At 34.8% G+C, this 115,343-nt stretch carries 87 protein-coding genes, 2 other RNA genes and 2 pseudogenes (2 of these 91 only partly in view); 28 read left to right on the top strand and 63 right to left on the bottom strand.

The window, feature by feature from the left end; genetic code table 11:
* The 4 genes in view from B11cv2_RS01645 to B11cv2_RS01630 are tightly spaced (at most 5 nt apart) and all read left to right on the top strand, a layout consistent with a single transcriptional unit that may run on beyond the window.
* Nucleotides 1-1,406: the 3' portion of a phage tail tape measure protein gene (locus B11cv2_RS01645; RefSeq protein WP_100693041.1), read on the top strand. Its footprint begins 478 nt before the window's first position; only the last 1,406 of its 1,884 coding nucleotides appear in the window; its start codon lies off the left edge, out of view; its stop codon occupies nucleotides 1,404-1,406.
* Nucleotides 1,407-1,411: 5 nt separating this feature from the next.
* The gene (locus B11cv2_RS01640) at nucleotides 1,412-1,792 is read left to right on the top strand and encodes a phage tail protein (RefSeq protein WP_100693040.1); all 381 of its coding nucleotides are present in this window, start codon (nucleotides 1,412-1,414) and stop codon (nucleotides 1,790-1,792) included.
* Nucleotides 1,789-2,013 carry a tail protein X gene (locus tag B11cv2_RS01635; RefSeq protein ID WP_100693039.1) on the top strand — a complete coding sequence of 75 codons (225 nt, stop codon included), beginning with the start codon at nucleotides 1,789-1,791 and terminating at the stop codon, nucleotides 2,011-2,013. The genes B11cv2_RS01640 and B11cv2_RS01635 overlap by 4 nt, the downstream gene beginning before the upstream one ends.
* The gene (locus B11cv2_RS01630; protein WP_100693038.1) at nucleotides 2,010-3,317 is read left to right on the top strand and encodes a contractile injection system protein, VgrG/Pvc8 family; all 1,308 of its coding nucleotides are present in this window, start codon (nucleotides 2,010-2,012) and stop codon (nucleotides 3,315-3,317) included. The genes B11cv2_RS01635 and B11cv2_RS01630 overlap by 4 nt, the downstream gene beginning before the upstream one ends.
* 11 nt (nucleotides 3,318-3,328) lie before the next feature.
* Here B11cv2_RS01630 and B11cv2_RS01625 read toward each other — a convergent pair whose 3' ends face one another.
* Nucleotides 3,329-4,252 carry a DNA cytosine methyltransferase gene (locus B11cv2_RS01625; RefSeq protein WP_100693037.1) on the bottom strand — a complete coding sequence of 308 codons (924 nt, stop codon included), beginning with the start codon at nucleotides 4,250-4,252 and terminating at the stop codon, nucleotides 3,329-3,331.
* 1 nt (nucleotide 4,253) lies between these two features.
* Nucleotides 4,254-5,156: a type II restriction endonuclease gene (locus B11cv2_RS01620; RefSeq protein ID WP_199570342.1), complete on the bottom strand. Its 903-nt coding sequence runs from the start codon at nucleotides 5,154-5,156 to the stop codon at nucleotides 4,254-4,256.
* 306 nt (nucleotides 5,157-5,462) lie between these two features.
* On the opposite strand from B11cv2_RS01620, the gene B11cv2_RS01615 reads away from it, so the two are divergent.
* From B11cv2_RS01615 to B11cv2_RS07480, 3 genes are read left to right on the top strand one after another with little or no spacing between them, the layout of a single operon-like run.
* Entirely contained in the window at nucleotides 5,463-6,125 is a 663-nt protein-coding gene (locus B11cv2_RS01615; protein WP_100693035.1) for a lysozyme, read from the top strand.
* The gene (locus tag B11cv2_RS01610) at nucleotides 6,122-6,349 is read left to right on the top strand and encodes a hypothetical protein (protein ID WP_100693034.1); all 228 of its coding nucleotides are present in this window, start codon (nucleotides 6,122-6,124) and stop codon (nucleotides 6,347-6,349) included. Before B11cv2_RS01615 ends, B11cv2_RS01610 begins: the two co-directional genes overlap by 4 nt.
* Nucleotides 6,282-6,488, top strand: a complete 207-nt coding sequence (locus B11cv2_RS07480; RefSeq protein ID WP_100693033.1) for a hypothetical protein — start codon at nucleotides 6,282-6,284, stop codon at nucleotides 6,486-6,488. Before B11cv2_RS01610 ends, B11cv2_RS07480 begins: the two co-directional genes overlap by 68 nt.
* A gap of 62 nt (nucleotides 6,489-6,550) precedes the next feature.
* On the opposite strand, the gene B11cv2_RS01600 is transcribed toward B11cv2_RS07480, so the two are convergent.
* Nucleotides 6,551-6,832 (bottom strand): type II toxin-antitoxin system YafQ family toxin, encoded by a 282-nt coding sequence (locus B11cv2_RS01600; RefSeq protein ID WP_100693929.1) that lies wholly within the window; start codon nucleotides 6,830-6,832, stop codon nucleotides 6,551-6,553.
* 12 nt (nucleotides 6,833-6,844) lie between these two features.
* The gene (locus B11cv2_RS01595; protein ID WP_100693032.1) at nucleotides 6,845-7,120 is read right to left on the bottom strand and encodes a type II toxin-antitoxin system RelB/DinJ family antitoxin; all 276 of its coding nucleotides are present in this window, start codon (nucleotides 7,118-7,120) and stop codon (nucleotides 6,845-6,847) included.
* A 390-nt stretch (nucleotides 7,121-7,510) separates the two neighbouring features.
* Between B11cv2_RS01595 and B11cv2_RS01590 the strand changes: the two genes are divergently transcribed.
* Nucleotides 7,511-9,577 (top strand): hypothetical protein, encoded by a 2,067-nt coding sequence (locus B11cv2_RS01590; protein WP_100693031.1) that lies wholly within the window; start codon nucleotides 7,511-7,513, stop codon nucleotides 9,575-9,577.
* A gap of 46 nt (nucleotides 9,578-9,623) precedes the next feature.
* On the opposite strand, the gene B11cv2_RS01585 is transcribed toward B11cv2_RS01590, so the two are convergent.
* Both B11cv2_RS01585 and B11cv2_RS01580 read right to left on the bottom strand, forming a co-directional pair.
* Nucleotides 9,624-10,799, bottom strand: a complete 1,176-nt coding sequence (locus B11cv2_RS01585; RefSeq protein ID WP_245406987.1) for a site-specific integrase — start codon at nucleotides 10,797-10,799, stop codon at nucleotides 9,624-9,626.
* A gap of 1,312 nt (nucleotides 10,800-12,111) precedes the next feature.
* Complete coding sequence (locus B11cv2_RS01580) at nucleotides 12,112-13,023, bottom strand: YopJ/AvrA family T3SS effector serine/threonine acetyltransferase (RefSeq protein WP_100693030.1); 912 nt, start codon at nucleotides 13,021-13,023, stop codon at nucleotides 12,112-12,114.
* A 666-nt stretch (nucleotides 13,024-13,689) separates the two neighbouring features.
* Here B11cv2_RS01580 and B11cv2_RS01575 point away from each other — a divergent pair.
* Nucleotides 13,690-13,884: a hypothetical protein gene (locus tag B11cv2_RS01575; protein WP_100693029.1), complete on the top strand. Its 195-nt coding sequence runs from the start codon at nucleotides 13,690-13,692 to the stop codon at nucleotides 13,882-13,884.
* A gap of 1,255 nt (nucleotides 13,885-15,139) precedes the next feature.
* Here the strand turns inward: B11cv2_RS01575 and B11cv2_RS01570 are convergent.
* From B11cv2_RS01570 to B11cv2_RS01515, 13 genes are all read right to left on the bottom strand, one after another.
* On the bottom strand, nucleotides 15,140-16,765 hold the full coding sequence (locus B11cv2_RS01570; protein ID WP_148664923.1) for a BID domain-containing T4SS effector: 1,626 nt from the start codon (nucleotides 16,763-16,765) through the stop codon (nucleotides 15,140-15,142).
* Nucleotides 16,766-17,170: 405 nt separating this feature from the next.
* A complete protein-coding gene (locus tag B11cv2_RS01565) occupies nucleotides 17,171-17,827 on the bottom strand; it encodes a YopJ family acetyltransferase (RefSeq protein WP_100693027.1) in 657 nt (218 codons plus the stop codon).
* Between the two features lie 26 nt (nucleotides 17,828-17,853).
* A complete protein-coding gene (locus B11cv2_RS07570) occupies nucleotides 17,854-18,021 on the bottom strand; it encodes a hypothetical protein (RefSeq protein WP_305764467.1) in 168 nt (55 codons plus the stop codon).
* A 165-nt stretch (nucleotides 18,022-18,186) separates the two neighbouring features.
* Nucleotides 18,187-18,573, bottom strand: a complete 387-nt coding sequence (locus B11cv2_RS01560) for an outer membrane beta-barrel protein (protein WP_100693026.1) — start codon at nucleotides 18,571-18,573, stop codon at nucleotides 18,187-18,189.
* A gap of 8 nt (nucleotides 18,574-18,581) precedes the next feature.
* A complete protein-coding gene (locus tag B11cv2_RS01555) occupies nucleotides 18,582-18,998 on the bottom strand; it encodes a hypothetical protein (RefSeq protein ID WP_100693025.1) in 417 nt (138 codons plus the stop codon).
* Between the two features lie 497 nt (nucleotides 18,999-19,495).
* On the bottom strand, nucleotides 19,496-20,230 hold the full coding sequence (locus tag B11cv2_RS01550) for a pyridoxine 5'-phosphate synthase (RefSeq protein ID WP_100693024.1): 735 nt from the start codon (nucleotides 20,228-20,230) through the stop codon (nucleotides 19,496-19,498).
* Nucleotides 20,231-20,309: 79 nt separating this feature from the next.
* A complete protein-coding gene (locus B11cv2_RS01545) occupies nucleotides 20,310-21,431 on the bottom strand; it encodes an ATP-dependent RecD-like DNA helicase (protein WP_100693023.1) in 1,122 nt (373 codons plus the stop codon).
* Nucleotides 21,432-21,706: 275 nt separating this feature from the next.
* Nucleotides 21,707-22,582, bottom strand: a complete 876-nt coding sequence (gene miaA / locus B11cv2_RS01540) for a tRNA (adenosine(37)-N6)-dimethylallyltransferase MiaA (protein ID WP_100693022.1) — start codon at nucleotides 22,580-22,582, stop codon at nucleotides 21,707-21,709.
* Between the two features lie 74 nt (nucleotides 22,583-22,656).
* On the bottom strand, nucleotides 22,657-24,138 hold the full coding sequence (locus B11cv2_RS01535; RefSeq protein WP_100693021.1) for a Do family serine endopeptidase: 1,482 nt from the start codon (nucleotides 24,136-24,138) through the stop codon (nucleotides 22,657-22,659).
* A 129-nt stretch (nucleotides 24,139-24,267) separates the two neighbouring features.
* Complete coding sequence (gene hflC / locus B11cv2_RS01530) at nucleotides 24,268-25,191, bottom strand: protease modulator HflC (protein ID WP_100693020.1); 924 nt, start codon at nucleotides 25,189-25,191, stop codon at nucleotides 24,268-24,270.
* Nucleotides 25,192-25,193: 2 nt separating this feature from the next.
* Nucleotides 25,194-26,324 (bottom strand): FtsH protease activity modulator HflK, encoded by a 1,131-nt coding sequence (gene hflK / locus B11cv2_RS01525; RefSeq protein ID WP_100693019.1) that lies wholly within the window; start codon nucleotides 26,322-26,324, stop codon nucleotides 25,194-25,196.
* 132 nt (nucleotides 26,325-26,456) lie between these two features.
* Nucleotides 26,457-26,966, bottom strand: coding sequence for a dihydrofolate reductase (locus B11cv2_RS01520; protein ID WP_100693018.1), 510 nt, complete (start codon nucleotides 26,964-26,966; stop codon nucleotides 26,457-26,459).
* Nucleotides 26,963-27,757 (bottom strand): thymidylate synthase, encoded by a 795-nt coding sequence (locus B11cv2_RS01515; RefSeq protein WP_100693017.1) that lies wholly within the window; start codon nucleotides 27,755-27,757, stop codon nucleotides 26,963-26,965. The genes B11cv2_RS01520 and B11cv2_RS01515 overlap by 4 nt, the downstream gene beginning before the upstream one ends.
* 183 nt (nucleotides 27,758-27,940) lie before the next feature.
* On the opposite strand from B11cv2_RS01515, the gene B11cv2_RS01510 reads away from it, so the two are divergent.
* Nucleotides 27,941-29,248, top strand: coding sequence for an MFS family transporter (locus B11cv2_RS01510; protein WP_100693016.1), 1,308 nt, complete (start codon nucleotides 27,941-27,943; stop codon nucleotides 29,246-29,248).
* Nucleotides 29,249-29,328: 80 nt separating this feature from the next.
* On the opposite strand, the gene B11cv2_RS01505 is transcribed toward B11cv2_RS01510, so the two are convergent.
* Nucleotides 29,329-29,634 (bottom strand): DUF2853 family protein, encoded by a 306-nt coding sequence (locus tag B11cv2_RS01505; RefSeq protein WP_100693015.1) that lies wholly within the window; start codon nucleotides 29,632-29,634, stop codon nucleotides 29,329-29,331.
* Nucleotides 29,635-29,720: 86 nt separating this feature from the next.
* On the opposite strand from B11cv2_RS01505, the gene ssrA reads away from it, so the two are divergent.
* From ssrA to B11cv2_RS01485, 4 genes are all read left to right on the top strand, one after another.
* Nucleotides 29,721-30,079, top strand: a transfer-messenger RNA (tmRNA) gene (ssrA, locus tag B11cv2_RS01500).
* A 169-nt stretch (nucleotides 30,080-30,248) separates the two neighbouring features.
* Nucleotides 30,249-30,794 carry an SspB family protein gene (locus B11cv2_RS01495; RefSeq protein WP_100693014.1) on the top strand — a complete coding sequence of 182 codons (546 nt, stop codon included), beginning with the start codon at nucleotides 30,249-30,251 and terminating at the stop codon, nucleotides 30,792-30,794.
* 12 nt (nucleotides 30,795-30,806) lie between these two features.
* Nucleotides 30,807-30,986, top strand: a complete 180-nt coding sequence (locus tag B11cv2_RS01490) for a DUF4169 family protein (protein ID WP_100693013.1) — start codon at nucleotides 30,807-30,809, stop codon at nucleotides 30,984-30,986.
* A gap of 348 nt (nucleotides 30,987-31,334) precedes the next feature.
* Complete coding sequence (locus B11cv2_RS01485) at nucleotides 31,335-33,782, top strand: ATP-dependent helicase (RefSeq protein WP_100693012.1); 2,448 nt, start codon at nucleotides 31,335-31,337, stop codon at nucleotides 33,780-33,782.
* Nucleotides 33,783-34,116: 334 nt separating this feature from the next.
* Here the strand turns inward: B11cv2_RS01485 and B11cv2_RS07420 are convergent, their stop codons facing one another.
* Entirely contained in the window at nucleotides 34,117-35,718 is a 1,602-nt protein-coding gene (locus tag B11cv2_RS07420) for a hypothetical protein (RefSeq protein WP_199570341.1), read from the bottom strand.
* A 237-nt stretch (nucleotides 35,719-35,955) separates the two neighbouring features.
* On the opposite strand from B11cv2_RS07420, the pseudogene B11cv2_RS01475 reads away from it, so the two are divergent.
* Nucleotides 35,956-36,933 (top strand): annotated as a pseudogene (locus B11cv2_RS01475) (M24B family metallopeptidase); the annotation flags it as partial.
* A gap of 163 nt (nucleotides 36,934-37,096) precedes the next feature.
* Here the strand turns inward: B11cv2_RS01475 and B11cv2_RS01470 are convergent.
* The 22 genes from B11cv2_RS01470 to B11cv2_RS01365 all read right to left on the bottom strand — a co-directional run bounded on the left by B11cv2_RS01470 (nucleotide 37,097) and on the right by B11cv2_RS01365 (nucleotide 66,356).
* On the bottom strand, nucleotides 37,097-40,021 hold the full coding sequence (locus B11cv2_RS01470; RefSeq protein WP_100693011.1) for an autotransporter outer membrane beta-barrel domain-containing protein: 2,925 nt from the start codon (nucleotides 40,019-40,021) through the stop codon (nucleotides 37,097-37,099).
* 513 nt (nucleotides 40,022-40,534) lie between these two features.
* Complete coding sequence (gene ligA / locus B11cv2_RS01465) at nucleotides 40,535-42,712, bottom strand: NAD-dependent DNA ligase LigA (RefSeq protein WP_100693010.1); 2,178 nt, start codon at nucleotides 42,710-42,712, stop codon at nucleotides 40,535-40,537.
* A 106-nt stretch (nucleotides 42,713-42,818) separates the two neighbouring features.
* Complete coding sequence (gene recN / locus B11cv2_RS01460; RefSeq protein WP_100693009.1) at nucleotides 42,819-44,483, bottom strand: DNA repair protein RecN; 1,665 nt, start codon at nucleotides 44,481-44,483, stop codon at nucleotides 42,819-42,821.
* A 6-nt stretch (nucleotides 44,484-44,489) separates the two neighbouring features.
* Nucleotides 44,490-45,383: an outer membrane protein assembly factor BamD gene (locus tag B11cv2_RS01455; protein ID WP_100693008.1), complete on the bottom strand. Its 894-nt coding sequence runs from the start codon at nucleotides 45,381-45,383 to the stop codon at nucleotides 44,490-44,492.
* Between the two features lie 166 nt (nucleotides 45,384-45,549).
* The gene (gene lpxC, locus B11cv2_RS01450) at nucleotides 45,550-46,416 is read right to left on the bottom strand and encodes a UDP-3-O-acyl-N-acetylglucosamine deacetylase (RefSeq protein WP_100693007.1); all 867 of its coding nucleotides are present in this window, start codon (nucleotides 46,414-46,416) and stop codon (nucleotides 45,550-45,552) included.
* 205 nt (nucleotides 46,417-46,621) lie between these two features.
* Nucleotides 46,622-48,373, bottom strand: a complete 1,752-nt coding sequence (ftsZ, locus tag B11cv2_RS01445) for a cell division protein FtsZ (protein ID WP_100693006.1) — start codon at nucleotides 48,371-48,373, stop codon at nucleotides 46,622-46,624.
* Between the two features lie 66 nt (nucleotides 48,374-48,439).
* Nucleotides 48,440-49,738, bottom strand: a complete 1,299-nt coding sequence (ftsA, locus tag B11cv2_RS01440; RefSeq protein WP_100693005.1) for a cell division protein FtsA — start codon at nucleotides 49,736-49,738, stop codon at nucleotides 48,440-48,442.
* Nucleotides 49,735-50,664, bottom strand: a complete 930-nt coding sequence (locus tag B11cv2_RS01435; protein WP_371410317.1) for a cell division protein FtsQ/DivIB — start codon at nucleotides 50,662-50,664, stop codon at nucleotides 49,735-49,737. Before B11cv2_RS01435 ends, ftsA begins: the two co-directional genes overlap by 4 nt.
* Nucleotides 50,631-51,551: a D-alanine--D-alanine ligase gene (locus tag B11cv2_RS01430; protein ID WP_100693003.1), complete on the bottom strand. Its 921-nt coding sequence runs from the start codon at nucleotides 51,549-51,551 to the stop codon at nucleotides 50,631-50,633. The genes B11cv2_RS01435 and B11cv2_RS01430 overlap by 34 nt, the downstream gene beginning before the upstream one ends.
* A 225-nt stretch (nucleotides 51,552-51,776) precedes the next feature.
* Complete coding sequence (gene murB, locus B11cv2_RS01425; protein ID WP_100693002.1) at nucleotides 51,777-52,754, bottom strand: UDP-N-acetylmuramate dehydrogenase; 978 nt, start codon at nucleotides 52,752-52,754, stop codon at nucleotides 51,777-51,779.
* Entirely contained in the window at nucleotides 52,732-54,159 is a 1,428-nt protein-coding gene (gene murC, locus B11cv2_RS01420; RefSeq protein ID WP_100693001.1) for a UDP-N-acetylmuramate--L-alanine ligase, read from the bottom strand. The genes murB and murC overlap by 23 nt, the downstream gene beginning before the upstream one ends.
* Nucleotides 54,143-55,279 carry an undecaprenyldiphospho-muramoylpentapeptide beta-N-acetylglucosaminyltransferase gene (gene murG, locus B11cv2_RS01415; protein ID WP_100693000.1) on the bottom strand — a complete coding sequence of 379 codons (1,137 nt, stop codon included), beginning with the start codon at nucleotides 55,277-55,279 and terminating at the stop codon, nucleotides 54,143-54,145. The genes murC and murG overlap by 17 nt, the downstream gene beginning before the upstream one ends.
* Nucleotides 55,269-56,426 (bottom strand): FtsW/RodA/SpoVE family cell cycle protein, encoded by a 1,158-nt coding sequence (locus B11cv2_RS01410; RefSeq protein ID WP_100693927.1) that lies wholly within the window; start codon nucleotides 56,424-56,426, stop codon nucleotides 55,269-55,271. The genes murG and B11cv2_RS01410 overlap by 11 nt, the downstream gene beginning before the upstream one ends.
* Nucleotides 56,427-56,552: 126 nt before the next feature.
* The gene (gene murD / locus B11cv2_RS01405) at nucleotides 56,553-57,959 is read right to left on the bottom strand and encodes a UDP-N-acetylmuramoyl-L-alanine--D-glutamate ligase (RefSeq protein ID WP_100692999.1); all 1,407 of its coding nucleotides are present in this window, start codon (nucleotides 57,957-57,959) and stop codon (nucleotides 56,553-56,555) included.
* A 4-nt stretch (nucleotides 57,960-57,963) separates the two neighbouring features.
* Nucleotides 57,964-59,034, bottom strand: coding sequence for a phospho-N-acetylmuramoyl-pentapeptide-transferase (gene mraY, locus B11cv2_RS01400; protein WP_100692998.1), 1,071 nt, complete (start codon nucleotides 59,032-59,034; stop codon nucleotides 57,964-57,966).
* A gap of 23 nt (nucleotides 59,035-59,057) precedes the next feature.
* Nucleotides 59,058-60,476, bottom strand: coding sequence for a UDP-N-acetylmuramoyl-tripeptide--D-alanyl-D-alanine ligase (murF, locus tag B11cv2_RS01395; protein WP_100692997.1), 1,419 nt, complete (start codon nucleotides 60,474-60,476; stop codon nucleotides 59,058-59,060).
* On the bottom strand, nucleotides 60,473-61,927 hold the full coding sequence (locus tag B11cv2_RS01390) for a UDP-N-acetylmuramoyl-L-alanyl-D-glutamate--2,6-diaminopimelate ligase (protein WP_100692996.1): 1,455 nt from the start codon (nucleotides 61,925-61,927) through the stop codon (nucleotides 60,473-60,475). The genes murF and B11cv2_RS01390 overlap by 4 nt, the downstream gene beginning before the upstream one ends.
* Nucleotides 61,928-61,944: 17 nt before the next feature.
* Nucleotides 61,945-63,696: a penicillin-binding protein 2 gene (locus B11cv2_RS01385; RefSeq protein ID WP_100692995.1), complete on the bottom strand. Its 1,752-nt coding sequence runs from the start codon at nucleotides 63,694-63,696 to the stop codon at nucleotides 61,945-61,947.
* Nucleotides 63,696-64,103, bottom strand: a complete 408-nt coding sequence (locus B11cv2_RS01380) for a hypothetical protein (protein ID WP_100692994.1) — start codon at nucleotides 64,101-64,103, stop codon at nucleotides 63,696-63,698. The genes B11cv2_RS01385 and B11cv2_RS01380 overlap by 1 nt, the downstream gene beginning before the upstream one ends.
* Nucleotides 64,100-65,140, bottom strand: a complete 1,041-nt coding sequence (gene rsmH / locus B11cv2_RS01375; RefSeq protein WP_100693926.1) for a 16S rRNA (cytosine(1402)-N(4))-methyltransferase RsmH — start codon at nucleotides 65,138-65,140, stop codon at nucleotides 64,100-64,102. Before rsmH ends, B11cv2_RS01380 begins: the two co-directional genes overlap by 4 nt.
* A 212-nt stretch (nucleotides 65,141-65,352) precedes the next feature.
* Nucleotides 65,353-65,741, bottom strand: an RNA gene (gene rnpB, locus B11cv2_RS01370) — RNase P RNA component class A.
* 96 nt (nucleotides 65,742-65,837) lie between these two features.
* Nucleotides 65,838-66,356, bottom strand: coding sequence for a lytic transglycosylase domain-containing protein (locus B11cv2_RS01365; RefSeq protein WP_100692993.1), 519 nt, complete (start codon nucleotides 66,354-66,356; stop codon nucleotides 65,838-65,840).
* 638 nt (nucleotides 66,357-66,994) lie between these two features.
* On the opposite strand from B11cv2_RS01365, the gene B11cv2_RS01360 reads away from it, so the two are divergent.
* A complete protein-coding gene (locus B11cv2_RS01360) occupies nucleotides 66,995-67,252 on the top strand; it encodes a hypothetical protein (protein WP_148664922.1) in 258 nt (85 codons plus the stop codon).
* Between the two features lie 1,210 nt (nucleotides 67,253-68,462).
* The gene (locus B11cv2_RS01355) at nucleotides 68,463-68,807 is read left to right on the top strand and encodes a DUF2293 domain-containing protein (protein ID WP_100692991.1); all 345 of its coding nucleotides are present in this window, start codon (nucleotides 68,463-68,465) and stop codon (nucleotides 68,805-68,807) included.
* Between the two features lie 2 nt (nucleotides 68,808-68,809).
* Here B11cv2_RS01355 and ettA read toward each other — a convergent pair whose 3' ends face one another.
* A complete protein-coding gene (gene ettA, locus B11cv2_RS01350) occupies nucleotides 68,810-70,459 on the bottom strand; it encodes an energy-dependent translational throttle protein EttA (protein WP_100692990.1) in 1,650 nt (549 codons plus the stop codon).
* A 142-nt stretch (nucleotides 70,460-70,601) separates the two neighbouring features.
* On the opposite strand from ettA, the gene B11cv2_RS01345 reads away from it, so the two are divergent.
* Together B11cv2_RS01345 and pncA are read left to right on the top strand one after the other, a co-directional pair.
* On the top strand, nucleotides 70,602-71,141 hold the full coding sequence (locus tag B11cv2_RS01345; RefSeq protein WP_100692989.1) for a hypothetical protein: 540 nt from the start codon (nucleotides 70,602-70,604) through the stop codon (nucleotides 71,139-71,141).
* Between the two features lie 50 nt (nucleotides 71,142-71,191).
* Nucleotides 71,192-71,800: a bifunctional nicotinamidase/pyrazinamidase gene (gene pncA, locus B11cv2_RS01340; protein WP_100692988.1), complete on the top strand. Its 609-nt coding sequence runs from the start codon at nucleotides 71,192-71,194 to the stop codon at nucleotides 71,798-71,800.
* Between the two features lie 67 nt (nucleotides 71,801-71,867).
* On the opposite strand, the gene B11cv2_RS01335 is transcribed toward pncA, so the two are convergent.
* Nucleotides 71,868-72,902: a DUF475 domain-containing protein gene (locus tag B11cv2_RS01335; RefSeq protein WP_100692987.1), complete on the bottom strand. Its 1,035-nt coding sequence runs from the start codon at nucleotides 72,900-72,902 to the stop codon at nucleotides 71,868-71,870.
* A 358-nt stretch (nucleotides 72,903-73,260) separates the two neighbouring features.
* Here B11cv2_RS01335 and B11cv2_RS01330 point away from each other — a divergent pair, with 358 nt between their 5' ends.
* Nucleotides 73,261-73,800 (top strand): helix-turn-helix domain-containing protein, encoded by a 540-nt coding sequence (locus B11cv2_RS01330; RefSeq protein ID WP_100692986.1) that lies wholly within the window; start codon nucleotides 73,261-73,263, stop codon nucleotides 73,798-73,800.
* 790 nt (nucleotides 73,801-74,590) lie between these two features.
* Here the strand turns inward: B11cv2_RS01330 and B11cv2_RS01325 are convergent.
* Nucleotides 74,591-77,596, bottom strand: a complete 3,006-nt coding sequence (locus B11cv2_RS01325; protein ID WP_100692985.1) for an autotransporter outer membrane beta-barrel domain-containing protein — start codon at nucleotides 77,594-77,596, stop codon at nucleotides 74,591-74,593.
* Between the two features lie 397 nt (nucleotides 77,597-77,993).
* Here B11cv2_RS01325 and B11cv2_RS01320 point away from each other — a divergent pair, with 397 nt between their 5' ends.
* Genes B11cv2_RS01320 through B11cv2_RS01310 form a run of 3 tightly spaced genes read left to right on the top strand, consistent with a single transcriptional unit; the run spans nucleotide 77,994 to nucleotide 81,307 of the window.
* Complete coding sequence (locus B11cv2_RS01320) at nucleotides 77,994-78,593, top strand: SCO family protein (RefSeq protein ID WP_100692984.1); 600 nt, start codon at nucleotides 77,994-77,996, stop codon at nucleotides 78,591-78,593.
* A gap of 1 nt (nucleotide 78,594) precedes the next feature.
* Nucleotides 78,595-79,464 (top strand): 50S ribosomal protein L11 methyltransferase, encoded by an 870-nt coding sequence (locus B11cv2_RS01315; protein ID WP_100692983.1) that lies wholly within the window; start codon nucleotides 78,595-78,597, stop codon nucleotides 79,462-79,464.
* A 16-nt stretch (nucleotides 79,465-79,480) separates the two neighbouring features.
* A complete protein-coding gene (locus tag B11cv2_RS01310; RefSeq protein WP_100692982.1) occupies nucleotides 79,481-81,307 on the top strand; it encodes an aminopeptidase P family protein in 1,827 nt (608 codons plus the stop codon).
* A 163-nt stretch (nucleotides 81,308-81,470) separates the two neighbouring features.
* Here B11cv2_RS01310 and B11cv2_RS01305 read toward each other — a convergent pair whose 3' ends face one another.
* Together B11cv2_RS01305 and B11cv2_RS01300 are read right to left on the bottom strand one after the other, a co-directional pair.
* Nucleotides 81,471-84,314 carry an autotransporter outer membrane beta-barrel domain-containing protein gene (locus tag B11cv2_RS01305; RefSeq protein WP_158521539.1) on the bottom strand — a complete coding sequence of 948 codons (2,844 nt, stop codon included), beginning with the start codon at nucleotides 84,312-84,314 and terminating at the stop codon, nucleotides 81,471-81,473.
* Nucleotides 84,315-84,789: 475 nt separating this feature from the next.
* Nucleotides 84,790-87,480 (bottom strand): autotransporter outer membrane beta-barrel domain-containing protein, encoded by a 2,691-nt coding sequence (locus B11cv2_RS01300; protein ID WP_158521538.1) that lies wholly within the window; start codon nucleotides 87,478-87,480, stop codon nucleotides 84,790-84,792.
* 2,051 nt (nucleotides 87,481-89,531) lie between these two features.
* Here B11cv2_RS01300 and B11cv2_RS01295 point away from each other — a divergent pair.
* From B11cv2_RS01295 to B11cv2_RS01285, 3 genes are read left to right on the top strand one after another with little or no spacing between them, the layout of a single operon-like run.
* On the top strand, nucleotides 89,532-90,275 hold the full coding sequence (locus B11cv2_RS01295) for a creatininase family protein (protein ID WP_100692979.1): 744 nt from the start codon (nucleotides 89,532-89,534) through the stop codon (nucleotides 90,273-90,275).
* 11 nt (nucleotides 90,276-90,286) lie between these two features.
* Nucleotides 90,287-91,321: a GTP-binding protein gene (locus B11cv2_RS01290; RefSeq protein WP_100693925.1), complete on the top strand. Its 1,035-nt coding sequence runs from the start codon at nucleotides 90,287-90,289 to the stop codon at nucleotides 91,319-91,321.
* Between the two features lie 10 nt (nucleotides 91,322-91,331).
* Nucleotides 91,332-92,303: a WD40 repeat domain-containing protein gene (locus B11cv2_RS01285; protein WP_100693924.1), complete on the top strand. Its 972-nt coding sequence runs from the start codon at nucleotides 91,332-91,334 to the stop codon at nucleotides 92,301-92,303.
* Nucleotides 92,304-92,546: 243 nt separating this feature from the next.
* Here the strand turns inward: B11cv2_RS01285 and B11cv2_RS01280 are convergent, their stop codons facing one another.
* The 7 genes and pseudogenes from B11cv2_RS01280 to B11cv2_RS01240 form a co-directional block, all read right to left on the bottom strand.
* On the bottom strand, nucleotides 92,547-93,407 hold the full coding sequence (locus B11cv2_RS01280) for a phytoene/squalene synthase family protein (protein ID WP_100692978.1): 861 nt from the start codon (nucleotides 93,405-93,407) through the stop codon (nucleotides 92,547-92,549).
* Between the two features lie 621 nt (nucleotides 93,408-94,028).
* Nucleotides 94,029-95,132: pseudogene (locus B11cv2_RS01270) on the bottom strand (N4-gp56 family major capsid protein).
* A 97-nt stretch (nucleotides 95,133-95,229) separates the two neighbouring features.
* Complete coding sequence (locus tag B11cv2_RS01265) at nucleotides 95,230-95,679, bottom strand: hypothetical protein (RefSeq protein WP_199570339.1); 450 nt, start codon at nucleotides 95,677-95,679, stop codon at nucleotides 95,230-95,232.
* Between the two features lie 615 nt (nucleotides 95,680-96,294).
* A complete protein-coding gene (locus tag B11cv2_RS01260) occupies nucleotides 96,295-96,681 on the bottom strand; it encodes an Mth938-like domain-containing protein (protein ID WP_035006221.1) in 387 nt (128 codons plus the stop codon).
* A 444-nt stretch (nucleotides 96,682-97,125) separates the two neighbouring features.
* Entirely contained in the window at nucleotides 97,126-97,584 is a 459-nt protein-coding gene (gene yajC / locus B11cv2_RS01255) for a preprotein translocase subunit YajC (protein WP_100692977.1), read from the bottom strand.
* Between the two features lie 1,763 nt (nucleotides 97,585-99,347).
* The gene (locus tag B11cv2_RS01245; RefSeq protein WP_100692976.1) at nucleotides 99,348-100,550 is read right to left on the bottom strand and encodes a M23 family metallopeptidase; all 1,203 of its coding nucleotides are present in this window, start codon (nucleotides 100,548-100,550) and stop codon (nucleotides 99,348-99,350) included.
* Nucleotides 100,551-100,714: 164 nt separating this feature from the next.
* Nucleotides 100,715-101,374, bottom strand: coding sequence for a protein-L-isoaspartate(D-aspartate) O-methyltransferase (locus tag B11cv2_RS01240; RefSeq protein ID WP_100692975.1), 660 nt, complete (start codon nucleotides 101,372-101,374; stop codon nucleotides 100,715-100,717).
* A 1,468-nt stretch (nucleotides 101,375-102,842) separates the two neighbouring features.
* Here B11cv2_RS01240 and B11cv2_RS01235 point away from each other — a divergent pair.
* A complete protein-coding gene (locus B11cv2_RS01235) occupies nucleotides 102,843-104,519 on the top strand; it encodes a BID domain-containing T4SS effector (RefSeq protein ID WP_100692974.1) in 1,677 nt (558 codons plus the stop codon).
* Between the two features lie 588 nt (nucleotides 104,520-105,107).
* On the top strand, nucleotides 105,108-107,255 hold the full coding sequence (locus B11cv2_RS01230) for a BID domain-containing T4SS effector (RefSeq protein WP_100692973.1): 2,148 nt from the start codon (nucleotides 105,108-105,110) through the stop codon (nucleotides 107,253-107,255).
* A 169-nt stretch (nucleotides 107,256-107,424) separates the two neighbouring features.
* Here the strand turns inward: B11cv2_RS01230 and serS are convergent, their stop codons facing one another.
* The 8 genes from serS to B11cv2_RS01190 all read right to left on the bottom strand — a co-directional run.
* Entirely contained in the window at nucleotides 107,425-108,702 is a 1,278-nt protein-coding gene (gene serS, locus B11cv2_RS01225; RefSeq protein WP_100692972.1) for a serine--tRNA ligase, read from the bottom strand.
* Nucleotides 108,703-108,758: 56 nt separating this feature from the next.
* Complete coding sequence (gene tatC, locus B11cv2_RS01220; RefSeq protein WP_100692971.1) at nucleotides 108,759-109,538, bottom strand: twin-arginine translocase subunit TatC; 780 nt, start codon at nucleotides 109,536-109,538, stop codon at nucleotides 108,759-108,761.
* Nucleotides 109,535-109,984, bottom strand: coding sequence for a Sec-independent protein translocase protein TatB (tatB, locus tag B11cv2_RS01215; protein ID WP_100692970.1), 450 nt, complete (start codon nucleotides 109,982-109,984; stop codon nucleotides 109,535-109,537). Before tatB ends, tatC begins: the two co-directional genes overlap by 4 nt.
* A 72-nt stretch (nucleotides 109,985-110,056) precedes the next feature.
* Nucleotides 110,057-110,353 carry a twin-arginine translocase TatA/TatE family subunit gene (tatA, locus tag B11cv2_RS01210; RefSeq protein WP_100693923.1) on the bottom strand — a complete coding sequence of 99 codons (297 nt, stop codon included), beginning with the start codon at nucleotides 110,351-110,353 and terminating at the stop codon, nucleotides 110,057-110,059.
* A gap of 206 nt (nucleotides 110,354-110,559) precedes the next feature.
* Nucleotides 110,560-111,591: a beta-N-acetylhexosaminidase gene (gene nagZ, locus B11cv2_RS01205; protein WP_100693922.1), complete on the bottom strand. Its 1,032-nt coding sequence runs from the start codon at nucleotides 111,589-111,591 to the stop codon at nucleotides 110,560-110,562.
* 1,103 nt (nucleotides 111,592-112,694) lie between these two features.
* Nucleotides 112,695-113,603: a 4-(cytidine 5'-diphospho)-2-C-methyl-D-erythritol kinase gene (locus B11cv2_RS01200; protein WP_100692969.1), complete on the bottom strand. Its 909-nt coding sequence runs from the start codon at nucleotides 113,601-113,603 to the stop codon at nucleotides 112,695-112,697.
* A 252-nt stretch (nucleotides 113,604-113,855) separates the two neighbouring features.
* A complete protein-coding gene (locus tag B11cv2_RS01195) occupies nucleotides 113,856-114,704 on the bottom strand; it encodes a S49 family peptidase (protein WP_100692968.1) in 849 nt (282 codons plus the stop codon).
* A 74-nt stretch (nucleotides 114,705-114,778) separates the two neighbouring features.
* A protein-coding gene (locus B11cv2_RS01190) for a tRNA1(Val) (adenine(37)-N6)-methyltransferase (RefSeq protein WP_100692967.1) crosses the window boundary here: on the bottom strand, nucleotides 114,779-115,343 show its 3' portion. The gene runs 224 nt beyond the window's last position; only the last 565 of its 789 coding nucleotides appear in the window; its start codon lies beyond the right edge, outside the window; it ends in the stop codon at nucleotides 114,779-114,781.

The raw sequence follows: 115,343 nt of genomic DNA, 5'->3' as shown, positions 1-115,343 counted from the left end.
CACTTGGTATTTCGGTCAAAAACGCTTCTGGAAAACTCAAATCAAACTCTGTCTTACTGGAAGAAATTACCAACAAGATGAGTAAGATGAAAAATCAAGCGCAAAGACAGCATATTGCTGCTCTGCTATTTGGTGGTGACGGCAAGGAAATGGCGGCCATGCTTGCACAAGGGATGGAACCAATCAAAGAATTATTTGCAAAGGCAAAAAAAGGAAAATGGCTCATAGGAGCCGATGTCGCACGCTATGCAGCAGATTTAAGTGACAAGCTTGGTGCTTTTAAGAAAAAAATAGGCGGTATCGCAAACTTTATTGGCGCACGCTTCATGCCCGTGATTAATGATTTAATTGATGCTTTTTCAAAGTTAATTGATGAAAACCGTGACCTTATCCAAACAACCATTACTGGATGGGCAAAAACCTTAAAACAAGTTTTGCAGGATTTACTTAATCCTACCTCTGATTTAAGAAAAGGCATCAGTGATCTCACAGAGAAGACTAAAAGCTGGTTCCAATGGCTAGAGCCATTGATTGGTGAAATAACCCTCTTTAAAGTGGGTCTTGTAACTCTTGGTTCATTTATTTTTGGTCCACTCATTGCTGCATTAGCCGCAGCGGGAGCAGCTTTTGTTACCCTTGGCTATGCAATCATGACTACCCCCATAGGCTGGATACTTGGTGGTATTACGGTGCTTATTGCTGCTGGATATCTGCTCTACAAAAATTGGGATACGGTCATAAATTTTCTAAGCAAAATATGGGATTCTTTTGCCAGCTTATGTAGTACTGTTTTTAATAACCTCTTTACGCTCTTTAAAACCTTTTCGCCGCTCTATTGGATAGCGAAAGGAATCAATGAACTCATTAAATGGTTGCTTGGTGTTGATTTAATGGCAGCAGGAGCTAATCTGATTAATGGACTTTTTGAAGGCATAAAAAACAAGTGGGATGATCTGTATAACTGGTTTAGCAACAATATGGATGGATTAACCAGTTGGATGCCAAACTGGATGAAAGAAAAGCTAGGCTTTAATGTTTCAATCAATAAAAGTTCAACCCAGACCATTAAAACCTTTACCAATGAAGCTAAAGCCCCTGTCAAAAGAATGCTTGATACAGCAATTGTCCCCTATTCTCCACTTGGAAGAAGTAAAAGCAGCTCCAATACAGGCATAGTTGAAACAGGACAAATGCAGGCTAAAAATGTAAAAGTTGAATCTTTCAAGGTTCCAGAACCTATTACAGTTCATAAGCCGGTAGAAGTAGACGCCCGCGTGGTGATTTCAAATTTAAATATTTCCGTTCCCAATGGTTTAAAGGACGAAATCCGCACCGCCGTAAATCAAGCCCTTGAATACTATGCCAAACAACAGCGCTTGGCTATAGCTTCTAGTCTTTCGGATTAATCATCATGATGTTAGCTTTAGGTGGTTTTATTTTTTCCATTGAAACAGCTGCTTATCAAACACTTGATATGACCTATGACATCCCATGGGTTGAACAAGGGCGTTTAGGACGCAAAGCTGCTCTTCAATTGCCAGCTGCTGCCAATACAGCATTTTCTTTAACAGGTGTGGTTTATCCAGACTTTAAAGGAGGTTATGGACAAATAGAACATTTACGACAAATGGCACATAATGGTCCTCACATCCTAGTGACAGGTCAGGGGAAAATTTTAGGCAAATTTGTCATACTATCTGTAAAAGAAAAGCAAAGCATTTTTCACCAAAATGGCATGCCTAAAAAACAAGAATTTACCGTAAATTTGAGAGAATATGGTGAAGAACTATGAGTGATCTTTACGTGACCAAAGAAGGCGATATGGTGGATGCCATTTGCTGGAAATACTATGCCAAAGGTCAACAAGCCCTTGCTGTTGAACGCGTCTACGCGGCTAATTTTGGTCTTGCAGACTATGGACCCATTTTAAAAGCAGGTATCACAATATTCTTGCCATCCCTCCCCTATCCTAAAGCCACACCTGTGATCAGAATTTGGGGTAATAAACAATGAAACCTTTTTGCAAAGTGATGGCAAATGGAGAGGACATTACACGCATACTTATGGACTATGTTTTATCAATTGAAATTATGGATGAAGCAGAAGATAAAAGTGACCGCATCACCATAGAGCTTGATGACCGCGCCCGTGAGTGCGATAATGGCTTTCTTGACATTCCTCTCATTGGAACAGTCATTTCTGTCACTCTTGGCTATGAAGGCGTTAAAAACCGTGATATGGGATCCTATCTCATTGATGAAATCTCTGTAAGCAGCCCACCACAAACCTTAAGTGTTACAGGACACGCTGCCTCCATGAACACATCTTATAGAACACCTAAAAGCCAATCCTATCACCAGAAAACTTTAGGCAATATTATTCAAGAGATAGCACAGCGCAATGGCTATACACCAAAAGTTGATCCTGCTCTTGCAAAAATTGTTGTGCGTCACATTGATCAAACAACAGAAAGCGATATGGCTTTTGCCACACGTCTTGCGGAAGAATATGATGCAGTAGCGAAACCTGTTGATGGTAAATTAGTACTGGCCAAACGAGGTGAAGGCAAAGCTATAACTGGTGAAACCCTCCCCGTTGTTATCATTCATGAAAAACAATGTACCTCTTGGAATTTTAAATATAGTTCACGGGATGAAGCCGGTATGGCTAATGGCTTAAAAACAGATGTGGGGGATGATCAAAAAGCTGCTGCCAATGCACGAGAAGCCGAAGAAATTGATGAAGGAGAAGATGTTATTCATATGGATGAAAATGACGTCCCCGCTTTGCCTGAAACAGAGACGGCAGCAGAAACACCTGAAAAGCAAGAACAAGAAGAAGAGAAAAAAGGAGGAGTTCTTGCAACCTATCACGATATCCGCAGTGGTGAAAAAAAGGAAGTCAAGGTTGGTAAAAAACCTTTTCATGAACTCAAATATACCTACCATAACCAATCAGAAGCTGTTGCGGCCATTGCTGCTTATCGCAATAAATCATCACGTGGAAAATCTTCCTTTTCGTGTGATATCGGTGGGGACCCATTTGTACAAGCAGAAGCAAAACTGATTCAAGATCCCCCTTTTCGCCCCTATATTCCAGCAGAATGGCGTATCAAAAGCGTCAAACACAAACTTGATAAAATGGGTGGATTTACAACAAAAATAGACTGCGAACTTTTTGATAAAGAGCAAGAAGACGCTGCAAAAAACGTTGCAAATACCACACCAGACAAAGATGATACCCTTGATCCAAACGCCCCACCAGATGCTTCATACGAAGAAGATGAAGGCGTCATCCATATGGATAAATATGAGTGAAAGCGTATTTGCTACAGATATTTTTTCATCTGCAACGCAATAGCTTTAATAACAGGAACAGACACACTATTTCCGAATTGGCGGTACGCTTGCGCATCAGATACAGGAATCTGATAGCTTTCGGGAAATCCTTGTAAGCGTGCGGCCTCTCTTGGAGTTAACTTTCTGGGATTTTTATTATTCTGCATGATGAGTATTTCACTCCCGTCTTTGTAATAACGGGCAGAAAGTGTATTTGTATATGGTGACTCCATATTGAAAAGGCCATAACCAAACCCCTTGCCATTTAATTTGTTCTGAGCTTTTCTTCGTTGGTGTCCATGCCAAAGAGTATTACTAATTGTATATTTTTCATCAACATCATTATCTAAAATATCCCCTACTCTTGTTTTAATATTCATAGGAGATGGAAATTTAAAATTTGTAGAATGATCTAAAAAACCAACTATATATATGCGTTCACGATTTTGAGGAACTCCAAAATCTCGTGCTTTTAAGATATCATAAAAAACTTTATAGCCACTTAATTGCAAATGTTCTACGATCCTAGAAAGAGTACGTCCTTTATCGTGCCCCTTTAATTGCTTAACATTCTCCAATAAGAATGCTCGAGGTTTCCTATGCGATAAAATTCTATTGATATCAAAAAATAAAGTCCCACGTGCATCTGCAAATCCTTTCTTCAAACCTGCTTGCGAAAAAGGTTGACAAGGAAAGCCTGCTAATAAAATATCATGTTTTGGTATTTCTTCTTCATGGATCTGGGTAATATCTCCATGAACGTAATCATTGTTAAAATTAAGCTTATAAGTTTGGATAGAGTATTTATCAATTTCCGATGTAAAAATACACTGAGTGTTATTCAAGCCAAATGCAGATTCGAAGCCTAAACGAATTCCACCAATACCAGCAAATAAATCAATTATCCTATACATCTTACTGATTTTTCCAATAATTAAAAATTTCAGGCAGTTCTTCCAAAAAATACGTTTCAAAATCTATGACACTGTGGTTATGTAGCACTTTTTCCTGTTTTTTAATCGTGTCGAGTACAACAAGAACAATATTGTGCTTATTCATTTGTTCAATTTTATTTACAGATATATCACTATCAACCGTCAATAAATGGATATTAGGAGCTTGGGATCTTGACAACTCTTCAATAACTTCTTGCCAACGTTCACGCAAAGTCGTTTTCATGGTGCCAATAACAGTTTTACCGCGTCTTTTCTCAAAACTCTCTACACTAGGTAAAACAGAATCGACCATTTTGCCCAAACCTGCTTTTTGAAATAGATCTTTTGCAACTTTTCTTTGAGCATCAAAGCTATAACCAAAATGATTATATAAAAAATAAATGATATCTTCAAATGTTTTTCCCGCTCTTGAACGGCGTGACTGTGTATTGCTAAGACACAATGCATAAATATATGGAATGATTTTTTCTGCATATTGGCCAAAACAATTTACTAGCTGCTCGTTAAATTTTTGAGAATCGCAAACGTTAAGTTGAAATAATTTCAAACTTAATTCAGAAATCACTCTTTTAGGCATTTCAAATTGTTGGCTAATTTCCATCAAAATAGCAGAATTGAAAGCAGATTCCTGTTTTAATAATGCTGAGTACGATAGTTCTCTCATATGAAAAATTGTTTTAGAAATTTTATTTTTCTCGAGGAAATCATTGATAATTTGTTTATTTTCCTGTGCTGCTTTATATACAATATCATGGACAGGCAAAATTAGCTCACTTCTTTTTTTTTTGAGAAAGTTTCCAAAATTTCTTTTTTCTTCCTCATCAAGCCCACAAAAATCCTCTAAGCTTTTGTATCCTACCACAGTCATTACATTAAATCCCACAATTAGAAATTAACTGATTAGCAGATTCTAAATTTTAACCAATAATATTTTTTGATCAGCTACATCTTAAAATTTCGTTCTTTAGGGTAAATTGAAATTAATTTTCCAATCCTTTTTAGTTTGAAATTCGTAGAAAACCATTGTCTAATTTGGCTAATTCCATCTCAACATTAAGTTTTTAAAAAACAACTTTTCTCTTCTGTTTTTTTTGAAAATGGAAAGAAATTTATTTTTAGATTTTCACTCAGCCTCACCTTATGTGGGGCTTTTTTTATGGAGAAGTATATGCGAAAAATATCATCAGAAGGACTTGCACTTATTAAACAATGGGAAGGCTTGCGTTTGAACGCCTATAAAGATGCTATTGGGGTGTGGACAATTGGTTATGGACATACAAACAGTGCTGGAAAACCTCTTGTTTATGAGGGCATGACAATCACTGAAAAGCAAGCAGAAAAACTTCTTTGCAAAGACTTAAGACAATTTGAAAATGCTGTTGAACGCGCTGTTACAGTTCCATTAACGGATGAACAATTCGCGGCATTAGTGTCCTTTTGCTATAATGTAGGAACAACAGCTTTTTCCAATTCTACACTGTTAAAAAAGCTTAATAAGGGTGAATATGAAGCAGTGCCATCCGAATTACAGAAATGGACAAAAGCCGGTGGTAAGCGTTTGCATGGTCTCGTACACCGGCGTGCAGCAGAAGCAGGCCTATGGGCGAAAGGAGCTTATGTTTCTTCTAATTATCAAATAGTAGAAATGCAAGAACCAACAAAATTTTTAAAAGCAGAAATTCTTGCTCCAATCATAGCTTCTTTTTCGGGAATTGCGGAATTGTTAGAAGAGAGTGGACCTACGCAATGGGTTTTAGCAACGATTATAGTTCTTGCGTCCTGTGTGGGGTTAATCTTGATTGCTAAGCGCTTACGGGAGGAACGTTTGTGATCTTGTGGGGAAAAAAATATGGTGTGGTGGTGATGGCGGCTATAGCCGCTTTTTTTATAGCCTTAGTAAGAGCTTTTCGTTTAGGCAAGAAGACTGAACAGCAAAAACAAACAGAAACCATTGTCAAGAGAGCAATAACACGGCTGGAAATAGAAAATGAAGTTAATAAGAAAAGTGATGCTGATGTGCGTGCTGCTCTCTCTGACTGGTTGCACGACAAATAAATATGTTTCTTCTTGTGTCGGTTGGGCCCCCATTTATTTAAGCCAGCAAGATCTAAACGCCATCAGCTCACACTTAGCAAGAGAGATTTTAAAGCATAACAAGCAGGGTGAATACTTGTGCGGATGGAAACATAGTTAGAAAAATCCGAAAAACATACATTACACAGATGAAACAGCGGTTTTTAAAACATTGAAAAATTATCATAAACGCAATTCAGAATGTGACCCAAGCCGTAAAAGTTCTAATATTTCGTCATCAGGCTTTCGGTAGATCAAAACCAAATCTGGTTTGATATGGCAATCACGACAGTTTTGCCATTGACCTGTTAGTGCATGATCTCTCCACTGCACTTTTAAGGGTTCGTTTTCCGCCAATAATTTGATCACAAGCAGCAAATCCGTCTCTAATGTATCAGCATATCTCCCCCTACTTTCACGTTTAAGATCACGCCGAAAAGACTTAGTATAAACAATATCCCGTATAGCTAACAAAGATTATTTTGCAGATTTACATACTTCAGCTTTATCCTCACAAATCATGGCTCGCAAGTCATCCAATGACGTACGTTCGACACGTCCCATCTCAGCATCTTCGATAGCCTGCAATGTTTCTGGATTGGGTTGAAAGAGATCAAGCGGCAATGCTTTATCTCTAGCAATGCGGGTCATAAACATACGTACCGCATCTGATACAGTCAAACCCGTGGATTTGATAACTGCACTTGCAACTTCCTGAATTTCATCAGGTATGCGTGCTTGAATTTTACCCATTTGCTTAAATCTCCTATTTATTTGTACTACAATGTACTACACGTAAAGCTCATGTCAAGAGATTTATCTAATATTCCCCTCCCCACCTTTAAAAATGGGGAGATAAATCATGCTTTTACACTTAATCAGCTTTTACAATAGATCTTTCTAAGACTTTTTGTGCTTATTCTTAGATTTTGCTCGCCTTATAGATGCGACAGATAATATCATTGCACACATGAAACATGTGGTTTTCAAAAATTAGCCTTTAAAGTAAATTGTTTCATGGATTTCAAGATTCTAATAGCGTATACTAGGGTATGACTAGCTTTGAAATTTTGGTTCTTTGAAAGCAAGAAGAAAATCAGATCTTATAAAACAACACGCTTGTATAGATCAGGAGGGGGGATAATGAAAACAAATTTAAGTGGCCGCGTAAAAAATACAACTTTACCAGACAATCATGCTCTGCTGCCTCTTTTTGAAGCAGTTGTAAATTCTATTCACTCCATTGAAGAAAGAGGAAATGATTTTTCCTCAAGCTACATTATAATTTCAATCATAAGATCGGACCAAGTTTTACTACCACTTGAAAAAGACAAAGACACTGAAAAAACAGAAATTATAGGTTTTAAAATAATCGATAATGGTACAGGCTTTAATGATGATAATTTTCAATCATTTGAAACTTTAGACTCAGATTATAAAATAGAAAAAGGTTGCCATGGTATAGGACGACTTTCATGGCTGAAAGCTTTTGATAATATAAAAATCAGAAGTATTTATGAAACAGATGAAGAATTAAAAGGACGGGCATTTCTATTCGATGCTGTTGCAGGTATAAAAGCATTAGAGGATTTTCAAGACAATTGTACACAGAGAGAAACCGTTGTTGAATTAAAAGATCTGAAAAAAGCCTATAAAGGCCATATTCCTAAAACGCTACAATCTATTGCAAAAGCACTTTTAGAACATTGCCTCTGGTATTTCGCAAGAACTGGTGGTTGTCCCTCTATAACCATTGAAGATGACTCGGAAAAGATATTGTTGAATGATCTATATGAACAATGCATGCATGGAGCCGTTTATAATGAAGAAATAGAAATAGAAAATTATAATTTTTCTATTATGCATATTAAATTTAGATCCTTACCTTTAGACAATCAGGCTTTATATTTTTGTGCAGGCAATAGAGTTATTACAAAAGAAAAATTATCTAAGAAAATTCCGGGTATGCAATCAAAACTACAAGATGATATGGGTGAATTTATCTACTCTTGCTACATAAGCTCCCCTTTTTTGGATAAGAAAGTACGTCCTGAAAGAATAGGCTTTGATATTGAAGAAAAGATTGAAGATACAGAAGAAAATTTATTTGAAAGAATAAAAATATCATTTCCGACAATACGGCAAGCTGTATATGAAAAAATTCAAAAATATTTAGCTGTAGAATTAAAGAAAAACATTCAAAACAGTAAAGAGATAATTGAAAAGTTCACACATAAAGTACCGCGTTATCGTCCACTCTTAAACTATTTAAAAGACAATGACTATATGATTTCTCCTACAATAAAGGATTTAGAATTAGAGCTATATTTGCATGAACGTTTTGCTAAAATAGAAAATGAAATTTTAAAAAAAGGTCATAATGTTTTAGCAGTTCAACAAGGAGAAAATTCAGCCAGTTATACTGCAAGAATTAATAAATATGTAAATACTGTAGGTGATCTTAAAAAGTCCGATTTGGCAAATTACTTATTCCATAGAAAAACGATTATAGAACTTTTGAAGGAATCTTTAAATTCTCTTTCTGAAGGTGATAAAAAATATGTTAAAGAAGATATTATTCATCAACTCATAGTACCTATGAATTGTGATTCTAATTCCATAGCTATGAATAATTGTAACTTGTGGTTAATAGACGAAAAATTAGTATTCCATGATTATTTAGCTTCTGATCTCCCATTAAAAAAAATGCCTATTACAGGATCTACGGAAAAGGAAAGGCCTGATATATGTAGTTTAGAATTGTGTAATAATTCTATCTATTGGAATCCTTTATTGGTATCAGATAGCAAAGAGGATGCGTCTTCTAAGTTGGCATCTCTGACTATAATTGAAATTAAGCGTCCTATGAGAGATGATGCAGAATTTGGTACCAAAACAGATCCTATTAAACAGGCCATTACTTATCTAGAAAAAATTCGTAAAGGTGAAGTATATACCCCAAAAGGGCGTCCAATAAATTTGGATGGAAAAGTTCCTGGTTACTGTTATATCATCTGTGATATAACTGAAAGAATAAAAGAGTGTTGTAGACTTTGGGATTTAACAAAATCTGGGGATCATATGGGATATTTTGGATATCACAATAGCTCTGAGTCCTATATAGAGGTGATTTCATTTGATAAGCTCATAGCTAATGCAGAAAAAAGACATCAACGCTTCTTTGAAGCTTTAGGATTGCCATTACGATAAAGAAATAGTAGCTATATTTTTGATTGAATAAGTTTTGAACATTTTATTAAATCTCTCCTGTTATAAATGCAGCCCACTGTTCCAAAAGAGCATATCGTTGTTCTAAAAAATCTGTTCGCATATAAGCTTTTGTTACTGAACTCCCAACTGAATGCGCAAGAACAGTTTCGGCAATCTCAAATGGTGTGGATGTTGTCTCTGCTATCCAGTCTCGTAAACTTGAGCGAAAACCATGAGGTCTATAATCAAAACCTTTGTCTTTCATGAATTTAGAAAGTGTTACATCAGATATAGGCTTTCCAGAATTCCCAGCAAATAAAAAACCATTTTTTTCTATTTTTTTTGCTTTTTCAATAACAGCAAGCGCTTCAGCTGTAAGCGGCACACGAAAATCAGAAACCTTTCCAACAATCCCCTTCATATTTTCTTTTGGGATAATCCATATTGATCCATAAATCTCTTCTAACCGAATATGCCTAATTGGCATAGAACGAACACCCGTCAAAATAAGAAGTTTTAAAGCTAGATTTGATACAATCTCATCATTTAAAGATTGAAAAAATTTAGGCACTTCTTTCCACGGCATTGCTGGAATATTTTGGGTATTTTGAATAAACTTTCCTAATAAAGCTTTTGCTTTTGGTATCAATTGCATATCCACATCTATACCAAGTGCCGCCGCATGTTTTATAGCTATATTCAAGCGGGATAGAGCTTTACTTGCTGTTTCGTTTTTTGTCTTCCAAATGGGAGAAATGCATCCTTTTATATCAACTTGTGTCAATTCAGTGATTGGCATATCACCAAGTTTAGGAAAAATATGTAACTCAAGAGGTGTTAACCACCTTGCTGCTTTTCCTTCATTTTTCAATTCGTTTTTTTTCGCTTCAAAAGCGCTAGAGGCAATTTCTCGTAAAGAAATACCACCCCCTGCCCGACGCAAATATTCTTTTTGTTTTTGGCGAATTGGGTCAATTCCTTGATTTAAAAGATCACGACAAGCTGAAGCCTTGAGCCGTGCCTCTTTTAAAGATACATTGCGACAGGAACCTAATCCCATTTCTCGTCGTCTTTTATTGAGATCAAACCTAAAAACCCATCGTCCTTGATCTGGTTCAGTTTTGATAAGCCACAAACCAGCTCCATCAGCATATTTGCCTTTAGATAGATTTTTTACAGATAAGACAGATAATCTATCACGCGTTCTTATTCTCCGAACCACCTTTTGAACCACCTTTTAAAAACCACCTTTTGAACCACCTTTTGAATTGCGCTTGGAGCACTTTCATCTGGTACCAAGATTATATACAAAAGGCAATTTAATAAATAAAATAAAATAAAAACAAATAGTTATTAAACAGAAAAAAAGATAAACCGCGCTATCAGGTGATATTATAGAGAGTTCTAAGGGAAGAAAAAATTGGTGCACAAATGGTGCACGCCGTCCGCACCATTTTTCGATAATTATTTTTCAATAAGTTGATTAAATAACAGAGCTCTTTTTGCCAAACTATCACAACAGTATTAAATAGAATTATAATTCTGCAAAATTGTAAATCAATTTAAGTATAGTGACTCGGTTTATATTTATCACGTACTATAGAACATCTTTTGTATCAGAAATAGCTTTGAACAATACTATTCATTTCTAAAAATGAGGGCATATTGGTTCAGAGGATAACATCACTAGCTTTATAGGGTGATCTTTTTGTTGCAAAGAACATTTTAATCAAATTCTATTTTAGGATATTGATTATACAAAATCTAATTTTAGTGATATTGTCATAAGTAATCACACAAAATACTTTTATGTATTGAAAGATGATGTCTTTTAAATCTCGTTTGTCCTCAAATTGATAATACAATGTGTTACAATTTCCTCACCTTTTTTAAATATAGAGAATCTATATGAGAAGTATTTTTATTTTTTCACAATTTAATAAAAAACTTCCTTGTATTTAATTCTATTAAATGAATTTAATACACTTATATCACGAATACATTCAATAATCTTTTCTTTTGAATCTGCAAGCTATTTTATAATTTTTAGTTTATCCTTTTCTTTCAAATGAACATTTTAATGCTTCTAGATTTATTGGTGTAATTTAAAAGCGCCACAAATTCTACGAACAGTAAATAGTTATTTTCAGAAGATTCTTTTGTTCCTAACATTCCTTTAAGTTAATGGAAATTAACTCGATCTTTTCTATTAACTCCTCTGTTTTATGCAGAACGCAATACTAAAAGCTCCCCCAAAACAGATTAACATCATTAATGTAAATTTAATAACATCATTATATATTCAAGCATGCAACGGCTAAACTCTTTAATTTTTTGCAGAAAAGAAATAGTTTCCACAACCCATGCTAATAATTCAGCGTTCCTTAAATGCTTTCTTCTCAGCACAGATCATTGTATAACTTTATTAAGTAATAAAAACTACCCTTTAACATGGGAGATATAAACACCTCACAAAAGACTCATCCTAAATTTGTATATTTTTTAAGATTGATAATTTGATTCAAGATTTATATTTACCTTATCAAAGATTTATATTCATTAACTCTTTTTTTATGTAGCGAACAAGATACCTTTTTATTATCTATCATGACTGAATTCTTATCAAACCTCTCCAAAATAACTTCGCCCTTCTTGTTAATAATTTCTCGTTTAGCTTTCGGATTTGATTCTATATATTCATTAAGGCGGGTTATGCTCTGCGTATGTTTGTAAAAAGCGGCTGGAAGATACTTATCTAGCTCATCATAAGATACAAAAAAATCTGATTTACATAAGACATTGTTAATATTATCTCTGTGTAGTTTTTCTAATTTGTCCGCTTCACGATAAAGCTTTTTAGCTAGAGCCAAACTAAAAATCCCACATTCAGAAGCACTCCGTTGAATATCCATTTCTGCTATAGAAAAATGACAATTAGGTAATTGACTCTCTTCAATAGCCATTTTTACTCTCATTGCTAGTACCGCCGGCTTCATATGCTTGAATCCTACAGTTTCAAACAATATCAAAGATACCCTGTCATTAATAGTTTGATGATCGAGTACTGCAAAATGGATTTTTTCATCTCCTAGACTAACTATTAATCTAGAAGATTGAATCTTATCATCTATTGTGTTTTTTATTAATATAGGAACATCCTCAGGGGTTGCAGAAAACTTAAGGCTCATCAGTGGATATTTTTTATTTGCTTTCTCTATCAGAGAAGGCATCATTGCAAAATCCAACTCTCCATAAAGCGTATCATACCAACTACCATGCGTAATGTCGTTTTCCAGACGCATAATAGTGGTTTTTAATGGCTCATCTTTCCCAAATATAAAATTGTGCTTTCTTCTAAGTACAGCTTTTTCTTTTTTTTCAAACACAACATCGTTTTTATTTTTTTTATGAAAAACTTTTCCTAGTAAATCTCTTAATCTGGACATATATTAATTTCCATATCTAGAATTATTATCATAATAGTAAACCTTATTTATGACTTTAAAATGTTGTGCATTAATCTCCTGTTCATTCTAAAAAAATGAGGTGATGAAATTATTTTGTAAAAACTAAGCTGCTTTCTAAAGGAAGATCTGAATTTTCAGAACAATCACTTAACTTTCACTAAAAAGCCTTACTATTATAGATATTGAAAATTGAGCTGTACGCTAGAGCATCTTTTTACTCTGCTTCAAGCTTAGCATGAATAATACTCACAAAATCAAAGTTGCATTCAACCAGACCATATATCGTGTTTTCAAATCTGAATAAATTACCTCTTTTCAGCTAAAACATTTTTGCTTGTGTCAGGCATTTCAAGCAGTAGCGCAAAACTTTTATATTAGGATATATTAAGACCATCTTCACATCTTATCTGAAAGACAAAAAAACATCAAATCCCTCATGCAAACTATGACCACTAAGTTTTTTTTTAAATACGTAATTTTATTCAGAAAACCAGTCATTAATAATCTCGTAATATATAAAATAGAAAACACGGGAATACTTGTACTCTTCAAAGGTTTCTATTTTCTCATTCAATATCTCAATAGCCCTTTGTTATATCTTCAACAGAACAATTAGTAATTTGTTATCATTATAATGAACAGACTGTGTTCGTAAATAGAGCCTATCTTCAAGCTCTTCATGCTGATATATTACCAAGAAAGCTTTGTGTGTTTGTTGCTAGCCTTTCAACTGCTGATCCTTATTCAAAAATCAATGTTCTTAGAAATTTAGAAGAGCGTGATCGTACTAATAAAAGAATAATTTTTAGAATCTTACTCAAAAATGCTAATCATATTTAAATTATGAAAAGCGATTTCATAGTTTGCTTAATCCAAATAAGAAAAGAGAAATGCATTGTACGGTTAACTCTGAAATAAGTTATAAATTTTAGGAACCTGAAGACGGCACAAGAGAGAGCTTAAAGCTACCAGTATCATGATATTTATAAGATTGTAGATTATAATAATAGGATATAGCTATATAAATAAAAGTGTAGATTTATGAAGAAGCAAGCGCTAGAAATAAACTTAAATACAAACCGCTCATCAATGAAGAAATAAAGATCCTATAAAATCAAATTATTATTAATTTATTTTAGTTGGTTATCTTGGAACTAATCTGAAAGGAAAGGCAATAACTCCCGCTGTAAAACTGTGATTTTTTACATAGTAATTTCTCATAGCTACACAGATAAAAACTAATTGGAAAATTAAAAAACAGAAAGGCGATAGTATAATTTCTCGAAATAAATAAACTGGCTCCCCCTCGTCATTGCATCTAAAAATCTTAAAGAGTTATTAGTATTGATACAGCTAAAGATATCATTACTGCATGGTTTAAGAAATCAATTCCTAAAACATTAGGAATCGCTGCATCTCATTTTTACAAAAATCTTAATCAGAAATATTAAAGCAACTTACTGTTGCAAAAAAGTTATATAATACTTCAAAAACTTTAGATGCATAGAATAAAAAATGAGAAACAAAACTTTAGATTATAGAGTCTATCCTATTCTCATTGTAATTTTTCAATTCTTCTTCAGCTTTTATACTTATAAAGTTCTATTTTCTAAGCTAATAATTAATTTTTTCGAATGATTTTTTAAAAATCTTTATGGAATAATCAATAATGTATATTAAAGAAGGATCTTCCTAAACTAGTTTTATGGATTTGATACATAAGCATAATGAAATACTTTAAGTAGTTTTCTCGTCACCAGTGCCATTTTGTATAAATTTTCCCTTAACATAATTTTAAGGCTACTTTCAAACTATCTTTTTAATACCACCATAACATCATTAAATGGATTCTAATCATGTAAAATCGCAGATTAACATTCCCCTCGGCACTTCTAAATTTTTTCTGTTTAAATAAAATCAAGAGTGCTACCTGAATTTTTCAAGTTGCCTAACACTCTTTCTTTGAATTCAACAATAAAAGACTAATCATAGCATTTCTCTTCATATCTTAAATGAGATAATACCTAATACTTAATCCCCCCTGACTTTGAGAGTTCTTTAAAAAACTCCTATAAATGAAATGGAAGAACACATTTTAACAAGCTATAGCTGGCACCTTTAAAGCATTCGCTCTGAGTACTCGTATTTTCTTTTGTATTTCTTTGACTTCCCCAATAGTTTTTATAATTGCCTTTGCTTTACTTTCTGATACGCTAATACTTTTAGCGAGTTCTTCATAGTTATTATCATTGATTGCCTTACATTCACGTGGTGAAAGGCGAGAATTAACTTTAATGATAAAATCAGAGATACTTTCATTAAGAAATGAAAGACTCCGTGATTTCAAAGATTCTTCCCGCATATCTTCTGGCATATCGAGAATGCATTGCACTTCCTTGCTAGGCATTTTTACCACCTGTCCACAACGCTTTTGTCTTTCTTTATACTCCTTTAAGATTTGATTTCTAGAATCTTCTACAATATTTGCATAATTTTTAATTTCATTACTAAGTTTACAAACACTTTCATTAGTAGTTTTAACTTTTTTATTTATGAAATACTTTTTGTTATCACAACATGCCATAATCTGTTCAGAAAATATCTCCCCCAAATTTGGATCCATATCAATCATGTTTATTATTTCGTTCAATTTATCTGAACGTCCATAAATAAATCTTGCACAATGCTGGATTTTATCTCGTTGCTCTCGAACAGAACTACATTCCAAAATTTTTTCAATCATTTCATCTTCCCTCAAAGCAGCTAATTTTTCTTCTGGGATAAAAATTTCTTTAAGCTCTTTAGTATCTAAAGCTGTAAAAATGAAATCACTACCAAGTTTGAATGTCCTTAATTGTTCTGGTGCAATGGAATCTTTATTAGAGAGGATACAAGTATCTCCCGCTTCTATTACAATAAAATCTGAAGCAAGAAATTTACCAATCCCCTTATAGGTTTCACCTTCTCTCGCTACTGTAATCAACTTTTCACTCGCATCAAAGATATTATCTTCCTTTGCCTTTCTTATGAATTGCTTTAGAATACGCGCCTTTTCTGGATTGGAAATATCTTCAAATAAATGTTGCAAAGGCTCCATATACGCGTTTTTTGTAACCTCAACACTCACATATGTCATGCGCTTTGTTGTTGTGGCGGAAAAGTCAAGTTTATAGCCGACAGATCTAGCAAGCTTTACAAAAAACAATCTTTGTACGCGTCCATTGCCTTCCCTAAAAGGGTGAATATAATTGATAGAACCAAATATTCTTGCTGCATCATGAACAAATTCTTCACGCGACAAGCCTCGTAAATAATTCTTCTCAGCTAGTTTCTGATCGATGAAATCTAAACCTTCCTTAATCTGTGGACCAAATGCAAAACCAAAATCGGAATCAGACTTTGCCATGGAGGGCATCACAACGTTTGTACCATCTGAAAGTGTAAATGGAACATCACGGGTGCACCCAGCCCATTCTAATGCATGCTGAAATAAACGCTTGTGCAAATACTTTAGATAAGAAGAATCAAACCGCTCTGGAGCAGGTTCTTCCAGAATATTAACAGTTTCCTTTGATGTATCATGCGCCATTCTCTCCTCGAACTCTCGAAGATCCATAATCCCATATTTATTCTTCAACACTACACTGTCAGGATAGACATAATTCTTAGGCGAAGGTACGTTAATATCCCCCAACGTTATCATCATTTCACTTTTCTTCATAACAACACCTTGATAATTTAGATTTATAAAATACCCCCATATATCTTCATAAAATTTTAAATCTTTTAAGATAATAAAATACACCTTTCCGTTTACAATAAAAACTCATGATCTATACTCATTAATTCGTAACATAATTGTAATTTGTTATATTGAGGTGTTAAAAATTATAAAACCATCAGTTAATATTTTCATAGGCTCCGGCTCTAATTTTCTTTTTAATTCGCTTGTATAAAAAAATATATATCCTTATACTGTACCGATACTAAGCACTTAATTATGCTAAATATTTTCCTAATTTACAAACAAAGTGGTATAAAACCAAGCGAATTTTCCAAAATTAATAGATCTTAATCTATAACTTTTTCTTCATTCATATTAGCTAATAACATCTAAGAAATTTTATCATCTCATTAATGATTTATATTCAGTAATCCTTTTTTTGTGTGCTGATGCAGACATATTTCTACCTCTTTTTACCATTGTATGTCTTTCAAACCTCTCAAAAATGGTTTCATTTTTTTTGTTAACGATTTCTTTTTCAGATCCTGGATTTTTTTTCACATATTCCTCAAGACGTCTAAAACCTTGCACATGTTTATAAAAGTCAATTGGAAGATATGTATCCAATAAATCATAAGATAAATAAACATCTCTATCCCACCGATCACCTTTAATATTATCTCTATGCAGTTTTTCTAATTTATCAGATCGAAGATAAAGTTTTTTAGCGAGAGCTAAACTAAAAATTCCACATTCAGACATACTTCGCTGAATATCCATTTCTACAATAGAACAATAAAAATCAGGCAATTGGAAACCTTCAATGGCTCTTTTTACCTTCGATATTAGTACAAAAGAAACCTCATTATTACATCTTGTGCACTCAAATAATACAAAGGAAAGCTTATTGTTGATAGTTTTATGATCAATTACTACAAAATGGGGCATAGCACTAGTCAGTACATTCACTATAAACCTCGAAGATTGAATCCCATCACCGATTGTTTTTTGCATAGATGCGCCCAAATCTTTCAATGTCGTAACAAGCCTAAGATTCATCTCTGGGTATTTATTGTTTGCCTGTTTTATAAAGCAGGCATCATTTTAAAATCGATATCTGAATAAATTTCTTCTATCCATTTTCCATTAAAGATGTCATTCTCCAAACGAATAATAAGATCTTCTAATGTCTCATTTTTTTCAGTGATTAAAGAGTCATTAGCCTGAGTAATTGGACTTGATGACTGCAACATAACACAAACCTCCATATCAAAAACCCAGATCAAACAATTGAGTTTTGCACTCAAACTAAAGATACTTCGTATTAAAACCTCATATGCTGAAAAGTAACAACGATAAAATGCACAGAGACAAAAACGTCATCTTCGATAAAACTGTTCAATGAGCTAATCTAAAATTCAAAATTTATAAGCTAAACCAAAATAAAAGGCATTGCTTTTATAGCTAAATTTTATCTTACTATTTACCAATTCCTTTCTACCAAAATCTGAATAATTGTATTCTGCACGTAAAATAAAATTATCAGTTATTGCAAAATCTAAACCACCACCAATGGTATAACCAACCATTGTATTTACATTGGAAGTTGATGATACAGGGAGCGGCTTTTCTGATAGACTGCGTATCGATGAATTATTGTTTGATGCCACCAAAAACTTTGAATAAGTACTCCGAAACTGTGACAAAGAAACACCACCAGCAACATAAGGCATAACGCGATCAAAACTAAACCCCACACGCCAACGTATAGCACTAAGCCATTTTTGTTGTAAGCTTTGTTTTATACCAAAATCTACCTCACCCCCCCATTACCATATTTTAAATCAGCTTGTAAAGAAGCAATAACATCAATAACTTTTGTATCCTTTACGCCAGACCAATCTACATTGGTATCACAGCCCACAACAAAAATATTGTGAATATTAATATCTAAACCCGCATAAAGACCACCTACAACACCTGAGAGCTTAGGTGACGATTGATCTTGAAATATAATGTTACGCTCTACATTATTTTCGTCCATAATACTCGACGTAATCGGACCTGAAAAACCACCAATTCTCGCACCAAAATAAAAACCTTGCCACGAAAAAGCAGACGACAAAACAAAAGGTGAATCAGTATGTGATTGATAAGGAATCACAAAATCTGTTGCTTGGGCTATAGAAATTGAGAATAATGTAAAAACAGATGCTGTTAAATATTTCATACAACAACTCCGAAACAAAACTTTAGACACATAATGTTACATATTTCTTTCAACAAATCTGCAGCAAAAATAACACAATTATAGAAAATAATTAAAATATTGCTGAATTTATAGCTTCCTATAGTTCTATAATAAAGCCATCAGGCATTAATCAATATTATTTTTATTTATTAATAACATATTGATTTCTAAAAATATAATATAATATAATTACAAAATGTTTTTAAGTGCTTGAGGTAATTAAAAAAAGCATTACCTATGCTTTTAATTATTAGAAATTAGAAGGTTTTTAATTTAAAATAGATATATTCCAACTACAACTAATCTACTTTTAGAAAAAACGTTATCTGTCAGATCTTAATTAAAGCAGCAAGCAGTAATTTTATAACTAAATAAGAACTCAAATTGTTACACAATAAATAATACTTTTCAACAATGACATAAGAGTATTTAGACACTAAATACAATCCATCGTTACATTTTCTTGAATAGATAACTTATACCAATAACCGAATGAAACGCTGAACAGTTTCATGCATTCCGTATTCTAATGCATCAGCAATAAGTCCGTGGCCAATAGAAACTTCATTAATCCAAGGAATCCGATTAACAAGAGCAGGAAGATTAGCAATTGTTAGATCATGACCTGCATTAATATGTAATTGTAATTCCCTTGCTTTTTGCGCTGCCAAAACTAATTTATCTAACTCCTGTGTTTGCTTTTCTTCATCATCAAACGCACCACCATAAGGTCCAGTATAAAATTCTACATAATCAGCGCCAATAGCTTTAGCAATATCGAGATCATCTAAAACCGTATTAGCAAATAACGACACACGAATATTTTTTTCTTTTAAGCGCTGAATAACAGGCGCTAAAAATTCTGCACTGCTAACAAAATCCCAACCGTGATCGGAAGTTGACTGATCTGGAGAGTCAGGAACAAGAGTAATTTGATCAGCATATTTTTCTGCTAAGTCTAAAAATGTATCACTTGGATAACCTTCAATATTAAATTCAGCATTAGGAAAAGCATCATTCATTAAAAAACGTATTTTTGGTAAATCAACAAAACGGATATGTCTTTCATCCGGACGTGGATGTACCGTCAAGCCTGCTGCGCCGGCAGAAAGTGCTATATATCCAATGTTTTCAATGCTTGGCCATGGAAGATCGCGCCTGTTGCGCAAAACAGCAACAGCATTAAGGTTAACTGAAAGTTTTATTGCCACAAACTATCCCACTTCTATAATATTCTGATATTAAAAAAACATATCTAAGCACAATATCAAACAATAAAATATTCTTGTACTACCGAACAATTGTTAAGCGCTCTGCTGCACGTGTAATTCCTGTATAAAGCCATCGTGCGTACATATCGCGAAATGCAAAACTTTCATCAAACAAAACCACATTATCCCATTGAGATCCTTGAGCTTTATGAACAGTCAAAGCGTATCCATAATCAAAATCATCATATCGTTTTTTTAATTGCCACGAAATTTGATTATCAGGATTCTCAAAGGTTGCTTTTAAAAGCTTAACTTTTGCTACACCACGTTCACTATCTTCTGGCTTAATAATAAGATTTATACCTAGTTTAACAGTTTCTTTCTGTGAAGTCAGAACTTTCCATAAAGAACCATTCAATAAACCTTTAGTAGGATCATTTCGTAAGCACACAAGTTTATCTCCAACCTGTGGATAATCCGTTGTGAAGCCCTTTAATTCACGTAAACGTTTATTATAAAGATAACGCGTTCGATTAATACCTACTAAAAGTTGATCAGCTTCCAGTACTAATTGTTGGTTAACCTCTTCACGAGTAATAACACGTGCTAAACCATAATCTCCATAAGAAATATCACGTCCCTCACGCACATCCATAGCTAAACGAATAATCGGATTATCACGCGCTTGTCTATGAATTTCTGATAATAGAAAGTCTGGCGCGCTTTCAGAAAAAAAACCTCCTCCCGATATGGGAGGTAACTGACTAGGATCACCCAGAACTAGAATTGGTGTTCGAAAACTCATTAAATCACGCGCTAATTGCTCATCAACCATTGAACATTCATCAACAATAACAAGTTTAGCTTGTACAACTGGACTTTGTCGATTCAATGCGAATGTTGGTGTAAGGGATGTTTTACCTGTTACTTCATCAGACACTTCTTCTTCACCGCGAGGGCAATAAATTAATGAATGAATGGTGCGAGCATTACTAGCACCCTTAGAACGTAAAACTTGGGCTGCCTTACCTGTAAATGCAGTAAATTGAACAGGACCATCAACTGTTTCAGCAAAATAACGAGCAAGTGTTGTTTTTCCAGTTCCTGCATAACCAAAAAGACGAAAAATAGGTGATTTCCCATTTTTCAACCACGCGGCTACAGCCTTTAATGCATTATCCTGTTCTGGTGAAAACTGCATAACCTATAAGATAAGATTCGTACAAAAAGTGCAAGCACTCTAAAAACTAACATTACTGTGAGTAAAAAATTTTATACGCATAATATTTGCTAAGCTAAAATCTATTATTGTTACACCTGTATGCATATTTGAAATCGTTGCTAAATAAAGCAACTAAAATAAAATATTTTAAATCTTAATTGTCACGATTTTCTTTCTTCATTTAATTATCTTTAAAAGAAATTTCATCTAAAATACCCTCTTATCTTTAAGCTATCTTCAAGCTTTTAATATTTTTATGCAGCGATAATTTTCCATTCTTCATTTAATTGGTTACGAAACCAAGTCATTTGCCTTTTTGCATATCTCCTAGTTTTTGTCTTCGCTGTCTCAATAGCATTCTCAAAACTTAAATATCCGTCTAAATAAGCTATAAATTCGGGTAAACCAATAGCTTTCATCGCTGGTAATAAAGGAGAAAGCATAAGCTGCTTTATAATAAGAACCTCTTCTAAAACTCCTTGTTCAACCATACGATCCAATCTCTTATTAATGTTTTCATAGAGCTGTTGACGCGGTGGAATAAGAAGAATCTTTTCTGAGCAATCCTTTGCAATCAAAGATTTTGTTTCTTGTTTTTGCCACCAACTAAGTGTTTTACCCGTCACATCATAAACTTCCAAAGCACGTATAATGCGTTGACCATCTTGCGCACAAATACGCTTAGAGAGCTCAGCATCAACCTGTAATAACTGACGATATAGATTCTCAACCCCCTCTTCTTGAAGTCGATGCCGCCACTTTTGTTGACAAACATCCGGAATATCAGGAATTTCTGAAATTCCTTCCAAAAGAGCACGAAAATAAAGACCTGTTCCACCAACAAAAATAAGTGACTTCGAAGTCACTATATTTAAAAGCTTTTCTACATCACGCAACCATTGTCCCACAGAATAACTAACAGAAGGACTTACATAACCATAAAGATAATGAGGAGAAATTATAATATCATCTTCTGTTGGTCGTGCTGTTAAAATATTTAAAGTATCATAAATTTGCATTGAATCAGTATTAATAATGACAGCATTTTTTTCTTGAGCTATTTTTAACGCAAGTTTTGACTTACCGCTTGCAGTTGGCCCCGCTATCAATGTGATTGTCCTTTGTGTCATTAAAAGCAATGCCTTCATCTTTTTCTGCAAATGTCTCTGTTGACGAGCAATAACAGAAAAAAATACTTAAAACATCAATCCATTTGGATTAATACAACCCGCAATTCTCCATCTGGACGAGCAACAACAAATAAAGCATTTTTACGCCCAGCTTCACGTAATTTACGAAGACGTTTTTTGGCATCTTCAACTGTTGTGACCGTACTTTGATTAATATCAACAACTATCTCACCAACACGAAGACGTTTTTTATCAGCTACACTATTTTGTGCAATGGATGTTATAATTAATCCATTAAGCTTATCTGAAATTGAGTAACGTTGCCGCAAATCAGCTGTCAATTCTGATAACGTCATTCCCATATGTTGCATTATCATCTTTTTAGGTACATCATCATTTTCTTTATCATCAAACTTTTCTATTATATTTTCATCCAAATCTGTTTCAACCAAACGACCAAGTTTAACTTTTACTGTTTTCTCTTGTCCATCACGCAAAACTGTAACATTAACTACTTGTCCTTCTGAGCTTTCTGCTATTAAACGTGGTAAATCATGCATATTTTTAATTTTAGTCTTTCCAAAGCAAAGAATAATATCACCAATATGCAGCTGACTATTATCAACTTCTGCATTTTCTATTTTACCTACAACTAATGCTCCAACAGCCTTATCGAGTTTTAAATTCTTTGCAATATCATCCGTAATCGGTTGAATTCGGATAGCTAACCAACCACGTTTTACCTCTCCAAAATTACGTAACTGATTGATAACAGAAAGAGCCATATCAGAGGGGATGGCAAAACCAATACCTATCGATCCAGAAGCAATTGCTGTATTAATGCCGATCACCTGACCACTTCTATCAAATAATGGACCTCCAGAATTACCTCGATTAATTGCTGCATCTGTTTGAATAAAATTATCATAAGGACCAGCATTAAGATCACGATTACGTGCAGAAATAATTCCAACCGTCACACTACTACCAAAACCAAGAGGATTGCCTATAGCCATAACCCAATCACCAATACGCGCGTTTTCTGATCTACCAAAACGTACAGCTGTTAATTTTTTTCCTTCTGGATCGACTTGAAGCAAAGCCAAATCTGTTTTGCTATCTTTCCCAAGCAATTTTGCCTTTAACTTTGTACCATCAACAAAATTAACTTCAATATAATCAGCATCAGCGATAACATGATAATTTGTAACAATGAGTCCTTTTTGTGCATCAATTACAAAACCTGATCCTAGAGAACGCACTTTTTGAAATTGGCTATCTTTCTTATCATCTCCAAGTGTAAAAAAATCATCAAAATATTCTTGTAATAATGAATCTTTTGGAACGATTGGCAAAGAAGTATCTTCATCCTGCTCAGTTCCATCAACTGTTTGCACTGTAGAAATATTCACTACAGTATCTAAAAGCGTCGTAACTAAATCAGGCACTGATAATGGTGCATTTTGTTGCAAAACAACATTAGACCAACTTATTGATCCCGATAAACACAAAACTACAGAAATAGTAGCTACCGTAGAAAAACACTTAAGAAACATATTTTTACCTATAATACACATTTATATGAAACTAACAGGCCTTCTACAATATCATACCACCTTCATCATCAAAGAAAGAATCCACGGATCGAATTTTTCATAAAACGATGTAATCTTATGATAACTTTACTATTTATCAATTGCCATCTTATTATCCAATATCTCTACGGGTGCAAATATTTTATTTGCTTGTGGTGGATTACGAAAATAAAAAAAGAAGTCCTCCTGTGGCGAAATTACCATCGAAGTGTTCTCTAAATTCCTGTACTGTTCCATTGCTAACCAAAAATCATAAAATGATGGATTAACCCTTCGTGCATTCAATAAAAGACGAATACTTTCAGCCTGCCCTTCACCACGAGTAATTTCAGCATCACGTTTCGCTGCTGCTACGATTTCTTCATATTTACGATTAGCTTCTGCAATAATTCGATCCCGTTCTTGCTGACCACGAGCACGAATATCTTCTGCCGCAGCTTCACGTTCAGCTGCCATTTGTCGATACACATCCTCTGAAACAGCATCAGTTAAATCAGTTTTACGAATCCGCACATCCACAATAGTAATACCTAAAGATCCTGCATCTACAGAAAATTGGCGCTGTACTTCAGCCATCATCGCTCCACGTTCATCCGATAAAGCCGCTTTAAATTCTCGCTTACCATAAACAGCACGCAAGGCATCAATAAAACGCGGTGCAAGATTTTCACGCGCAGCAATCTGTGGACGACCAGATGCAATACGTTGTAAAAATAGTTTCGGATTCGTAATACGGTAAATAAAAAACGCATCCACTTCATAATATGCACCACCACTAACCTGCACAGATTGTGTAGGTAAATCATAACGCAACAATCGATTATCAATAATAACAGTATGATCAAAAAAAGGAACTTTAAAATAAATACCAGGTTTAGGTTCTACATTAACAATTTGTCCAAAGCGCTTAATGGCTATCTGTTGACGAGGATAAACAATAAAAACAGACATCCATAAGGCTATAAAAACAAATATGACAGTCCCTAAAATAAAAAAGAAACGAAATTGCTGCATAATTAGTATCCCTCAGAAGCGTTAGAATCCGGTAGTATTACAGAACGCTTTGATTTTTTTATTGTTTTATTTGATGAACTGCCGAGCAATTCGTTTAAAGGTAAATAAGATACCGTTGGAGAAGCTGTTTGATCCAAAACTATCTTTCTTGGAGAAGAAAAAATACGCCCCATTGTCTCCATATAAAGACGATAGCGAGCAGCCTCTGGTGCAATCGCAGCTTCACGCGCTATAGCTTGAAAACGTTCAGAACGTCCTATTGCTTCTTCAATCATCTGCGCTTTTTCACCTTTTGCAACTTCCCGTGTGCGTGCAGCTTCACCATTAGCTAAACCCATCTTAGTAAAATGTACACGATTACCCTCTTCAATCATTCGCCCTCGTTCCTGTTCTGCCTGTTGAACAGAATTAAAAGCAGCAGCGACTTTAGTAGGAGGCGCAGCTTCACTAATTGACACACGATTTATTTCAACACCAAGTTGATATTTATCTGCAGTCAATTGGATAATTTTTTTGACATCATCAGCAACTTCTTCTTTTTTATCACGCAAAACATCATCAACTGGCCGTGAACCAATCACCTCACGCATTGCACTTTCAGCAACTTGACGAACCGTACCTTCTTGGTCATTCACATTAAACAAAAACTGACTGGGATTTGAAATTCGATAATAAACAGAAAAATTAACATTAACAATATTCTGATCACTTGAAAGCATCAAACCTTCACTTTGTTGCAATTGACCAGACTGACCACCAATAGCAATAGTTTTTTCTGTTAAAGGAACTTTCATATAAGTTTCAATTGGCCAAAAATGAAAATGTAGACCATCACTGATAATACCTTCTTTAGGAACACCAAAACGCAATTCCACAGCTTGTTCATTTTGTTGAACGATATATATAGATTGAAAACACCAAAAAAATAAAGCAAGCAGAAATAATATAATAAAAATACCACCGCCACCAAACTGCTTGAGCTGATCTTGCCCCTTACGAAAAATATCATCAATATTAGGACCATTACTACCACCAGAACCGAAAGGTTTCTTAGGCGATAATTTTTTATCTCCATTGGATTTATTTCTATCACCACTCCATGGGCCACTACCATTTTGATTTGTCCAGGGCATTATCACCTCATTTAGATTAATGTTATTAATCAAATCTTAATAATTTACAAAACTTGATCTCTGATTTCAATTTAAAGCGCCTTATTATTTTCTTACAATGTAAATAATAAATGCCTTCAATATCTCAAACAATCATTTCCGCTCATAAATCACAAAACGTGTTGGATAATCATCTTTCTCACCTTCTGGAATATATTGTGTTTTAATTATAGTCCACTTCTCTTTATCAAAAACAGGAAAAAAACTATCGCCCTCAATAAAAGCTAGGATCTCAGTAAGAAATATTTTATCAGCTATTTGTAATCCTTGTTGAAAAATTTCACCACCCCCAATAATAAAAAATGCATCTGCACCACTTTGAAAAGCAACCTGTTCTGCAATACGACAAGCCTGAGATAAAGAATGAGCAATAACAGCACCTTTAAGCATTAACATACGATTGCGAGTAATAACAATATTCGTACGGCCCAGTAAAGGGCGTCTAAGAGAATCCCAAGTTTTTCTTCCCATAACAATAGGTTTATTTAAAGTTAAAGTTTTAAAACGTTGTAAATCTGTTGATAAATGCCAAGGCATTGCACCTGCACAACCTATAACATTATTTTGTGAAACAGCTGCAATTAAACAAATTGAAAGAGTCATACTGCCACCGGTGCTTTGATATGTGGAAAAGCTTCATAATTAAGCAACTCAAAATCCTTAAATGTAAAAGAGAAAAGATTTTTTACTTCTGGATTAATAAGCATCGTTGGTAAAGCTTTCGGTGTACGAGATAATTGCTGTTCTGCCTGTTCAAAATGATTCAAATAAAGGTGAGCATCACCAAGAGTATGAATGAAGTCTCCTACTTGTAAATGGTTTATTTGAGCAATCATCATTGTCAACAATGCATAAGAGGCAATATTAAATGGAACACCCAAAAAAACATCTGCTGAACGCTGATACAGCTGACAAGATAATTTGCCAGCAGCAACATAAAATTGAAACAAACAATGACAGGGAGGTAAAGCCATTTCCTCTATCGCTGCAGGATTCCATGCAGATACAATTAAACGACGTGAATAAGGATTCTTTTTAATCATAGCTAAAAGATTTTTTATTTGATCAATATGACGCCCATCCGGTGTAGGCCAAGAGCGCCACTGATAACCGTAAATAGGACCAAGATCCCCCTTTTTGTCAGCCCATTCATCCCAAATGGATACACCATGCTCTTTTAACCATGTAATATTTGTATCACCTTTAAGAAACCATAAAAGCTCGTAGATAATTGAACGCAAATGCAGTTTTTTTGTTGTCAACAATGGAAATCCATCCTGTAAATTAAATCGCATTTGATATCCAAAAACCGATCTTGTCCCAACACCGGTTCGATCGAAACGATCAATACCGTCGTTTAAAACATGAAATAAGAGATCAAGATATGCTTTCATATTTAATGTTTATGCCCGATTCTGCATACTGTATAAAACAGAAACTTTAAAACTCACAAAAATACAATGTAATGAGTATCAAAATGATCTGTTTACAAGAAATTACCATTATACGATTGAATTTTGATGATTCAAATTGTAAGAAGCAAATTTTAAGTAACTTAATAAAGAGGGACGGTCTCCATGGAGAATGAAGAAACTTTAGCACTATATGATGCGAAAAAACGTATTCGGTCTATCATATCTAGTGCCTCAGGTAATTTAGTAGAGTGGTATGACTTTTATGTTTATTCATTTACTTCAATTTATTTTGCATCGCAATTTTTCCCTTCAGATGGCAATGTTATACTCCAGCTTTTTAAAGCTGCTATAGTTTTTTCTATTGGCTTTCTTATGCGTCCAATCGGTGGATGGCTCTTTGGCTTCATTGCTGATCGTTATGGCCGTAAACGGTCAATGCTTATTTCTGTTTTTATGATGTGTAGCGGTTCATTCCTAATTGCCATACTCCCTACCTATGAAACTATTGGAGCCTCAGCAGCAGTTCTTTTACTTTTACTCCGAATGCTTCAAGGACTTTCTGTTGGCGGTGAGTACGGAACAACAGCAACTTATATGAGCGAAATTGCTCTTAAAAACCAACGAGGATTTTTTAGCTCTTTTCAGTATACTACACTGATTGGTGGTCAACTTCTTGCCAGCCTTGTTATATTTACTTTAGCGCTTTATCTTACAGAGGAACAACTAAAAGCATGGGGTTGGCGTATTCCATTTGCTATTGGTGGATTAGGAGCCATTGTTGCAATCTATCTCCGTCGTTCACTTCATGAAACAACAACTAAAGAGAACCGTTCTAAAGAAAAAGCTGGTAGTATTAGAGAACTTTGGCGTAACCATCGGAAAGCCTTTTTTCTAGTGATTGGTTTCACAGCGGGAGGATCACTAACATTTTATACATATACAACTTATATGCAAAAATATCTCATTACAACTACTGGCTTTGATAAGCACACAGCTACAACTATAATGACGATCGCACTTTTTGTTTTTATGTTACTTCAGCCAGCATTTGGTGCTTTAGCTGACAAAATTGGAACAAAAACTTCACTTATTATTTGGAGTGTCTTATCTGTGATTTTCACAATTCCTGGGCTTTATATGATTGGCAATACTGAAAATTCATGGGTTGCATTATCAGTCCTTATTGGAATGTTATGTATTATCAGTTTTTATACATCCATTTCTGGCATTGTTAAAGCAGAAATGTTCCCATCTTCAATACGAGCGATGGGTGTTGGTTTATCTTATGCTATTGCCAATGCATTATTTGGTGGATCAGCTGAATCTGTAGCGCTTTTATTAAAAGATATTGGATATGAATTTATCTTTTATTTTTATGTAACTGGCATGATGACTGTTGCATTCATAGCAGTTCTTTTAATGCCTGATGCTCGAAAAAGTGGATATCTCCAAGGTGATGATATTCACTAAATATTCTCATAGTAAACAAAAAAGTCTAAAGAAATTTAGACTTTTTTGAAAATTATAATACAAAATTTACTTTTAAATATTTAAATCTTATCAAGTGCATTAGCCTGCTGGGCAATCAGATAATAAAAAGTCAAACGATTTTTTTTGCGGTCTCCTGACATCATTTCAGCAACTTTTGCAACAGCTTTTTGCGCATTTTCCTTATCAATATCCAATACATCTTGAGCCCATTTTTCAACACGCTCTAACTCTTTTTGATCTGATGTAGAAACTAACGACGCATCTTGATGTCTCATTACCAAAGTTAAACGACGTCTAAGTCGTTCTATTACAGCTTCATCAGGATTTACGTCATATAATTTAATATCTTCTAGATCATTCATCATTTTTCAGTCCCTCTCATAATCAGTAACTATACACAAAACATCATATTTTTATCTCAATAATTAGAGGATTTAAAATATTAACAATCCCCCTTTTCTAAAAACTGTTATTCGTTTATACTTACAAAGCTGTCTTTTCAGCTATGGTAATAAATGGACAATGAAATAAACCAATTGGACCCGGGGGCGGTACCCGGCGCCTCCACCAAAATATAAAAAATAAAGATTATATTTTTATGGGGGCGAAACAGGATCGACAAGGGTGTAAAGGTTGCTCTTTTACTCGGCATTGTACCACCGTTATCGGACTAAATGAGTAGTTGCAAATGACAACTATGCGGAAGCCCGTCTCATCGCTGCTTAAGCGATGCGAAAGCTTCAAACTAAGTCTTAAACCGTCGCAGGTCTAAGCGGGGTTCGAAGGCACCTGGCAACAGAAGCCTTCACTTTTAGGCCTATTTATTTTTGAACTATCAGAAAGTATTTAAAATAAATTCGTGTTTTTCTTGATTAATTAGGTGCATAGTCAGTAAAATGTTGCTAGCTTAAAAAAACATGTTATTGCACTGTATTATTCATATTTAATCACTGTATAAATTTAGGAGGAATAAACTTCGATGGTTCAAGATCAGATCCGTTACGACATTCTTGTTCAGGATGCACTTCGCGGTGTCATCCGAAAAGTTTTATTGGAAGTAGCCAAAGCAGGACTTCCAGGTAACCATCATTTTTTTATCACTTTCTTAACAAACGCACCAGGAATAAAAATTTCTCCTAGACTTCAAAAACGCTATCCTGACCAAATGACTATCGTATTACAGCACCAATTTAGAGATCTAAGTGTATCAGAAACTGCTTTTGAAGTAACACTTTCCTTTGGAGAAATTACTGAAAAACTGGTTATCCCTTTTAATTCTATTCAAGTCTTTTACGATCCTATAGCAGCTTTTGAAACAGCATTTGATCTTCCTCCTACCCTTACTTCAGGAGAGAGCCAAAATCTAGAAACTGCTTCGTGTTCCCCTTTTATTCCTTCAGATAAACAAAAAAAGGAAAGTATATCTACAAAAATATCAAATCTTAAAACGGAAAAAGAGCCATCAAATAATGATTCTAAGCAAAGTGCTGATATTGTTTCTTTGGACTCCTTCCGAAAAAAATAAATGAATGACTCTATGGCTACAATAATTAATCTTCGTCAATTTCGAAAACAGAAAAAACGTACAAAACAAGCTATTCATGCAGAAGAAAATCGCTATCGTTTTGGACGAACAAAGCTTGAAAAACTTTTTGATAAAAAAGAAAGTCTAAAAGCCCAAAAATTTCTTGATCAAAATCATCTCTCTAGCGATTAATGAAAACAGAGAAGAATGATACTATTCATTAATCAAAAACTTTTTTCTCCAAGAAATCTTTTTTGATTTCCTCGCAAAATATGATTTTTCTATAATTTCAATGTAACCTTACACTAAGACAAAGCCTTATTTTTCTTTATGTTGTGACTTTTTATGCATCCATTATAATTGAAAAATAAGCTTGTAACTTCATTTCGTATATATATATTTGGTGGCCTCTTATCATAGCGCTATGTCTTTATCTCCTCCTGTAATCTCTATATTTTTATTTAACTAAATGTGTCGTGTTTTTTAAGAAAATAATTTTTATCTGGCGTTCAAATCAAAAAAACACTAGATAAAGTTATAATGAATGACTTTTCCGATCATATAACGTCTCTTAAAAATGACGTATCTCCTCATAAGCCTGAAAATAATTCTAGGTTAATGACGCATATATCAGAAAGAAAAAACACACAACATAAGCCTAACTATTTAGAAAAGCTGAATCCAGAACAAAAACAAGCTGTCATCAATACAGAAGGACCCGTTTTAGTTCTTGCGGGTGCAGGTACTGGAAAAACCCGTGTTCTTACTACTCGTATTTCTCATATTTTGCATCTTGGACTTGCACACCCTAAACAAATATTAGCTGTTACTTTTACCAATAAAGCTGCACATGAAATGAAAATACGTATCGGTGAGCTTGTTGGTGAAACTGTCGAAAATATGCCTTGGCTTGGAACATTTCATTCGACTGGAGCAAAGATTCTACGTCGTCATGCAGAACTTATTGGCTTAAAAAGCAATTTTACCATTCTTGATCGTGACGATGTTATTCGTCTTTTAAAGCAACTCATTCAAGCTGAAGCACTGGATGATAAACGTTGGCCAGCACGTAATCTAGCAATGATGATTGATTCTTGGAAAAATCAAGGACTTTTGCCTAATTCTATTTCAGAGGGCGATGCTTATTCTTTTGGAAATGGAATAGGACGAAAACTTTATCGTAATTATCAGGATCGACTTAAAAATCTTAATGCCTGTGATTTTGGCGATCTTTTGCTGCACTCTATTTCCATCTTTCAAAATAACCCAGATATTCTTCGCGAATATCATAATAAATTTCGCTATATTCTTGTAGATGAATATCAAGATACAAATACAGCACAATATCTCTGGCTCCGCCTTTTGGCTCAACGCCATGAAAAACAGATTAACCTTTGTTGTGTAGGAGATGATGATCAGTCTATCTACGGGTGGCGTGGTGCAAAAGTCGATAATATATTGCGCTTTGAACAAGACTTCTCTCCTGCAAAAATTATCCGTTTAGAACGCAATTATCGCTCTACATCACATATTTTAAAAACTGCTTCTCATCTTATTTCTCATAATCAAGATAGACTTGGAAAAACGCTTTTTTCTGATCAGATAAATAGCGACGATGAAAAAGTAAAAATTCATGCTGCATGGGATTCAGTAGAAGAAGCTCGTGCTATTGGAGAAGAAATTGAACAAGCACAACGGGCTGGCCATTCCTTAAATCATATAGCTATATTGGTGCGAGCATCATTCCAAATGCGTGAATTTGAAGATCGCTTTGTCACACTTGGTCTCAATTATCGCGTTATCGGTGGTCCACGCTTTTATGAACGAATGGAAATACGTGATGCCTTGGCTTACTTACGTGTTGTTGTTCAACCAGCTGATGATCTAGCTTTTGAGCGTATTATCAATATACCTAAACGCGGCCTAGGAAATGCAACACTTCGTCATCTTTATAATAGCGCACGTGCGCGCTCTATTCCCCTCTTTGTTGCCGCAGCTGAAATAATTACAACTGATGAGCTAAAGCCTAAAATACGCAATGCTTTGCGAGATGTTGTAGAAAACTTTTACCGCTGGCAAAGCATGTTACAACGCACACCACATACAGAGCTTGCCGAAACAATTCTTGATGATTCAGGCTATACAGCAATGTGGCAAGAAGATCGTTCACCAGAAGCACCAACACGACTAGAAAATCTTAAAGAAATGATCCGTTCTATGGAACAATTTGAAAATCTTCGTAATTTTTTAGAGCATGTTTCACTAGTAATGGATTCTGAAAGCAATGAAAATATGAATGCAGTTAATATCATGACTCTTCATTCTGCTAAAGGTCTTGAATTTGAAACTGTTTTTCTTCCTGGTTGGGAAGAAGGTCTTTTTCCGCATCAACGCTCATTAGATGAAGGTGGTCATTCAGGATTAGAAGAAGAACGGCGTCTTGCTTATGTAGGAATAACAAGAGCAAAAAAACACTTACACATATGGTGTGTATCCAATCGAAGAATTCATGGACTTTGGCAATCTACAATCCCTTCTCGTTTCCTCAGTGAACTACCAGAAGAGCATATAAAAATAACAGAAATTGAAACATCTTATGGTAGTTATAACCAAACACACTTTAAAAAGAAAAATCCTTTTCATAATAGTTATTCAACACCAAGCTGGCAACATGCTCAAAAAAATCAAACAGAAACAACCCATAATAATTGGAGAAAACAATCGACTGCTCATGTTGAAAAAATTTGCTATGGTGATATCGATTTAAACTTTGGAATTACCCGTCTCCGCCAACAAAAAAACATTGAAGGAACTATTATTGCAAAATCAGTCTCTAATAAATCCTCAGCGTTCTCTATAAATGATCGGATTTTTCATATAAAATTTGGTTATGGTCAAATTAAAGCAATAGACGGCAATAAGTTAACTATCTTCTTTGATAAAACCGGGGAAAAACGTGTTCTTGATAATTTTGTAATAAAAGCTTAGTGCAATATAATATAAGTTACCTTTCCAAATAGAAGTTTAAATTTCAATTACTTAATCTTATTTTAGTTATAAATCAATGATTTACAAAGACAGTCCTTTATTTTGTTGATCAGAAAAGAACAATACCATGCACCCTTTGCTTATTGTTTAAAGAAATAATCTCTGTTCTATTTTAAAAAAAATTTTCAACTTAACTTTACACTGATTTTTGGCATAAAAAACCGTAAAATTTCACGCTATCTTATAAAACTGCAACTTCCTATTTGTACAACAAATAACATCCTAAATTACAACTCTATTGTAAACTATAGCATTTTTAGCAGCTTTAATATTATCACAAGCTTAGAGAACGCAATCTAGATTTAGGTTTACACATTTTAATATCGTTACAAATTTTCTTTTTGTTAATTTGATCATTGTTACAAATTTCTATGTCACCAAAAATCTCAACATCACCACACATTTCAACATTCCCGCGAACTCGTATTTTATCACCAACTTTGGCATTATCATAAATTTTGGCATTTTCGTAAATCACAGAATTATCCATAATCTGAGCTTTACCATAAACATATGCATTACCACTAACTATCGAACGACCAAAAATCTTAGCGTCTTCAAAAATTTTAGCAGCACCATAAACCCTAGCAGCTTCAAAAACTTTAGCATTACCAAAAATCTGAGCACAATGATAAATCCGAGCATTACCAAAAATCTTAGCGTTACCAAAAATCTCAATATCACCTATAATCAAAGTATCATCATAAACCTCAGCATTTCCATAAACTTGCGTATCCTTACAAATACTAGCGTTTCCATAAACTTTAGCACTATCATAAACCTTAGCATTATCTTTAACTATAGCTGTATCGCAAATTACGGCATTCCCCCAAATTGCAACATTATCACAAAGACGAGCATTACCATAAATCTCAGCATTGCCAGAAACTTTAACATTATCAACAACTAAGGTATTACCATGAATCTTAGCATTTTCGAAAATCTTAGCATGATGTGAAATCATAGCTCCGCCATAAACTTTGGCATTATGCCAAATCTTAGAACCACGAATATCAGCATTCCCATAAACCATTGCATTATCACAAATCATTGCATTATCATAAATCATTGCGTGATCAAAAATCCTAGCATCACCAAAAACTGCACAATCTTCAATGAGAGCATTACCATAAATCTGAGCATTACCATAAATCTCAGTTTTGCCATAAGTTATGGCATCATCATAAACCTTGGCATTACTATAAACCTTCACTGCACCAGAAACCCTGGCATTATTAAAAACCTTGGCATTACTATAAACCTTAGATTCACCAGAAACCTTGGCATTACCAGAAACCTTGGCATTACCATAAACCTTAGCATTACCATAAACTTGGGCATTACCATAAACTTGGGCCTTACCATAAACCTGGGTATTATTATAAACTTGGGCATCACCAGAAATTATGGCATCACCAGAAACCGTAGCGTCATTATAAACTGTGGAACTACCATAAATCTTAGCATTACCAGAAACACAAGCTTTGTTGTAAACTTGAGCAAATTTACCAACCCAACAATTGCCTTCATGAGATAGATTGCATTCATCTTCAATAAATCCCCCCAGATCACCTGTCTTTATATCTCCAAAATCCCTAAGGGCTTTAATGCGATAAAGTCGTAACAAACCGTCTGATATCTCCTCGTCTGTAAGTTCATACTTCTTGAGTTTATCGTAAGATTTAATCTGATTTTCTTCAGATACTTCAGGGTAAGCAGTAGCAACCTGAAGATTTTCTTCATCTGACAAATCCTCGGTTTTTCCAATCAAATCATTTGAAACGATACGTTTAGAGCGCTTAACAGCTTTAGTATGATTCAACTTTTTATCATCAACTATTGTGCTTCCATCTACAGATTCATACTTTTTAGACATCAAAAAACTCTCTTAATTTAATCTCTAAACTAAAAATTGTATTCTTATACATCCTGCTTTTCTATAATTTTTTTCTCAAAGTGTCAAAATGTTCTTTACGCAGCACAAACATTTATATTTCTCGCTAGTGTTTTTACCTATGACGCATGTAGAAATAAGCCTTTAGGTGAGAATTTTCGCTCACTGCTTCTAATGGTAAAATTGTCAAAAAATCTGCAGTAATTTTCTTTGGCTACTTTAACGTGCGAAAAGTTACGTACAGTTATTGAAGAAACAGGAGGATCTTTCATTAGACTAACAGATCCTGTTGTCTTACCACGTGCGATTAAAAATACTACAGAGCTCAATGGTTCACGCAGAGCACATTTATGTGACGGTATAGCACTTACTCGTTTTTTGTCTTGGCTAGATAGACAAATACTAGGTACAATTGATGAAATTTCCGCTGCTAAAAAATTAGAAAACTTCCGTATTATAACAGCACAAGAAATGGGAATGAAACTCGAAGATCTTTCCTTTGATACGATTTCAGCAGCCGGTAAAAATGCTGCAATTATTCATTATCGTGTAACCACTAAGACAAATAGATTACTAAATGCAGGTGAGCTTTATCTTGTTGATTCAGGTGGACAATACCGAGATGGCACAACAGATGTTACCCGTACAGTAGCAATTGGAAATATTGGAGAAGAAGAGAAACGCTGTTTTACCCTTGTCCTCAAAGGTATGATTGCTCTTTCAAGTGCAAAATTTCCAAAAGGCACGCGCGGACAAGATATTGATGTTTTAGCACGCAATGCTTTATGGAAAGCTGGTTTTGATTATGCACATGGCACTGGCCATGGAGTTGGTTCCTATCTTTCTGTTCACGAAGGACCACAAAATCTTTCACGCTATGGAAGCCAAGAACTTATTCCAGGTATGATCATCTCTAACGAGCCTGGATATTACCGTGAAGAAGCTTTTGGTATTCGTATTGAAAATTTGATGATTGTCAAACCAGCACAAAAAATTACTAATGGCGATATAGATATGCTATCATTTGAAACACTTACAAATTGTCCGATTGATCGACAATTAATTCTGATAAAGCTTTTAACAAAACAAGAGAAACAGTGGCTTAACGATTATCACGCCCGTGTTTATCAAGTTAATGCGCCATATCTTGATAAAGAAGATAAAAAATGGCTTAAGAAAGCTACAATGCCTCTTTGAAAACAAATACACCCTTACATTAATATCTAAAGGAAGCTTTAAAAAAGCTAATTTTCATTTTAAAAATAGAATATTCTAATTTCTGGAAATTAGAGATAAAGCCCTATCAGTCAATTTTTCTAGGGCTTTAGCAAAACTGATAAATACAAAACCAATCCTTGATTTAGAATTGATAACGTAAGCCACCAGAAACACTAATTCCAGAAAAGCCAGCTTTGGTTAATTTATGTTGGTATAACAAGTCACCGTGAAGTGCTATCCTATTAGACAATTGGGCATGAACACCTGTACCTGTTTCAACTGTAGAACCAAATGCACCTAACTGAAACGCATCTTTAAAATGCACTATCCGCTTCTTTTCATAACTATGCGCAACATGAAGTTTGGTATAAAAGGAAACAACATCTGCATTTTCAGAAGAGGCAAAAGCTTTTATTAAACGACCACCTATCCGCCCTACCAATTGATCATGGCTTCCTAAATCAATATCAAACCGATCTATATCACGCGCTTGATCAAACAGCAGAGACTGATAAATAACTTGAAGCTGTGGCTCAAGAATAAAATCATGATAGCCTGTGATAATAGACTGACCGCCCGTCAAAGACGCATTCAAAAGTCTCCCTTTTAGTTCTGCTGTTTTTCCCCGAGAAAGAGTGACAACATCGCCCTTAAAAAAATCATACGAGATAAAGCCATTTGCATAAAAGCCTGTATCATGATCCAAATTCGCATAAAGCTTGCCAGACCATTTATCAAAAACACTCTTTTGACTGTGTTTAACTGCACGAGGATGAAGAGAGAGCTGACCATAACCGCCCATAAATCCAAAGGACGAAGCACTATGTTTGCTCTCTAATGTATTTAATACAATTCCTGCTGTCGCATTGTTATAGTCAAGATCAGCTCCATAACCATATTCAAAAACGGACAAATTGGAAGTATAACGGTGGTTGCTACCATAACCACGGATAAAAAAGTTTGTCTTTCTCTTTTTATCCGCTTCATGAGAAGCACTTTGCATGATTTCCAACAGTTCACGTTGATTACTTACATCGACCAAACCTGTATGAAATAAAGCATGAGGTAAAAGCAAATAACTTGGAAGTTGTGGCACAACTGTTGGTACTATTTGCAGCCGATAATCCCAAAAATCATTACCAGATTGCTTACCTTTTTCCCCGTTCTGCCCAACCAACTTTTGTCCTAGATCCGCTTGCCCTAGTTCAGAACTTGGACCATACGCAGAAAGAACATACTGATAAGGTAAATTATCTGCTGTGATATAATCACCCTTCAGTTTGAAGGAATTTTCTTGCGCTGTACCAGAAACTTGAATAAGCGAAACACCCTGAGTATTTCCTGTGCCCGTTTTATCTCCTAGATCTCCTGCAGTTGCAGAAACAGAAACTACAGTAACACCAGATACATCACCATCGATTAAAAGTCGATCCGTATCCGAGTTACTTTGATCTAAATAACTATTAAGATAAAGCTCCGCATTCCCCTCTGCTGTATAAACAAGACTATCCCCCGTGCCAATAGAGAGTGTTTGATAAACATTATCGCTTGGCTTTTCAAAAATAATTTTACTATTTTTAAGTGTCACAGTAGAAACAGCAGAAAAATTTCTATCACTTTCAATTATTGCATGGATTTGACTGATTCTGTCATTCACTTTTTTTAAAGTCCATGTCGAATTATTCTCCAACTTCAAATGTACTATAGCTTCTTCTGAATCCAATATTGAAGCACCTTCGAGCTGAGAGTTATTAGCTTTAATGTTTGTAACACCACTAGCAACTCTGAACAAAACACCACCGGATAATTTCGTATCTAATAAATTAAAGGTCTGCTCCTCATCAACATCATAATTATAAATAGCGGTACTGTTAGGAACAATAAAATTTGTTTTTTTCAAAGTAATCGTTACAGGCTTACTAGTAGACTTGCTTGAGTCTTCACTACCTGTGTCAAATACAGCATACATACCAAAATACCGCTCACCATCTATTTTAACATCTACATTTTCAAGCTTTATATTTACCTTATCTATATTTTCACTACTTTCACTATCTATAAATGCAGGTTCTTCCACATGAGTACTGCCTGTATTCTTCTTAAAGGCAAATACAAATCCATTCGCATTTTCAAGATGAATCTTTCCTTCTTTCATCTCAAAAGTACTCTGTGGAGACATATAAACAGCAGCTCTTGACATATAATCGAAAAATTTACCATTAACCTCACTAGGATTATATTCTTCGATACCTTTACCAATAATGTTAACTTTCTCTAAAGAAACCTTTCCTGTATCCATATAAACTGCGTAACCTTGGTTAAAACTAATACCTGCATTCAATTTATTTACACCCCGCATTTTAATAATGCCATTTTTAGTAGTGGAAAGACCTTTGCCCTCTTTAGGCACTGTAATCTCTGTATCCACTAGCTCAACTATAGCATTTGAACCATCAGCTTTAACAGCAATCTTATTATTACTTATCAATGTATTGTCCGCACTTACTGAACTATTTTTTGAAACAAGAATACCTGTTGTTAGGTCTTTTAAGACCAATCTATCAGCGACAACGAATCCGTTGTTTTCGGTTAGTATACCAATATAAATATCTTCATCACTTTCGTTATTTCCATTTTGACTATTTCTTTGATTTCTATTACTGTTTTGGGGACCTAGAATGTTCACGTGATTTGCATTAACGTTACTAGTCGTATATATACCAATTGCCCCTTTGTATTCAGAAGTGCTTTTTTCTTGTTTCTCTTCCTCACTAGTCTGTTCAGACAGATGATATGTTTCATCAGTTATCATGTGAATTGTGATAGTTTCACTATCTTCCTGTTGATTAGATTTTCCAAGTTCATCTTTACACACTTTCACTATAAATTTTTTATTATCCCATGTTATATTAGTATTGTTTGAACTATTACTTTCACCATTACTGCCAACTCGAGCGCTCTGACACTTATTAACAGAAACAGACGAATCAACAGAAGAAGGATCACCTAAAAAAGTATTAACTAATACAAAAAGCTGGGATAAAAAATTGGAAAATATATCACTCATAGCAATACCAATAATATTTCAATAAAAATTAAATACACTGTGCATTTAATACTAAATAAATAAACACATTTCAAGTCATTATCATATAAATAATGTTTTATGTATTGGATTTCTCTATTAACTTTTACTAAATGAAAACTATTCAATAAATAAAGTTAAGCTTTACACTGAATACAAAAAAGCATTTCTTGATAAATTTATGGAGCTGAATTAAACACATTGAAAACAGCACATATCAATTTAAAAAAACGACACCAAGTTAAGTAAAAAACATCACACTATAATTTCTGTTAGAAACAGTGTATTTGCAATACCAATAGAATTTTTATAATTTTTTCTTCTACAGATCTGTAAAAAACTTATATTTTGTATTTTATTATAAATTTCGATATAAAATCAGTCTTTTATAGCATAAAACATACATCAAAAATATAATTATAAAGTAAATAATAGAAAATTTACTAACTTGTTTTCTATAATTTATTATAAGAAATGATAATAACATTATGTGAATCATTGTTTGAGATGAAAATTCTCAATATAATGCCCGTCAATCAACTTGAGCCAGTTTTTTTCATCCAAAACCTCAATACCTAATTGCTGTGCTTTAGTTAGTTTCGATCCTGCTCCGAAACCTGCAACAAGAAGATCAGTCTTTTTAGAAATAGAATTCGATGTCTTAGCACCTAACCGTTCTGCCAAGGACTTTGCTTCGTCTCTTGACATATGCTCTAAAGTTCCTGTAAAGGTGATAATTTTCCCTACTATTGGCGAATAATCTATTGTAACAGGCGCTTCATGAAGAGGAGTTACTTCTTTAAGTAAGGCCGATAAAATATCACGGTTATGCACCTCCTGATAAAAATCAATAATCGCTTTACCAACACGAAATCCAATTCCCTCAATATTGGTTAATTCCACCCAAATCTCATTACCTTCATTGTTTTTATCAGGTGGCATAATGGCCGACATCGCTGCAGTTTCAAAAGCAGTGTAATTTTGGTAAGCACGAGCAAGACGTTGCGCCTTAACCTCACCAATATGACGAATGCCTAATGCAAACAAAAAACGACTTAAAGAAATTTCACGACGAGCATTAATGGCATTATAAAGCTTACGAACTGAAACAACTCCAAACCCTTCCATATTTTCCAAACGTTTCAAAGAGTTTTCTTGACGTCGTTGTAAAGTGAAAATGTCGACTGGCGAACGAATACAAAGCATTTTATCTTGAGCATGAAAAAAAAATTCCACTTGTTTTCTACCAAATCCTTCAATATCAAAGGCATTACGCGAAACAAAATGACAAATTCGCTCAATTGCTTGCGCGGAGCAAATAAGTCCACCTGTACATCGGCGAACCGTTTCACCTTCTTCACGAACAGCATGACTCCCACAAACAGGACATACGTGAGGAAAAATAAAAGCAGGAGTATCTTTTGGACGCTTTTCAACAAGGACATCGACAATTTGGGGAATCACATCGCCAGCACGTTGTATAATCACAGTATCACCCACACGGATATCACGTCCTTCACGAATTGGCTCACCCTTATGACCGATTCCTTTAATATAATCTTCATTGTGCAAACTTGCATTAGTAACGACAACCCCACCTACAGTAATAGGTGTAAGACGAGCAACAGGGGTTAATGCCCCAGTTCGGCCTACCTGAATATCAATATCTTCTAAAAATGCTATAGCTTTTTCTGCTGGAAATTTATGTGCAATCGCCCAACGTGGTGAACGAGCAACAAACCCTAAACGCGTTTGGAGCATTAAATCATTAACTTTATAAACAATCCCATCAATATCATAATCTAGTGATTGACGGCATTCTTCGATAGAATGATAATATGAAATAAGATCTTCTACTTTTTCAAAAACCTTTGTCAATGGGTTAATAATAAAGCCATATTCTTTAAGCTTTTTCATCATTCCTATTTGGCTTTCAGCAGGCATTTCACTTACTTCACCCCAAGCATAAGCAAAAAATTTAAGATTTCTGCTAGCGGTTATCCGTGAATCAAGTTGACGTAAGGAACCAGCTGCTGCATTTCTAGGATTTGCGAAAACTAACTTCCCTTCTTTCTGTTGGTTAATATTGAGTAACTGAAAATCTTTCTGTCCCATATAAACTTCACCACGAACCTCAATAATATCAGGAAAATTAGCCTGTAAAATCTGTGGAATATCAGCAATTGTTCGCGCATTTGTAGTGACATTTTCACCTATGGATCCATTTCCACGCGTTATAGCACGTACAAGTTTTCCCGCCTCATAGCGTAAAGATAAAGATAAACCATCAATTTTTGGTTCGGCTGTCATTTCTATTATTTGTGTTTCTGGCAATCGTAAAAAACGACGAATACGTTCAATAAATTCACTAACATCTTCAAAATTAAATGCATTATCCAAAGACAGCATTGGCTGTGCATGAATAGATTTTTCAAATTTTTCAGAAATCGGTGCACCAATTTTAGATGAAGGAGAGTCCGCACGAATTAATTCAGGAAAGAGGGCTTCAATTTCCTCATTACGACGACAAAGAGCATCATATTCTGCATCAGAAATTTCAGGCTGGTCATCACGATGATACAGCACATCATGACGTGCAATTTCTTTTGCCAACCATTCCAACTCACTTGCTGCTTCAAGAGCGGTTAAATTTTTAATCACATTTTTGTCCATAAATTCTATTCCAAATCTTGAATGATGATTATACACAAATCCCAATGATTATTATAAAAAGAATCTAAATGAACATCTGTTTGTTAGTATTTTCATTATTTCTTAATTATGTCTGTGCTAAAAGCTTTTGAGCTGCAGCACGTGCTTCTTCAGTAACTTGTTCTCCTGCTAACATACGTGCAATTTCTTCTGCACGTTCTTGAGTTTCTATTTTATTAATACTCGTAAAGCATCCTGTATCGCCGCTTTCAACTTTTGAAATCAGAAAATGATTATGGGCCTTAGATGCTACCTGCGGTGCATGCGTAACAGCAAAAACTTGAATATTTTTTGATAAACGCAGTAATCGTTGTCCAATTGCAGCCGCAACAGCTCCGCCAACACCTGTATCAATTTCATCAAAGACTAATGTTGGCGCTGATCCACGATCAGCTAATACAACCTTCAATGCTAATAAAAAACGAGACAATTCACCACCAGAAGCCACACTTAATATCGGCCCTGCTCGCGTTCTAGGATTTGTACGCACCCAATATTCAACACGATCAATACCATCTGGACTATATTTTTCAGCATCACTCTGTATTTCAACAATAAATTCTGCTTTCTCCAATCTCAACGCTGGTAGCTCATCCATAACGCTTGAAGATAAACGACGCGCTACTTCTTGACGCTTTATCGAAAGCGCTTGTGCTAATATGTCGTACTCTTTTTGCGCTTTTCGAGCTTCAGTCTCTAAATGAACGAGTGTTGCTTGAGCAGAATCAAAATCAGCAAGTTCAGCACACATCTTATCGCGCAACTGAGCAAGTTCATCTCCAGAAACATGATATTTGCGAGAAAAACCTCGAAGTGCAAAAAGACGTTCTTCTATTCGTTCTAACTCGTTAACATCAAAATCCAATGCTTGCATTGCAGCTTCGATACCATTTTGCGCTGTTGTGAGTGCATGCAATGCATCATCAATAGACTTCACTATAGGTATAATCAAATCCTGCGCTTCAGGAATTTTCCGCTCCAAACGTCTTACCAAATTAGCAAGAACAGGGATTGGTGATTTTGAACCTCCTAAGAGATCATCAGCCTCTCTAATATCTGTTGCTATCTTTTCTAATTTAAGCATATCAGCCCGACGAAGAGACAAAGCATCTTCTTCATTAACTTTGAAATCAAACTTATCAAGTTCTTCTACACTTGCACGAAGATAATCAACTTCACGTGCAGCACTTTCAACTTTAACACGTTGTTGTTGCACACGTTCTTTTAACGTATGCCATATGCGATAACACTCGCGCAAATTTTCTACTTCACTTTCAAGACCACCAAAAGCATCTAATAATTGACGATGTGTACTAATATCAACAAATGCACGATCATCATGTTGTCCATGAATTTCGACCAACATACGGCCAATATCACGCATCAATGTAATGCTAATCACTTGATCATTCAGAAAACCACGACTACGACCATCACTTGATTGTACACGCCGTAGAATGATATCACCGTCACAATCAAAACCATTTTCACATATCAGCCGCCGTACAGGATGTGAAACAGGAACATTAAAAACAGCTGTTACTTGCCCCTGTGTCATACCATGACGCACAAGGGAAGAATCTCCACGTCCGCCAAGAGCCAACAATAGAGAGTCAAGTAAAATAGATTTCCCCGTTCCAGTCTCCCCAGTTAAAACGGACAAACCTTCTGTAAAATGAATATCAAGTCTTTCGATCAAAACAATATTATGAATCGAAAGTTGGACCAGCATATGAAATTAATTCACCTTGCTCTTATTGCCACTCAAAGCACGAGAAATCCAAGAAGATTTGTGCTCTTTAGGCGATATACTATTTTTTTGCAGTAAATCATAAGAAAATTTATACCATTTACTTTCTGGATAATTTCGCCCCAAAATCGCTGCTGCCGTCTGCGCTTCCATAGTTAATCCGAGAGCAAAATTAACTTCTGTCAATCGGAAAAGTGCTTCTTCAATCTGATTTGTATCTGGATACTCTTCAATCACAGTACGAAATCTTCTACTTGCTGCTAAATATCGCTGACCTTCTTCATAATAACGACCAATCTGCATTTCCTTACCAGCTAATTGCTCTCGACCAAAACGTATTTTAGCCTTAGCATCGCTGACATACTCTGATTCTGGATAGCGTTCTATCAAAACCTGCATAGCAGCAATAGCACGCTTCGTATCCTGCTGATCACGTGTAACATCAGGAATCCGACGGAAAGAAGAGAGACCAATAATATAGTAAGCATAGGCAGAATCATCCGCTAGCGGATAAAGAGAAATATAATGCTGTGCCATAGCAATTGCATCATCATACTTAGCTAACCGATAATTTGTAAAAGCACCCATTATTAATGATTTACGACCCCAATCAGTATAAGCATATTGTTTTTCAATAATAGCAAACTTTTTTGCTGCTTCACTAAGGCGCCCCACATCAAGATTAGCAAGTGCTTGATTATACAAAACATCTGGTGGATCTATTTTTAAAACATGCATCGATGGATCGAGGATATTTTTTCCTTTACCTAAACAACCTGCTAAAAAACAAGTTCCTCCTAAAAGAACCCCAATCAAGACTTTGCGTACAATGGTCAATTTTCTATGCTCTATATTCCCAATATACTTATCAGGTTTTTTCATAGTCTCTCGGCCTCCAGAAAATATCATTTTACAGAAAAATACTCATCAAATTTTGTATCATATCATTTTCAAATCAACTAACAAAATTTATATACTCTAAATCTATAATCCGCCTTTAAATTATATAAAAACCAAGTAAATTTTTTAAATTTTATTTTTGCCCTATTTACACATTACTTTTTTCGTAACATGATTCGCCCTGTAAAACAGTCTTAACTAATTTTGAATTAAGAGCATGCCCACTACAATAAGAACGGAATAATCCAATAAAAGGCGCACCAAGTAAGGCAGTATCGCCGATAGCATCAAGCATTTTATGTCGAACAAACTCATTTTCAAAATAAGCGCCAGATGGATTAATAATTTGATCATTAAGACCAATAATAAGAGAGTTTTCTAAAGAAGAACCTATTCCTTTTCCAGAAGTCCATAATTTTTCCACATCCTTAACAAAACCAAAAGTGCGCGCACAAGACAAATCATTTTTAAATCCTTGTGCAGTAAGATCAAAACTAAGATGTTGTTTGCCAATAACAGGAGTAGGAAAAGAAATTGTAACATCAAAACGACACCCATCAAACGGCAAAAACTCAGCCATACCATTTGCTGTTTCAACACGCACTGGTTTTTTTATAACAAAATAAGACCGCAATGCTGTTTGCTGAACGATACCTACCTTTTCAAAACCTTGACAATAATCCCATGAGCCACCATCCAAAATAGGAACTTCATTACTTGACACATCAATGATGAGATTATCCAAATTATACGCAGCAATTGCGGCCATCAAATGTTCAATTGTCTCAACTCTTATATTTCCATGTCCAAGCACTGTTGATAATTCAGTTTCTCCAACTTGCGATGCATGCGCTGGAAATATTTGCTCTTTCCCATCTATGCCATAACGCTTAAAAATAATACCACATTCAATATCAGCTGGCTCAATCTTCATAACAGATAAATGTCCACTATGAACACCACGTCCTTCAAATATTAATGTATCTTTAAGAGTCGATTGATATTTCTGTCCCAATTAATAATACCACTTCATTAATATGCTTAATAATTTTTTGCAATCCTCATAAGACTATCAAAAATTATCTTTACAATAGATAATAAACCCATTTAATGAATGGATTTATTATTTTCTATAAAAACTCTATAAATTTTACTATAATAAAGTTTTCATTATATAATGGATAGAAATATAGAGTTCTCTTATTTCAATTTTCTATACATTAATTTGCTTGGCGACGCAAAAATGCTGGTATTTCCAACTCGTCCTCTTCACTGATACAAATGTTTTGATCCTGCGATGCAGGTTGCTGCAACTCAGTAGAATAACGAGGCACATAAACAGAAGTATCTTGAGAAAACTCCTGAGGATTGGCACTAGAAATATGAAAATCTTTGTGCGAAGAAGAATTGACAGCAGGCTCTAACCGAGCTTCTGGTTCAATTTCTTCACGATACGTCAAACTTTGTTTCAAACGCTGCCAAAGATTACGTGGTCCTTGATCGACATTAGAAAAATTTGTACTTGGCCCCCGAATAGAAGACGGAAAATCTTTTAACTCAGGCATACGCACCGGCGTTGAACAAGATTGTGTTTGCACTTGTTTTTTCTTCTGTTCTGCAATTCCAACCTTGTCATCAAGAACGTGTGCTGTTGCTTCCATTCCCACTGCTCTAGCCATAGGTTGTTGAGAAACACAACCAACTTGCATACGTAATGGACTTGATGTCTTTGCATGTATATTTTGCCCATAAGGAGCGGTGTTTACAGTTCGTGGAGTGTATGATGTATCTGTAGTCGGCACAAAAAATTGACTTTTTGGACAAAACGGCTCTTCAATTGGTTGTTTCATTTCTACTTCTAGCGCTTCTATAACTTCTACCATTGATTCAGAACGCAAAGACGATGATGACTGAGAAGCAGTCTGCGTTACTCCAGTATCATTTTTACGCATTGAAGCTAAGGGTCGATGAAATTTAGGATGTGAAGGTTGTATTATATCATTAATCTCACGATCAATACCAGTAGCAACCACCGATACACGAATAACACCCTGAAGTGACTCATCATCAATAGCACCAAAAATAACATTTGCGTCAGCATCAACTTCTTCTCTAATACGATTAGCCGCCTCATCCACTTCAAACAAGGTCATATCACGACCACCCGTAATAGAAATTAAAAGACCACGAGCTCCACGCATAGAAGTGTCATCTAACAACGGATTTGCAATAGCAGCTTCAGCAGCAGCCAAAGCACGTCCATCACCAGATGCCTCTCCAGTCCCCATCATTGCACGACCCATTTCATGCATAACAGAACGAACATCTGCAAAATCAAGGTTAATCAATCCTTCTTTAATCATCAAATCTGTAATAGAAGCAACACCAGAATAAAGAACTTGATCAGCCATAGCAAAAGCATCAGAAAATGTTGTTTTTTCGTTCGCAATACGAAAAAGATTTTGATTTGGAATAACGATTAATGTATCAACCGATTTTTGTAATTCTTCTATCCCAGCTTCTGCTGTCTTCATCCGACGTGCACCTTCAAATTGGAAAGGCTTTGTCACAACACCAACAGTCAAAATACCTTTTTCACGTGCCGCATTAGCAACAACAGGTGCCGCTCCGGTTCCTGTACCTCCGCCCATACCTGCTGTAATAAAAACCATATGAGAATCTGCAAGATGATCGATAATTTCATCGATACATTCATCTGCAGCAGCTTGGCCAACTTCTGGTAGAGCACCAGCACCTAAACCTTCTGTTACTGCTGCACCTAGCTGGATAACACGTTCAGCTTTTGACATAGCCAAAGCCTGTGCATCTGTATTAGCAACAACAAAGTCAACTCCTTGAAGGCCAGCATTTATCATATTATTTACGGCATTTCCGCCACCACCTCCAACACCAAAAACGGTAATACGTGGCTTCAATTCCGCGATATCTGGCCGGTGCAGATTAATTGTCATGTTTTTTTTCCTTCTCATAAAACACCGCAAGCCAAAGCGATGAAAATTAATACCCAAATAGACCTACTAAAAACTCTCACGCAACCACTGACCGACACGTTGAAAATACCCACCTGTGCCAGTTGATAATTGTCTCACTGTTGTATGAATTGTTTTTTCTTCGAAACCCGCTAATTGCGGATAGATTAACAATCCAACAGCTGACGAAAACGCTGCTCCTTTTGCAGAAGCAGGAAGCCTAGAAACACCTAAAGGCCGCCCTATACGAACATTTCTTCCTAATATATTACGCGCCATCTCTGGCAACCCAATTAACTGGCTTGCCCCTCCAGTTAAAATAACACGCTTACCAACAATATGACCAAACCCAGAACAACTCAAACAATCACGAAGCATTTCTAATATTTCTTCAACACGCGCCCGAATGATACGACCAAGAACTGCACATGGATATTGAGTTCGCTCATTTCCAATTTCAGCGACATTAATCATATGATGAGCATCAGTAGTTTCTGAAAGTGTTGAACCATACATAACTTTTAAACGCTCTGCTTCTTCAATAGACATAGATAATCCCCGTGCAACATCAAGAGTTATATGGTGCCCACCAATTGAAAGTGTATCTGCATGAACAAATTTTCCTTCAGAAAATATTGAAAATGTTGTTGTTCCTGCCCCAAAATCAATACATGCAGCTCCTAAACGTGCCTCATCATTAATCAAAACTGCAAGACTACTCGCAAAAGGTGTTGCGACCATTGCTTCAACACTTAAATGAGCGCGATTAATACAAGCTTCCAAATTACGTAAAGATGCTGTTTCTGCTGTCACCACATGCACATCCACCCCAAACAATTCGCCCATCATTCCAACAGGATCAGAGATTCCTTTATCTCCATCCAATATATAAGATATCGGAACAGAATGCATAATATGCCGTTCAGCCTCAAAAGCTTTACGCGAAACATTTGCCAAGGCCATACGCATATCACGCGCAGTAACTTCACGCCCACCCAAATGTACTGTACCGTTAATAAAAGTACTTTTTAATCGGTTTGAGGAAAAATTTACAATAACTGAATCTACCACTAAACCAGCCATTTTCTCTGCAGCATCAACAGCTAAACGTATTGATTGCTCCGCTGCAAGCATATCCATAACAACACCAGATTTAATTCCACACGAGCGCTGTACACCAAAACCCAAAACTTCCATAAAATGTGTACGACCGTGCAAATGTTGCGGATATTTCAAAGGACGTAAACAAGCAATAAGACAAACAACCTTACTTGAACCCACATCAAGAACTGTTAGAAAACGCGTCTTGCGCCCCCTCCCATGATGATGTGATTTCAAAAACATCATATATTCCTTTCTTTTAATACCTTTAAAATACGTTCTTCTTCCATTACTGTCGCACGATGCTGTGCTAACACTTCATCTGACAAAGCAATCGTTATTCGATCAGAAAGACGTAAATCAATGCTTAAAGCGTCCCGAGAAAAAAGATCTTTTGCCGTATTTGTCTTAAAAAGAGCAACAAGCCTTTCAATAGCCCCTTCTTCAGGCAACATAATACGCACCCCATTTTCTAAAAAAATATCCCAACGTCGATCACCCACACGCACATAAGCACGAATACGATCACGGAATTGCGAATATGGTAACAACGACTGAATAAATAACTTCGCTGCTTTTTGCGCTCCCTGACCAACAACAAGTGGTAAATTCTGAACTAAACCGGTCTGAAATGGTAAAATAATACGCCCTGTATCATCAATCACATCCATTACACCATCATGTTGCCAAATTGCGTATGGCTCACGCTCTACCATTGAAATACATATCCGGTTAGGATAAATTTTCCGAATATCAACCGATTGAATCCAAATTTGTTGTTCTAAAGTAGAACGTGCTTTATCAACGTCAAAGCTAATAATTGATGGATGAACATCAAGCCCTAAAAGCTTCAAAACATATTGTTTTGTCACATTTTTATTGCCACTCATATCAACATGAGTAATCACAAAACCAAAATTTAATGTCACAAGCCTTATAATTCTATTCATATGACCGCTGGAAACAATGCCATAAAATAAGGAAAGCAAGAAAAAAGAAAAAACAGCAAAAGAGCCAAAATAACGCGGCACATGAATATCAGAAAATACAAATTGCAATATAAATCGGAGAAAGCAACGATAAAAACGTGGAAAAATTGGCACTGATAGTGCCTTAAAAATTCCCATTTCGCCAACATTTAACGCATACATGACGCGTCCTCCACTATCCATTTAACAATGTCGCTATAAGTACGACCACTTGCTTTTGCAATATCTGGCACAAGAGAGGTTGATGTCATACCAGGCTGCGTATTAATTTCGAGCCAAATTAGCTCTTCCGTTTCTTCATTAAAACGAAAATCAGAACGACTAACACCTCGACAACCTATCGCTTGATGTGCTACTAAAGACATTCTTTGCACTTTTTGGTAAATATTTAATGAAAGTTGTGCAGGACAAATGTGAATAGAACCACCGGACTTGTATTTTGAATCATAATCATAAAACTGGAAATGTTGATCAGGTATAATCTCACAGACATCTAAAACTTCATCACCCAAAACAGCGCAAGTAAGTTCCCGACCAGGAATATACTTTTCAACGATTACCTCATCTTTATCCATCCGCTCAGAGCTTGCGATATTATGAGGTGGAAATGCTTCATCGCCATTCACAATAATAACACCAACGCTTGATCCTTCATGCACAGGTTTAATTACATAAGGCGGTTCCAAAGGATGTTGTGATCCAATCGCACAACGATCCATTACATAAGAAGGAGCAACAGGAACACCAGCACTAGCAGCAATAATTTTTGCCCGCCCTTTATCCATTGCTAATGCTGACGCCATCACTCCAGAATGCGTATAAGGAATTTTCAAATATTCAAGAATGCCTTGAATACGTCCATCTTCACCAAACGAACCATGTAATGCATTAAAAGCTATATGTGGTTGTAATTTCTCAAGAATAGAAGCAATACGACTATCAACATCTACACGAGTTACAGAATAACCATGAGCTTCAAGAACATCAGCACAAGCAGAACCAGAAGATAAACTTACAGAACGTTCTGATGAAAGCCCTCCCATCAATACAGCTATATGCTTACCTCTCATAACAATTTATCCTTCTTTATATACTAAATACAGAATATATAAAAATAAAAAATACTATATATAGGAAAGAGCTAGATTTATCTTTGCGAATCAATAGCCTAGCATTCTCCCTAGTGAATCAGACTCAAGAGCCTGACGCAAGAGCTTCTCTGCTAATTTATTGATTTTTAATAGATTTTTTTTCTTATCTCTTTGAAATGACTCAATTTTTTAGTTATAAAAAAATCAATTATTCTGATCAAAAGGAGAGACTATACGATCTTGTTCAAATTGGCCAATACGCTGTATTTCCCACTGCAATAAATGCCCTGAATGAGCAAAAACACGAGCACGCACTGTTTCTCCTAATTTTTCAAGATCATAACCTGTTGCTTGATCGATATTAATCATAAAATTACAGTGCATCTCACTCATTTGAGCACCACCAATCTTTAAACCACGACACCCTGCCTCATCAATAACACGCCATGCAGACGTACCTACAGGATTACGAAAAGTGGAGCCACCCGTTTTTTCACGAATAGGTTGCACCTTCTGCCGATGCAAAGCAACTTCCTCCATAGCTGCACGGATATGATTTCTATGCCCTTGCTCTCCTTCCAATAAGGCAGCAACAAAAACAAAATCATCAGGAACATCGCAACAACGATAAGAATAATGTATATCGTTCACACTCAATATATGGCGTTGCCCTTTACGATCAAGCGCATAAACTTCAACAACTCGCTCAGCGGTCTCAATACCATTAGCTCCAGCATTCATTTTTAATGCTCCTCCACAACCACCAGGAATACCATGATAAAAATGAAAACCAGAAAGTTCCGCTTCTAAAGCTGCTGCAGCCAAATGTTTACCCGCTACCGCAGCACCAACCAAAAAGCGTTTCGATGACACTTGCTCCAACTGCCCAAAACCTTTTGCTGAAAGACGAACAACAACTCCAGGGATCCCCCCATCACGTACCAGAAGATTAGAACCAATCCCCACAATCGTTATAGGAATGGATTCAGGCAAAGACTGAAAAAATAAAACTAAATCTGCTTCATCAGAAGGTTGATAAAAAATCTCAGCGATTCCACCGGTGCGAAACCATGTCACCTTACGCATATCGACATTAGGCATTAATTTGCCTTGTATACCACGTAACGCCGGCTGTAATTTCTTTAACAGCCCTTCACCATCAATCGGCTGAAAATTTGTCATTGTTATCAAGTACCATTAATTGATTGGGCAATGCGTAAGCCCATTGTGTGATGCTACCAGCACCCAAAAAAACCACATAATCACCAGATTTAGCGAATCTAGATACAATAGAAATAACATTTTCTAAACTATTAATCAGATGCACATCACGGTGGCCAGCCATCTGAATATGCTCAACTAATTCTTTAGAACCAAAACCAGCTATTGGTTCTTCACCAGCTGCATAAACCGGTGTAATCATCACTGTATCTGCATCATTAAAACAAGTAGAAAAATCATCAAATAGATGATACAAGCGCGTATAACGGTGCGGCTGCATAATCGCAATGATGTTTCCTTTTGCGCTCTCACGTGCTGCATGCAAAACTGCTTTTATTTCAACTGGATGATGCCCATAATCATCAAATATCTCAACTCCATTCCAATTCCCTGTTTTCGTAAAACGTCGTTTGACACCCCCAAACTCTGCTAATCCTTTTTTTATAGCTTCAGGTGAAATGCCGAGTTCATGTGCAATAGCAATTGCTGCAGTAGCATTAGAAACATTATGCTTTCCCGACATCGGTAAAATCAAATTGCTGATCTCAATTTTTTCGCCTGTTTTTCGTGATCGAATAAGAATATCGAAACACGCTTTTTGGCCCTCCATCGAAAGATTAAGAAAACGAATATCTGCTTGTGGATTTGCACCATACGTAATCACCCAACGATCATGAATACGACTAGCTAATGTCTGAACTTCTGGGTGGTCAATACACATAACGGCAAAACCATAAAAAGGCACATTTTCTACAAACTGCCGAAAAGCTTCGCGTATAGCATTAAAATTGCCATAATGGTCTAAATGCTCAACATCTATATTGGTAACAACAGCTATATCAGCCGGCAATTTTAAAAATGTCCCATCACTTTCATCGGCCTCAACCACCATCCAATCCCCATCCCCCATGCGTGCATTGGTCCCATAAGCATTGATAATACCGCCATTAATAACTATCGGATCAAAACAACCTGCATCAAGAAGTGCAGCTACCATTGACGTAGTCGTTGTTTTTCCATGCGTACCACCAATAGCAATTGTCCGACGAAACCGCATTAACTCAGCAAGCATTTCTGCTCGCTTAACAACTGGTAAATGCCTTTTTTGGGCAGCAATATATTCAGGATTTGTTTTCTTAATAGCAGTAGAAATAATAACAACTTCTGCTGCTCCTAAATTTTCAGCACGATGTCCTATACAAATATTAATGCCCTTATTCTGCAAGCGTTCAACATTTGCGTTATAAGTTTGATCGGATCCTTGAACTTTATAACCAAGATTATGAAGAACTTCAGCAATTCCGCTCATACCTATACCTCCAATTCCTACAAAATGGATAAGGCCAATATTAAGCGGCATTTTCATCAAATAATTCCTTTTTAATATCTAATAATGATCGTTCTAAAATCAATGCTTCAACCATATTTGCCAAAATAACGGTTGCATGAGGTTGCCCAACTTTTTTTGCAGACAGTGCTTGTTTTTCCAATAAGTGTGGCTCACAACAAACTTTTGTCAAGAGAGAAGCAAGTATTTGTATATCTAAATTTTTTTCTACTATAATCTGCGCTCCTCCCATTTCAGAAAGTTTAGCCGCATTCTCTGCTTGATCGTGATCTAGAGCGTAAGGATATGGAATAAATAAAGCTGGCCGACCAATCACAGCTATTTCACAAACTGTTGAAGCCCCAGCACGTGACATAATAAAATGGGATTGAGCGATATGTTCAGCCATATTATCAAAAAAACGTGCAACTTCTGCCTGCACTCCCATATCACGATAAATTTTCATGAGATCTATGGTTTCATCATAAACCTGCTGAACAATGCGTAAACGTCTCCGTATATTTTGATCAAGTAAGGTCACTGCTCCAGGAACAACTTGTGAAAAAAAAGCTGCCCCTTGGCTTCCACCAAAAACCAAAAAATGAAATGGTTGTTCACCTATAGAAGGACAATAAGGAATCTTTGCAGCTTGAAGAATAGCCTTACGAACAGGATTACCTGTCATGAATGTTTTATGAGCATAAACACTGTTAGCTGATAATAAACCACCGGCAATAGCATTAACTCTAGACGCCAATAATCTATTAGCACGCCCCATAACAGCATTTTGCTCATGAATAAATGTCTTATATCCTATTAAGGTAGCAACTAAAAGTGGTGGAAAGGTAGGATAACCACCAAACCCACCGACAAGAACAGGTTGCAATTTACAAAAAAGCATCCATGATTGAAACATTCCCTTTAACAAATACCAAAATGTTTTTATAAGTGCAAAAGGATGACGTCTTACAAAGGTTGCTGATGAAATAACATGAATATGTTTCTCATCAAAATGGCGGACAAAACGCTTAGCTCTTTTATCTGTCATCAAATGAACATCATATCCACGTTCTCTCAGTTCAACAGCAAGCGCTTCTGCAGGGAAAAGATGCCCACCTGTACCACCAGCAGATAAAACAATAACTTTTTTATGTGTCATCAGCAGTATCCGAAACAAAAGTTGATAAAACAGTTGAAATACGCGCTTCTGGCCAACGACGTGTCAAACTCAGTAAAATACCTATCGAAATTGCAATTGCTACCATAGATGAGCCACCATAAGAAATAAAGGGTAGCGTCATACCCTTTGGAGGCATTAGGTGAAGATTAACCGCCATATTAATTGCTGATTGAAAACCAATTATCATTGCTATACCAGCAATACCAAAACGTGTGAAGATATCACGAGTGTTCAACGCTATATAAAGAGAACGTATAACAATAAAACCAAAAAGTGCTGTAATCAATAAACACAAAATAATACCATATTCTTCAGCTGCAACAGAAAATACAAAATCTGTATGGCTATCAGGAATAATACGTTTCACTGTACCTTCACCAGGACCTCGACCAAACCATCCACCATTTAAAATAGCTTCACGCCCTACATCAACCTGAAATGTATTACCCTCCCCTGTTAAAAAACCATTGATACGTTCACGGACATGATGAACAAAAAAATAAGCTAAAAAGCCTCCTAAAACGCCCAAAATAAGAAATAAGAAGACGACAAGAAGAGGCATACCTGCAATAAAAAATAAGCCACCCCATGTTGCACTTATTAAAAGTGTTTGACCAATATCTGGTTGCAAAATAAGAAGCGTACAACAAATCACATATAGTGCAATAACCAATATATAGATAAGAGCACTTTTACGCTGTACCTGTTCCGCAAAAAGCCAAGCAGATACAATAACAAAAGCCGGTTTCATAAATTCCGATGCTTGTAAAGAAATACCAAACACAGAAATCCAACGCCGTGCTCCTTTTAGCTCAAGACCAAATAATAAAGTTGCAATCATAAGTACAAGCGTTGCAAACAGTAATAGAATACATAAACGGCGAATATTACGAGGCGAAAAAAAAGAAATAATAATCATGATCACAAATGCAGGAATACTAAAAATAATATGCCAACGAACAAAATAAAAACTATCAGAAATTCCAATTTTTTTTGCAACAGAGGGACTAGCTGCAAAGGATAGCATGATACCAATTCCCATAAGGATCAAACAAGCAGTAAAGATAGAGCGATCAATTGTCCACCACCAATTAGAGATTGGGCCTCGATCTGCACGAGTTATCATCATCTTCACTTTACCTTTTATAATCATATCTAAAAAAAATAATATGATTTTCCTAATATCTTTGATGAGCAATTTAATCTAAATTACACTCAAAAAGATTCTCGACTGTTAACATAAAATAACTTTTTACAATTCTTGCTTCTTTAACTGCATAACAAGAGAAACAAAAGTCTCCCCACGTACCTCATAATTCTTAAATTGATCATAACTTGCACAAGCTGGAGAAAACAACACCACAGCTTCTTTCTCCATATCACGGGCTGCATCACTAGCCGCTTCGCGGACTGCATTTTCTAAATTCAAACTCATCGAAAAAGGAAAAGCAGAACCGATAATGCGTGCAAAATTTTCCGCTGCACTACCAATTAAATATGCTTTACGAATCTTATAAAAAAATCCTTTAAGAGCATCAATCCCACCTTCTTTTTCCTGCCCTCCAACAATCCAAAAAATATTATTAAAAGTAGTCAATGCAGGAACAGATGACTCTGCATTGGTAGCCTTACTATCATTAATAAACAAAATAGATCCAATTTTACATACCTGTTGCATTCGATGCGCAAGCCCTAAATAGCTTGCTAAATGCTCTTCTATATCTAAGGTAGTAATTTTTAATATCTGCAAAGTTGCTAAAGCCATAAGAGCATTTTCTGCATTATGACTTCCACGTAACGAAGTTATATTTGCCAAATCTGCAAGCATATGATGTTGCCCATGATAAATAGCAAAAAGTTTTGTTCCTTCTACATAAAAACCATTTTTAACAACATGCTCTTTAGACACTGGATCAATTGAATAACCTTCACTAAAAAGCTTTTGATATAAAGCACAGCAAACTAAACTATCAATTGAAATAAGAGCACGAGAAGCTCTAGAAACAACACGTTCTTTGACCTGCACATAGCGTTCAAAGCTACCATGGCGATCAATATGATCAGGTGTTAAATTCAACAAAAGACCAACAGTTGGCTGAAGAGATGGAGCTAATTCTATTTGAAATGACGAACATTCAATAACATAAATACGCTTTTTTACAAATGGCTTAAGCGTTAATATTGCTGTTCCAATATTGCCTCCCATTTGCACATCATAACCCATTTTTTCTAAAAGATGAGCAAGTAAAGCAGTGGTTGTTGATTTACCATTTGTACCCGTAATAGCAATAAACGGAACATCTTGGTCATCAAAACCATTTTGCTGTAAAAAAAGATTACGTGCACGAACAAATAGCTCAATATCACCGATAATTTCGATATTTTCTTGACGCGCTTTTTCAACAACCCAATGTGGCCTTGGATAAGTTAAAGGCACTCCAGGAGCTAAAATCAACGCAACAAATTCTGTCCAATCTTCATAATACAGATCCTTTGTGGGAATATTTTCCTTACAAGCAGCTTCCACACTAGAACAATTATCATCCCAAGCAACTACTTCTGTACCACAAGCAATTAAAACTTTTGCTGTAGCTATTCCTGATTTCCCTAATCCAAATACAGCAACTTTTTGACCTCTATAACACTCAACAGAAATCAAGATTTCACCTCAATTTAAGTGTTGAAAGACCAATCAATGCTAAGACAATCGTAATAATCCAAAAACGTATCACAATCTGACTTTCTGTCCAACCTTTTTTCTCAAAATGATGATGAATTGGCGCCATAAGAAACACACGCGTTTTCGTCAGTTTGAACCAACCTACTTGAATAATAACTGACATCGCTTCTAAAACAAAAAGTCCACCAATAATAGCTAAAACAATTTCGTGCTTCGTGGCAACAGCAATAACACCTAGCAACCCGCCAAGAGCCAAAGAACCAGTGTCTCCCATAAAAATAGCTGCTGGAGGCGCATTATACCATAAAAAGCCCAGTCCAGAACCAAAAACTGCTCCAAGTAAAACAGCTAACTCACCCGTGCCCACCACATAATGAATTTGTAAATAATCAGCAAAATTCATATTCCCAGACAGATAAGCAATCAATGCAAAAGATAAAGAGACAATCATCACAGGAACAATAGCAAGCCCGTCAAGACCATCCGTTAAATTAACAGCATTACCAGTACCTACGATAACACAAGCAGCAAAAGGAATAAAAAACCAACCCAAATTAATAAAATAATCCTTTATAAAAGGCAAAGCTAATCCTGGTGAACCAACTTTTAAAATAACAAAACAAGCAATGACTGCAATTACAAATTCCAAACTTAATCGCGCTTTTCCAGAAAAACCTTTATGCGTTTGTTTTGTCACTTTAAGATAATCATCATAAAAACCAATCATCCCAAAAGAAAGCATAACAAACAACGACACCCAAAAATAAGTATTTAATAAATCACACCATAAAAATGCTGATACCATAATACCAATTAAAATCATTAATCCACCCATAGTAGGTGTCCCAGCTTTTTTAAAGTGAGTTTGAGGACCATCAGTTCGAATTGGTTGTCCTTTCCCCTGCCGACTTTTGAGAAAAGCAATAATACTTGGACTAAACAAAAAAACAATCAAACCTGATGTTAAGATAGCTGCAACAGTTCGAAAAGTAATATACCGAAAAACATTAACACCTGGAATCCAATCATTCAGCAAGGAAAAAAATAGCATCATAGCGCAAAAACCTAATAAAATTATCAAGAAATGACTTTATAGCGATTAAGAATTTCAGTCACAATATTTGATAAATAAATATGGTGTGATGATTTAATCATAATAAGATCTCCATTTGAAATTTCTGAAAAAACAAGTGGAAAAATTTCCTCAATATTTTCAGCATGATAAACAGTAACATAAGCAGAAAGATCTCTGGCTAAAACGCCCATTTCTTTACCAACCAAAAAAACCAAATCAGCACCAGAAACACGAATGGGTTCCAACAAATCACGATGTAATTTTTTACTATGATCCCCTAATTCAAGCATATCACCCAAAATAGCAATTCGTTTCCCACCTACACCTATTGGTCCTGTTGCAAGAAGATCAAGAGCAGTCAGCATAGAAACAGGATTAGCATTGTAACTTTCATCGATTAAATGAAACATACCACCATTTGATAAAGACAGCTTATAAAGAGCTCCACGGCCTTTTTGAAGAGAAAAACGACCCAAAGCGAGCGTAATATGTGCCAAATCAGCACAAACCGTATCACAAGCTGCAAGAACACTTAAACCATTTTGTACCATATGTTGACCAGGCGCACCGATTTTAATCATCATATCTTTCTGATAAAAATGTACAACCATACAAGAGCAATTCTCTAAAAGGCGAACCTCCTTCACTTGATAATCAGCAGAATTAGAACGGCCAAAACTTCGAATTTCTTTCACACCACATTGTTTTGCTTTTTTAAGCAAATAAGAAAAAAAATGATCATCTGCGTTTAAAAGAGCTATACCATTTTTGTCTAATCCTTCAAAAATTTCAGCCTTGGCATCTGCAATTTCTTCAAGATCTTTGAAAAATTCCATATGCCCAGCTGCAATACGGGTGATTAATACCACATGCGGACAAACCAACTTCACCAAAGGACGAATTTCATTTTTATGATTCATACCAATTTCAAAGATACCATAATCACTATCTATAGGCATTCGCGCCAAAGTCAGTGGGACACCCCAACAATTATTCAAAGAAGCAAGATTAGCATGAACCTTTCCAACAGTTTCAAGTGCTTGTTTAAGAGCTTCTTTTGTAGTTGTTTTCCCCACAGAGCCTGTAATAGCTATAATTTTAGCTTTTGAACGTTTACGTGCTGCTTGCGCGAGCTTTTCTAATGCCTGCAAAACATCAGGAACGACAATCAATGGAGCTGTTATTTTTTTCATTTCGTCTAAACGATTTTGTGCAACCACCAAAACTCCAGCACCTTGTGCATAGGCGTGCGCCGCAAAATCATGACCATCAAGATGGTGTCCTTTAATACAGAAAAAAATATCACCTGCGACAAGAGTCCGACTATCAATAGAAACCCCAGGAAAAATTTCTGGTAAACATCCAATTGTAAAACCATCCATTGCAGAAATGAGTGCCTGTTTATCCCATAAAGCTATCACTTATTCCGCTCCTTTAAAGCAGCAATCACTTTCAAACGATCTGAAAAAGGATATATCTCCTGACCTATAATTTGTCCATTTTCATGACCTTTACCTGCAACAATTAATGTATCTCCAGCTTTCAGCAATTCCACCGCATACTCAATTGCTTGACCACGATCCGCTATTTCTATTGCTTCGGGCACTGCCTGTAAAATATCTTTTCGAATTTTCTCCGGTGCTTCCGTGCGAGGATTATCATCGGTTACAATCACAATATCAGCTTTATTTCCTGCAATTTTTCCCATCAAAGCTCTCTTTCCTTGATCACGATCACCACCACAACCAAAAACAAGAACTAAACGTCCTTGTGTAAAAGGACGAACAGAAAGTAACATCTGCTCTAAAGCTTCTGGCTTATGTGCATAATCGACGTAAATAGGTGCACCATCCTCTGTGTTTCCAACTAATTCTAATCGGCCAGGTGCCCCTTGCAATTTTTCAAGAGAACGAAAAACCATATCTGAAGGTGCATTTGTCGCAATCGCTAAACCTGCAGCCATAAGTGCATTAGTTACTTGAAAATCACCAGCAAGTGGCAAATCAAATGTATAAATATTATTTCCCATCCGACATTCAACACGTTGTTTTAATCGTTGATGTTCAACACGATTAAGCGTGATGAATTTTCCTGTGCGACCAATTGTCAGAACTTGCCGGTGAGCTTGTCTAACAGTATCGATAACCTTTTGTGAGTAAACATCATCTGCAAAGATAAGAGCAGGTGCATCTTGCGGTAAAAGCGTATGAAATAGTCTCATCTTAGCATGAAAATAATGCTCTATGGACTTGTGATAATCCATATGATCACGCCCTAAATTGGTAAAAGCAGCTGCCGCTAAATGCACTCCATCAATCCGACATTGATCAAGCCCATGTGAAGAAGCTTCAAAGGCTGCATGTGTAACACCTTCATCATTAGCAATTTCACATAATAAACGCTGTAACATTACTGGATCAGGTGTGGTTAGAGAACCAATATCATGACGTTTAGGTGATACAACGCCTACTGTTCCTATACTAGCAGCACAAAAACCAATATATTCCCAAATTTGCCGAACAAAAGACACAACCGATGTCTTACCGCTTGTACCTGTAACAGCAACCACTGTTTCAGGTTGAGAATTATAAAAACGGGCAGCTGCTATAGCTAATTTATGACGTGCATCCAACACATGAATAACAGGAATAGATAAGTTCTCGAAAACAAAATTATTATCTGTAATAATGACCCGTGCACCACGCTGTATGGCATCATTTACATACTTTTTGCCGTCGCTTTGATTTCCCTTAAGGGCCACAAAAACATAACCCGGTAATACTTGACGAGAATCAGCACTTATCCCTGTAATTTCGATTGAGGCAAGACAATCATCTTTAATACACTCTACAAATAATTCTCCAAGCAACATGGCTATTTACCTTTATATTAGTTTTTCATTGTTGTTTTCGGTAATCTCAAATTGCTTTTTGTTCTTACAATTGGTTGATACTCTTTTTTAAAATCCGGTTCTATTCCAAGAAAAATAGCTGAACGTCGAATGATGTTGGCAAGCATTGGAGCTGCATTCATTGCTGCTGTTGCTGAATGTTTTCCATCTTCTGGCTTAGGCTCATCAATAATTGTTAAGACAATATAAGAAGGATTATCTATAGGAAAAGCAGCTAAAAAGCTATTAAAGTTCTTTACTTTAGAATACTTTCCATTTTCAACTTTTTCAGATGTTCCTGTCTTACCACCAATACGATAACCTACTACCTTTGCATTACGCCCCGAACCAATATCACTATTTAACTTATAAAGATAACGCATATCTTGGCTTGTTTGAGGATGAAGAACCTGCTTAGCATATTTCAAAGCCTCTTTTTTAGAGCGTTTTAAAAATGTAGGATCAATTAACAAACCACTATTCATTAAAGCAGCAGCAGCCACTGCTGTTTGCAATGGCGTTGTTGCCATACCATGTCCAAAAGAAATCGTCATAGAATTGATATCCTTCCAATAATGGGGATAAATCGGTTGGGCCACTTCAGGCAATTCCGTTGATATACGCTCAAGTAAACCAAGTCGTTTTAAAAAATTACGATGTCCATCTACTCCTATTGCCAATGCCTCTTTAGCAGAACCAATATTAGAAGAATAAATAAAAACTTCCCACAATTTTAAAAGGCGATTTTTCCCATGAAAATCACGAATAAAATGATTACGACTTGCTTGAATTGGTTGGGAAGCATCAATAATACTGTTCAAATCAAAAAGCCCTGAATCAAGCGCCATTGCTGTGGTGAAACTTTTAATAATTGACCCCATTTCAAAAGTTCCAGCGGTCATGCGATTAAAGCGGTCACTTTTAAGAGCATCAACAGGATTTGCAGGAGAAAAATCTGGCACTGATGCCAATGCTAAAACTTCACCTGTATAAATGTTTAAAATAATAGCACCCGCAGCAATTGCTCGATAACGTTTCATGGCTTCCATCAATTCATCATGTACAATTGCCTGAACACGTATATCAATAGAAAGTTGCACTGGCTTCAATGATTCCTCTGTAGCAAGACCGGTAGCACGAAGAACACTCAATCCATTATCATCAATATATTTTTCCATGCCAGCCAAACCTTGATTATCAACATTGACCATACCAAGAATATGTGAAGCTATAGATCCTCCTGGATAAAAACGACGTATTTCAGTACGAAAACCAATACCTGGAATGCCAAGTTCCATAATTTGCGCCTTTTGCGTTGGAGTTAATCCACGTTGAATCCAAGAAAAACCAGAATTTCTTTTTAAACGTTTATGGACTTCCTGCCAATTCAGTTTTGGCAAAACTGTTGAGATTAATTCGATCGTCTCATCTACATCAATAATACGACGTGGTTCAGCAAAAAGCGAATAAGTTGTAATATCTTTTGCTAATAAACGCCCATTGCGATCAACAATATCAGGTCGAGAAGCTAATTGCACTATCAACGGCCCTTTTGCTTCTTCAATTTGACCACCTTTAATCCCATAAAAAATAAGGCATTTCCCTATAAGCCCATAAAGAAAAAGAAAACACAATAAAGCAAAAATCAAACGTGGACGATTAGAATACGGCTGATACATAGAAGAAGGTAAAGATTTTAACTGATTATTTGAATAATTGTTCTTTTGTGAAAATAAGAACGACAATTTCATCACCGCCCACCTTTTTGAACAAAACTATTTCTATGAACACTACGATTCTCAGCTAAAAAAGCTTTATCATCGTCTTCAAAGGTATTCTGCTTGATCAATTCTTCAATTTTATCTTGCAAACGCATTGGAATATCTTTTAATTTTACAACTTGACGTGGCTGTATTAACTCTAAACTCAGTTCTTTTTTGTAACGTTCTGCAAGTTTTCTCATGCGTGAAGGATCAATCATTACAGCCCATTCAGTATGAAGCAAATTAACCATATTTTTTTCTTCTGCAATTTCCCGCTCAATACGTTTCACTTCACCAATCTGTTTTTGGACCCCATATTTAACCTTGTAAGTAAGACCCGCTATACAAATCATAACCACTACTAAAATCATATCGAATGTGCGAAAAATTATCATTTCTTACTGCCTTCAAAACGAACAATTTCTGCCAAACCAAATAATTTCATATCTGCTGCAATAGCAACTTCTTGAGTCCGTACCCCCATACGCAACCTCGCAGAACGTGCACGAGGATTGTGCTGTAACTCTTCTTGAGTTGGGGTTTTCACACCTTTAAACAAAGGAATAAAGGTTGCTGGAGCTGATTTTATTTCAGGAAGATAACGTGATCCCTTTTTATGACCAGAACGAGCAGAAAAAAATTTTTTTACCATGCGATCTTCAAGAGAATGAAAGCTAACGACTGCCAAGCGTCCTCCTGCTTTTAAAACACGCTCAGCAGCGAATAAACCACATGCAAGCTCGCCAAGCTCATTATTAACATAAATGCGTAATGCTTGAAATACACGCGTTGCAGGATGAATATGATCACCTAGTTTTCTTCCTATTAAAGACTCAATAGCATGCGCAAGATCAATTGTACGCAAAAAAGGGCGAATACAACGACGTTTCTCAATCATCCGAGCAATTCGAACTGCATAACGCTCTTCCCCAAATGTTTTAAACAGTTGCGCCAAATCATCCGCCCTTAAATAATTAACAACATCAGCTGCTGTAAAACCAATCTGCCCCATTCGCATATCTAATGGACCGTCTTTTTGAAAAGAAAAACCACGTTCAGGTTCATCAAGTTGCATGGAAGAAACACCAATATCAAGAATAACGGCGTCGACTTTCTCTTCTACTATATGATCCAACTGTGAAAACTCTGCTTGAACTAAACGGAGACGTGGAAAAAATTGATCAACAAGTGCTTGTCCCTCACGAATTGCATGAGGATCACGATCAAGAGCGATAACTTCTGCACCCGCATTCAATAGGGCGCATGAATAACCGCCAGCACCAAAAGTGCCATCAATCACTTTTGCTCCAGCTAATGGTGCAAGCTCAGCTAATACTGACTGCAACAATACTGGAATATGGCGTTCGACTCCACTATCCTGCCTTCTCAAAATACCCCATCTTGATCTATGTTTTACAAAATCATTAACCATCGATGGCATATGAGATTATCATATGCCAAATTTTAACTCTCATTTTTACTACAAAGAGCAAGTCAAGTTAAAGCTGAATCACTATATACATTGGCTTATTAATACTTAAAGAAATGTTATAATTTTTTAAAAAAATGTTTTATTTTTGAGTGTAAAAACTCTCAAAATATGCAATTTTATCAAAATATATGTAAATTTTTTATTATATATCAAATATCAGTCGGCCTATAAGCCGGGTTCTGTTAGTAAAGTTATGCTTTACATGGCAACCATTCATCTAGGACGGATGTTACCATCCGCCTCATGCAACCTACCCAAATGACTCGCCTGGAAACTGGCTGCAAGTCAAGCCTTGCGCATCATTTCTATTCGGTCTTGCTCCCGATGGGGTTTACCTTGCCACACTCATTACTGAGTGTGCGGTGGGCTCTTACCCCACCCTTTCACCCTTACCTATAAAAATAGGCGGTTTGCTTTCTGTGGCACTTTCCCTAGGGTCACCCCCGCCGGGTGTTACCCGGCATCGTTTTTCCATGGAGCCCGGACTTTCCTCACCTATTACTTTTTAATATTGAATAGGCGCGGCTGCCCAGCCGACTGATTGTTCATTTATACAATATTTTTCATCAACTGAAAATAGCAACAAAAGGATATTTTATAAGCCTTATCAAAATAATTAGACTACTTACAAAGCATATTACTGCTTTAATGAAGCTAAATATGTTTTAACTTTTGAACAATATCTCGCTGAAATAGAATTCATTTTTTTTGCAGAATGACCTGCATTATATTTAAGAACTGTACGACACGTATCTCCCCTACTAAGTTTATGCGCCCGCGCTAAATAACGCATACCATATTCAAGATTAATCGCAGGCTCATAAAGATCTTTTACAGAACCGTTAAAACCCAACCATCGTGCAGTAGACGGCTTAATTTGCATCAATCCTATTTCACCAGAAGAACCTTTTGTATGAGCATTATAGTTACTTTCAACACTGATAACAGCATGTACCAAATTTATAGGAACTTTATGTTTAATCGCAATTTTTTTGATAAGATCTTCATAAGGACGAACAGACGTCTTAGAATGAGAAGAGGAAAACTCTGCATTCTTACTTGAATCTACAATACTAATTACTGCAAAAGCTATTTCAATATTTAACACAAAAAATACAGCAAGTGCTGTACTTAAAAAGATTTTTAAAAATTGCATTCTTTCTCTCTTCACTAATACATTTGCAACCTGAACCATAATTTTAAAGGTGCATTTTACTGAATAAAAAAAGCCAAAAAACGTCATAAAAATGAAAATATTAAGATAATTTCAAGATATCTATAATATTGGGGAAGGATTTTTTAAAATTTTGATTATATTTTTCATTTTCTACAGTACAAAATATAATGCATTTATCATTGATATCTTATGATAATAAATTTAAATTAGAAAAAATAGCACCGAGCAAATTCGATTACTTACAACATAAACTTATCAAGGTTTTATTAATAATAATTTCAAAACTCTGTCGTGATCAGATCAACTGAAATCTTGCATTCAACGCAAACAATGGCTAAAAACCAGTGCTCAAAAAATTACTCATTATAATTAATATTTTTAAATATACATTCATATAAAAATGTAATTGAATTTTATCTTAAAATAACAATTTATATATTATTTCCAAAATAACAGATATAGAATTATAATTAAAAAATTATGTGATTTATATGTAATCTGATACGTTGTAATTTTAGGATTTAGAAATGATCAAATTCCGCTGGCGTAATATTATTCTGATTTTGCTATTTATCTTTATAGCTAGTTTACTCGCTTATTACTTTGGATTTCATAGAATGATTGTTTCTCACCAGATTAATACAACAAAAGATATGCAGTTAGAAGAAGGAATATCTTTCCCGAATGTTACAATGGGCCTTTTCAAAATGAATGATCAACAAAAACAAAGAATTGTTTATCAAGCGCGTAAAGATGCAATTTCTTCTGCTCTTGCAAGCGGACAAAATAATGAACAAGCGCAAAAATTTGCCGAAATAGTCATCAGAACTGTATCAGAAGAAATTTTACGTCCTTCTATCGTAGACTCCCACTGATCATTTTCGCATAATTTCAAGACAATTATATGTTTGCTAATAGTTTTAAATCTATTTTGCCATATTCTTCACTAATTCTGAAAATCATAGAGACACAATGCACTCAAAATTTTAATCCTTATATTAAAAAAGCACAATCAAGATACGACATGTACTAAATACTCAAAACTTATTTTTATAGGGTTATACCATCCTCTTTTTCTTTCTAGAAAAGTTGATTAATCATTTTTTTGCTCTGTTTATCGTTCAAGATTTTCTGCACAGATTGAGTACTATGTTCTATACAATCCATATATTATAGAGAAACAAAATCCATTCACTATAAAATATCGAAGTCTCAAAGTCTCTTCTATTTTTTCGTAAAATCAAAAACAAACCTTATAAAATTTTGATACGAACCTATACTTTTTGTACTTAATTAACGTGATTGTCTTGTTATACTGAACAAAATTCTTAGATAGTCTATCTATTCTTTCAAGAACAAAGTTATAGAACTCACATAATAAAAAAACCCGACTGAAAAATTCCTCCAGCCGGGTTAGACAACCTAAGGGATCCACGCGGGGGGGGGGGAGAGGTTCCCTGATTGTCTGCTCGCATCACTCATTAAAGTAAATGATACAGTTTCTTTTATATGAAATAAAATATTTTAAACGACAAGAAATTCTTATGATTGTTTATAAAAAACATAAAAAAATTGTAATTTTAGTATAAAAATGTAAAAATTAAGGCAAAAAATGTTCAAAAATGATCCAATTTGGAGCAAATCTATTCAAAAATCTGTCATTAGACTCTTTCTAATCATCTTAACTTTTATAAAAAGTTCACTAAATATTAAAATTTCACCAAAATTTTTTACAATTTGAAATTGTTATGAACAACTGTCTAAGGAAGTAATAAGCTGTAATAAACTACTGATCAAATACACATACTTCTTTTCTCTTCCATAGAATTATAAAATGGTAAATACCTAAATTGCTATATAACAATAGCTATTAGAGAAAATATCACATAAATTTAACGATAAATACGCTATAAAAATTATCTTTATTTCTATAAAAATACATTTGATTATATATTTTATATTCCTAAGCGCCAAATTACTGATATTAAAATCTATAAATAAAATGTGGGTATCAACATACTAACCATTAAATGATCAATTAAAGCACCATTTTTATGTTATCAAATAAAATGAAAATAAGCTTCTATGACAATACGCAGAAAACAGAAAATTTCTAAAGAACTAATAACTCTTATCCCACAAGTTCCATACCTTGATAGCCAATGTATTTATACTGCTGCTACACGAACCTCTATGAAATATCTTCCTCCTTCCATTGCAGTTTGGCTCGCAACAATTGCTCATATACGACATCAACATACAGAGTATGATAATTTACTTTGTGAAGGTTATGATCGAGATTCAGCGCTCTTTTTTGTCTTTGATGCAATTAACAAAACACTTATTGAATGGGGCGCAAATCGCCTTTTAAAACGTGAAGAAAGCATGAACGGTATCAATACCACCTCAGTACCACTTCAAAACAAATAGTTTTAACGTGTAAGAGGTTTGTAATTGGCACGCCTAAAATTAATAGAATCTGGCCCAAGACGGCTAACCTTATCTGCTTCATATTCAGAAAAATTACCTTCAAACCATTCCACATGGCCATTTCCTTCAAAAGCCAAAATATGTGTTGCCAATCGATCTAAAAACATACGATCATGCGATATAATGACCGCGCAACCAGCGAAACTCTCTAATGCATCTTCTAACGCACCCAATGTTTCTGTATCAAGATCATTTGTTGGTTCATCAAGAAGAAGAACATTTCCTCCTTCTTTCAAAAGTTTAGCCAAATGCACACGATTGCGCTGCCCTCCTGACAACTGCGCTACTTTCTGCTGTTGATCTGTACCTTTAAAGTTAAAAGCACCACAATAAGCACGACTATTCACTTCATGTTTACCTAACTTAATGATTTCATTTCCGCCGGAAATTTCTTCCCAAACAGTTTTATCACCTGCCAATGCATCACGGCTTTGGTCAACATAACTCACTTGAACTGTTTCTCCAATACGGATCTGTCCTGAATCTAGCTTCTCTTGCCCAGTCAACATCTTAAATAAGGTCGATTTTCCCATACCATTAGGACCAATAACTCCAACAATACCGCCTGCAGGCAACTTGAAAGAAAGAGAATCAATTAATACACGATTACCATATGCTTTTGACAAATTATCAACTTCAATAACAATCTGTCCCAATCTCTCGCCAATAGGAATAATAATCTGTGCCTCCCCAGGACGACGCTCATGCGCTGCCTGAACCAATGCATCATAAGCCTTAATACGGGCTTTCGATTTTGCTTGACGAGCCTTTGGACTAGAAGCTATCCACTCTTTCTCGCGTGATAATACACGCTGGCGGGCAACTTCCTCGCGACTTTCTTGTGCTACACGTTTAGCTTTAGCATCCAAATAAGCAGAATAATTACCCTCATAAGGGATTCCTTTACCGCGATCTAATTCTAAAATCCAACCTGTTACATTGTCAAGAAAGTAACGATCATGGGTAATTAAAAGCACTGCACCTGGATATTCACGTAAATGCCTTTCAAGCCAAGCTGTTGTTTCAGCATCTAAATGATTTGTCGGTTCATCCAAAAGCAATAAGTCAGGTTTTGATAAAAGCAATTTACAAAGAGCAACACGCCGTTTTTCACCGCCTGAAAGTTTTGTCACATCCTCATCCCCTGATGGACAACCAAGAGCAGCCATGGCCATTTCTACTTGGCTTTCTAAATCCCAAAGATTCTGACTATCAATAATATCCTGAAGTCGAGCACCTTCATCAGCTGTTTCATCACTATAATTCATCATCAGTTCATTGTAACGATCTACAATTGCTTGCTTATCAGCAAGCCCTTCCATCACATTTCCACGCACATCTTTATTTGTATTAAGAACAGGCTCTTGTGGAAGATAGCCACAACGTGCTCCTTCAGCAAGCCATGCTTCTCCTGTATATTCTTTATCTAATCCAGCCATAATACGTAAAATGGTTGATTTACCTGCACCATTTGGACCTAAAATACCAATTTTTGCATCTGGATAAAAAGACAGATGGATATTCTCCAAAATTTTCTTATTGCCATAAGCTTTATTAAGCCCAGCCATATGATAGATAAATTGACGTGCCATAAATTTCTCTTTATTATTGGAACTTGCGTTATGAATATTTTCTTAAATTTTGTAACGCATAATATTTAATTATTGCTCTAATAGCTCCTTGCTCTATATTGGTATATTTTTTCTGATCTCACAAGCCCTACTGCGACTTTAAATGCAAAAAAACATTCCTTTGAAAAGAAAAAAGCAAATACTCTTAGCTCTGCCTGAGACGTGTTATCAAAAATCATCTCTTTTTGCTATACCAGATTTGAAATTATGTTTTTACCGTATCAAACCAATTTATCAATGCCATACAGAACTACAAGATAAGCCTATCCTTTATGCTCCTTCTTTCCTTATCCTATGGGCTATACAATATGCTATAAAAAATCCCTATCTCTTTTCTTCGCTCTTGTGTCATAAACCAAAATGGGATTCATTCTTTCCTTTGATGTGGTACAAGCTGCGTTTAAAAAACGAATGCTATCTCCTAGGATCTGACGTCCAAAGCCCTATGATTAACAAAGCTCTGCGCAAACATATGTCAGTTACTGACTACCATTCTCTATCTATTGGCAAATGGTTACAATTGATAAAAAATTATCACAATTATCGTAAAGATTTATCTATTCCTTTTTTTTGGTTTGATGATAATAAAATGAGTACTGACATTCATCATATCATTTCAAAACTTCAAAATGATGAAACATAATCTTTTAAAACACAAAGCATCTACCAGCTCACTGGAACTGGAATAAGTTCATGAAAAAACAAACCTTAATCGTTATTGATGTTCAAAATGATTTCTTACCAGGCGGAGCACTTGCAATACCACAAGGCGATGCCATTATCCCTGCTGTCAATAACCTTATAGCTCGTTTTGATCATATTATTTTCACCCAAGATTGGCACCCAAAAAACCATTGCAGCTTTGCGTCTTTTCATCCAGAGAAAGCTCCTTATGATACTGTTAATCTTGACTATGGCCTTCAAATACTTTGGCCTGATCATTGTATACAAGGAACACAAGGAGCAGAATTTCATCCATCTCTCAAAGTTGAAAAAGCGCAACTTATCCTTCGGAAAGGCTATAATAAAGAAATTGATAGTTATTCCGCCTTCTTTGAAAATGACCAGAAAACACCAACAGGATTACACGGTTATCTTAAAGAACATGATTTTACAACTCTAGTTATGTGCGGTTTAGCAACTGACTTCTGTGTTGGCTTCTCTGCACTGCATGCAGTAAAATGTGGTTTTAAAGTCAAGGTTTTGTTAAACGCTTGTGCTGGTATTGATCTAAATGGATCACTCGATACGATGCTCAAAGCTATGAATGAAGTTGGTGTAGAATTATTGATGGTCTCTTAATCACCCTCCAAACGCTATGATAGCAATCAAAAAGTCTTCATATTCTTATTATTGCAATGTAATTTATTCATCTGAGATGATTAGATTTAAAACGAAGAGAAGAATAAAATGCCATTCCAATAATACATATACCAATGAGCCCTGTTAATGCTTCAGGAATAGATATAATAATTTGCGTATACATAATCACAGCCAAGACTAAAATTGCATAAAAAGCGCCATGCTCCAGATAACGATAATGCAATAACGTTCCTGTTTCAAACAACATGATCGTTATAGCTCTTACGTAAAATGCACCAATACCAAGACCAATAGCAATGATAAAAAGATTATGAGAAAAGGCAAAAGCACCCACAACACCATCAAAAGAAAAACTAGCATCTAAAACTTCTAAATAAAGAAACAAACCTGCTCCTCCTTTAGAAACTGTAATCAAAGTATTTTTTTGAGAATCCAAAAGTGAACAAGTTGCTTCGACAAACAAAAATGTCAAAAGCCCATAAAGCATTGCTAATAAAACAGTTAACTTATTTTCTGCTATAATCTGACCTGAAAAAAATAACATGAGAATCAGAATAATTATAATATCAATTCTCACGAATGAACTCAGCCTTTGAGCTGGCTTTTCTATAAAAGTCAGCCAATGTACTTTTTTTTCTGGATCAAAAAAATATTTTAAGCCAACCATCATAAGGAAAGTTCCACCAAAAGCTGCAATACTGTTATGAGCATCCATTAAAATTGCAGCATATTGATGAGGCTCCCATATTGCCAATTGAACTGCAGCAATTGGATTAATCCAAGCAGCAACAGCAACCACCAATAATGGAAAAATAATTCGCATACCAAACACCGCGATCAAAATGCCCCATGTCAAAAAACGATCGCGCCATAATTGATTCATTTTTCCAAGAAAACGTGCATTGATAATAGAATTATCAAAAGATAAAGAAATTTCTAAAATTCCTAAAACACAGCAAATAAAAAAATATTTAAAACAGCCAACAATGGTCCCTGTTTCCAGCCAACCAATAAGCGCTCCTCCCAAAATACCGATAATTGTGAAGAAAAAAGCCCATCTAAAATAACCTAACAGGGCCATGATTGTTCCTCAAAGTCCATTTCTTCAACCTACATTTGTATAATCGAAGTACCGTATCTAAGACACAATATAAAATGCATAATATACACAAAAGGAATTATATGGAATCTCTTTGAGAAAAAACAAGAGAAAATTTGACAAATTTATTTTTTTCAAGATAAAAAGATAAATAATTATAAAATACTAATAAAAATTTATAGTTTTTTTTTAATTTTCACTAAAAAGTTAAAAAAATAAGAGAACTAAAATTATAAATGTTGACTACAAATGTTATTATAAAGTAATGGTATAATGGTACATTGTGTGCCTTTATGGACAAAAGCCCACACCGTAATGATTTATTTGAGGGAGATAATTCATGGCGCGTCCTGAAACAGAAGCGAAAACTATATTTGGAAAACGTCTACGTAATATACGTATTGCCTTAGGTGATCCACCACGTGAGACGTTAGCCAAACAATTTAATATGACAAAAAACTCTATTGCTTTTTATGAGCGTGGAGAAAGAGAGCCTAATCTCAGTGTATTACAAACATATCGTATGTTGTATGGGGTCAATATCAATTGGCTTTTAACTGGGCAAGGTAAAATGTTCGATACTGAATACACTAAAGGAGAATTTGACTGGGACTACTTCATAAAAAAAATCGAAGGGCTTGAAGATATTCTCACAAATAGTGTAAATAGTGATGAGCCAAATCAAGAAAAAATCGAAAGCTCTTATGAGAAATTACAGCAATACTTATTATCACAAGGTGTTCCTAACGGTCTTAATCCTAAAGCAGCAACTTCCCTTGTTAATATGAAAGCAAAGCTAGCTAATTCTTACGCTCTTAGTTTATTTATCGATTTACTCATTCGTAGTATAGCACATAAAGAAACACTTTCTAATCAATAGCTTTTATATTTTAAGTATACAGGATTTCCTTATTATCAGGTAATAAGGACGCTCTTAGTCTTTATTACTTGGTAAAATTAGCTTTTTTATGGCATCTTACCATTGTGTATGGAAAAGTAATTAAGCGTTATCTGCATCTGTTGATAATAATTTAAAAAAATTACATATTACAAATCATTTCCAAAAATTTTGTTTAAAATCACAGAAGTTTAAAAAACATATTGATTTTCTATCATATTAGTCTCTCTTTTGAAATCGGAGATATATTGAAAGTTTTTTCAAGTAACTATTGTGAGGTACAAACAATATGTTTTTAGGTATTTCAGGATGTTCATAATCAATAGTATTGGCGTTCAATCTCAAAAGGACAGAAAAATTTACTTTTTTAGTCTAAACTATTCAAAAAAAATACCTTAAATAGAAGTTGAATAAATTAAAAAAGTTACATGTAATACTTCTATTAAAGAATTGTGACCTTAATATTTATGAACGCAGCAATAAAAAATTTTTATCTTATGTATTGAATTTGTACTACACTCTGACTTTGAAGAAGAGCATTAATTTCTTCCCACGATAGAGTGGAATCAGATGTTCCTTTTATGTGTGTTTAAACTTTAAGCTCCATTCATAGAATGATCAAAAGTAATAACAAGAATTTCAAAATGATTAACTACTGAAATTAAACTACGCATAAAATAGAAATGTCTGTGAGTTTGGCTAAACAACTTAACGAAACTCACAAATAACTGTTTAATTGTTCAAAATAAAAACAAGACTAATCTTTAAAAGGCTAAAATTGATAACGTAAGCCACCAGAAACACTAATTCCAGAAAAGCCAGCTTTGGTTAATTTATGTTGGTATAACAAGTCACCGTGAAGTGCTATCCTATTAGACAATTGGGCATGAACACCTGTACCTGTTTCAACTGTAGAACCAAATGCACCTAACTGAAACGCATCTTTAAAATGCACTATCCGCTCCTTTTCATAACTATGCGCAACATGAAGTTTGGTATAAAAGGAAACAACATCTGCATTTTCAGAAGAGGCAAAAGCTTTTATTAAACGACCACCTATCCGCCCTACCAATTGATCATGGCTTCCTAAATCAATATCAAACCGATCTATATCACGCGCTTGATCAAACAGCAGAGACTGATAAATAACTTGAAGCTGTGGCTCAAGAATAAAATCATGATAGCCTGTGATAATAGACTGACCGCCCGTCAAAGACGCATTCAAAAGTCTCCCTTTTAGTTCTGCTGTTTTTCCCCGAGAAAGAGTGACAACATCGCCCTTAAAAAAATCATACGAGATAAAGCCATTTGCATAAAAGCCTGTATCATGATCCAAATTCGCATAAAGCTTGCCAGACCATTTATCAAAAACACTCTTTTGACTGTGTTTAACTGCACGAGGATGAAGAGAGAGCTGACCATAACCGCCCATAAATCCAAAGGACGAAGCACTATGTTTGCTCTCTAATGTATTTAATACAATTCCTGCTGTCGCATTGTTATAGTCAAGATCAGCTCCATAACCATATTCAAAAACGGACAAATTGGAAGTATAACGGTGGTTGCTACCATAACCACGGATAAAAAAGTTTGTCTTTCTCTTTTTATCCGCTTCATGAGAAGCACTTTGCATGATTTCCAACAGTTCACGTTGATTACTTACATCGACCAAACCTGTATGAAATAAAGCATGAGGTAAAAGCAAATAACTTGGAAGTTGTGGCACAACCGCTGGTACTCTCTTGCTAGGAAAATCTGGTTTTATCGGATCCTCAGGTTTTGAGGGCACTGATGGTTCCGGCGATGGTGCTGGTGCTGGTGGAGTAATATATTTACCTTGCAGCCGATAATCCCAAAAATCATTATCAGATTGCTTACCTTTTTCCCCGTTCTGCCCAACCAACTTTTGTCCTGGATCCGCTTGCCCTAGTTCAGAACTTGGACCATACGCAGAAAGAACATACTGATAAGGTAAATTATCTGCTGTGATATAATCACCCTTCAGTTTGAAGGAATCTTTTTGTGCCGTACCAGAAACTTGAATAAGCGAAACACCCTGAGTATTTCCTGAACCCGTTTTATCTCCTAGACTTCCTCCAGTTGTAGAAACAGAAACTACAGTAACACCAGATACATCACCATCGATTAAAAGTCGATCCGTCTTCGAACCATCTTGATCTAAATAACTATTAAGATAAAGCTCCGCATTCCCCTCTGCTGTATAAACAAGACTATCCCCCGTGCCAATAGAGAGTGTTTGATAAACATTATCGCTTGGCTTTTCAAAAATAATTTTACTATTTTTAAGTGTCACAGTAGAAATAAGTGATTTAGTCGTATCACGTCCTTTATTCCCTTGTTCTTGAATCGGTGATTTTCTTTTTGTTAAAGTCCATGTCGAATTATTCTCCAATTTCAAATGCGCTTTAGCTGAGCCAGAAATTAAAGCACCCCCTTCGAGCTGTGAGTTATTAGCTTTAATGCTTATACTCCCCTCAGTACCTTCTAGCAGAAAATCACCGGAGAGCTTTGTATCTGATAAATTAAAGGTAAGCTCCGCCTCAACACCATTATAAATAGCGGTACTGTTAGGAACAATAAAATTTGTTTTGTTCAAAGAAATAGTTGCAGATCTTTCAGACGCATTTCCATTTTCATCACTAACAGAAGGTACTCCATACATACCATAATATTTATCACCCTCTATTTTAACGTCTACATTTTCAAGATTTACATTCTCTTTCTCCTCCTCTTCATCATCTTCTTCATCATCTTCTTCATCATCTTCTTCATCCTCATCACCATCTTCATCTACTTTATCATAACCTTCTTGATCCTCATATGATGAAAAATCAAATACAAATCCATTCCCACTTTTGAGATGAACTTTCCCTTCCTTCATTTCAAAAGTACTCTGTGGATGCATATAAACGGCAGCACTACGACTATAATCTACATTATTGTCCACACTGTCAGTAGCATTATCATTAATACTATTATTAGTAATGTTCACTTTCTCTAAAGAAACCTCTCCCGTGTTCATATAAACTGCGGTACTTAGAGTAAAATTAATGCCTGCATCCGATTTATTTATACCCTGGATCTGAATCCAGCCGCCTTTTGTAGTGAAAAGACCTTTGTCCCCTTTTAATACTAAAATATTTGTATCCAATAGCTCAACTATAGCATTTGAACCTTTAGCTTTAACAGCAATCTTATTATTACTTATCGATGTATTGTCCGCGTTTACCGAACTATTTTTTGAAACAGAAATACCTATCGTTAGGTCTTTTAAGGTCAATTCATCAGCAACAATTGTTCCCCATTCTCCGGTCAGTATACCAATATAAATATCAGTATCACTGTTTTTGGGGCCTAGAATTTGCACTTTTTTTATATCAACATCACTAGTGGAATCTTCTTCATCAATCGAATATATACCAATTACTCCATTGGTTTCAACAACTCCACTGCTTACTTTTTTCTTACTAGAAGTATTATTTCGTCTAGTATTATTTGCCAGTTGATATGTTTGGCTAATTATCTGTCCATTTACACTTTCTTTACACTCTTTCACAATGAAAGTACGAGCACCCAATTTCATAATGGTCTTGCTCGAACTTGAAGAAGGTTTACTGTCCGCAGTGTTACTTTTCTGACACTTTTTAACAGAAACATCATCATCAACAAGAGGAGAATCAGGAGAACTAGCTAAAAGAGTATTAAGTATGAGAAAGAAAGAAAGAAAGAAAGAAAGAAAGAAAGAAACGCGCAACATTAAAATACCAATAACCCTTCAAAATAAACTGAATACATTATGGATTATACTAAATAAATAAACACACTTCAAGTTATTACAATAAAAGTAAGTTTTTACGCATTGGATTTCTCTATTAGCATTTACTAAATGAAAACTATCCAATAAATAAAGTTAAGCTTTATACTGAATACAAAAAATTCTTTCGAATACCTATTCATTTTTCACATATTGCTTTTGCAATAAAATATACGAAACGATAGTATGCAATCTTTTATCTAAGATAAAATATCTCTTATAGTACATATTATTTATATATTTTTGCGTACTCATCAACATACACACTTTTTATTCAAAACAGTGATTGCAAAATTAAGTTATAATTACTATAATTCTTGTATATGAAGAGAGTTGGTTTATGAAAAATATAATACGGATACTAGGGCTAACTGTTATATTTCTTGCTGGTGTTTTCACCTATGATGCGTTTAGAAATAAGCCTTTAGGTGAGAATTTTACGCTCACTGCTTCTAATGGTAAAATCATCACTGAAGCCGACATACGAGATAAACCTGCAGTGATCTTTTTTGGTTATACTATGTGCCCTGATAGTTGCCCTACTACACTTATGGATCTTAATCGGTGGCTTATGGAAATTGGTCCAGATGCGGATAGATTGGGTGTATGGTTTGTCACGGTTGACCCTGAACGTGATACGCCAGAGGTGCTTCATGAATATTTAAGCAATTTTACTGATAAAATTATTGGTATAAGTGGAGACCCTAGCGCAGTTCATAAGATGGTTGCCTCTTTTAATATTGTTTCTGAAAAAGTAATCGGAACAAACGATAACAACTATACCTATAACCACACAGCTGCCATTTTCTTGCTAAAAAAAGGTGGTAAACTAGCTGGAATTATTCCATATAATGTTGAAGAAAACGAGAATAAATTAAAAGACGATATTGCTATTACGCGGCTTAAAAAGCTCGTTTCAAGTTACACTAATAAAAAATAGTATGTCACAACAAATTCGTCTATATTGGACAGCACTTAAAAATGAAGCAGAGGAATTTTACGCTCGTATGGAAGTAGCCTTTGAAGAGGAAGGTTACCCTCTTTCTCTTACAGAAATAGATGACAAAAATACTATTTATGAGATTTCACTCTATGTTGATCAAAAAAATCAGAAAAGCGCTTCTAAACGCTTTTCAAGCATTCTTGCAATAGACCCACATAAAATTAATATAGAAATCTTGCCTAATATCGATTGGGTAAAAAAAAGTCTTGCAGAATTGAAACCAGTACGTGCTGGTCCTTTTTTTATTCACGGTAGTCATGAACGACAAAACATTCCACCTAATGTTTTGCCCATCGAAATTGAAGCTAATCAAGCTTTTGGTACAGGTCATCACGGAACGACATTTGGCTGCTTAGAAATGATTACCAAAGTAATACAAAATGAAAACCCGAAAAATGCCCTTGATCTCGGTACAGGCAGTGGAATATTAGCTATTGGTATCGCGATGCTTAAACCTATTGTTGTGCTTGCAGCTGATATAGATCCAATAGCTATTAAAGTTGCACAACAAAATATCAGATTTAATGGTGTTACAGACTATGTTACAGCTATTACAATTACAGGTTTTAGCGATAATAAAGTCGCATCACGCGCTCCTTTTGATCTTATTGTTGCTAATATTCTTGCTAACCCTTTAATCGAACTTGCACATAATATGGTGCAAGCATTGCGAAAAAATGGATCTATTATACTATCTGGAATTATTGAAGAACAGCATGATGATGTTCTAAAAGCTTACGTAAAACAAGGTTTAAAACATATTGAAACATATTCTCAACAAGGATGGACTACTTTGCATCTGAAATAAAAGAAAGAACATCTTTATGTATCAATCTTTTGAAATAAGAACAAATCCTGCTTATGCTGCAAAACGCGTTGCAGCTCTTCGTAAAGAACTTGATCACTTTGGACTAGATGGCTTTCTAGTACCGCATACAGATGAACATCAAGGAGAATATGTTCCTAAACATGCTCAACGTCTTGGTTGGCTTACTGGATTCACTGGATCATCTGGTATAGCATTGATTTTAAAAGATCAAGCTGTTATATTTACAGATGGGCGTTATAAACTTCAAGTCCGTCAACAAACTGATTCTTGTATCTTTAATTATGAAGATTTAGCGATCTGCTCACCAGCACAATGGCTCGAGAAAAATAAACAAAAACTTTCAATTGGCTTTGATCCATGGCTTCATACTATTAATGCTACAGCTATATTGAGACAAGCATTAGAATTGAAAATAGGTGGGAAACTTATAGAAAGTGAAACCAATCTCATTGATCTTATTTGGAATGATCAACCCAAATATCCACAAACTCCTTTATCAATCCATCCTCTCAAATATGCAGGATGCAGTACCAATGAAAAACTATCACAAATTCGCAAAAACATAAAGCAATCTGGTGCCAATGCCTTTATTTTTACAGATCCATCTTCTATTGCATGGACATTCAATATACGTGGCAATGATGTTTCTAACTCTCCCTTTTCTCTTTGTTTTGCTATCATTTCAATTAAAGAAAAACCACTCTTATTTATTGATAGTCAAAAAACTGGTAACGAACAAAGACAATACCTAAAAAGTTATGCAAAACTATATGAACCAGAAGAACTTATTTCAAATATCAAAGATCATGTTCAACAAGGTACTGTTTTTGCTTTAGATCCATTTTTAACGTGCGAAAAGTTACGTACAGTTATTGAAGAAACAGGAGGATCTTTCATTAGACTAACAGATCCTGTTGTCTTACCACGTGCGATTAAAAATACTACAGAGCTCAATGGTTCACGCAGAGCACATTTATGTGACGGTATAGCACTTACTCGTTTTTTGTCTTGGCTAGATAGACAAATACTAGGTACAATTGATGAAATTTCCGCTGCTAAAAAATTAGAAAACTTCCGTATTATAACAGCACAAGAAATGGGAATGAAACTCGAAGATCTTTCCTTTGATACGATTTCAGCAGCCGGTAAAAATGCTGCAATTATTCATTATCGTGTAACCACTAAGACAAATAGATTACTAAATGCAGGTGAGCTTTATCTTGTTGATTCAGGTGGACAATACCGAGATGGCACAACAGATGTTACCCGTACAGTAGCAATTGGAAATATTGGAGAAGAAGAGAAACGCTGTTTTACCCTTGTCCTCAAAGGTATGATTGCTCTTTCAAGTGCAAAATTTCCAAAAGGCACGCGCGGACAAGATATTGATGTTTTAGCACGCAATGCTTTATGGAAAGCTGGTTTTGATTATGCACATGGCACTGGCCATGGAGTTGGTTCCTATCTTTCTGTTCACGAAGGACCACAAAATCTTTCACGCTATGGAAGCCAAGAACTTATTCCAGGTATGATCATCTCTAACGAGCCTGGATATTACCGTGAAGAAGCTTTTGGTATTCGTATTGAAAATTTGATGATTGTCAAACCAGCACAAAAAATTACTAATGGCGATATAGATATGCTATCATTTGAAACACTTACAAATTGTCCGATTGATCGACAATTAATTCTGATAAAGCTTTTAACAAAACAAGAGAAACAGTGGCTTAACGATTATCACGCCCGTGTTTATCAAGTTAATGCGCCATATCTTGATAAAGAAGATAAAAAATGGCTTAAGAAAGCTACAATGCCTCTTTGAAAACAAATACACCCTTACATTAATATCTAAAGGAAGCTTTAAAAAAGCTAATTTTCATTTTAAAAATAGAATATTCTAATTTCTGGAAATTAGAGATAAAGCCCTATCAGTCAATTTTTCTAGGGCTTTAGCAAAACTGATAAATACAAAACCAATCCTTGATTTAGAATTGATAACGTAAGCCACCAGAAACACTAATTCCAGAAAAGCCAGCTTTGGTTAATTTATGTTGGTATAACAAGTCACCGTGAAGTGCTATCCTATTAGACAATTGGGCATGAACACCTGTACCTGTTTCAACTGTAGAACCAAATGCACCTAACTGAAACGCATCTTTAAAATGCACTATCCGCTCCTTTTCATAACTATGCGCAACATGAAGTTTGGTATAAAAGGAAACAACATCTGCATTTTCAGAAGAGGCAAAAGCTTTTATTAAACGACCACCTATCCGCCCTACCAATTGATCATGGCTTCCTAAATCAATATCAAACCGATCTATATCACGCGCTTGATCAAACAGCAGAGACTGATAAATAACTTGAAGCTGTGGCTCAAGAATAAAATCATGATAGCCTGTGATAATAGACTGACCGCCCGTCAAAGACGCATTCAAAAGTCTCCCTTTTAGTTCTGCTGTTTTTCCCCGAGAAAGAGTGACAACATCGCCCTTAAAAAAATCATACGAGATAAAGCCATTTGCATAAAAGCCTGTATCATGATCCAAATTCGCATAAAGCTTGCCAGACCATTTATCAAAAACACTCTTTTGACTGTGTTTAACTGCACGAGGATGAAGAGAGAGCTGACCATAACCGCCCATAAATCCAAAGGACGAAGCACTATGTTTGCTCTCTAATGTATTTAATACAATTCCTGCTGTCGCATTGTTATAGTCAAGATCAGCTCCATAACCATATTCAAAAACGGACAAATTGGAAGTATAACGGTGGTTGCTACCATAACCACGGATAAAAAAGTTTGTCTTTCTCTTTTTATCCGCTTCATGAGAAGCACTTTGCATGATTTCCAACAGTTCACGTTGATTACTTACATCGACCAAACCTGTATGAAATAAAGCATGAGGTAAAAGCAAATAACTTGGAAGTTGTGGCACAACCGCTGGTACTCTCTTGCTAGGAAAATCTGGTTTTATCGGATCCTCAGGTTTTGAGGGCACTGATGGTTCCGGCGATGGTGCTGGTGCTGGTGGAGTAATATATTTACCTTGCAGCCGATAATCCCAAAAATCATTATCAGATTGCTTACCTTTTTCCCCGTTCTGCCCAACCAACTTTTGTCCTGGATCCGCTTGCCCTAGTTCAGAACTTGGACCATACGCAGAAAGAACATACTGATAAGGTAAATTATCTGCTGTGATATAATCACCCTTCAGTTTGAAGGAATCTTTTTGTGCCGTACCAGAAACTTGAATAAGCGAAACACCCTGAGTATTTCCTGAACCCGTTTTATCTCCTAGACTTCCTCCAGTTGTAGAAACAGAAACTACAGTAACACCAGATACATCACCATCGATTAAAAGTCGATCCGTCTTCGAACCATCTTGATCTAAATAACTATTAAGATAAAGCTCCGCATTCCCCTCTGCTGTATAAACAAGACTATCCCCCGTGCCAATAGAGAGTGTTTGATAAACATTATCGCTTGGCTTTTCAAAAATAATTTTACTATTTTTAAGTGTCACAGTAGAAATAAGTGATTTAGTCGTATCACGTCCTTTATTCCCTTGTTCTTGAATCGGTGATTTTCTTTTTGTTAAAGTCCATGTCGAATTATTCTCCAATTTCAAACGTGCTTCAGCTGCGCCAGAAATTAAAGCACCCCCTTCGAGCTGTGAGTTATTAGCTTTAATGCTTATACTCCCATCAGTACTTTCTAGCAGAAAATCACCGGAGAGTTTTGTATCTGATAAATTAAAGGTAAGCTCCATATTAACACCATTATAAATAGCGGTACTGTTAGGAACAATAAAATTTGTTTTTTTCAAAGAAATAATTGAAAGCCTTTCACTACTGTCGCTATTACTAACAGAAGGTACTCCATACACACCATAATATTTATCACCCTGTATTTTAATGTCTACATTTTCAAGCTCTACACTTACCTTCTCTCCATTTCCATTATTTACAGATGCAGATTGTTCCTCCTCATCTTCTTCATCTTCTTCATCTTCTTCATCCTCATCACCATCTTCATCTACTGTCTCATAATCTTCTGTAGCCTCATATGGTGAAAAGTCAAATACAAATCCATTCCCACTTTTGAGATGAACTTTCCCTTCCTTCATTTCAAAAGTACTCTGTGGATACATATAAACGGCAGCACTACGACTATAATCTACATTCTCGTTCGTCAGGCCAGAAGTATAATCATTAATAGTATTATTAATAATGTTCACTTTCTCTAAAGAAACCTCTCCTGTATTCATATAAACTGCAGTACTCAGAATAAAATTAATGCCTGAATCCAATTTATCTATACCCTGCATGTTAATATAGCCACCCTTTGTAGTGAAAAGTCCTTTATCCCCTTTTAATACTAAAATATTTGTATCCAATAGCTCAACTATAGCATTTGAACCTTTAGCTTTAACAGCAATCTTATTATTACTTATCGATGTATTGTCCGCGTTTACCGAACTATTTTTTGAAACAGAAATACCTATCGTTAGGTCTTTTAAGGTCAATTCATCAGCAACAATTGTTCCCCATTCTCCGGTCAGTATACCAATATAAATATCAGTATCACTGTTTTTGGGGCCTAGAATTTGCACTTTTTTTATATCAACATCACTAGTGGAATTTTCTTCATCAATCGAATATATACCAATTACTCCATTGGTTTCAGAAGATTCATCGGTGTTCCGTCTACCCTGACTCTTATTCCGTCTAGAATGATTTCCCATTTGATATGTTTGGCTAATTATCTGTCCATCTACACTTTCTTTACACACTTTCACCACGAAAGTACGAGTACCCAATTTCATAGTAGTCTTGTCCGAATTTGAAGAAGATTTACCTTTCGCAGTGTTACTTTTCTGACACTTTTTAACAGAAGCAACCTCCTCAGAAGAAGGAGAAGAAGAACTAGCTAAAAGAGTATTAAATATGAGAAAGAAAGAAAGAAAGAAAGAAAGAAAGAAAGAAACGCGCAACATTAAAATACCAATAACCTTTCAAAATAAAATGAATACATTATGGATTATATTAAATAAATAAACACACTTCAAGTTATTATCATAAAAATAAGGTTTTACGTATTGGATTTCTCTATTAGCATTTACTAAATGAAAACTATCCAATAAATAAAGTTAAGCTTTACACTGAATACAAAAAAGCATTTCTTAATAAATTTATAAAACTGAATTAAACGCATAGATAAAAGGCTGATCAGCAAAAGGCTCATTAGCCAATTTTTCTAGGGCTTTAGCAAAACTGATAAATACAAAACCAATCCTTGATTTAGAATTGATAACGTAAGCCACCAGAAACACTAATTCCAGAAAAGCCAGCTTTGGTTAATTTATGTTGGTATAACAAGTCACCGTGAAGTGCTATCCTATTAGACAATTGGGCATGAACACCTGTACCTGTTTCAACTGTAGAACCAAATGCACCTAACTGAAACGCATCTTTAAAATGCACTATCCGCTTCTTTTCATAACTATGCGCAACATGAAGTTTGGTATAAAAGGAAACAACATCTGCATTTTCAGAAGAGGCAAAAGCTTTTATTAAACGACCACCTATCCGTCCTACCAATTGATCATGGCTTCCTAAATCAATATCAAACCGATCTATATCACGCGCTTGATCAAACAGCAGAGACTGATAAATAACTTGAAGCTGTGGCTCAAGAATAAAATCATGATAGCCTGTGATAATAGACTGACCGCCCGTCAAAGACGCATTCAAAAGTCTCCCTTTTAGTTCTGCTGTTTTTCCCCGAGAAAGAGTGACAACATCGCCCTTAAAAAAATCATACGAGATAAAGCCATTTGCATAAAAGCCTGTATCATGATCCAAATTCGCATAAAGCTTGCCAGACCATTTATCAAAAACACTCTTTTGACTGTGTTTAACTGCACGAGGATGAAGAGAGAGCTGACCATAACCGCCCATAAATCCAAAGGACGAAGCACTATGTTTGCTCTCTAATGTATTTAATACAATTCCTGCTGTCGCATTGTTATAGTCAAGATCAGCTCCATAACCATATTCAAAAACGGACAAATTGGAAGTATAACGATGGTTGCTACCATAACCACGGATAAAAAAGTTTGTCTTTCTCTTTTTATCCGCTTCATGAGAAGCACTTTGCATGATTTCCAACAGTTCACGTTGATTACTTACATCGACCAAACCTGTATGAAATAAAGCATGAGGTAAAAGCAAATAACTTGGAAGTTGTGGCACAACCGCTAGTACTCTCTTGCTAGGAAAATCTGGTTTTATCGGATCCTCAGGTTTTGAGGGCACTGATGGTTCCGGCGATGGTGCTGGTGCTGGTTTCGGCACTGGAGGTTCCGGCGATGGTGCTGGCGCTGGTGGTACTGGTTCTAGTTCTGGTTCTGATAGAGAAATATATTCACTTTGCAGCCGATAATCCCAAAAATTATTATTAGGTTTACCTTCTTTTTCCTCATTCTTTCCAACCAATTTTTGTCTCGGATCTGCTTGCCCTAATTGAGAACTTGGACCATAAGCAAAAAGCTTATATCGATAAGGAGAAGCATCTACTGTAATATAATCACCCTTCAGTTTGAAGGAACGTTCTTGCGCTGTACCAGAAACTTGAATAAGCGAAATACCCTGAGTATTTCCAACATTATCCGTGCTTATACTTACGTTTTCCCTTCGATTTTCTGAAATAGCTTGTATATCAATTGTAGTTTCCCCATAAACATTACCATGGATCAAAACTCTGTCAGTTTTCTGACTATCAAACGAACCATTAAAACTTAAACTTGTGTTTAAATGAATCTGCGCATTATTCTTCGCAATATAAACATCGCCAACCCCTTTCCCAATGTGAAGTGTTTTATAATTATAAGCTTCAGGAGACTTGAATCTCTTAAAATTAATAGAACTATTATCAAGACCAAGTACTGAAATATAAAAATTGTCTAAATCTTGTGAATTTTTCTGTTTTGTTTGTGTTAAAAACCATACAGAATTACCGCTCAAATAAAATTCAGCAGTAGAGCTCTCATCAACATAGCTCCCCCCTGTCAGTAAAGAATTATCAGCTAAGACAAGAACAGAAGATTTCTTTTCAGCCATTAACAATAAATGATCAGCGCTAATAGAACTGTTGAACAGACTAATATTACCTCCTGCAGCACCGGCGCTATAAATAGCTGAACCACCTACAACGTTCAGTTTTGTATCTTTTAAATTAACAAGTCGTATTGGAAATTTAATATCTGCAATATCTAAATTTTTTTTATCCTCTTTGCCTCCTACTATTGCATTATTTACTTTCTCTATTGTATTGTCTGCTGGATTCTCTCCTCTAAAATATATACCGTAGAATTCATCTCCTTTTACCTCGATAGTTGCTCCTTCGATATTAGCTTTCGTTATGTTAATATTACTTTTATCAGTTTGTAAATTTTCATCCAATGAATCCAAAGAAATAGAATTAGAAGTAGCAACCGTATTGTCGATTAATAGGCCAAAAGCATTAATAACGTTAATATTGCCATTCTTAAAATCAATATAACCGCCCTGATCTATATAAAAAACAGCGTAATTTTTTTGTTCTTTTGTCATACCTGTTCCGGTAATATGAGTACTATCGAAAGTGACTTTCCCTCCCAACGCGGTATAAGCCCCATTACTGTTTGTAAAATTAATTAATCCACCACTTTTAACCTCAACATTTGCTCCCCCCATACTCACAAGGCTTGCTTTTCCGTCTTTGGTCTCAATCTGTGAATTAATTAAAATAACATTCGTTGGTTTTCCCAACGCCTGAACAGCTATGTTGCTCTCTTTAATCACACCATTGTACATCCCAATTATTCCATTGCTTACATTAAGCGCTACATGTGTATTGCTCACGACCGACTGTGTTAAAACGACTTTTCCTTCTTTCAATACATCAACACCATATATATTACTTTCGATCTTCCCAGCCTTTTTGGGCATTTTATCTACACCACCAAGGGTTATATTTGTCCCGTTAATATTTACACCTTTCCCTTCTGCTATTATTGCCTGAAAATTCTTATTGTTGATTATTTTTTCCCCGCTATTAGTACATTTATAAGTCAACGTAGAACCTACATTATTTTCATCACACTCAGATGAGTGATTGGGGGTTGACTTCACACTATTCTGAAAAAAACAAAAAATAGTTGCTGTAAAAAAATATAAATAACTATTAAATACTTTGATCATAATTCATTTCAAACTTTCTCCCCTGCATTTAAATATGAAAAGCTCCCACTCAAAATCAGAAATACAGAAATACAAAGTTAAGTAAACTCTATATAATTTAATACATTTTGTGTTTTATGTAAAGATAAATCTATAATAAAAAAAGATTGCACAAAAGATTTATCAGACAGGTAAATTAGAATTGATCAATACTCTAACCAAAAACCAAAGCATTCTTCCTATAAAGCCCTGCTTTAGTAAATTTATGCTTATATATCAGCTTACTATGAAACACTATATTGATAAATCATTGGACCAAATATCTAAAAATATTTCTATTGTTGAAGCAATATTTTCCAACTAGAACGCATCTTAAAATGCAAAACCCATTTTATTTCGTAACTATGTGCATAGGAAATTTTCTATACAGAAAATAACACACACCTCTTTGAGCATTGTAAAAGGTAACCAAGAGGCTAGTAAATAACCTACAACTGCGTTTCAAAAATAAAACAATTAAAACAAATCATCATCAAAATTTATTCTCGTTAAACTCGTCAAAGAAGCACTTACAAACTTACCTTTTAATATTTTTTTATTGCAGCTTTAAATTATCATATTTCTCTTAATAGACAAAAGTCCATTCATATAAACATGTGCTACATGTATGTCATTCATTATTCCTGATCACTTATTTCAAGGTAATGTTTTGATTTTTTTCACTATCCTAAGATTTGAAGAGATAATTTATCAAAAGTTCCTAGTCTGGCAAAAAAAGGTGGTATATAATTATGCATCACCCTCTAACGTATTGAATACAATATTTGTTATTATAGAATTAACTTTATTACCCATATTGAAATATAAAATATTATTTTCAAATATTTATATGATTTTTCTTATCTTAATTATAAAGTAAAAATATAAACAATAACCACATTATTCAATAACTACGAAAATGATCTTTTAAATTAATCAATTCCACTTGTGCTTCATTCTGCTATCTTAGCTTTTATATCTCGATTATAAAGTTATCATCATTATTGAAATAAATTATATACTATAAATTTTCTCATCGCTCATTTTATAGTTGAATCTTAAATTATCAATATTAAACGCTCATTGTTCTAGAGATATCTCAATTATTTCAGATAAGATATTGAGTAATCTTAATATATTTTTTAGAATGGTCCCTCTTTATAGATTCTAAAACCTTTGGTGAAACACGTTATTAAATCACTAGCAATTTTATATTATTTTCTGTATCGGTTTTCTTTGGAAAGTTTAAACTTTTTTATAAATAAATTAATATTTTATTATTGATATTTAATAAATTTCTTAATCATAATTCTAATATAAAATTTATATTTTCTCTTAATAAAAATCGAGAATATAACAGTAAAATAAATGTAAATATATCGTTTTGCTACACAATATGTATTATATAATTTATTATTTACAGAATAATACAACTAAATTACAGTTGTAATTTCATATTTTAAACTAAAAAAATAAACAATTTTTGTAAGATACAAAGAAAATTCTATCTTTCAAATATATAAATATGCATTACCTTTAGCAGCATAATTCTATCCAGAACATTTTATACTCCTCAGAATTAATTACTCTAAAATTAATGAGGCCATCTCAATAATTCATAACATCACTTCAAATAAAGTTTGATTTTACTTCATACATATTTCGATGCAAAAAACACTCTATATTTGCGTTTCTTCTGTATATGGACTAAAGTTGAAGAAAATTACTTACATCATATTGTATCATGTGAATCTATTCACTTCTTTTTTGGCAATGAATTTATGGTATCTGATCTCCTTCCTCTCGCCCTTTTACCTCTGGGCGCACATGAATATCATGGCAATCATCTTCCCTTTGAAACAGACTGGATTATTGCTGAATCTTTTGCAAAAGCACTTACCTTAGAAACAAAAGAGCAATTTCAAATCACACTTTTACCAGTTGAAAAAATTGGTTATTCTGTAGAACATATGAATGTTATTGGTACACAAACATTGACCTTTTCTGGGGCTATAGAACGCTGGATAAACATTGGTGAACATTGTTATCATAAAGGCATCAGGCGTTTTCTTATCCTTAATGCTCATGGAGGCAATGCGCCTTTAATGAATATCGTCATTACAGAATTAAGAAAACGTTTTTCAATGCTTGCAGTAGCTACAAGTTGGAGTCGTTTCGGATTGCCAAAAGGCTTAATGGACCCATCTCAGATACATCTTGATATCCATGGTGGATTTATTGAAACCTCCTTAATGCTCTATTTAGCACCAGAAAAAGTACATATGGAAAAAACAGAAAATTTTCATAATAAGCAAGCTGAGATGATTCAAAATTATCAATATTTACGAGCCTATGGACCTCATGCTTTTGGATGGATGATGCATGATCTTAATGAACAAGGAGTAGCAGGAAATGCAAGCCAAGCAACAGCACAAGCAGGTGAAGCAATTTTTTCCCATGTTCTCTGTGGACTTCGCGCTTTACTTGACGATATCAAGAAATTTAAAATAGATGCATTACAATGAAAGATATAATTATGGAAACAATACCCAATACATCTCCTAAAATTCCTGTTACAGTCCTTACAGGATATCTTGGATCAGGAAAGACTACCCTTCTTAATCGTATTTTAAATGAAAATCATAACAAACGTTACGCAGTTATTGTCAATGAATTTGGTGAAATTGGTATTGATAATGATCTGATTGTTGAATCAGAAGAAGAAATTTATGAAATGAACAATGGTTGTGTGTGCTGTACAGTGCGTGGCGATCTTATCCGCGTTTTGGAAAGCCTAATGCAACGCTCTAGTCGATTTGATGCTATTATTATAGAAACCACAGGAATTGCTAATCCTACTCCAGTTGCACAAACTTTTTTTATGGATGACACTGTACGTGATAAAACAGCCCTTGACAGTGTCATTACGTTAATTGACGCAAAACATCTGCCACTTCAGCTGAAAGAAAGCCGAGAAGCAGAAGATCAAATTGCCTTCGCCGATATAATTTTGCTCAATAAAATTGATCTTGTCAGTGCAGAAGAACGAGCACATATTGAATCACTTATTTATACCATTAATTCCAATGCCATTATTTATGCAACAGAACGTGCAAACATTCCTCTTAATAAAATTCTTAATCGTGGTTCATTTGACTTACAACGAATTCTAGAAAACGATCCTCATTTTCTTAATCATGAAAATCCTGATCATGTATGTAGTCCCGAATGTGATCATGAACATCATCATGGGCACAGCCATAAATCACTTATGCATGATGTAACGATAACCTCTATAAGTTTAAAAACAGGTGCTCTTCAAAAAGAAAAATTTTTCTCATGGCTTCAACAAGTTACCCAAGAACAGGGTCCTAACATTTTACGTCTAAAAGGTATTATCGCGTTTCACGGAGATGACGATCGTTATGTGATCCAAGGTATACATATGCTTCTTGAAGGCCAACATCAACGCCCATGGCGTCAAAATGAAAAACGTGAAAGCCGGCTTGTTTTTATTGGTCGTTCTCTCGATGTTGAGAAATTAAAAACTGATTTTGAAAATTGCATATAAACGAGTCAAAATGCCAAGTATTACTCCTTACAATCTCAAAAGTTATTGTTTATCTTGTGGTTTTATTAACGATAAGCCAGCTTTTGTTTCAGTAGAAGGTTTGATTGTTTTCCTTCAACCAAGCCCACAAATTATTGAAGTGCATAAAGGCATAATTTCAAGCCATTTTTCTCCTGATAAGACAGCTATTATAACAGGTGGAGAAGATGGGAAAATATGCAAAACAACAACAGATGGTCGCATAGAGATATTGGGCATACAAAAAGGCAAATGGATAAACAGTGTTTCTTTCGGCCCACATAATGTATTTGCTTTTGCATCTTCGCGTTTGATGATAACTAATATTGGTAAAGGTTTACAAGAGTTTTATCATAAATACAGTGTAGAAGGTTTAGCTTTCGCTCCGAAGGGATTACGACTTGCAGTTGCTCACTATAATGGTGTTACCCTTCATTGGTTGTTGACGCAAACAGTGCCAACCACATTAGAATGGAAAGGAGCACACTGTGATGTTATTTTCTCACCAGATAATCATTATGTAATTTCCACAATGCAAGAGAATGCCTTACATGGTTGGCGTCTTGCTGACAAACAACATTTACGCATGAGTGGCTATCCAAGCAAAGTTAAAAGCTGGTCTTGGAGCACAAAAGGAAAATGGTTAGCAACATCAGGTGCATCAGCTGCAATCGTTTGGCCTTTTCATACGAAAGATGGTCCAATAGGCAAAGCACCGTTAGAACTTGGTATACGAGCAAATGCGCTTGTTAGTATAGTTTCATGCCATCCAAGTAAAGAAATTGTAGCTATTGGCTTTAATGATGGAATAATTTCATGTGTACATTTTAGTGACGGAAAAGAAATATTTCTTAAACTTTGTAGCAAGAGCGCTATTTCAGCACTCAATTGGGATAAAACAGGCCATTACCTTGCCTTTGGCAGTGAAAATGGTGAATGCGGCATCATAAATATAACCACTTAAAAACATAACAATAAATTACTTCTTATGCTTTTAAATTGATCATATACTCTCTATCAATATTTGCTCTAAACAAGACCGCTGTAATCCACTGATCGATATGCTCAATCACTATCAAAGGCATATGAACAAATAATTAAGTATAAAGCCCCTTTTTCTACCACTGAATATAGTTGTTAATAATCTATACTCACATGAAGTTAATTATAAAATATACTTAAAATGCTAACTAGCTGAAAATTATTATTAAAATAATTTTGGAAAATGGCCACTAATCGCTGCTTTTGTGATCAACCAATAGCGATACAGTAATAATGAAGTTGTATTTTCCTGAAAAACTTTTGCTCCCAACTGTACTGTTTTTTGCAAAGATGCCGGCGTAACTGCTAGTGGGAGAAATGCTGGTTTAAGCGTTTTAGGCAAAGTAACAGAATAATCATAAAACTTAAGATAGTAATCTCGTGATAATGCTACCATAGCCTCAATAATCTGTTGTTTTTGTTTATCATTGATACAATTAGAATTTAGCTCTTCCCGACTTATCCCCAAAGCCTCCAACATATCGGTAGGAAAATAACATTGATATCGTGATTGCGTCAATGGTAAAAGACGTAATATACCACTTAACGCTTGAGCTATTCCCCCATATTTACAAACATCTGTAAAATTTGGTGCCACATCAAAATCTAATATCTGGCAAGACAACTGCAATATTGTACTTGCTGTTTTACTACAATAAGCTTCAAGATCGTGAATAGTTGCTATTGGATTATTGTAAAGATCAAAAATACGCGCATCACAATAGTGTAAAAAAGTTATCTTGGATAACTTAAACAAAGTAATTGTTTTTAATAAATCATTTAAAATCGGATTACTCTCACTATTTTGTTGTTCATCGTTAGCAATAGAATCGCGCCACCAACGTAATCGTATTTCACCCATAAGGGGATCACGCACACTTTCGCGAATACGAGCAATCTCTGCATTAAAAGCGTAAAGAGCGGTTAATGCTCTGCGTTTTTGTTTGGGTGCAAATAAAACTGATATATAACGATCACGATCTGTATTACGTAAAATATCAAGACAATAAGGAAGAAAATTTGTCATTCTCTATCGCACCTATCAATACCTTTTTTATATCATACAAGTTATTTTTTATTATATTTTTTAAATTTAGGAATTCTCAAATAAATGTGAGAGAAAAGGGAATAGGAGTTCCTAATATGCCTCTACAAAACATACCCTTTTTTGCCACCTTTCTCTAATAATTTTTTAAATTTTTCTAAGTCATGTTATGAAAAATTATCAAATGTTCTAATAAATATACCAACAATTTCACGATCACATGAATCAGAAGATTTGCTTATCAAGCTCTTGCTCCAAGCATCTATTTCTTTTCTTAAAAGATAAGCTGTTTCTTGATTTAAAGCGTAGAGCTTGATGATCGTTTGTTCTATTAAAACAGGTATAGATTTTTCTAATCTCGATGGAAAAAATGCTACAGATAAATCTAATTTTTAGCCATATCTAAAAGGCATTCTGAGTGATCAATACGAAGTTTGCATAAGATTTTGTCAAATGATGTAAGCATTTTAAAAGTCTTGTTAGAAAAAAATATTCTCTTGATTCTAAGAAATATTTTTGAAACTTTCTTCAATTATTGCAAATAATGACTTCTTTTTGAGATGTTTTTTTATAGTTTAAATCCTATTTATGTGCTCAATATTCTTATATTTTTTTAGAAAAACAGGGGAGAACTATCGTGCCAAAATCTTGCGCTCCTTGCTTAGAATAAGGCAAAGTGTACCATGATTTTTTCATACCAATGATGGTTTTGGCAGCAATGCCAAATTCGCGTTTATAATCAAAAAATTCCTCTTCAAGATGATAACGTGGTTCATCCTTAACACGACCATTATTACGACCATAAGCCAAGATGACACTTTGCGCACCAAGAAAAACAGCACGACGAACAGAAAGAACAGGCTCTTGTGTTTTTGAATGAACACCATGAGGGACATGTTCAGCCTCCCGTAAAACAACGCCATTATACATGCCCAATGAGCCATCAAAAATGGGATTTTTAGCGCGGCTTCCACTATAAACCGCTTTGGTAATGTCAAGCCACTGGCCAGCATCTGTATTGGTACGCAACTGTGTCACCTGCTTTGGGTGAAGATACATCACATAAACACTTTCTCCATTGACACGCACCGGTCCAATCTTAGGATTAGCCAGTTTTGCACGTTCCACAGCCATATCGATCAGAGATAATGTAAACTTATCGTCTTTTGTGAGCTCTTCATCAGCCTTTTTATTCTCTGGACGAAAAACGCGCAATTTACTCGGCTCTAATGGCTCATTAAAACCACAATGCACTGGTTGTATCGTTGTTGTATGCCCCTCAAACTTCATCCATGGAGCGGTATACCCTGCAGCTTGAATAAAGAACATCATACTCAATCGATCAGCATACCAATCAACAAGTCCACTCTTGACTTCTTCACGCAAATTAAAGGGAATACGTTGTTGATCAATCGTCCCTTCGTATTTAACACGCCCAGCATGAGAAAGCTCATTGATCCGCACTGTTTCATTCCCTTCCAGTGCTTGCCCTTCAGTCACATCAACTCCTATAAGCTAAGCACATAATCTAGTTTTGACTGCATCACCCGCTGTTTTATTCAAACTATCCACAACTTGGATGATACTATTTGTATTTGTTCCCATTAGAGGAGCTATCGGTGTCACTTTTGAGCTTTCTGCGCCAAGTAGCTTAGACCAAATCTTAACGGCTAAGGTATGATTAATATTTATGTTTGTTGTTGCCATTTCAAAAAATGCCTTTCTTTGTTTTTAAATGAGCCTTACGGCATAACCAAGCAACCACAACCACTTGGTTATCTCTTCTGCACCACTGCGCATCTCTTCACATCCTGCTCATGAGGTATTCATATTTTTCTTTATTCTTCTCAACCCATGCAGCAATTTCATCTCCCGACATGGAAGAAAGTGTTCTCACATCAACACTGCCCAAGGGAACCTTCCCACCACGCGCGGCTAAGGTCCGCGCTGCTGTGTTACGCTCTTGGAGAGCTTCAACCTCATTGTTATTCTGGGGGCCGCTATAGCCAAAAGCCTTTGCCTTTTGCACAAGCACATCGATGGGGTTGACGCCTGCTTTTTGGCACTGCTGACAGATTTGACGCAATTCAGCACCAATTTGCTGTTCCCTCAGTGCAGGATCTTTCCATTGTGGGTAGAGACTTGCTTGCATTTTTAATGAATTATCAGCAATCTCATAGAGATAATTTGTGATCTTTTCTAAATCAGGATATTTATCTTGAACCAAAGGCGCTATTTTCACGTGCCTTATCATCTGGGTCACCCCCTATCCTCTCCCGTAGCCTGTAACGGCAATGCTTTACAAAGCAAGACATCATTTTCCTTTTTGATCTACTCGTAGATAGACAATTAAAATACTTTATTAAGCATATTTGTATCCTTTTTGAAGGAAAATAAAGAACTCAATAAATGAAATTCGTGTACACAAAAACACTCTTTTTATATAGCATATACCTTTCTAAATTTTCAATAGAAAAACATTATAAATATATGATAAAATTAATTTATTTATATTTTTATTTTTTCTTTTTATTGTGTTATTCATCATTTTATTATTGTTTATTGCTCTTCAAAAAATATCCTCTATAAAATGCCATTTATAGCAGAAGTTGAACGACGCAAAAACACCAGAAAACACCAAAAGCTTCCAGAGAATAATGAACAACCTTTTAAAATGGGCAATTCAACAAGATCTTTTACAAAACAATATGGCCTCTCTTTACACGATAGAGGGCAAGCCATAAAAAGTTAGCTTTAGAAGCAATCAAAAACACTCTAAAAAAGTAAGGGACAAGAACAAAAGATCCAATAGAACAATAATTACGAAAATCCCTCATATTTAATTAACATACTGATTTTATTAATTATATCATTCTATCGCAAATAACAATGCAGCAACTGAACGATTTTCAGCCAACAAAACATTAAATGTACGTACTGCAGCTCCTGTGCTCATTGTGTCTGTCGAAATATGCTTTTCCCATAAAAGACACCGCAATTTTTCAGGTAAACTCAATAATTCAAGTCCAGTACCTATCAATAAAATCTCAATCTTATCTGCTTCTTCCAAAATACGAGAAAGATTATCCTGTGTAGGAAGAGGTCCTGCCATGTCGATACCATAAATACCCGATGGTAAACAAATAATAGAACCCTTATGAGACATATCTGCGAAACGAAATCCTCCATTCCCATAAGCATCAATAGGCGCTCGCCCTGGAAAATGCGCTTCACGAATCTGAATTGCATATGACATAGCAGGCATCCTTATTTTTGGAAACCGAACTGCATTTTTCTCTCCTAAATTATTAAAAGAAAATAATAACACTAACCAACGCGGATTATAACACGCTACCAAAGATGCATAAAATATTTAATATCAATATTACCAAAATGAGAAAGAAGATAGTACCCTAAGTAAAATTGCAAATAATATCAAAAAGTTTGCAATAAAATACAACGAACACCCATACTATAAACAAACAAAAGCATCCTTATCTGTTCTCTTCAAAAAACTTGATCATACATAGCAAATATCTTGAGGAATAAAACAAATATAAACTGCTGTAATATTTCAGCAATTAAATGAATTTATTAAAAACAATCTCTATAAAATAAATAGAAATCCAATTCCATTTATTACTGATCAAGCCCTAATGTATCTATAAAAAATAACTCTTCAAATAATCATATAAAATAACTATGTTTTTGGTTTATTTTTCTTTTGTATTACTTTTTTTACTTTAGATGCAGAAACACTTTTCTTCACTTCCACCTTGTTTTCAGAAGTTTTTGATGCTTTTAGCTTAGCACTAGATTTTGATTTTTCTTCCAATAGTGGCTCACCTTTAATCCGAACATCTGCTAATGTTGAACGAATAACGCGAATACGTATACCTTCACTAATTTCAACTTCTAATTCGCCACTTTCATCATAAACTTTTGTAACCTTACCAATAATACCTCCACCCGTTAAAACTGTATCTCCACGACGCACAGCATTAAGCATTTCCTGTCTCTTTTTCATTTGCGCACGCTGTGGACGAATGATCAAAAAATACATAATTGCAAAAATTAAAATGAAAGGGACAAAGGTAATAAATGATGTTCCATTCGAAGTATGACTTACAGCCTGAGCATAAGCATTAGTAACCAACATTTTTATCTCCTATAGATTAAACTTCAAGTATCTCTCACTTTTACAAATAAGTTTTTGCTTCGGAAGAAAAAAGCCCATCTAAATACTGTAAAACTACATCAGATAGTTGCAACTTTTTCAAAAGGAATAAAATTTTAAGAAAAAGAAAGCAACAAACAAAAATTTTAAAAACAGATTTTATTCGTTTTTTCGGATATCATGTAAATACCAGCTTTTCTCTAAATTAAACAGCATAATACTTGAAAACTTGTCATTCCAAATACAGCAATCATTCCATTTTTTGCATATTTTTACTGACTTTCTCAGTTATTTTTAAATAGAGTCCTTCAAGAAACATGTACTCTTAATTTATATTCTCCTTAAACATTCTAGCTAAACATCATGGAGAATACTATTCATTCTATTAAAAAGAATAGAATTTGTACTCTCCTAGATAAAAAATCTTTATATATTCCCCAAAAAAAAACCCGAAAGCAAAAACTTTCGAGAACTATAAACTCAGAATTTTACAATACATATAATAATATGGCGCCTTTAGAAACTATTTTTGAAACATTGTCAATAGAAAAATACTATATATTGATAAAATCTATATGAATCATCTATAGCTAAAAGGTTTACAAATTGATTATCAACAAAAGGAACGCCATTTATATGAAATTAGTGTTACTTTCAAAAACAATAACAATAAGTATCCCCTTAGCTTTCATTATGTGTGGTATTGGAATATGGGCTACTTTTTCAATTATTTTCAATTGTTTTCTCTTGAAACCAACATTTATTACTCACGCTTTCATCATCTCTTCTATCATTTCTTTTATTGTCATATTTTTAAAATCATGGTTCACAGCTTTTTTTATAGTTGGAATAGTAAGCTGCGGAGGTGTACTTATGAGTCATTTATTTAACCAGTTACTCCTACTGTGGTTTGCTGTAGAACTTCTAATGCAATAGTTTTTCACATTTTTATAAAAATTGATAATTTAAAAACTATTTATGAAAAATCCCATGATTGCATTTAAAATAAATTCATATTTTTTGTTCGTTTTAATGCTTGAACAAAATATTATCAAATGTCTTCCACCCTTCATTTAAAACGTTTGCTAAATCTTTATGAGGGTTATCCTATAACTTAAGGTAATGATTACTGTGACTTCTATTACAACCACATTCTCACAAGATCCTAAGCCTGTAGGATCTTTATTCTTCGTACTTTATATCTTCTTCCTGTGTGTAAAGTTTAGGAGAACTGGATTAGAATAGACGACACTCTCAATAACCAGCAATAATAACATAACTCGAAATGACGCTCTTATCTTACCTATTAAATGAATAATACCCTCGACGACCGATACAACTTGACAAGTGAAATGCTATTTAAGTTAATCACGCAAGAACTTAAAAAAGCATTATAAGGAATGCTTATATTTGGAACAAAAGCAAACAAATTCACATGATCTTGAATTATTTTACTTGATCTCCTCTTCATCCTAAAAGATGAGAATTACTACGAGCAGAACCTATATTGAAACATATAAATCTCTTCCTGCGTATTCCTACTGCTGATCGTTTATGCAATCACTGCATACGCTTTGCGTGCAAACCCTACCCTGAATATTTCTTATGCTTAAACAAAAGAATGTCATTACGATAATATCTTAAACTTCTTAAGAGTATTCATCTGATGCATGAAATGATACGCGCCTTACATCTCCAATCTAAAGGACAAAGTTTTATAATGAAAAAATAAAACGGCAACCGGTTTAATTTTCTAAGTATTCAGCAGGATCAACAGGGAGAGAATTCTTACGTACTTCAAAATAAACGCGCGGTGTTTTAGCGTCTCCTGAAAAACCAGACTTTGCAATTTCATCACCACGTCGTACCTTTTGCCCTCTATTAACAATAAGCTTACTATTATGCCCATAAATAGTAATAATATTGTTCTCGTGCCGAATCATGACAACGTTACCAAGCTCTTTCAACCCATTACTTGCATAAATAACAACACCATTTTCTGCAGCTTTTACTGATGATCCTTCAGGAACTGTAATATCTATTCCTCGATTAACTGCAGTTCCTTTCTTTTCACCAAAATGACTCAACAAACGCCCTCGCACAGGCCACCGCATCTTAGAAATACCCGTCGATTGTGGAGTTATAATATCATTTGGGTTAATAATTTGATCTGACGTATCATTTATAGACTTATGTGTTGTTGCTTGTATAGGAGATTTTTTTTCAATGTTTAACGTATCACTTTTAACTACAGGCTTAGTTTTTACGGAATTCTGAGCTACATATTTAGGAGCTTTACCCTGTTTAGCAGGAGATACAGTCTTAGATTGAAATGAAGATACATTTTTTGATGCATCTGAAATATTATTTTGAATATTTGATGCCATCTTTGCACTTTGATCTGGAATAATCAACGACTGACCAATATAAATAGAATTAGCGTTTATACCATTAGCTAGCCTTAACGCATCAACACTGACACCCAACTGTTGCGCAATACTTAATAATGTATCCCCACTCTGCACAATATAAGAATTCTTTTTTAAAACAGAAACATTATTCACCTGTGAACGAGGAAGAGTTCCAAGATTTCGAGGCGGTATCCCCATAACCTGAACATCAGAAAAATGCTTGTTCTTATCAGGATAAAAAATTTCCTTTTGCCTTGAAGAATTATTATATGGGGAATTGTAATCAGCTTCCGAAATACTACTCGATTCTACAGGTGGCAATTCACTGCTTTGTATTTCAACATTTTGTGATAAAATTCGCGGATCATCAGTCATAGTCATGAATGTAGTTGATTGGGTAGGAGTAATATTATTATAAGAACTACCAGAAAAACGCTGCGTACTGGAACTACAACCAGTAGCTATTAATATCACCATCAAAAGAGCAACTTTTAGAAAAGTACACTTTAAAATTCTACTTGAAACCCTTATATGCATAGTTTTGCTCACTAGCCAATATTTAAACCATTCTATTAAAGCTTCCTAATCTTACCTAAGAGTTAAAATTAAAAAAATATCCATAAATACCCCTTAATAAAATCAAAATGTATTTGCTATTAGGTAGAATAGACAAAATATTTAGCAATATCTTAAATTCACAATTACAAAATTTCCGCAATATTTTCAATGAAGGGTTGATAACGTACTTGAAACATTTCTGAGCGTTCAAACTGGCTACCAATCTTTGTATAACGCATCACTTTTTGTACCCCTTCATCTGGCCCAATAGCTTGAATGAGAATCCCATTTCCCGCAAGAAGTTCTAAGCATTCTTTGGGTTCATTAGGACATGATGGCCAAATGAGAATACGATCAAATGATCCCAAACCTGTAACACCCCGACTTCCATCAATCTGCCGTATAATAATGTTCTCAATTCCCAAATGCTGAAATCTTTGCCGTGCTAAATCAATAAGTGTTTTATAACGATCAACTGTTGTCACACGATCACTAAGACAAGCCATAAGGGCAGTGCAAAAACCAGAACCTGTACCAATTTCTAAAACACGGTGCGTTTTTTTCAACGATAATGCGGAAAGAATCAAGAGCTGCTCCTCTAGACGCTCAATATATTCCCCACATTCAATCGGTATAACTTTATTATCATAAGCACTATTAAGCCAAGAAGCAGAAACGAATTGCTGACGTGGAACTTTCTCTAATGCTGCAAAAAAGTTTATATCATCAATGCCTTTACTGCGCATTTTCAACACAAGGCCTGCTAACTCTTCACGAAATCGTAAAATGCCTTTTTGCTCCATAATATCATTCGATCTCCAATACAATGGCTATCTTATTGTATAGACGAGTTCTCGGCTCATAAACAATTAAACCTTGCATATAAATATCATTAATTCACTGATAATTTTCTATACATAAAAACACAATAAAACCAATTAATTGTTTACTTTGATTTTTAAATTTCCTCTCAGAACTCATGCTCTAATGCATACCTCAATTCTCGATTCTTTATAAAAAACTACCAAGTATGAAAGGAAAAAATAATGAAATAGTTACCACGATGTATATGAATATTGAATTAAGTGCATAAGCGCAAAATAACTCTCATTATAATGTCCTCTTATATCATAACATTATAGAAATTATTAAGTCTCCAGTAGTTTGAACATATTCACACAAATTAAGTAATCTTAATCTTTGAAGCCCTCACCTTAATTAAGAACTAGGCTTATTAAGCACAACAAATTACAGGATTTGGAGAAAAACAAAATTTTATAAAATTAAAATTTGGGTTTCCTGAAATCCCTCCTTTGTTTATAAATGGAGGACTTGGATCTTTTGATTTTATACGATGCCTATATTATGCATGTATTAATCATAATAAATTTGAATGTATGCGTACTCCCACTTTTTTAGAAAATCATTAAGATAAAATTTAATGAGACCTTCGAAATACACTCCCTTATTGCCTTCAAATTGAACATGCTGAGATAAAAGCGTATTTAAAGAGATCTTAAAACAAGTTATGGAATCACTTTAAAGCATTATATTTTAATGCTCCCTTTAATCTTACAAACAAAATGAACTTTATTAAATTAAAAAATAGTGATAAAAATGAAACAAAAAGCTAAAAAATACAAATTGTTTACAAAAAATATTATAAAATTCCATTTTAAAACTCTTGTGAAAAGTTCTGATCATTAAGAATTTTTACTTTTTCTGTTAAATAATTCTAGCTCCATTATAAACGCCTCATGCTGAAAATTTAATTAGTATTCATAAGGTATTCCTTATATTTCTAGGTATTCTTATAATTTTAATATTCCACCTATCATCCTAAAATAGCATCCATAGATGGTAAAAAATTATTCAACAGTAAGATCAATCGATAAAAGAATAAAAGATAATTCTACTACTTGACAATATTCCTCTTATGAAGGAAAAGAACAAAATGCTTCTTATTAATTCTTTAGCTCTAAATATAATAATAGCATAAACAGTGAAAATATATTTCCTGTTTTATGAATTGAACGTTGATTACGAAATAAAGAAGAGTGTGTGGGATAACTGTGAATGTCGGTTTTTTTATCATATTGCAGCAATTACAAAAAGAAGTTATTAAACTTTTGGTGCTCATATAATAAGAAGGAGGGTATTCTATTACACAACGTTTGAAATTTTGAAAAACACGTAAAAGATATAAAAAGGGGGATTATTTACTATAAGTTGATTTAATACTTTTTAACATAACATCGTAGAGGAGGAATCATGTCGATAAAAGATTCTGAAGCTTTCAAAAACGCAAAGAAATCATTACTGAACGTAAGTCTTAATTACACCTATGCTGACTCTGGAAATCCTTATACGTTAATAAATAAATTTAAGATACAAGATCATCAGCAATTTAAGATAAAATGTGCGCATCAAGTGGCAAAAGAACTTGTTAATTTGCATCAAGAACCAGCACCTGCAGAAATTGATCATGTTTACCTAAAACAACTTCACAAACGCTTATTTGGAGAAATATTTGATTGGGCTGGGCAAACCCGCGATAATCCAATTAAAATGTCAAATGGTAAAATTGCTACCATATCAGGAGCTGATCAAAATTCTCTTTTTGCACCTAATGAAAAAATCTCAAAATGCTTAAAGGAACTTGATGAAAAACTTCTTCAAATGGCTCAAAAAAACGGAACTGGAAATACCTCACAAGAAAAAATTCCAAATGAAAATGAATCGTTTAGTGGAAAGCTAGCGACTGTTTATGCACTACTTGGCCATGCACGTCCTTTCGTAGATGGCAATGAAATTACACAACGGTTATTTATGAATAAACTCTCTCAAGCTGAGAATAAAGATCTTGATTTTTCAGTTGTGACACAAAAACGTATGGAAGATGCAATTGTTAATGCAGCAAATGACAATTTAATCCCTATGCAACATCTGTTTGAAGATGCTTCTAATCCAGAAAACATCAAGGTTTTGAAAACAGCTATAAATAAAGTGAACCCTGAAGAAGCAAAAGAGATTGCAAGAGAAATTGTTACAACACCAATTCCAGGAAAGACCTATACGGGTGTCTATGAAAGTCGTCACTTAGATACTGTTGTGATAAAAACAAAAGATTCTGTGATTGTATGCAATAAATCTGTTATTCCAAGAGATTCGTTCCGGAAATTAAAGATAGGTGATGTAATCAGCTTTAAAGCTCTTAGTAATGTTAATGAAGTTTTCATTCCAGGAAGAGAATTACGTGATTTAACAGACTTTAAACTTATGGAAAAAACTGTATGTAATTCTTATGTTCAGCATCAAAGAAAAAAAATTGAGCGCTTGGCAAGAGTTGTATTTGGAAGTCATGAGAAATTATCCAATCGCTTGGAACGAGTTCATGATAATCCAAATTCAGCGAAAATGCTTTCTGAAACTATTTTACACAACCCTAAATCTATCGCCAATCTTGCAGGTTTTGGAAAATGTGGATTGAACAGTCCAAAACGTAATAAAGCTCTAAAAAGTCTTTCTGAACTCAATAATGCAATTTTGAAATATGCGGATGATTTGAAAGTTTCTAAAGAAGAAGTTCTAAGAGAACATAGAGAAGAACAATACCGTATTGCAAAAGACGTAAATTTACCTAGCAAAGAATTACAGTGTTATCTTGGTATGTCAAAAGAAGAACGTGAAAATGCTTTCAAAAAAGAAGGAAATGTTACTGTTTGCAAAGAGGCTAGTACTTTCTTAGGTCAAGTTAATGCTCGTCTTTCAGCAGTTGAACGTAAAATGATTAATAGTGGTGATTATGGATCTTTGGCTGAAAGCATTGGTATTCCAGAAGACAAAGCAAAACAAATTGTGGAGACCATTAAACAGGTCAAAATTATACAAAAGCAAGCGATGTTAAGTAAGGATCCCCGTCAACAAACAATGGCTATAGCCAGTTAATGACGTAAACCTTTTTAATATTTAGGGGGGGGTATTTAGAAAATAAGGTGATATTAATAAAGCATATTTCCTCAATATAAATGTTGTAATGAGATTTTTGTATGTAAGTTTATATGTGCTATATTGAGTATGAATAGTATATAAATACAAAATAAGCAGAATTGTCAGATGGTAGTTACGAATGTTTTATAAACAACTCAAAGAGAATGAAAAAATATGAATAATTTTTTTTCAACATAAAGGGAAATAGAATTAGAGGTTTCTCATTGATATAGTTTTAAGCATAATGATTATCAGATATTCGTTGACAATATTTAAGGTATTAGAAATTAAAGCACGCAAGATTATCAAAGTCATTAGAAAATAAGGGTATGTTAAAGAGAAATTAACTCAATCAAGCTTTTCAAGTCTCATTGTTAGAAAGTAATAGCTACAGTGAGGTGAAAATATAATAAAATTAGATACATGTAACAAAAACATTATTTAATTGAAACTATTTAGACAATATTAAATGAAACAATTGTTACAGAAAGATTTGTAAGCTAATACATCAATTTATTCAAGTATTGATACACATGAATCTATTATATGAATTTGGAAGAAAAGAAAAAAATGCTTAATGATGTTCTTATTTCACCAAAAGAATTGCCTTCTCTAACAGATGATCAGATTATTCAATCGGTCTTACAAGACTCTTTTGTTAAAGAAAAAAAAGAAGAACTTGAAAGTTTGTCAAAAACTGTATTTAAAAGCTGGAATACATTACCTTTTTTGATAAACCGGATAAATGAAGATCCAGATTCTGCAAGAATATTGGTGAATAAACTTAGATCCTCTCCTTTATCCTTCTCCAAGCTTGCAGGTTTTAAAATATTTGGATTTAAAAGTCCAAAACGTATAAAGGCTGAAAAAAATATTTTTAAACTTAGTCTAGTAGTTCAACAATACGGAAATGTTGTGCAAGAATCTAGAGATACAATCATTTACCATCATAACTTAGAACAAGCACGTTGTGCACGAAAAGTTTTAATACCTAGTGATGATATACAATATCTTCTTGATTTACCATATGACATGCTGTTGAATGTTTTTAAAAATCAAGATACTTACCAACTTGGTAAAAAGATATTGTTGTTTCTCAATTCAGTTGATATGCGTCTTTCAGCAAACGAGCTTCAAATGCTTGAAGCGCATAAGACAGATAAGTTTGCTAAAAGTATGGGTATATCAGACATTGAAGCGTCGAGAATGATAGATGTTGTCACAAAAGCCACAAAAGTACTGAACAAAATTAACATATTCCGGTCGAACACGCATAAAATAAGTGAAGCTCAAACACAAGAGTTGAGAAGTGAAGGAGTGTCCTCGGGTATCTACACAAATTATAATCCAAATGAAGCTCAAACACAGAGGTTGAGAAGTGAAGGAGTGTCCTCGGGTATCTACACAAATTATAATCCAAATGAAGCTCAAACACAGTGGTTGAGAAGCGAAGAAGAATACTCAGCTATCTATGATCTGAATGAAGCTCAAACGCAAGAGCTGAGAAATGAAGAAGAGTACTCCGGTATCTATGAAAGCTATGATCCGCATGAAGCTCAAACGCAAGAGCTGAGAAATGAAGAAGAGTACTCCGGTATCTATGCAAATTATGATCCGAATGAAGCTCAAACACAAGAGCTGAGAAATGAAGAAGAGTACTCCGGTATCTATGCAAATTGTGATCCAAATAGACCTTACGCGCGGATATTAAAGACAAGAAAAGAGAAATCGGATATTCATGATAATGACGATATCTATGATAATAAGGATATCTATGACAGTGCCAATATTCATGATAATGACGATATCTATGATAATAAGGATATCTATGACAGTGCCAATATTCATGATAATGACGATATCTATGATAATAAGGATATCTATGATAATCCGAATGCTCAAACACAGGAGTTGAGGAGCGAGGAAGAGAACTTCGGTATCTATGATACTGCTGAAGCACAGAGTTCTAAACGTTTTCTTATTCCGGCAAAAGCATTAGCGCCTTTAACCCCAAATGAAATTACTGATAAAATTAAAATTAATCCTGTTGTTCAAGAGCATGCAGAAAAAGTTCGAGATCTTTCAGAACTGGTATTTGGAGACCGAGAATTATTGAACAGCCATCTCGCACAAATTATTAAGTATCCAAAATTAGGAGAATCATATAGCCAAACACTCAAAACCTCTCCTGAATCCATTGCTAAATTTGCCGGCTCTGAAAAGTGGGGAGTAGGAAATTTAAGATATAGAGAAGCTGAAAAAAATGTCCCAGAACTCTGTCAAGCAATTGAAGAATATGGAAACATTGTGGAAGTACATCATAAACAAATTATTAAAAACCATGAAAAAGAACAAAAACAGATCCACAAATCGGTAGCAATGCCTAGTAATGAAATACAGCGTCTTTTAAATCTACCAAGTGATATGCGAAAAAATATTTTAAGAGAAAAAAATACTTCTCAACTTAACAAGGAACTTTCCGTTTTTTTAAATCAAGTTAATTTTCGTCTTTCAATACATGAACATATGGCAATTAAAGAAGATGATTATCAGACACTTGCTAGCAGTATTAAGGTATCAGAAGTTCAAGCACGCGAAATTATAAATTTTGTTAAAGAAGCAAAAACATGTCAACAAGAAATTAAAGATATAATATTTCCGCAGAAGAAAAGAGCGTTAGCTGTAGCTAGTTAAAAGTAGTTTCTTCTTTTGATCTTAATAGAAACAGAGCATTATAAAAAAGTTTAAAATTAAGAGAATATGATCCTATTTAAAGGACTGATGGGCGATAAAAATGACGAATTATTAGTTAAATTAGGTACCATTTATAAATAGTAAATGTGTACCTTATTTTTTTATAAAATTAAACTGTAATATAATTCATATCCTGCATATAAGGTCGCAAAACATCTGGAATAATAATTGAACCATCGGCTTGTTGGTAATTTTCAAGAATAGCTATAAGACAACGACCAATGGCTGTACCAGACCCGTTTAAACTATGTACAAATCGCAATGTTTTTTCACCTTCCAAACGATATCTAGCATTCATGCGCCGTCCTTGAAAATCACCACAAACGGAACAACTCGAAATTTCACGATAACATTCTTGTCCTGGAAGCCATACTTCAATATCATAGGTCTTACGTGCTGCAAAACCCATATCACCAGTAGAAAGAACTACAGTACGAAAAGGCAAACCAAGACGCTTCAAAACATTTTCTGCGCATTCCGTCATACGTTCTAATTCATCTAAGGATTGCTCCTCTGTGGTAATCGATACCAATTCTACTTTTCTAAACTGATGTTGACGTAACATACCACGTGTATCACGTCCTGCAGCTCCTGCCTCTGAACGAAAACAAGGAGTAAGAGATGTAAATCGTAAAGGTAATTCTGTAATATCAAGAATTTCGCTGTTTACTAAATTCACTAAAGGTACTTCTGCTGTAGAAATAAGCCATCGACCATCTATCGTTCGAAAAAGATCTTCAGAAAATTTGGGCAATTGGGCTGCTCCGTAAACAATCTCATCACGAACAAGAAGAGGAACTGAAATCTCTTGATAACCGTGTTCGTCCACATGCATGTCAAGCATAAATTGGCCTAAAGCACGCTCTAAACGTGCCAATGAGCCTGAAAGAACTGTAAAACGGGAACCTGATAATCTACTAGCCCGTTCAAAATCCATCTGCTTAAGATTTTGACCAAGATCAAAATGCTCCTTTGGTAGAAAATCAAACGTTGGTGGTGCACCAAAATAGCGCATTACAACGTTATCGTTTTCATCTTTTCCTTCTGGAGCGTCATCTAATGGAATATTAGGTATTGCTGAAAGAGCTTCTTCTAATCTATCTGTTAACCGCTTTTCTTCTAAAACAGCAGAGGAAAGAAAAACTTTTATTTCTTCAACCTCAGCCTTAATACGATTAGCAGTTTCTTTATCACCAACAGCTAAAGCTTGTCTTATCTTTTCTGAAGCTGAATTGCGTAACTCTTGGGCCTGTTGTACTTTAGAAACATGCAAGCGACGCTCACGATCAAATTCCTGCAAATTTTTAGCTTGAGGTTCAAGACCTCTCTTTGCAAGCGCTCTATCCAATTCCTCAGGATGATCACGGATCCATTTAATATCAAGCATTTAAATCCCTTTTTTGCATCATTTTTATTCATTTCTTACTGTACAAAATAATTTCACTACGAAGATTTCTTGTTTTTTTCTATCCAGCGTGCAATAAAAATTGAGATCTCATAAAGAAGTACAGTCGGTAAAGCTACTGCAAACATAGTAAAAAAATCTGATGGTGTCACCATAGCAGCAACTATAAAAGAAATTAAAATAGCCCACTTTCGTTTAGATGTTAACATATGACTCGTCAATAATCCGACTCTCGTTAAAAGAGTTATAATAAGAGGCAATTGAAAAATTAAACCAAAAATCAAAATAAAAGATATCATAAAATTTAAATAATCTGAGATACGAGCTATAAACTCTATCCTTAAACGCAAATCCGGTAAGGCCTGCTGAGAAAGACTAAACCACAGCATTAACGGAGCTAAGAGACCATAAACAAATGTTCCTCCTACAATAAATAAAATTGGTGCGCTAATAAGAAATGGTAAAAAAGCTCGACGCTCATTTTTATAAAGTCCTGGAGCTATAAAACTATAAAGCTGAAAAGCCATATAAGGAAATGATAAAATAACTGCACCAAACGCAGCAAGTTTCATCTTCGTTAAAAAAGTTTCCCACACTTGTGTTGATTGAAGACGAATATTTCCAAGATAACCACCTGATATCTTCATCGCCCACTGATAGGGCCATATCAAAAAATTCAAAATATAATCTTTGATAAGAAAACACAAAGTAAAAGCTATAAAAAATACAATCAGAGCTGCAATAATTCTCTGACGAAGCTCAACCAAATGCTCTAAAAGAGTGACTTTGACATCAGCTTCATCTTTTTTAGAAGTCACGATATATTTTCCTTGTCTTTATCTTTATCTTTAAAATCTGCATAGATAATTTTATGACTATGAGAAGTAGACACTGTCAAATCTTCATTGACTTCATGTGTACCAAATTCAAAGATTTCTATATCTTTTTCTGATTTATGGAGTACAGTATCAACATTAAAATTACCTGAAACATCTCCTTTTTTATTATATTTTGAGTCACAAGATTTTTTAAATTCTTTTCTAGAATTAAGATCACTAGTATTCGGCAATATCTTTTTCAAATCATCTAACTCAGCTTGTTTTATCGCATCATCAAAATGATGACGAAACTCATTTGCTGTTGAACGCATATATGCAATCGCTCTTGCTATAACTTTCAGCATTTTAGGCAAGTCCTTTGGTCCAACCACGACGATGAAAATAAGCAAGATAACAAGAAACTCTGATCCATCAATCCCAAACATCGCTTATACTCAATTTCTCCATTTACAAAGACTATTGCTAAATTATGATTTCGTCTTTAATCACCCTGCACATTACTCTTTCTTAGCAGAATCTTTTCTCGCCTTATTTGAAGAGGTACTGTTTTTTAAACCTACCACATGCTCTTCTGATAACGGCTGAGAATACTCAGCAGCATCTACTGTTTTAGAATAATCAGCGACTTCAAACTCGCTTTCAGGACTTCCCTCCTCTTCCTTCATATTACTTTTAAAAGCTTTTATACCTTTAGCAACGTCACCCATTAATTCAGAAACCTTACCACGCCCAAAAAGTATAAGGATAATCAACAAAATTACAATTAAATGTGTTGGCGAAAAAATATTACCCATAGCTTCATCTCTACCCCTAAATTGGTTCATACTCATTTTTTTGAAGAAAGACGTACATCAATAAATATTATTATAGCCTTATGTTCTAATTAATATTATATTCTCTGCATAAATTAAAGGCAATAAAACGACCACTTGAAAAGAACATTTTCAATTCTGCATATCACATTATCATAGATAAAAATATTAAAATTACCTTTTTTCATTTAAACAAGGGCTACAAGACTTGAAAATTCCTCTCTTAAAGCACTTTCATTCGAATGATCCGGTGTTGTAACCTTAGAGCGAATACTACATACACGCTCCAATGCTTTTCCTTCCAAAAATGGAGCAGCATCAGCAACAGTATGCATCTCCTGTAGCTGACCATGACAATGAAGAACGATATCACACCCTGCTGCAAAAATTTTACTTGTTAGATCCGAAAGATTTTCTGATAATGAACTATCTGAAAGAGCTTTCATTGACAAATCATCCGACATTAAAAGTCCATCAAAACCTATTTTTTGACGGATAACATTTTCAATAACTTTTTTAGATAACGTTGCTGGTAACTTATCATCAATCGCTTTATAAACAATATGAGCAGTCATTGCAGCTGGTAAATCAGCTAAATTTTTAAATGGAATAAAATCACTCTGCTCCAAAATATCAAGTGGCATATCGATATATGCTAATTCCAGATGCGTATCAGAAAATGCTCGCCCATGTCCAGGTATATGTTTTATCACTGGTAAAACGCCACCATCCAAAAGCCCTTGAGCAGCAGCACGCCCTAACGCAGCAACAGCTTGTGGATCTTGAGAATAAGCGCGCGTTCCAATTACATCATGAGCTCCTGCCACCGGCACATCTAAAATAGGGAGGCAATTCGCATTAATACCATATTTCATCAAATCAAAAGCATGAAGCCGTGACATAATCCACGCAGCACGAAGCCCTTTATCCTGATCTTTTCTATAAATTTCTCCTAAAGTTTTAGCTGCTGGATAATCCGGTGCCAAAGGCGGGCGTAAACGCTGTACTCTTCCACCTTCTTGATCAATAAAAATAAAAACATCATCGCGTTTACTCATCTCTCGTAAAGAAGTAGTAAGTTCTTTCAAGTTATCTGCTGTTCCTATATTTCGCGCAAATAAAATAAAAGCCCAAGGCTTATGCTCAATAATAAATTCTTTTTCATAATCTTTTAAAAAAATACCAGAAATACCAGAAATTATAGCTTTTATTCCCGACATCATAATAGTACATCCCTAATATTGACTTCTCTGAGATTTTTATAAAAATTCTATTTTAGCTAAAATAATTTTATATCCCACACCAATTTTTAAAAGCTATATCTTAGATATCATATATTATGCACAAAAAGCTGTTGCTTAATATAAAAATTATCCCTTAAATAATAAATCATTTCCCATAGACCTATCATCTGGCAAATTGTAAGTAAGAAAAATATAAATAAAGATAATAGATAACTGTTCACTCAATTTGCACAAAATAATTACTAACGAATTATTATAGTGGTAAACACAATACTTTATCTTAAACTCACAAAAACTGCTTCAGATAAACCGATTAAAATTGATAACGTACTCCATTTAAAAATTTGTTCAACAAAACCCAACTTTTTCAGTTTATGTTGATACTAAACCACTACGAAGCACTATATTAGAAACTAATTGGACATAACCACTTAAATTACTTTTATCATTGGACCTAAATCCCATAAATAAAAATTCTCCAATTTATATATTTCAGCGATATACTTACAATCTTCTAACATCATATACTCGAATCTTCCTCAGTTTTAGCAAAGCTTATAATGTCAGATATCAACATATCATGCAGAACAGATTTATAAGATACAGTATAAATTGATTAGCTTTCTCATAACTTCATCTAATAACAAACTATATGATATGGTAACGTGATTAATGATTTTGGATACATCCAAATACTTGTATATAAACCATAGTAAGTAGGTACTATTTAAACTACACTTGCAAAAGTGATGATCTTACATTTAATTGTATTAAGATAAGTGAAAGAAATCAAACTATTTCGCACAATGAGACATAAGCGTAACGCTATGAGAAATTATGATCATTTTACTAAAGAATTTTTTCCTTTATTGATAGTTCTATTTCGTTGTCATTTTTCTTTTCTAATATTTTACTACTTAAATAATAAGCCATTATCTTTGTTAGACTTTAAAAAACTTCTGCCATAAATTAAATCTATCAAACTAAAGTCCATAAGCATCTATCTCAATGAGCACTCCGCTAAAAACATTACTTTATATACCCAATACAAAAGACCAAAATTATTTTCCTGATTACTGTTATCGCGTACCTAGAGTTATGATAGGTTTCACAAACCAATCGGGATACATCGACTTAATAAGAAAAGCTGCTTTTTGCGCTGCCTGCTGATTTTTAAAAATCCCAAAACATGTCGCACCTGAACCAGACATACGAGAAAAAAGAGAGCCACTTTTATCCAACGCATATAAGACTTCAGCCAGCTGAGGAGCTATTTTTAATGCAGGAATAAAAAGATCATTACGCGTTTTTTTTAAAGAATCAACCAACGAAAAAACCGTCTTAAAAGCAGATGAATGAATTTTTAAACGAGAATGATTACACTTTTCCAAAGCTTTAAAAATAGTTTCTGTAGCAATATGTTGACCATGATTAACCAATACCATTGCAAGAGAACAAGCTCCTTTTATTGGCACTATATCCTCGCCAATTCCTTTAACAAAAAGCGGCTGTTGATACTCCAATGCAAATAAACACATCGGCACATCAGCTCCAAGAACTAAACTCATTTCTGCTAACTTTTCACAAGAACAATCAAGCTTCCATTGCCGACGTAACATATGTAATACACTTGCAGCATCACCTGATCCGCCTCCAATACCTGATGCAACGGGCAATGTTTTAACAAGTCTAAAAAAACTATGTTTAGCACTTTTAGGAAATTTCTCACGCATAAAATCACGAGCGCGGATAACCAAATTTTCTGTGTCTGCAATAATTCTATTTGCAAAAGGTCCTGTTATAACAAAGCGATCACTCTCAAAAGGCGCGTAACCTAAACAATCACCGCTAAGACTAAAATAAACCAAGCTTTCTAATAAATGATAGCCATCAGCACGCTGCCCCACAACATGCAAAGCTAAGTTCAACTTAATAGGCGTAAATACATAAGAACACTTTTTAAGCGAAACATGTATATTTAATGTCATTGAACGTAATATTCACCTATACAAGAATCTCTCACGTGCACTCCTTTTTTGTATTTGCGTATAGCATAACTCTCCAATGAAAATACACTGATATACCCATTTTAAATGATACTTCAATACATAACAGCTATAAAAAGCTATGGTATATATCAAACTAAATAAAATAAAACTCACCACTATTCATTTTTGCTCCTGTAAGCACTTTCTAAGTCACTATCAACTTTTTAAGCATTTAATGAAACGCTATTGGCATTATAAACCATAACGTTGCCAAAGTGCCCGCTCTTCTGCTGCCATCATAACACCATCCACTGCCGTATAAGCGGTATCAGCAGAAATACCTAAAGGTACTTTAGAAGACAAAAGACTTTTTGGAGGAGAAATTAAGCGTAACTTCGCATTATTACCAAACCGTTTTTTAATAACAGAACGAATATCACCTAATTCATCAATTAAGCCAAGTTCAACGCCTTTTTTTCCGCTCCAAAACATTCCTGTAAAAATATTTGAATCATCTGATAATTTTGACATACGTCTTTCCTTGACCAAATCAATAAAAGTTTGATGAACTTCAAGTTGCAAAGATTTCAAATGATCAACATCTGTTTTCTTTTCTGGTTGAAATGGATCTAATGTAACCTTGTTTTTTCCTGCCGTATAAACACGACGCTCCACACCAATTTTCTTTAAAAGTTCAGGAAAACCAAAAGAAGCTGAGACAACGCCAATAGAACCAATAATAGAGGAAGGATCAGAAAAAATTTCATCTCCAGCACAAGCAATCATATAACCACCTGATGCGGCTACATCCTCAACAAATGTAAGAACCTGTTTGTTTTTTTCATTTGCTAAATCGCGAATACGCTGAAAAATAAGACGTGATTGCACGGGAGAACCACCAGGAGAATTGATAATTAAAGCAACTGCTGGTGCTTTTTTATAAGAAAAAGCTTTATCCAAAAGGCTTGCACACCTCGCCAATGACAATGTACGTGATATCGACGAATTTGATGATATAATCGCCCCCTGAAGCCTTACTACAGGGATTTGAACCGTATTAGAACGAAAAAAACGTGATATTAAATTCTTTATACAACCCATAAAAATAAAAGCTCCCTATAAAAATCGAAATAATTCTTATCTAAATTTAAGAAATAAATTTAAAAACGCAAGTATTAAAAACTTTCCCACAAACTTATACATCCATTATTAATCGCATTAACCCGTGGTAAAAAAACATGACTACCACTCTCATGCATAACCAATGGTGACAATATAGACAAGCCAGCTCTGCTCCCACGTTTTGCATAAAATAAAATGCGAATCGCTGCTGTCTCAGCGTGAGAATGAACAGGAACTATACATACATTACCAAAGCGCCCTTTTAAAGCACATAATATATCATTTAGGGATTGCGGACGTGCAATTAATCCTAAATATCCACCTGGTCTAACAATTGCTGACGCACACCGAAACCAATTCTCAAACATTGCTTCAGACATAACATGTGCTTCTAACTTTTCCTCATCAGGTGTTTTACGATCTTCTGAACTATTAAAAGGAGGATTCATAATTGCAAAATCAAATGCATTATCCATCAGTCCTGCCTTCAAGCGTTCTTTACCTCTTAAGGTAATATCTACTTTTAATAAACAAACTCTGCTCGCTAACTTCTCATTCTGTTGTAGCATAAGTGTTTTCTGAGCATACGATATCATAAAAGAAGACCGTTCAACCAAT

Origin of the sequence: Bartonella sp. 1-1C, assembly GCF_002810325.1 — a bacterium.
Classification (GTDB): Bacteria; Pseudomonadota; Alphaproteobacteria; order Rhizobiales; family Rhizobiaceae; genus Bartonella; species Bartonella rochalimae.
Note: the sequence above shows the minus strand (reverse complement) of the source record. Positions and strands in the feature narration are given on the sequence as shown.

Bases quoted from the DNA above. Each gene is read 5' to 3' on its own strand.
- B11cv2_RS01640 (WP_100693040.1), top strand. From the start codon at position 1,412: ATGATGTTAGCTTTAGGTGGTTTTATTTTTTCCATTGAAACAGCTGCT.
- B11cv2_RS01635 (WP_100693039.1), top strand. From the start codon at position 1,789: ATGAGTGATCTTTACGTGACCAAAGAAGGCGATATGGTGGATGCCATT.
- B11cv2_RS01630 (WP_100693038.1), top strand. From the start codon at position 2,010: ATGAAACCTTTTTGCAAAGTGATGGCAAATGGAGAGGACATTACACGC.
- B11cv2_RS01625 (WP_100693037.1), bottom strand. From the start codon at position 4,252: ATGTATAGGATAATTGATTTATTTGCTGGTATTGGTGGAATTCGTTTA.
- B11cv2_RS01615 (WP_100693035.1), top strand. From the start codon at position 5,463: ATGCGAAAAATATCATCAGAAGGACTTGCACTTATTAAACAATGGGAA.
- B11cv2_RS07480 (WP_100693033.1), top strand. From the start codon at position 6,282: ATGAAGTTAATAAGAAAAGTGATGCTGATGTGCGTGCTGCTCTCTCTG.
- B11cv2_RS01595 (WP_100693032.1), bottom strand. From the start codon at position 7,120: ATGGGTAAAATTCAAGCACGCATACCTGATGAAATTCAGGAAGTTGCA.
- B11cv2_RS01590 (WP_100693031.1), top strand. From the start codon at position 7,511: ATGAAAACAAATTTAAGTGGCCGCGTAAAAAATACAACTTTACCAGAC.
- B11cv2_RS01580 (WP_100693030.1), bottom strand. From the start codon at position 13,023: ATGTCCAGATTAAGAGATTTACTAGGAAAAGTTTTTCATAAAAAAAAT.
- B11cv2_RS01570 (WP_148664923.1), bottom strand. From the start codon at position 16,765: ATGAAGAAAAGTGAAATGATGATAACGTTGGGGGATATTAACGTACCT.
- B11cv2_RS01565 (WP_100693027.1), bottom strand. From the start codon at position 17,827: ATGAATCTTAGGCTTGTTACGACATTGAAAGATTTGGGCGCATCTATG.
- B11cv2_RS07570 (WP_305764467.1), bottom strand. From the start codon at position 18,021: ATGTTGCAGTCATCAAGTCCAATTACTCAGGCTAATGACTCTTTAATC.
- B11cv2_RS01555 (WP_100693025.1), bottom strand. From the start codon at position 18,998: ATGAAATATTTAACAGCATCTGTTTTTACATTATTCTCAATTTCTATA.
- B11cv2_RS01545 (WP_100693023.1), bottom strand. From the start codon at position 21,431: ATGCAGTTTTCACCAGAACAGGATAATGCATTAAAGGCTGTAGCCGCG.
- miaA (WP_100693022.1), bottom strand. From the start codon at position 22,582: ATGACACAAAGGACAATCACATTGATAGCGGGGCCAACTGCAAGCGGT.
- B11cv2_RS01535 (WP_100693021.1), bottom strand. From the start codon at position 24,138: ATGTTTCTTAAGTGTTTTTCTACGGTAGCTACTATTTCTGTAGTTTTG.
- hflC (WP_100693020.1), bottom strand. From the start codon at position 25,191: ATGCAGCAATTTCGTTTCTTTTTTATTTTAGGGACTGTCATATTTGTT.
- hflK (WP_100693019.1), bottom strand. From the start codon at position 26,324: ATGCCCTGGACAAATCAAAATGGTAGTGGCCCATGGAGTGGTGATAGA.
- B11cv2_RS01520 (WP_100693018.1), bottom strand. From the start codon at position 26,966: ATGACTCTTTCAATTTGTTTAATTGCAGCTGTTTCACAAAATAATGTT.
- B11cv2_RS01515 (WP_100693017.1), bottom strand. From the start codon at position 27,757: ATGAAAGCATATCTTGATCTCTTATTTCATGTTTTAAACGACGGTATT.
- B11cv2_RS01510 (WP_100693016.1), top strand. From the start codon at position 27,941: ATGGAGAATGAAGAAACTTTAGCACTATATGATGCGAAAAAACGTATT.
- B11cv2_RS01505 (WP_100693015.1), bottom strand. From the start codon at position 29,634: ATGATGAATGATCTAGAAGATATTAAATTATATGACGTAAATCCTGAT.
- B11cv2_RS01495 (WP_100693014.1), top strand. From the start codon at position 30,249: ATGGTTCAAGATCAGATCCGTTACGACATTCTTGTTCAGGATGCACTT.
- B11cv2_RS01490 (WP_100693013.1), top strand. From the start codon at position 30,807: ATGGCTACAATAATTAATCTTCGTCAATTTCGAAAACAGAAAAAACGT.
- B11cv2_RS01485 (WP_100693012.1), top strand. From the start codon at position 31,335: ATGAATGACTTTTCCGATCATATAACGTCTCTTAAAAATGACGTATCT.
- B11cv2_RS07420 (WP_199570341.1), bottom strand. From the start codon at position 35,718: ATGTCTAAAAAGTATGAATCTGTAGATGGAAGCACAATAGTTGATGAT.
- B11cv2_RS01470 (WP_100693011.1), bottom strand. From the start codon at position 40,021: ATGAGTGATATATTTTCCAATTTTTTATCCCAGCTTTTTGTATTAGTT.
- ligA (WP_100693010.1), bottom strand. From the start codon at position 42,712: ATGGACAAAAATGTGATTAAAAATTTAACCGCTCTTGAAGCAGCAAGT.
- recN (WP_100693009.1), bottom strand. From the start codon at position 44,483: ATGCTGGTCCAACTTTCGATTCATAATATTGTTTTGATCGAAAGACTT.
- B11cv2_RS01455 (WP_100693008.1), bottom strand. From the start codon at position 45,383: ATGAAAAAACCTGATAAGTATATTGGGAATATAGAGCATAGAAAATTG.
- ftsZ (WP_100693006.1), bottom strand. From the start codon at position 48,373: ATGACAATTAATCTGCACCGGCCAGATATCGCGGAATTGAAGCCACGT.
- ftsA (WP_100693005.1), bottom strand. From the start codon at position 49,738: ATGATGTTTTTGAAATCACATCATCATGGGAGGGGGCGCAAGACGCGT.
- B11cv2_RS01435 (WP_371410317.1), bottom strand. From the start codon at position 50,664: ATGGATAGTGGAGGACGCGTCATGTATGCGTTAAATGTTGGCGAAATG.
- B11cv2_RS01430 (WP_100693003.1), bottom strand. From the start codon at position 51,551: ATGAGAGGTAAGCATATAGCTGTATTGATGGGAGGGCTTTCATCAGAA.
- murB (WP_100693002.1), bottom strand. From the start codon at position 52,754: ATGACAAATTTTCAGCCGATTGATGGTGAAGGGCTGTTAAAGAAATTA.
- murC (WP_100693001.1), bottom strand. From the start codon at position 54,159: ATGAAAATGCCGCTTAATATTGGCCTTATCCATTTTGTAGGAATTGGA.
- murG (WP_100693000.1), bottom strand. From the start codon at position 55,279: ATGACACATAAAAAAGTTATTGTTTTATCTGCTGGTGGTACAGGTGGG.
- B11cv2_RS01410 (WP_100693927.1), bottom strand. From the start codon at position 56,426: ATGATAACTCGTGCAGATCGAGGCCCAATCTCTAATTGGTGGTGGACA.
- mraY (WP_100692998.1), bottom strand. From the start codon at position 59,034: ATGATGCTATTTTTTTCCTTGCTGAATGATTGGATTCCAGGTGTTAAT.
- B11cv2_RS01390 (WP_100692996.1), bottom strand. From the start codon at position 61,927: ATGTTGCTTGGAGAATTATTTGTAGAGTGTATTAAAGATGATTGTCTT.
- B11cv2_RS01385 (WP_100692995.1), bottom strand. From the start codon at position 63,696: ATGAAATTGTCGTTCTTATTTTCACAAAAGAACAATTATTCAAATAAT.
- B11cv2_RS01380 (WP_100692994.1), bottom strand. From the start codon at position 64,103: ATGATAATTTTTCGCACATTCGATATGATTTTAGTAGTGGTTATGATT.
- rsmH (WP_100693926.1), bottom strand. From the start codon at position 65,140: ATGGTTAATGATTTTGTAAAACATAGATCAAGATGGGGTATTTTGAGA.
- B11cv2_RS01365 (WP_100692993.1), bottom strand. From the start codon at position 66,356: ATGCAATTTTTAAAAATCTTTTTAAGTACAGCACTTGCTGTATTTTTT.
- B11cv2_RS01360 (WP_148664922.1), top strand. From the start codon at position 66,995: ATGATTGTTTCTCACCAGATTAATACAACAAAAGATATGCAGTTAGAA.
- B11cv2_RS01355 (WP_100692991.1), top strand. From the start codon at position 68,463: ATGACAATACGCAGAAAACAGAAAATTTCTAAAGAACTAATAACTCTT.
- ettA (WP_100692990.1), bottom strand. From the start codon at position 70,459: ATGGCACGTCAATTTATCTATCATATGGCTGGGCTTAATAAAGCTTAT.
- B11cv2_RS01345 (WP_100692989.1), top strand. From the start codon at position 70,602: ATGCAAAAAAACATTCCTTTGAAAAGAAAAAAGCAAATACTCTTAGCT.
- pncA (WP_100692988.1), top strand. From the start codon at position 71,192: ATGAAAAAACAAACCTTAATCGTTATTGATGTTCAAAATGATTTCTTA.
- B11cv2_RS01335 (WP_100692987.1), bottom strand. From the start codon at position 72,902: ATGGCCCTGTTAGGTTATTTTAGATGGGCTTTTTTCTTCACAATTATC.
- B11cv2_RS01330 (WP_100692986.1), top strand. From the start codon at position 73,261: ATGGCGCGTCCTGAAACAGAAGCGAAAACTATATTTGGAAAACGTCTA.
- B11cv2_RS01325 (WP_100692985.1), bottom strand. From the start codon at position 77,596: ATGTTGCGCGTTTCTTTCTTTCTTTCTTTCTTTCTTTCTTTCTTTCTC.
- B11cv2_RS01320 (WP_100692984.1), top strand. From the start codon at position 77,994: ATGAAAAATATAATACGGATACTAGGGCTAACTGTTATATTTCTTGCT.
- B11cv2_RS01315 (WP_100692983.1), top strand. From the start codon at position 78,595: ATGTCACAACAAATTCGTCTATATTGGACAGCACTTAAAAATGAAGCA.
- B11cv2_RS01310 (WP_100692982.1), top strand. From the start codon at position 79,481: ATGTATCAATCTTTTGAAATAAGAACAAATCCTGCTTATGCTGCAAAA.
- B11cv2_RS01305 (WP_158521539.1), bottom strand. From the start codon at position 84,314: ATGAAATTGGGTACTCGTACTTTCGTGGTGAAAGTGTGTAAAGAAAGT.
- B11cv2_RS01300 (WP_158521538.1), bottom strand. From the start codon at position 87,480: ATGCCCAAAAAGGCTGGGAAGATCGAAAGTAATATATATGGTGTTGAT.
- B11cv2_RS01295 (WP_100692979.1), top strand. From the start codon at position 89,532: ATGGTATCTGATCTCCTTCCTCTCGCCCTTTTACCTCTGGGCGCACAT.
- B11cv2_RS01290 (WP_100693925.1), top strand. From the start codon at position 90,287: ATGGAAACAATACCCAATACATCTCCTAAAATTCCTGTTACAGTCCTT.
- B11cv2_RS01285 (WP_100693924.1), top strand. From the start codon at position 91,332: ATGCCAAGTATTACTCCTTACAATCTCAAAAGTTATTGTTTATCTTGT.
- B11cv2_RS01280 (WP_100692978.1), bottom strand. From the start codon at position 93,407: ATGACAAATTTTCTTCCTTATTGTCTTGATATTTTACGTAATACAGAT.
- B11cv2_RS01265 (WP_199570339.1), bottom strand. From the start codon at position 95,679: ATGATAAGGCACGTGAAAATAGCGCCTTTGGTTCAAGATAAATATCCT.
- B11cv2_RS01260 (WP_035006221.1), bottom strand. From the start codon at position 96,681: ATGTCATATGCAATTCAGATTCGTGAAGCGCATTTTCCAGGGCGAGCG.
- yajC (WP_100692977.1), bottom strand. From the start codon at position 97,584: ATGTTGGTTACTAATGCTTATGCTCAGGCTGTAAGTCATACTTCGAAT.
- B11cv2_RS01245 (WP_100692976.1), bottom strand. From the start codon at position 100,550: ATGCATATAAGGGTTTCAAGTAGAATTTTAAAGTGTACTTTTCTAAAA.
- B11cv2_RS01240 (WP_100692975.1), bottom strand. From the start codon at position 101,374: ATGGAGCAAAAAGGCATTTTACGATTTCGTGAAGAGTTAGCAGGCCTT.
- B11cv2_RS01235 (WP_100692974.1), top strand. From the start codon at position 102,843: ATGTCGATAAAAGATTCTGAAGCTTTCAAAAACGCAAAGAAATCATTA.
- B11cv2_RS01230 (WP_100692973.1), top strand. From the start codon at position 105,108: ATGAATTTGGAAGAAAAGAAAAAAATGCTTAATGATGTTCTTATTTCA.
- serS (WP_100692972.1), bottom strand. From the start codon at position 108,702: ATGCTTGATATTAAATGGATCCGTGATCATCCTGAGGAATTGGATAGA.
- tatB (WP_100692970.1), bottom strand. From the start codon at position 109,984: ATGTTTGGGATTGATGGATCAGAGTTTCTTGTTATCTTGCTTATTTTC.
- tatA (WP_100693923.1), bottom strand. From the start codon at position 110,353: ATGGGTAATATTTTTTCGCCAACACATTTAATTGTAATTTTGTTGATT.
- nagZ (WP_100693922.1), bottom strand. From the start codon at position 111,591: ATGTCGGGAATAAAAGCTATAATTTCTGGTATTTCTGGTATTTTTTTA.
- B11cv2_RS01200 (WP_100692969.1), bottom strand. From the start codon at position 113,603: ATGACATTAAATATACATGTTTCGCTTAAAAAGTGTTCTTATGTATTT.
- B11cv2_RS01195 (WP_100692968.1), bottom strand. From the start codon at position 114,704: ATGGGTTGTATAAAGAATTTAATATCACGTTTTTTTCGTTCTAATACG.